This is a genomic window from Curtobacterium sp. MCLR17_051, assembly GCF_003234395.1.
GTDB classification, from domain to species: domain Bacteria; phylum Actinomycetota; class Actinomycetes; order Actinomycetales; family Microbacteriaceae; genus Curtobacterium; species Curtobacterium flaccumfaciens.
Genome location: NZ_QKTA01000002.1, coordinates 110,186 through 222,051 on the forward strand (window position 1 = coordinate 110,186; position 111,866 = coordinate 222,051).

General features: G+C 70.3%; 124 protein-coding genes (2 of these 124 running past the window's edge). 97 read left to right on the forward strand and 27 right to left on the reverse strand.

Annotation, left to right across the window (positions count from 1 at the left end):
• Both DEJ06_RS03555 and DEJ06_RS03560 read left to right on the forward strand, forming a co-directional pair.
• On the forward strand, positions 1-297 hold the end of the coding sequence (locus DEJ06_RS03555) for a glycoside hydrolase family 65 protein (RefSeq protein ID WP_111038450.1). Its footprint begins 2,214 nt before the window's first position; 297 of the gene's 2,511 nt are visible here — the last part of the coding sequence; its start codon lies off the left edge, out of view; the stop codon is at positions 295-297.
• A 178-nt stretch (positions 298-475) separates the two neighbouring features.
• Positions 476-1,243: an SDR family NAD(P)-dependent oxidoreductase gene (locus DEJ06_RS03560; RefSeq protein ID WP_071406210.1), complete on the forward strand. Its 768-nt coding sequence runs from the start codon at positions 476-478 to the stop codon at positions 1,241-1,243.
• Positions 1,244-1,261: 18 nt separating this feature from the next.
• On the opposite strand, the gene DEJ06_RS03565 is transcribed toward DEJ06_RS03560, so the two are convergent.
• The 3 genes from DEJ06_RS03565 to DEJ06_RS03575 are packed head-to-tail and all read right to left on the reverse strand — an operon-like array spanning position 1,262 to position 2,451.
• Positions 1,262-1,648: a VOC family protein gene (locus DEJ06_RS03565; RefSeq protein WP_111038451.1), complete on the reverse strand. Its 387-nt coding sequence runs from the start codon at positions 1,646-1,648 to the stop codon at positions 1,262-1,264.
• Positions 1,645-2,160, reverse strand: coding sequence for a DUF1697 domain-containing protein (locus DEJ06_RS03570; RefSeq protein WP_111038452.1), 516 nt, complete (start codon positions 2,158-2,160; stop codon positions 1,645-1,647). Before DEJ06_RS03570 ends, DEJ06_RS03565 begins: the two co-directional genes overlap by 4 nt.
• Positions 2,161-2,187: 27 nt before the next feature.
• Positions 2,188-2,451, reverse strand: coding sequence for a hypothetical protein (locus tag DEJ06_RS03575; protein ID WP_258372584.1), 264 nt, complete (start codon positions 2,449-2,451; stop codon positions 2,188-2,190).
• 103 nt (positions 2,452-2,554) lie between these two features.
• On the opposite strand from DEJ06_RS03575, the gene DEJ06_RS03580 reads away from it, so the two are divergent.
• The 3 genes from DEJ06_RS03580 to DEJ06_RS03590 all read left to right on the forward strand — a co-directional run bounded on the left by DEJ06_RS03580 (position 2,555) and on the right by DEJ06_RS03590 (position 3,860).
• Positions 2,555-3,019, forward strand: coding sequence for a hypothetical protein (locus DEJ06_RS03580; RefSeq protein ID WP_027466785.1), 465 nt, complete (start codon positions 2,555-2,557; stop codon positions 3,017-3,019).
• A gap of 100 nt (positions 3,020-3,119) precedes the next feature.
• Positions 3,120-3,368, forward strand: a complete 249-nt coding sequence (locus DEJ06_RS03585; protein WP_220038343.1) for a hypothetical protein — start codon at positions 3,120-3,122, stop codon at positions 3,366-3,368.
• A 39-nt stretch (positions 3,369-3,407) separates the two neighbouring features.
• Positions 3,408-3,860, forward strand: a complete 453-nt coding sequence (locus DEJ06_RS03590; protein WP_017887957.1) for a hypothetical protein — start codon at positions 3,408-3,410, stop codon at positions 3,858-3,860.
• Between the two features lie 155 nt (positions 3,861-4,015).
• On the opposite strand, the gene DEJ06_RS03595 is transcribed toward DEJ06_RS03590, so the two are convergent.
• A complete protein-coding gene (locus DEJ06_RS03595) occupies positions 4,016-5,491 on the reverse strand; it encodes an NCS2 family permease (RefSeq protein ID WP_027466783.1) in 1,476 nt (491 codons plus the stop codon).
• Positions 5,492-5,648: 157 nt separating this feature from the next.
• Here DEJ06_RS03595 and folE point away from each other — a divergent pair, with 157 nt between their 5' ends.
• The 5 genes from folE (at position 5,649) to DEJ06_RS03620 (ending at position 9,439) form a co-directional block, all read left to right on the forward strand.
• Entirely contained in the window at positions 5,649-6,260 is a 612-nt protein-coding gene (gene folE / locus DEJ06_RS03600) for a GTP cyclohydrolase I (protein ID WP_111028935.1), read from the forward strand.
• Positions 6,257-7,192, forward strand: coding sequence for a dihydropteroate synthase (folP, locus tag DEJ06_RS03605; RefSeq protein ID WP_111038454.1), 936 nt, complete (start codon positions 6,257-6,259; stop codon positions 7,190-7,192). Before folE ends, folP begins: the two co-directional genes overlap by 4 nt.
• Positions 7,189-7,938, forward strand: a complete 750-nt coding sequence (locus DEJ06_RS03610) for a pyrimidine reductase family protein (protein ID WP_258372384.1) — start codon at positions 7,189-7,191, stop codon at positions 7,936-7,938. The genes folP and DEJ06_RS03610 overlap by 4 nt, the downstream gene beginning before the upstream one ends.
• Positions 7,939-7,992: 54 nt before the next feature.
• Complete coding sequence (locus tag DEJ06_RS03615; RefSeq protein ID WP_111038456.1) at positions 7,993-8,646, forward strand: HAD-IA family hydrolase; 654 nt, start codon at positions 7,993-7,995, stop codon at positions 8,644-8,646.
• A gap of 250 nt (positions 8,647-8,896) precedes the next feature.
• Entirely contained in the window at positions 8,897-9,439 is a 543-nt protein-coding gene (locus DEJ06_RS03620) for a type 1 glutamine amidotransferase domain-containing protein (RefSeq protein ID WP_027466778.1), read from the forward strand.
• A gap of 40 nt (positions 9,440-9,479) precedes the next feature.
• Here DEJ06_RS03620 and DEJ06_RS03625 read toward each other — a convergent pair whose 3' ends face one another.
• Positions 9,480-10,079, reverse strand: coding sequence for a molybdenum cofactor biosysynthesis protein (locus DEJ06_RS03625; protein WP_258372385.1), 600 nt, complete (start codon positions 10,077-10,079; stop codon positions 9,480-9,482).
• A gap of 89 nt (positions 10,080-10,168) precedes the next feature.
• On the opposite strand from DEJ06_RS03625, the gene DEJ06_RS03630 reads away from it, so the two are divergent.
• From DEJ06_RS03630 to DEJ06_RS03645, 4 genes are read left to right on the forward strand one after another with little or no spacing between them, the layout of a single operon-like run.
• Entirely contained in the window at positions 10,169-11,761 is a 1,593-nt protein-coding gene (locus DEJ06_RS03630; RefSeq protein WP_111038458.1) for an AlkA N-terminal domain-containing protein, read from the forward strand.
• Positions 11,758-12,270, forward strand: coding sequence for a methylated-DNA--[protein]-cysteine S-methyltransferase (locus DEJ06_RS03635; RefSeq protein ID WP_111038459.1), 513 nt, complete (start codon positions 11,758-11,760; stop codon positions 12,268-12,270). Before DEJ06_RS03630 ends, DEJ06_RS03635 begins: the two co-directional genes overlap by 4 nt.
• Before the next feature lie 28 nt (positions 12,271-12,298).
• A complete protein-coding gene (locus DEJ06_RS03640; protein ID WP_071250100.1) occupies positions 12,299-12,559 on the forward strand; it encodes a type II toxin-antitoxin system prevent-host-death family antitoxin in 261 nt (86 codons plus the stop codon).
• Positions 12,556-12,816, forward strand: a complete 261-nt coding sequence (locus DEJ06_RS03645; RefSeq protein WP_071250103.1) for a type II toxin-antitoxin system RelE/ParE family toxin — start codon at positions 12,556-12,558, stop codon at positions 12,814-12,816. Before DEJ06_RS03640 ends, DEJ06_RS03645 begins: the two co-directional genes overlap by 4 nt.
• A gap of 4 nt (positions 12,817-12,820) precedes the next feature.
• Here the strand turns inward: DEJ06_RS03645 and DEJ06_RS03650 are convergent, their stop codons facing one another.
• Positions 12,821-13,414, reverse strand: a complete 594-nt coding sequence (locus DEJ06_RS03650) for a TetR/AcrR family transcriptional regulator (RefSeq protein WP_111038460.1) — start codon at positions 13,412-13,414, stop codon at positions 12,821-12,823.
• Positions 13,415-13,423: 9 nt separating this feature from the next.
• A complete protein-coding gene (locus DEJ06_RS03655; protein ID WP_111038461.1) occupies positions 13,424-13,990 on the reverse strand; it encodes a hypothetical protein in 567 nt (188 codons plus the stop codon).
• A 211-nt stretch (positions 13,991-14,201) separates the two neighbouring features.
• Between DEJ06_RS03655 and DEJ06_RS03660 the strand changes: the two genes are divergently transcribed.
• From DEJ06_RS03660 to DEJ06_RS03670, 3 genes are all read left to right on the forward strand, one after another.
• Positions 14,202-15,023: an alpha/beta fold hydrolase gene (locus DEJ06_RS03660; RefSeq protein ID WP_111038462.1), complete on the forward strand. Its 822-nt coding sequence runs from the start codon at positions 14,202-14,204 to the stop codon at positions 15,021-15,023.
• An 18-nt stretch (positions 15,024-15,041) separates the two neighbouring features.
• Complete coding sequence (locus tag DEJ06_RS03665) at positions 15,042-15,914, forward strand: hypothetical protein (protein ID WP_110859458.1); 873 nt, start codon at positions 15,042-15,044, stop codon at positions 15,912-15,914.
• A gap of 207 nt (positions 15,915-16,121) precedes the next feature.
• A complete protein-coding gene (locus tag DEJ06_RS03670; RefSeq protein WP_111038463.1) occupies positions 16,122-17,597 on the forward strand; it encodes an APC family permease in 1,476 nt (491 codons plus the stop codon).
• Positions 17,598-17,738: 141 nt separating this feature from the next.
• Here DEJ06_RS03670 and DEJ06_RS03675 read toward each other — a convergent pair whose 3' ends face one another.
• Positions 17,739-18,470 (reverse strand): LysE/ArgO family amino acid transporter, encoded by a 732-nt coding sequence (locus DEJ06_RS03675; protein WP_111038464.1) that lies wholly within the window; start codon positions 18,468-18,470, stop codon positions 17,739-17,741.
• Between the two features lie 69 nt (positions 18,471-18,539).
• Between DEJ06_RS03675 and DEJ06_RS03680 the strand changes: the two genes are divergently transcribed.
• A complete protein-coding gene (locus DEJ06_RS03680; protein ID WP_111038465.1) occupies positions 18,540-19,460 on the forward strand; it encodes a LysR family transcriptional regulator ArgP in 921 nt (306 codons plus the stop codon).
• Here the strand turns inward: DEJ06_RS03680 and DEJ06_RS03685 are convergent.
• Positions 19,451-20,230: an Fpg/Nei family DNA glycosylase gene (locus DEJ06_RS03685; protein WP_111038466.1), complete on the reverse strand. Its 780-nt coding sequence runs from the start codon at positions 20,228-20,230 to the stop codon at positions 19,451-19,453. The two genes, DEJ06_RS03680 and DEJ06_RS03685, sit on opposite strands and share 10 nt — an antisense overlap.
• Before the next feature lie 50 nt (positions 20,231-20,280).
• Positions 20,281-25,038, reverse strand: coding sequence for a DEAD/DEAH box helicase (locus DEJ06_RS03690; RefSeq protein ID WP_111038467.1), 4,758 nt, complete (start codon positions 25,036-25,038; stop codon positions 20,281-20,283).
• A gap of 160 nt (positions 25,039-25,198) precedes the next feature.
• On the opposite strand from DEJ06_RS03690, the gene DEJ06_RS03695 reads away from it, so the two are divergent.
• Positions 25,199-25,873 carry a PadR family transcriptional regulator gene (locus tag DEJ06_RS03695; protein ID WP_111038468.1) on the forward strand — a complete coding sequence of 225 codons (675 nt, stop codon included), beginning with the start codon at positions 25,199-25,201 and terminating at the stop codon, positions 25,871-25,873.
• Positions 25,874-25,944: 71 nt separating this feature from the next.
• Here DEJ06_RS03695 and DEJ06_RS03700 read toward each other — a convergent pair whose 3' ends face one another.
• Positions 25,945-26,565 (reverse strand): alpha/beta hydrolase, encoded by a 621-nt coding sequence (locus tag DEJ06_RS03700; protein ID WP_111038469.1) that lies wholly within the window; start codon positions 26,563-26,565, stop codon positions 25,945-25,947.
• Positions 26,566-26,638: 73 nt separating this feature from the next.
• On the opposite strand from DEJ06_RS03700, the gene DEJ06_RS03705 reads away from it, so the two are divergent.
• On the forward strand, positions 26,639-27,181 hold the full coding sequence (locus DEJ06_RS03705) for an NUDIX hydrolase family protein (RefSeq protein WP_071406188.1): 543 nt from the start codon (positions 26,639-26,641) through the stop codon (positions 27,179-27,181).
• Between the two features lie 88 nt (positions 27,182-27,269).
• On the opposite strand, the gene DEJ06_RS03710 is transcribed toward DEJ06_RS03705, so the two are convergent.
• A complete protein-coding gene (locus tag DEJ06_RS03710) occupies positions 27,270-27,473 on the reverse strand; it encodes a CsbD family protein (RefSeq protein ID WP_027466762.1) in 204 nt (67 codons plus the stop codon).
• 250 nt (positions 27,474-27,723) lie between these two features.
• Positions 27,724-29,334 carry a DEAD/DEAH box helicase gene (locus DEJ06_RS03715; RefSeq protein WP_111032224.1) on the reverse strand — a complete coding sequence of 537 codons (1,611 nt, stop codon included), beginning with the start codon at positions 29,332-29,334 and terminating at the stop codon, positions 27,724-27,726.
• Positions 29,335-29,628: 294 nt separating this feature from the next.
• Between DEJ06_RS03715 and DEJ06_RS03720 the strand changes: the two genes are divergently transcribed.
• Positions 29,629-30,456 (forward strand): endo alpha-1,4 polygalactosaminidase, encoded by an 828-nt coding sequence (locus DEJ06_RS03720; protein WP_258371319.1) that lies wholly within the window; start codon positions 29,629-29,631, stop codon positions 30,454-30,456.
• Between the two features lie 157 nt (positions 30,457-30,613).
• Here the strand turns inward: DEJ06_RS03720 and DEJ06_RS03725 are convergent, their stop codons facing one another.
• The 4 genes from DEJ06_RS03725 to DEJ06_RS03740 all read right to left on the reverse strand — a co-directional run bounded on the left by DEJ06_RS03725 (position 30,614) and on the right by DEJ06_RS03740 (position 32,879).
• Entirely contained in the window at positions 30,614-30,973 is a 360-nt protein-coding gene (locus DEJ06_RS03725) for a GntR family transcriptional regulator (protein WP_035809483.1), read from the reverse strand.
• Positions 30,974-30,983: 10 nt separating this feature from the next.
• The gene (locus DEJ06_RS03730) at positions 30,984-31,556 is read right to left on the reverse strand and encodes a DUF1684 domain-containing protein (protein WP_051597091.1); all 573 of its coding nucleotides are present in this window, start codon (positions 31,554-31,556) and stop codon (positions 30,984-30,986) included.
• 132 nt (positions 31,557-31,688) lie between these two features.
• Positions 31,689-32,171, reverse strand: coding sequence for a hypothetical protein (locus tag DEJ06_RS03735; RefSeq protein WP_111038471.1), 483 nt, complete (start codon positions 32,169-32,171; stop codon positions 31,689-31,691).
• Positions 32,172-32,240: 69 nt separating this feature from the next.
• Positions 32,241-32,879 (reverse strand): GNAT family N-acetyltransferase, encoded by a 639-nt coding sequence (locus DEJ06_RS03740; RefSeq protein WP_071406184.1) that lies wholly within the window; start codon positions 32,877-32,879, stop codon positions 32,241-32,243.
• A gap of 91 nt (positions 32,880-32,970) precedes the next feature.
• On the opposite strand from DEJ06_RS03740, the gene DEJ06_RS03745 reads away from it, so the two are divergent.
• Positions 32,971-33,576, forward strand: coding sequence for a hypothetical protein (locus DEJ06_RS03745; protein ID WP_258372386.1), 606 nt, complete (start codon positions 32,971-32,973; stop codon positions 33,574-33,576).
• A 42-nt stretch (positions 33,577-33,618) separates the two neighbouring features.
• Positions 33,619-33,921, forward strand: coding sequence for a DUF427 domain-containing protein (locus tag DEJ06_RS03750; RefSeq protein WP_027466755.1), 303 nt, complete (start codon positions 33,619-33,621; stop codon positions 33,919-33,921).
• A 30-nt stretch (positions 33,922-33,951) separates the two neighbouring features.
• Here DEJ06_RS03750 and DEJ06_RS03755 read toward each other — a convergent pair whose 3' ends face one another.
• The 6 genes from DEJ06_RS03755 to DEJ06_RS03780 form a co-directional block, all read right to left on the reverse strand.
• On the reverse strand, positions 33,952-35,211 hold the full coding sequence (locus tag DEJ06_RS03755) for an Nramp family divalent metal transporter (RefSeq protein WP_111038472.1): 1,260 nt from the start codon (positions 35,209-35,211) through the stop codon (positions 33,952-33,954).
• A 192-nt stretch (positions 35,212-35,403) separates the two neighbouring features.
• Complete coding sequence (locus tag DEJ06_RS03760; protein WP_110859474.1) at positions 35,404-36,099, reverse strand: CGNR zinc finger domain-containing protein; 696 nt, start codon at positions 36,097-36,099, stop codon at positions 35,404-35,406.
• Positions 36,100-36,146: 47 nt separating this feature from the next.
• Positions 36,147-36,638 (reverse strand): SprT-like domain-containing protein, encoded by a 492-nt coding sequence (locus DEJ06_RS03765; RefSeq protein ID WP_111023268.1) that lies wholly within the window; start codon positions 36,636-36,638, stop codon positions 36,147-36,149.
• The gene (locus DEJ06_RS03770) at positions 36,635-37,465 is read right to left on the reverse strand and encodes a hypothetical protein (RefSeq protein WP_071406181.1); all 831 of its coding nucleotides are present in this window, start codon (positions 37,463-37,465) and stop codon (positions 36,635-36,637) included. Before DEJ06_RS03770 ends, DEJ06_RS03765 begins: the two co-directional genes overlap by 4 nt.
• A gap of 141 nt (positions 37,466-37,606) precedes the next feature.
• Positions 37,607-38,377 (reverse strand): DUF308 domain-containing protein, encoded by a 771-nt coding sequence (locus DEJ06_RS03775; protein ID WP_146245665.1) that lies wholly within the window; start codon positions 38,375-38,377, stop codon positions 37,607-37,609.
• Between the two features lie 106 nt (positions 38,378-38,483).
• Entirely contained in the window at positions 38,484-39,326 is an 843-nt protein-coding gene (locus DEJ06_RS03780; protein ID WP_110863235.1) for a spermidine synthase, read from the reverse strand.
• A gap of 130 nt (positions 39,327-39,456) precedes the next feature.
• On the opposite strand from DEJ06_RS03780, the gene DEJ06_RS03785 reads away from it, so the two are divergent.
• The 6 genes from DEJ06_RS03785 to rpoC all read left to right on the forward strand — a co-directional run bounded on the left by DEJ06_RS03785 (position 39,457) and on the right by rpoC (position 50,687).
• On the forward strand, positions 39,457-39,978 hold the full coding sequence (locus DEJ06_RS03785; RefSeq protein WP_111038474.1) for a hypothetical protein: 522 nt from the start codon (positions 39,457-39,459) through the stop codon (positions 39,976-39,978).
• Positions 39,975-41,189: a sensor histidine kinase gene (locus DEJ06_RS03790; protein WP_111038475.1), complete on the forward strand. Its 1,215-nt coding sequence runs from the start codon at positions 39,975-39,977 to the stop codon at positions 41,187-41,189. Before DEJ06_RS03785 ends, DEJ06_RS03790 begins: the two co-directional genes overlap by 4 nt.
• Entirely contained in the window at positions 41,186-41,869 is a 684-nt protein-coding gene (locus tag DEJ06_RS03795; protein ID WP_111038476.1) for a response regulator transcription factor, read from the forward strand. Before DEJ06_RS03790 ends, DEJ06_RS03795 begins: the two co-directional genes overlap by 4 nt.
• Before the next feature lie 332 nt (positions 41,870-42,201).
• Positions 42,202-42,855: a hypothetical protein gene (locus DEJ06_RS03800; protein ID WP_111038477.1), complete on the forward strand. Its 654-nt coding sequence runs from the start codon at positions 42,202-42,204 to the stop codon at positions 42,853-42,855.
• A gap of 417 nt (positions 42,856-43,272) precedes the next feature.
• Positions 43,273-46,761 carry a DNA-directed RNA polymerase subunit beta gene (rpoB, locus tag DEJ06_RS03805; protein WP_111038478.1) on the forward strand — a complete coding sequence of 1,163 codons (3,489 nt, stop codon included), beginning with the start codon at positions 43,273-43,275 and terminating at the stop codon, positions 46,759-46,761.
• Between the two features lie 44 nt (positions 46,762-46,805).
• On the forward strand, positions 46,806-50,687 hold the full coding sequence (rpoC, locus tag DEJ06_RS03810; RefSeq protein ID WP_111038479.1) for a DNA-directed RNA polymerase subunit beta': 3,882 nt from the start codon (positions 46,806-46,808) through the stop codon (positions 50,685-50,687).
• A gap of 129 nt (positions 50,688-50,816) precedes the next feature.
• Here the strand turns inward: rpoC and DEJ06_RS03815 are convergent, their stop codons facing one another.
• Positions 50,817-51,212 carry a VOC family protein gene (locus DEJ06_RS03815; protein ID WP_111038480.1) on the reverse strand — a complete coding sequence of 132 codons (396 nt, stop codon included), beginning with the start codon at positions 51,210-51,212 and terminating at the stop codon, positions 50,817-50,819.
• A 401-nt stretch (positions 51,213-51,613) separates the two neighbouring features.
• Here DEJ06_RS03815 and DEJ06_RS03820 point away from each other — a divergent pair, with 401 nt between their 5' ends.
• From DEJ06_RS03820 to map, 43 genes are all read left to right on the forward strand, one after another.
• Positions 51,614-53,281: a GspE/PulE family protein gene (locus tag DEJ06_RS03820; RefSeq protein ID WP_111023276.1), complete on the forward strand. Its 1,668-nt coding sequence runs from the start codon at positions 51,614-51,616 to the stop codon at positions 53,279-53,281.
• Positions 53,278-54,894 carry a type IV pilus twitching motility protein PilT gene (locus tag DEJ06_RS03825; RefSeq protein ID WP_309147286.1) on the forward strand — a complete coding sequence of 539 codons (1,617 nt, stop codon included), beginning with the start codon at positions 53,278-53,280 and terminating at the stop codon, positions 54,892-54,894. The genes DEJ06_RS03820 and DEJ06_RS03825 overlap by 4 nt, the downstream gene beginning before the upstream one ends.
• The gene (locus DEJ06_RS03830; protein WP_111023277.1) at positions 54,894-56,126 is read left to right on the forward strand and encodes a type II secretion system F family protein; all 1,233 of its coding nucleotides are present in this window, start codon (positions 54,894-54,896) and stop codon (positions 56,124-56,126) included. The genes DEJ06_RS03825 and DEJ06_RS03830 overlap by 1 nt, the downstream gene beginning before the upstream one ends.
• A 185-nt stretch (positions 56,127-56,311) precedes the next feature.
• The gene (locus DEJ06_RS18665; RefSeq protein WP_276542140.1) at positions 56,312-56,734 is read left to right on the forward strand and encodes a type II secretion system protein; all 423 of its coding nucleotides are present in this window, start codon (positions 56,312-56,314) and stop codon (positions 56,732-56,734) included.
• A gap of 88 nt (positions 56,735-56,822) precedes the next feature.
• Positions 56,823-58,166 carry a prepilin-type N-terminal cleavage/methylation domain-containing protein gene (locus tag DEJ06_RS03840; protein ID WP_111038481.1) on the forward strand — a complete coding sequence of 448 codons (1,344 nt, stop codon included), beginning with the start codon at positions 56,823-56,825 and terminating at the stop codon, positions 58,164-58,166.
• The gene (locus DEJ06_RS03845) at positions 58,166-58,819 is read left to right on the forward strand and encodes a PilW family protein (protein WP_111038482.1); all 654 of its coding nucleotides are present in this window, start codon (positions 58,166-58,168) and stop codon (positions 58,817-58,819) included. The genes DEJ06_RS03840 and DEJ06_RS03845 overlap by 1 nt, the downstream gene beginning before the upstream one ends.
• Positions 58,816-60,684, forward strand: coding sequence for a hypothetical protein (locus tag DEJ06_RS03850; RefSeq protein ID WP_111038483.1), 1,869 nt, complete (start codon positions 58,816-58,818; stop codon positions 60,682-60,684). Before DEJ06_RS03845 ends, DEJ06_RS03850 begins: the two co-directional genes overlap by 4 nt.
• Complete coding sequence (locus tag DEJ06_RS03855) at positions 60,681-61,544, forward strand: prepilin peptidase (RefSeq protein ID WP_375537717.1); 864 nt, start codon at positions 60,681-60,683, stop codon at positions 61,542-61,544. The genes DEJ06_RS03850 and DEJ06_RS03855 overlap by 4 nt, the downstream gene beginning before the upstream one ends.
• Before the next feature lie 59 nt (positions 61,545-61,603).
• A complete protein-coding gene (pilM, locus tag DEJ06_RS03860; protein ID WP_111038484.1) occupies positions 61,604-62,656 on the forward strand; it encodes a type IV pilus assembly protein PilM in 1,053 nt (350 codons plus the stop codon).
• Entirely contained in the window at positions 62,653-63,429 is a 777-nt protein-coding gene (locus DEJ06_RS03865; protein ID WP_111038485.1) for a hypothetical protein, read from the forward strand. The genes pilM and DEJ06_RS03865 overlap by 4 nt, the downstream gene beginning before the upstream one ends.
• A 1-nt stretch (position 63,430) precedes the next feature.
• The gene (locus tag DEJ06_RS03870) at positions 63,431-64,153 is read left to right on the forward strand and encodes a hypothetical protein (RefSeq protein WP_111038486.1); all 723 of its coding nucleotides are present in this window, start codon (positions 63,431-63,433) and stop codon (positions 64,151-64,153) included.
• A gap of 227 nt (positions 64,154-64,380) precedes the next feature.
• Positions 64,381-64,914, forward strand: coding sequence for a hypothetical protein (locus DEJ06_RS03875; RefSeq protein WP_111038487.1), 534 nt, complete (start codon positions 64,381-64,383; stop codon positions 64,912-64,914).
• Positions 64,915-64,941: 27 nt separating this feature from the next.
• A complete protein-coding gene (locus tag DEJ06_RS03880; RefSeq protein ID WP_111038488.1) occupies positions 64,942-65,457 on the forward strand; it encodes a DUF6121 family protein in 516 nt (171 codons plus the stop codon).
• A gap of 37 nt (positions 65,458-65,494) precedes the next feature.
• On the forward strand, positions 65,495-66,697 hold the full coding sequence (locus tag DEJ06_RS03885; protein WP_111038489.1) for a hypothetical protein: 1,203 nt from the start codon (positions 65,495-65,497) through the stop codon (positions 66,695-66,697).
• A gap of 228 nt (positions 66,698-66,925) precedes the next feature.
• Positions 66,926-67,294: a 30S ribosomal protein S12 gene (gene rpsL, locus DEJ06_RS03890; RefSeq protein ID WP_017885540.1), complete on the forward strand. Its 369-nt coding sequence runs from the start codon at positions 66,926-66,928 to the stop codon at positions 67,292-67,294.
• 5 nt (positions 67,295-67,299) lie between these two features.
• Positions 67,300-67,770 carry a 30S ribosomal protein S7 gene (gene rpsG, locus DEJ06_RS03895; protein WP_017885539.1) on the forward strand — a complete coding sequence of 157 codons (471 nt, stop codon included), beginning with the start codon at positions 67,300-67,302 and terminating at the stop codon, positions 67,768-67,770.
• Between the two features lie 87 nt (positions 67,771-67,857).
• Entirely contained in the window at positions 67,858-69,975 is a 2,118-nt protein-coding gene (gene fusA / locus DEJ06_RS03900) for an elongation factor G (RefSeq protein ID WP_027466735.1), read from the forward strand.
• A 147-nt stretch (positions 69,976-70,122) separates the two neighbouring features.
• A complete protein-coding gene (gene tuf / locus DEJ06_RS03905) occupies positions 70,123-71,310 on the forward strand; it encodes an elongation factor Tu (RefSeq protein ID WP_027466734.1) in 1,188 nt (395 codons plus the stop codon).
• Between the two features lie 173 nt (positions 71,311-71,483).
• Positions 71,484-72,461: a DNA topoisomerase IB gene (locus DEJ06_RS03910; protein ID WP_027466733.1), complete on the forward strand. Its 978-nt coding sequence runs from the start codon at positions 71,484-71,486 to the stop codon at positions 72,459-72,461.
• A gap of 80 nt (positions 72,462-72,541) precedes the next feature.
• The gene (locus tag DEJ06_RS03915; protein ID WP_084741336.1) at positions 72,542-73,369 is read left to right on the forward strand and encodes a DarT ssDNA thymidine ADP-ribosyltransferase family protein; all 828 of its coding nucleotides are present in this window, start codon (positions 72,542-72,544) and stop codon (positions 73,367-73,369) included.
• A gap of 521 nt (positions 73,370-73,890) precedes the next feature.
• Positions 73,891-74,199 carry a 30S ribosomal protein S10 gene (gene rpsJ, locus DEJ06_RS03920; protein ID WP_017885534.1) on the forward strand — a complete coding sequence of 103 codons (309 nt, stop codon included), beginning with the start codon at positions 73,891-73,893 and terminating at the stop codon, positions 74,197-74,199.
• A gap of 12 nt (positions 74,200-74,211) precedes the next feature.
• On the forward strand, positions 74,212-74,868 hold the full coding sequence (gene rplC, locus DEJ06_RS03925; protein ID WP_027466731.1) for a 50S ribosomal protein L3: 657 nt from the start codon (positions 74,212-74,214) through the stop codon (positions 74,866-74,868).
• A 2-nt stretch (positions 74,869-74,870) separates the two neighbouring features.
• Positions 74,871-75,530 carry a 50S ribosomal protein L4 gene (gene rplD / locus DEJ06_RS03930; RefSeq protein ID WP_027466730.1) on the forward strand — a complete coding sequence of 220 codons (660 nt, stop codon included), beginning with the start codon at positions 74,871-74,873 and terminating at the stop codon, positions 75,528-75,530.
• Positions 75,527-75,826: a 50S ribosomal protein L23 gene (gene rplW / locus DEJ06_RS03935; protein WP_027466729.1), complete on the forward strand. Its 300-nt coding sequence runs from the start codon at positions 75,527-75,529 to the stop codon at positions 75,824-75,826. Before rplD ends, rplW begins: the two co-directional genes overlap by 4 nt.
• A gap of 18 nt (positions 75,827-75,844) precedes the next feature.
• A complete protein-coding gene (gene rplB, locus DEJ06_RS03940) occupies positions 75,845-76,684 on the forward strand; it encodes a 50S ribosomal protein L2 (protein ID WP_027466728.1) in 840 nt (279 codons plus the stop codon).
• 11 nt (positions 76,685-76,695) lie between these two features.
• Positions 76,696-76,977, forward strand: a complete 282-nt coding sequence (gene rpsS, locus DEJ06_RS03945; RefSeq protein ID WP_017885529.1) for a 30S ribosomal protein S19 — start codon at positions 76,696-76,698, stop codon at positions 76,975-76,977.
• Between the two features lie 25 nt (positions 76,978-77,002).
• Positions 77,003-77,395: a 50S ribosomal protein L22 gene (gene rplV, locus DEJ06_RS03950; protein ID WP_035809257.1), complete on the forward strand. Its 393-nt coding sequence runs from the start codon at positions 77,003-77,005 to the stop codon at positions 77,393-77,395.
• On the forward strand, positions 77,395-78,207 hold the full coding sequence (gene rpsC / locus DEJ06_RS03955; protein ID WP_017885527.1) for a 30S ribosomal protein S3: 813 nt from the start codon (positions 77,395-77,397) through the stop codon (positions 78,205-78,207). Before rplV ends, rpsC begins: the two co-directional genes overlap by 1 nt.
• 2 nt (positions 78,208-78,209) lie before the next feature.
• Positions 78,210-78,629, forward strand: a complete 420-nt coding sequence (rplP, locus tag DEJ06_RS03960) for a 50S ribosomal protein L16 (protein WP_017885526.1) — start codon at positions 78,210-78,212, stop codon at positions 78,627-78,629.
• Complete coding sequence (gene rpmC / locus DEJ06_RS03965; protein ID WP_017885525.1) at positions 78,629-78,949, forward strand: 50S ribosomal protein L29; 321 nt, start codon at positions 78,629-78,631, stop codon at positions 78,947-78,949. Before rplP ends, rpmC begins: the two co-directional genes overlap by 1 nt.
• Positions 78,949-79,233, forward strand: a complete 285-nt coding sequence (gene rpsQ, locus DEJ06_RS03970) for a 30S ribosomal protein S17 (RefSeq protein WP_017885524.1) — start codon at positions 78,949-78,951, stop codon at positions 79,231-79,233. Before rpmC ends, rpsQ begins: the two co-directional genes overlap by 1 nt.
• Before the next feature lie 31 nt (positions 79,234-79,264).
• Positions 79,265-79,633 (forward strand): 50S ribosomal protein L14, encoded by a 369-nt coding sequence (gene rplN / locus DEJ06_RS03975; RefSeq protein ID WP_017885523.1) that lies wholly within the window; start codon positions 79,265-79,267, stop codon positions 79,631-79,633.
• Positions 79,634-79,636: 3 nt separating this feature from the next.
• The gene (gene rplX, locus DEJ06_RS03980) at positions 79,637-79,996 is read left to right on the forward strand and encodes a 50S ribosomal protein L24 (protein ID WP_017885522.1); all 360 of its coding nucleotides are present in this window, start codon (positions 79,637-79,639) and stop codon (positions 79,994-79,996) included.
• Positions 79,996-80,586, forward strand: coding sequence for a 50S ribosomal protein L5 (rplE, locus tag DEJ06_RS03985; RefSeq protein ID WP_042537502.1), 591 nt, complete (start codon positions 79,996-79,998; stop codon positions 80,584-80,586). Before rplX ends, rplE begins: the two co-directional genes overlap by 1 nt.
• Before the next feature lie 153 nt (positions 80,587-80,739).
• Positions 80,740-81,138 (forward strand): 30S ribosomal protein S8, encoded by a 399-nt coding sequence (rpsH, locus tag DEJ06_RS03990; RefSeq protein WP_017885519.1) that lies wholly within the window; start codon positions 80,740-80,742, stop codon positions 81,136-81,138.
• A gap of 6 nt (positions 81,139-81,144) precedes the next feature.
• Positions 81,145-81,681: a 50S ribosomal protein L6 gene (rplF, locus tag DEJ06_RS03995; RefSeq protein WP_017885518.1), complete on the forward strand. Its 537-nt coding sequence runs from the start codon at positions 81,145-81,147 to the stop codon at positions 81,679-81,681.
• Positions 81,682-81,683: 2 nt separating this feature from the next.
• Entirely contained in the window at positions 81,684-82,058 is a 375-nt protein-coding gene (gene rplR, locus DEJ06_RS04000) for a 50S ribosomal protein L18 (protein ID WP_027466725.1), read from the forward strand.
• Positions 82,055-82,879, forward strand: coding sequence for a 30S ribosomal protein S5 (gene rpsE / locus DEJ06_RS04005; protein ID WP_111038490.1), 825 nt, complete (start codon positions 82,055-82,057; stop codon positions 82,877-82,879). The genes rplR and rpsE overlap by 4 nt, the downstream gene beginning before the upstream one ends.
• The gene (gene rpmD, locus DEJ06_RS04010; protein WP_017885515.1) at positions 82,879-83,064 is read left to right on the forward strand and encodes a 50S ribosomal protein L30; all 186 of its coding nucleotides are present in this window, start codon (positions 82,879-82,881) and stop codon (positions 83,062-83,064) included. The genes rpsE and rpmD overlap by 1 nt, the downstream gene beginning before the upstream one ends.
• Entirely contained in the window at positions 83,061-83,525 is a 465-nt protein-coding gene (gene rplO, locus DEJ06_RS04015) for a 50S ribosomal protein L15 (RefSeq protein ID WP_027466723.1), read from the forward strand. The genes rpmD and rplO overlap by 4 nt, the downstream gene beginning before the upstream one ends.
• Positions 83,526-83,672: 147 nt before the next feature.
• Positions 83,673-84,995 (forward strand): preprotein translocase subunit SecY, encoded by a 1,323-nt coding sequence (gene secY, locus DEJ06_RS04020; protein ID WP_027466722.1) that lies wholly within the window; start codon positions 83,673-83,675, stop codon positions 84,993-84,995.
• Positions 84,992-85,582, forward strand: coding sequence for an adenylate kinase (locus DEJ06_RS04025; protein ID WP_071406160.1), 591 nt, complete (start codon positions 84,992-84,994; stop codon positions 85,580-85,582). The genes secY and DEJ06_RS04025 overlap by 4 nt, the downstream gene beginning before the upstream one ends.
• A 59-nt stretch (positions 85,583-85,641) precedes the next feature.
• Positions 85,642-86,421, forward strand: coding sequence for a type I methionyl aminopeptidase (gene map / locus DEJ06_RS04030; RefSeq protein ID WP_375537718.1), 780 nt, complete (start codon positions 85,642-85,644; stop codon positions 86,419-86,421).
• A 140-nt stretch (positions 86,422-86,561) separates the two neighbouring features.
• Here map and DEJ06_RS04035 read toward each other — a convergent pair whose 3' ends face one another.
• Positions 86,562-87,854, reverse strand: coding sequence for an LCP family protein (locus tag DEJ06_RS04035; RefSeq protein WP_111028974.1), 1,293 nt, complete (start codon positions 87,852-87,854; stop codon positions 86,562-86,564).
• Positions 87,855-88,148: 294 nt separating this feature from the next.
• Here DEJ06_RS04035 and infA point away from each other — a divergent pair, with 294 nt between their 5' ends.
• The 13 genes from infA to glmM all read left to right on the forward strand — a co-directional run bounded on the left by infA (position 88,149) and on the right by glmM (position 100,210).
• Positions 88,149-88,370 (forward strand): translation initiation factor IF-1, encoded by a 222-nt coding sequence (infA, locus tag DEJ06_RS04040; protein ID WP_017885509.1) that lies wholly within the window; start codon positions 88,149-88,151, stop codon positions 88,368-88,370.
• A gap of 70 nt (positions 88,371-88,440) precedes the next feature.
• Positions 88,441-88,557, forward strand: coding sequence for a 50S ribosomal protein L36 (gene rpmJ / locus DEJ06_RS04045; RefSeq protein WP_022903266.1), 117 nt, complete (start codon positions 88,441-88,443; stop codon positions 88,555-88,557).
• 186 nt (positions 88,558-88,743) lie between these two features.
• Positions 88,744-89,118 carry a 30S ribosomal protein S13 gene (rpsM, locus tag DEJ06_RS04050; RefSeq protein ID WP_017885508.1) on the forward strand — a complete coding sequence of 125 codons (375 nt, stop codon included), beginning with the start codon at positions 88,744-88,746 and terminating at the stop codon, positions 89,116-89,118.
• Between the two features lie 9 nt (positions 89,119-89,127).
• On the forward strand, positions 89,128-89,526 hold the full coding sequence (rpsK, locus tag DEJ06_RS04055) for a 30S ribosomal protein S11 (RefSeq protein ID WP_017885507.1): 399 nt from the start codon (positions 89,128-89,130) through the stop codon (positions 89,524-89,526).
• A 205-nt stretch (positions 89,527-89,731) separates the two neighbouring features.
• Positions 89,732-90,727: a DNA-directed RNA polymerase subunit alpha gene (locus DEJ06_RS04060; protein WP_017885506.1), complete on the forward strand. Its 996-nt coding sequence runs from the start codon at positions 89,732-89,734 to the stop codon at positions 90,725-90,727.
• Between the two features lie 63 nt (positions 90,728-90,790).
• Complete coding sequence (gene rplQ / locus DEJ06_RS04065; protein WP_071245471.1) at positions 90,791-91,369, forward strand: 50S ribosomal protein L17; 579 nt, start codon at positions 90,791-90,793, stop codon at positions 91,367-91,369.
• A 122-nt stretch (positions 91,370-91,491) separates the two neighbouring features.
• Positions 91,492-92,628, forward strand: coding sequence for an aromatic acid exporter family protein (locus tag DEJ06_RS04070; protein ID WP_146244986.1), 1,137 nt, complete (start codon positions 91,492-91,494; stop codon positions 92,626-92,628).
• Positions 92,629-92,702: 74 nt separating this feature from the next.
• The gene (truA, locus tag DEJ06_RS04075) at positions 92,703-93,611 is read left to right on the forward strand and encodes a tRNA pseudouridine(38-40) synthase TruA (protein ID WP_181436708.1); all 909 of its coding nucleotides are present in this window, start codon (positions 92,703-92,705) and stop codon (positions 93,609-93,611) included.
• The gene (locus DEJ06_RS04080; RefSeq protein ID WP_111038492.1) at positions 93,608-94,351 is read left to right on the forward strand and encodes an MBL fold metallo-hydrolase; all 744 of its coding nucleotides are present in this window, start codon (positions 93,608-93,610) and stop codon (positions 94,349-94,351) included. Before truA ends, DEJ06_RS04080 begins: the two co-directional genes overlap by 4 nt.
• Positions 94,352-94,436: 85 nt before the next feature.
• On the forward strand, positions 94,437-97,517 hold the full coding sequence (locus DEJ06_RS04085) for an ExeM/NucH family extracellular endonuclease (RefSeq protein ID WP_181436710.1): 3,081 nt from the start codon (positions 94,437-94,439) through the stop codon (positions 97,515-97,517).
• A 328-nt stretch (positions 97,518-97,845) separates the two neighbouring features.
• Positions 97,846-98,292 carry a 50S ribosomal protein L13 gene (rplM, locus tag DEJ06_RS04090; RefSeq protein ID WP_027466717.1) on the forward strand — a complete coding sequence of 149 codons (447 nt, stop codon included), beginning with the start codon at positions 97,846-97,848 and terminating at the stop codon, positions 98,290-98,292.
• 36 nt (positions 98,293-98,328) lie between these two features.
• Positions 98,329-98,814, forward strand: coding sequence for a 30S ribosomal protein S9 (gene rpsI / locus DEJ06_RS04095; RefSeq protein ID WP_017885499.1), 486 nt, complete (start codon positions 98,329-98,331; stop codon positions 98,812-98,814).
• 22 nt (positions 98,815-98,836) lie between these two features.
• Positions 98,837-100,210 (forward strand): phosphoglucosamine mutase, encoded by a 1,374-nt coding sequence (glmM, locus tag DEJ06_RS04100; protein WP_071406153.1) that lies wholly within the window; start codon positions 98,837-98,839, stop codon positions 100,208-100,210.
• A gap of 91 nt (positions 100,211-100,301) precedes the next feature.
• On the opposite strand, the gene coaA is transcribed toward glmM, so the two are convergent.
• Together coaA and DEJ06_RS04110 are read right to left on the reverse strand one after the other, a co-directional pair.
• A complete protein-coding gene (gene coaA, locus DEJ06_RS04105) occupies positions 100,302-101,246 on the reverse strand; it encodes a type I pantothenate kinase (protein WP_110893951.1) in 945 nt (314 codons plus the stop codon).
• A gap of 105 nt (positions 101,247-101,351) precedes the next feature.
• Positions 101,352-101,837: a glutathione peroxidase gene (locus DEJ06_RS04110; RefSeq protein WP_071245463.1), complete on the reverse strand. Its 486-nt coding sequence runs from the start codon at positions 101,835-101,837 to the stop codon at positions 101,352-101,354.
• 70 nt (positions 101,838-101,907) lie between these two features.
• Here DEJ06_RS04110 and glmS point away from each other — a divergent pair, with 70 nt between their 5' ends.
• The 12 genes from glmS to tsaD form a co-directional block, all read left to right on the forward strand.
• Positions 101,908-103,755 carry a glutamine--fructose-6-phosphate transaminase (isomerizing) gene (gene glmS, locus DEJ06_RS04115; RefSeq protein ID WP_111038493.1) on the forward strand — a complete coding sequence of 616 codons (1,848 nt, stop codon included), beginning with the start codon at positions 101,908-101,910 and terminating at the stop codon, positions 103,753-103,755.
• A gap of 8 nt (positions 103,756-103,763) precedes the next feature.
• On the forward strand, positions 103,764-104,159 hold the full coding sequence (locus DEJ06_RS04120) for a holo-ACP synthase (protein ID WP_111038494.1): 396 nt from the start codon (positions 103,764-103,766) through the stop codon (positions 104,157-104,159).
• Positions 104,156-105,259, forward strand: coding sequence for an alanine racemase (alr, locus tag DEJ06_RS04125; RefSeq protein ID WP_111038495.1), 1,104 nt, complete (start codon positions 104,156-104,158; stop codon positions 105,257-105,259). The genes DEJ06_RS04120 and alr (DEJ06_RS04125) overlap by 4 nt, the downstream gene beginning before the upstream one ends.
• A complete protein-coding gene (gene alr, locus DEJ06_RS04130; protein WP_181436712.1) occupies positions 105,256-106,422 on the forward strand; it encodes an alanine racemase in 1,167 nt (388 codons plus the stop codon). Before alr (DEJ06_RS04125) ends, alr (DEJ06_RS04130) begins: the two co-directional genes overlap by 4 nt.
• The gene (gene tsaE / locus DEJ06_RS04135; RefSeq protein ID WP_181436714.1) at positions 106,419-106,937 is read left to right on the forward strand and encodes a tRNA (adenosine(37)-N6)-threonylcarbamoyltransferase complex ATPase subunit type 1 TsaE; all 519 of its coding nucleotides are present in this window, start codon (positions 106,419-106,421) and stop codon (positions 106,935-106,937) included. Before alr (DEJ06_RS04130) ends, tsaE begins: the two co-directional genes overlap by 4 nt.
• A gap of 11 nt (positions 106,938-106,948) precedes the next feature.
• The gene (locus tag DEJ06_RS04140) at positions 106,949-107,419 is read left to right on the forward strand and encodes a GNAT family N-acetyltransferase (RefSeq protein ID WP_111032258.1); all 471 of its coding nucleotides are present in this window, start codon (positions 106,949-106,951) and stop codon (positions 107,417-107,419) included.
• Between the two features lie 64 nt (positions 107,420-107,483).
• Complete coding sequence (locus tag DEJ06_RS04145) at positions 107,484-108,092, forward strand: NAD(P)H-dependent oxidoreductase (protein WP_111038497.1); 609 nt, start codon at positions 107,484-107,486, stop codon at positions 108,090-108,092.
• 37 nt (positions 108,093-108,129) lie between these two features.
• Entirely contained in the window at positions 108,130-108,624 is a 495-nt protein-coding gene (locus DEJ06_RS04150; protein WP_146245783.1) for a hypothetical protein, read from the forward strand.
• Between the two features lie 114 nt (positions 108,625-108,738).
• Entirely contained in the window at positions 108,739-109,905 is a 1,167-nt protein-coding gene (locus DEJ06_RS04155) for a Fic family protein (RefSeq protein WP_111038499.1), read from the forward strand.
• A gap of 31 nt (positions 109,906-109,936) precedes the next feature.
• Complete coding sequence (gene tsaB / locus DEJ06_RS04160) at positions 109,937-110,572, forward strand: tRNA (adenosine(37)-N6)-threonylcarbamoyltransferase complex dimerization subunit type 1 TsaB (RefSeq protein WP_111038500.1); 636 nt, start codon at positions 109,937-109,939, stop codon at positions 110,570-110,572.
• Positions 110,569-111,114, forward strand: coding sequence for a ribosomal protein S18-alanine N-acetyltransferase (gene rimI / locus DEJ06_RS04165; RefSeq protein WP_111038501.1), 546 nt, complete (start codon positions 110,569-110,571; stop codon positions 111,112-111,114). Before tsaB ends, rimI begins: the two co-directional genes overlap by 4 nt.
• A protein-coding gene (gene tsaD / locus DEJ06_RS04170; RefSeq protein WP_111038502.1) for a tRNA (adenosine(37)-N6)-threonylcarbamoyltransferase complex transferase subunit TsaD crosses the window boundary here: on the forward strand, positions 111,101-111,866 show its 5' portion. Its footprint extends 290 nt past the window's final position; only the first 766 of its 1,056 coding nucleotides appear in the window; the start codon lies at positions 111,101-111,103; the stop codon falls past the right edge of the window. Before rimI ends, tsaD begins: the two co-directional genes overlap by 14 nt.

Below are 111,866 nucleotides of genomic sequence, written 5' to 3' on the forward strand. Positions count from 1 at the left end.
TACCGTCTGACGGTGCGCGGATCGCGGGTCCGGGTCGACCTCGAGCAGGAAGCCATGACGCTCACGGTCGAGACCGGTTCGGGCTTCACGGTGTGGGTGCACAACCAGCAGTGGGACATCGAGGCGGGGGAGCCCACCGTGGTGCCGCTGCCGCACCACGGGCCGCGCATGTCCGGGCACGCCCCGACCACGAGCGACATCCAGGGCACGCTGCGTGCGGACGGCTCGGTCATCACCGCGTCGATCCCGACGATCTCCCTGGAGCGCGACTTCGACCTCGACGACTCGACCGGCTGACGCCTCCTCACGTCCGCTCGTCGCCCCGGCTCAGCCTCGCTGTGCCGGGGCGTCGTGCATGTCGGGGTGTTCCCGCGCCTCCGAGCGCGTCCAGCCGGCCCGGGGCACCGTGGTCTGCCGTGCCCCTCGGGTCGATGGCGTCTCCCCGGGCACGGTTCGTGCAACGAGAGGAGACATCATGGGCAACCGGTTCGAGGGCAAGGTCGCGATCGTCACGGGCGCAGGGTCCGGCATCGGTGAGGCGACGGCGCGGGCGTTCATCGACGAGGGCGCGTCGGTCGTGCTGACCGACAGCGTCGAGGAGAAGGTCCGCGCGGTGGGTGACTCCCTGCCGACGCACCGGGTCGTCGCCCTGCACGCCGACGTGGCGAGCCCGGAGGACTGGGAGACCGTCGTCTCGGCGGCGATCGACCGCTTCGACCGGCTCGACGTCCTGGTGAACAACGCCGGGACCTTCAGCTCGGGCGACATCACCGACATCAGCACGGCCGAGTGGCGCCGGGTCATCGAGACCGACCTGTCCGGTGTGTTCTACGGCACCCGGGCGGCCCTGCCGTTCCTGCGCGAGACGAAGGGGTCGATCGTCAACACGTCGTCGGTCTCCGGTGAGGACGCCGACTGGCGGATGAGCCCCTACAACGCGGCGAAGGGCGGCGTGACGAACTTCACCAAGGCGGCTGCCCTCGACAACGGGCAGTTCGGCGTGCGCGTGAACGCCGTCGCTCCGGGACTCATCTGGACCGACCTCACCCAGGAGCAGGCGGAGGACGAGGCCCTGCAGTCGAAGTTCACCGAGCGCATCGCCCTCGGCCGCGGGGGTCGCTCTGCCGAGGTCGCCGAGGCGATCCTGTTCCTGGCCAGCGACGCGGCCTCGTTCATCACGGGCGCGGTCCTGCCGGTGGACGGCGGCACCATGGCGAGCAACGGGCAGCCGCCGCAGGCCTGAGCCGCCGCAGCGTCGCCGTCAGCTGGCGACGAGCTCGACCTTGAACCGCTCGGCGTCCTCGAGGAAGGCCGCGTGGTGCTCCGGGCCACCGGCGAACGGGTGCCGGTCCTCGTACAGGTGGGTCCAGCCGTGATCGGGAGCCTCGGCCCAGAGTCGCTCCACCGTCTCGGCAGTACCGGCGTGGAACGCCAGGTGGCTGAGCCCCGGTCGGCGGCGGTCGTGATCGCCGTCCAGCGGTGCCGATTCGAGCACGACGTACAACGGGCCGAGCCGCCAGCTCCGGCCGTGCTCCCAGCGCTGGAACGGCTCGTAGCCGAGTTCGCCGAGCAGCCAGCCCCAGGCGCCGACGGCGGTGTCGAGGTCGGCGGTGCGGAGCTCGACGTGGTGCAGGGTGCCGAGCGTCACAGGAGCTTCCGCAGGGTGTTCGTGTTGCGGGTCGTCGTCGTGCGCTTGTAGCGTGCGGCGCCGGCCCGCCTGGCGAACACGGTGTCGGTGCTCGACCCCTTCGGGCAGGACCAGTAGACGACCCCGTTCCCGCGGGCGACCTGCTCGACCGAGTCGTCGAGTTCGAGGTCCGTGACCAAGGCGTCGAGCGCACCGTCGTCGGACCCGAACACGACGTAGTCGTGCCGTTCGTCGGCACGCGCGAAGGGGAACCCGTCGACCACGGCCGCCAGGGCGTCGTGCCGGACGAGCACGATCCAGGCGTCGTAGCCGAACCGGTCGCGCAGCCCCTGCTCGATCGACGTCTTGAGCTGCTCGGCGGGCACGTCGGCGGAGAACACGACGTTGCCCGAGGCGAGCACGGTGCGGACGTCGTCGAACCCGAGCCCTCGGAAGAGCTCCGCGAGTTCAGCGCTCCGGATCGTGATGCCGTTCACGTTGACCCCGCGCAGCAGCGCCACCCACCTGTCCATGTCCGGGACGGTAGCGGTCCGGGCCGCTCACGTCCACGTGCGGGCCACGCCCCAACCGGCACCCTGCGGCACGATGTCGACCACCAGGGCCTCACCGTCGTCGTCGCTGGTCGCCTGGAACCGCCAGCCCGCCGTGCGCTCGGGCGCGTGGGTGATCGCGGTGGGCAGCTCGGCGCGCGTCACGGTCAGCCGGGTGGGGGTGTCGCTCACCCGCCAGCGCCGTCCGGCCCACACGAGCCGCGTCGGCGTGCCCTCGGCCCACCACACCGTGGCGGCCGTGTCGGTGATCATCATCGGGTCTCCTCGTTCGAACGTGTGTTCGAATGGTAGGTGCCGACCTCCGACGTCGCAACTGACCGTTGCATTCAGAACACGTTCTGAATAGGCTCGATCCATGACGCTCGTCGCTCCGCCCCGATCCCGACGGTCGGTGCAGTCCTCTGACCTCTCACGCCACGCCAAGCAGGTGTTCGCTGCCGCCGAGGAAGCCCCGCTCGAGGTCACCCGTCGCGACGGGAAGCCCCTCGTCCTCACCACGAAGGAACGTTCCGACGACGACGACGCAGTGCTCGACATCGCGGCGCAGCTCATCGCCGCGGTGACGCTCAACGAGCAACTGCCACTCCACGATCGGCTGGCGATCCCGTACCCGTGGATCAAGCTCCTCAGCGCCGCAGACCAGCAGCGCTTCGCCCGGGAGATCGTCGACGTCGCCCGTGGCTCGTTCTCGCTCCGGCAGCCGCGCAGACTCCTGCTCGAGATGCAGGCGTGGCGCAACAGTGCCGAGGCGATCGCCGCGGGCTGGGACACCGGAGAGCCGGAGATCCTCGCCGAGCCGATCCGCGTCGAGAAGCCCTGACGCGGTGGCGGGCCGGCGCGGCGGGGTCCCCCGGCCGATCCGTTCGACGGAGTACACGATCGTCTTCGGGACACGTGGCGCGGAACAGGGGTGGCGCGACGTGGTGGCGGTGCAGCGGAACGCAGTCGCTGCCGCGTGGGATCGGCTGACCACGGATCCGTTGACCGAGGACCTGTCCTGCCACGCCCTGCGCGGGGAACTCGGTGTGGTTCGACACTCTGGCCGGGAGTGGACGCGTCGTCAGTTCGAGCTGAAGCGCGGCGCCCGGATCTGGTTCACGGTCGACGTGGATGACCGGGTGGTGTGCATCACCGACGTGCACACCCACCACCCCAACCAGACGAAGTGACTGCGCTCGGCCTCGGCAGTCGTCGTGTAGACGGGACCCATGACGAACGACGCACAGGGCCCCGACGCGCAGCACCAGGTTCCCGAGGGGGTGTCCGAGGCCACGGTCGAGGCACTCGGCAGCCTGTCCGCCGCGGTCGAGGTCATCGAGCACGCCCGCGGCCTGCTCTACGGGTTCCACCGACTGACCGGCACCGCTGACCTGAACCTCGGTGAGGCGGTCGAGCAGCTGCGGAAGGCCGGGCACACCGAACTCGCCGAGCGCATCGACACCGAACTCGTGGGCCGCAACGTCATCGCGGGCCGCTGGACGTTCCAGATCGTCGAGGACTACGACGACGGCTACTACGCCCTCGCCAAGGAGCTCGAGCGCACGGCGCGCGACGAGCTCGTGCAGGGCCGCCGCCACCTGTTCGAGGCGGGCATGAAGGAAGACCGTCGCACCCAGGACCAGCGCCACCACGAGGCGACGCCGAGCGACCTGCCGGACTGAGCACGGGCCTCCAGGCCTGCGGAAGACGCCGGCGTCCTGCGGAAGACGCCCCGGAAACGTCGAGACGCCGCCGGATTCGGCGGCGTCTCGATGACACGACGGCGTCTTGCGCCAGGTCCAGCCAGACCCGGATCAGCAAGGCCCAGCAGCAAGCCTCAGCCGACGCCGAGCAGCGCCTCCAGCGGCCCCCGCGCGAAGTACAGCAGGAAGCCCGCGGCGACGACGTAGAGCAGCCACGAGACCTCACGGCCACGGCCGGACAGCAGCTTGATGAGCACCCAGCTGATGAAGCCGGCGCCGATGCCGTTCGCGATCGAGTAGGTCAGCGGCATGACGACGATCGTCAGGAACGCCGGCAGGGCCGAGCCGAAGTCCGACCACGAGATGTCCGCGACCTGCGCGACCATGAGCGCACCGACGACGACGAGCCCGGCGGCGGCGACCTCGAGCGGGACGACCTGGGTGAGCGGCGTGAGGAACATCGACGCCAGGAACAGCAGGCCGGTGACGACCGAGGCCATGCCCGTGCGGGCGCCCTCGCCGATGCCGGAGGCCGAGTCGATGAAGACGGTGTTCGACGACACCGACGCGCCGCCACCGGCGATCGCGCCGACGCCCTCGACGACGAGCGCCGACTTCAGGCGGGGGAACGTGCCGTCCGGCTTCGCGACACCGGCGGCCTTGGCCAGACCGGTCATGGTGCCCATGGCGTCGAAGAAGTTGGTGAAGACGAGGGTGAAGACGAGCATCGACGCGGCGAGCGGGCCGATGCGGGTGAAGGCGCCGAAGACGTCGGCGTGGCCGACGAGCGACAGGTCCGGCACGGCGAACAGTGCGCTCGGCAGGCCGGGGGCGTTGAGGTTCCAGCCGGTCTTCGAGTCGACCGAGGTGGGCACCTGGAAGATCGCCTGCAGGATGATCGCGATGATCGTGGTCGCGACGATGCCGATGAGCAGCGCACCCTTGACCCGGCGGGCCATGAGCGTGCCGATGATGATCAGGCCGATCAGGAACACGATGGTCGGCAGGGCCCCGACGGAGCCGTCCTCGCCGAGCTGCAGCGGCGGCGACGCGAGCCCGGAGGACCGCACGAAGCCGGAGTCGACGAGCCCGATGAAGGCGATGAACAGGCCGATGCCGACCGTGATCGCGGCCTTGAGCTGGGCCGGGACGGCGGTGAAGATCATCGTCCGGATGCCGGTCAGCGCGAGGATCACGATGATCACACCGTTGATGACGACCAGCCCCATCGCCTCGGCCCAGGTGACCTGGTGCACGACGCTGACGGCGAGGAACGAGTTGATCCCGAGCCCCGCGGCGATGCCGAACGGCAGGTTCGCGATGATGCCCATCGCGATGGTCATGACGCCGGCGACGAGGCCGGTCGCCGCGGCCACCTGAGCGTTCTCGAGCCATCCGCCGCTGACGTCCTTGGCGGCCTGGTCGGCGCTGAACCCGCCGAGGATGAGGGGGTTCAGGATGACGATGTACGCCATCGTCACGAACGAGACGAGGCCACCGCGGACCTCGCGGGGGATCGACGATCCGCGTTGCGTGATGGAGAAGAATCGATCGAGGCCGGTCGCGAAGCGGTTCCGGGGCGTGGTGTCGGTCTGCGGGGCGCTCACCACGAGAGTTTAAAGGACGCTGGGTTTCGGGCGTGTCACACCGGTCTCACAGGTTGTGACAGCCGGGAGGCCCGTTCCACGCGGATCGCGCACCTCGCGCTGGGCGTCTGCCCGCGTTCTCCGGCCATGGCTGGTGTTGGATGAGCGGGTGACGTCACCCATGGACCGCGCCCGTGTGCAGGCCGCCGTCCGCGAGCTGCTGCTCGCCATCGGCGAGGATCCCGACCGCCCGGAACTCACCCGCACCCCCGCCCGGGTCGCCGACTCGTACGCCGAGTTCTTCTCCGGGATCGGCACCGACGCGGTCGCCATCGCCCGGGACGGCACCGTGCACGCCGAGGACGGCGAACGCGGTCGGCTCGTCATCGTGCGGGACGTGAAGTTCCGCTCCGTCTGCGAGCACCACCTGCTGCCGTTCCTCGGGGTCGCGCACCTGGCGTACGCGCCGGGCGACCGCCTCATCGGGCTCGGCACGCTGGCACGGGTGCTCGACGCGGTGGCCTCCCGTCCGCAGCTGCAGGAGCGACTCGGCGAACAGGTCGCCGCGACCATCGCCGAGGGGCTCGGCGCCGAGGGCGTCCTCGTGGTCCTCGACGCGCAGCACCAGTGCGTCACGACGCGTGGGGAGCGCCAGACCGGTTCGACGACCGTGACGGTGGCGGCGACCGGTTCGCTGGCCGACACCGCAGGACGGGCCGAGGCGATCGCGCTCATCGGCGCGGGGCGTGGGACCGAGGCCGGGCACGACGAGCGTGCCGGGGCGGACGCATGACGGGCCTCCTGGACGGCGCGGCCGGACCCGGCACGGCCAGCCCCGGCTGGGTCGTGCCGGACCTGCGCCACCCGGTCCGGACGTTCGGCCGCCGCACCATCGACTTCGACCACCGCATCGCCGTGATGGCGATCGTGAACCGCACCCCCGACTCGTTCCACGACCGCGGCGCCACCTTCGAGCTCGACCGGGCCGTCGCCGCCTCGGTGCGCGCAGCCGAACAGGGCGCCGACTGGGTCGACATCGGCGGCGTCAAGTTCGCCCCCGGTCCGGAACTGCCCGCCTCCGACGAGATCGACCGCGTCGTCCCCGTCGTCGAGCAGCTCGCCCAGCAGTCCGACGTCGTCATCAGCGTCGACACCTTCCGCCCGGAGGTCGCCGCAGCGGCGATCGCAGCCGGGGCGACCGTCGTCAACGACACCACCGGCCTGTCCGACCCGCGGATGGCCGCCGTGGTCGCCGACTCCGAGGCCACCGTCGTCATCACGCACTCCCTCGCGGAACCCCGACGGCCCCTGCCGGCACCGCCGCAGTACGGCGACATCGCGGGCGAGGTCGTCGCGTTCCTGCGCGAACGGGTCGACCGGGCGCTCGCCGCGGGCATCCCCGAGTCGCGGATCATCGTCGACCCGGGCCACGACCTCCACAAGAACACCGTGCACACCCTCGAGCTCACCCGTCGGCTGCCCGAGGTCGTCGCGCTCGGCTACCCGGTCCTCGCCGCGGTGTCGAACAAGGACTTCGTGGGGGAGTCGCTCGGACGCCCCCGCGGGGAACGGCTCTCCGGATCGCTCGCCGTCGCGACCGTGAGTGCGATGCTCGGTGCCCGGATCGTCCGGATGCACGACGTCGCCGAGAGCGTCGACGCGATGCGCATGGTCGAGGCCACGCTCGGATGGCGCACCCCCGTGGAATCGAGGCACAACACGTGAACGTCCTGCCCCCGTCGATCGCGGACCTGTCCGACGACGACCTGCTCGACCTCTACACCGCCGACGCCGGGGCCCCCTGGCTCCGCGTGAACTTCGTCGCGACGCTCGACGGTTCGGCCTCGGCTGCCGGGGTGTCCGGGTCGCTCGGCGGCGACGACGACCTGCGCGTCTTCGACCTGCTCCGGCGGGTGGCCGACGTCGTGCTCGTCGCCGCCGGCACCGTCCGTGACGAGGGCTACGGGCCGATGGTCCTGCACGACGCCGACGTCGCCTGGCGTCGGGCGCACGGCAAGCCGGACCACCCCGTGTTCGCGATCGTCACCGGCTCGCTGTCGCTCGACCCGGGGTCTCGGGTGTTCACCGAGGCGCCGGTGCGCCCGATCGTCCTGACGTCGGCGACGGCGGCTGCGTCGTCGAAGGCCCAGACACTCGCCGAGGTCGCCGACGTCGTGCCCTGCAGTGCGGACGACGAGCCGGACTCGGTGGACGCCGGGCGGATCCGAGGCGTGTTGGCCGACCGTGGCCTCGGGATGATCCACTGCGAGGGCGGGCCGTCGTTCCTCGGGGCGCTCATCGCCGCGGACGCCGTCGACGAGCTGACCCTGACGCTCGACCCGTCGCTCGAGGGCGGGGAGGGGCCGCGCATCGCCCGGGGGTCCTCGCCGGAACTCCGGCGGATGCGACCGGCGCACGTGTTGCTCGGCGCCGGCGGCGTGCTGCTCACCCGGTACGTCCGGGCGCGCTGACCCGTCCGCGCTGGTGCCGGGGCGCGCTGACCCCCGTGGGCTAGGGTCGGGCGCGTGATCGACATCGTGGCGTCCGGGGTCCTCTTCGACATGGACGGGACGCTCGTCGACTCGACCGCGGTGGTCGAGGCGACCTGGACCCGGTTCGGCCATGCGAACGGCATCGACCCCGTCGAGATCCTCGCGTTCTCGCACGGGCGGCAGGCGATCGACACCCTGCGGCGCTTCCTGCCCGACCTGCCCCTGGCCGAGCAGCAGCGGATCGCGGCGGAGCTCGTCGCCGAGGAGACCGCGAGCACCGAGGGCATCCTCGAGATCCCCGGCGCCGTCGCCTTCGTGCAGCGACTCGTCGAACTCGGCGTCCCGGTGGCCCTCGTGACGAGCGCACCGCGTGACCTCGCCGCGGGCCGGATGGCGGCCGCCGGGTTCGCCGTGCCCGAGGCCTTCGTGCCCTCGGAGGACGTCGAGCACGGCAAGCCCCACCCCGACGGCTACCTGCGCGGAGCTGCCCTGCTCGGCCTCGACCCGACCGACTGCGTGGCGTTCGAGGACGCCCCGGCCGGGCTGGAGTCCGCCATCGCCTCCGGCGCGACCACGGTCGTCGTCGGTCCACTCGAGCACCCGGTGACGGCCGGCCTGCACCGAGTGCACGGGTACGACGGCCTGACCGTCGAGCGTGACGGCGAGGGCTTCCGCATCCGCGGCTGAGCGCGACGCCCGGCCTGCCCGGCGCGCCCGCCCGCCGGCTGGTCAGGACACCCCGCCCGTCCCGCGCCCAGTGGTCAGGAACCGTCGGCTGCGCCGCCGCCAGCCGACGCTTCGCGACCACCCGGCGGACCTGAGCGGGGAGTCGCGACCGCCCGGACGGACCCCCGAGCCGCCCCTGGAGGCCTGCCCAGCCGACCCCGACGACCCTCGGGTGTGCGGCCGGAACGACCGGGCCGCGGAAGGAGCGATCATGGCAACCCTCGACGGCAAGAAGGTCCTCGTCATCACGACGAACTACGGCGTGGAGCAGGACGAGATCGTCGTCCCCACCGAGCAGCTGCGTGAGCGCGGTGCCTCGGTGACCGTGGCGGCGAAGGAGACCGGCACGATCCAGACCCTGGTCGGCGACAAGGACCCGGGGCAGACGCTCGAGCCGGACACCACCATCGCCGGTGTCGACGCGAAGGACTTCGACGCCCTCGTGATCCCCGGCGGCACGATCAACGCCGACACGCTGCGCCAGGAGTCCCGCGCGGCGACGCTCGTGCAGGCCTTCGCCGAGGCGAGCAAGCCGGTCGCGGCGATCTGCCACGGCCCGTGGACCCTCGTCGAGGCGGGCGTGCTGTCCGGCAAGACCGTCACCTCGTTCCCGTCGCTGCAGACCGACCTGCGCAACGCCGGTGCCGAGTGGGTCGACCAGGAGGTCCAGGTCGACGGCGGCTTCATCACCTCCCGCACCCCGGACGACCTGCCGGCGTTCGTCGACGCGATCGAGAGCGCCCTCACCGCCTGAGCACTGTGCCGCAGGGCGGTCGCCCCGTCCGGCGACCGCGTCAGCCGAGCGTCACGGGGCGGGCCGTGCGGAGCACCGCCGGACCGAGGGTGAGCACACCGTCGGACTCCGGGTCGCACCGCACGCCGCCCCGGCCGCGCATCGCCCGGAACGCCCCGGGTGCCACCTCGTGGTCCATCCAGGCGCAGGGGTTCGCCGCGCGGTAGCCACGGAACCGGACGGCACGACCGAGGGCGCCGCCGCTGTCACCACCGGGAAGCACGCTCTCCAGCGAGAACGGCTCGCCCCGCAGTGCCTCGACGTCGGCGCCCCGCAGGAACACGTTCCGTCGGGTCGCAGCGGGGTCGACCGTGGCACCGATCGCGTGACCGACGGCCTCGAGACCCTCCAGGCCGATCACCGTGACCGAGGCGTGCACGTGCGCCCGGGCCGCGAAGTACCGGTCGCCGACGATGCCCAGCCCGGCCCGCAGCTCGATCCGGTCGCGTGACTCGTCCGGATCGTCCGCGGCCACCGGCAGCGCGCCGTCGGCCGGGCGTCCCTCGTACCGGTGCCGCGGCGAGACAAGCAGCAGCGCGACCTCGACCTCGGTCCGGAACGGCAGGTCGTCGAGACCGGCCACGTCGTCTGCGGAAGTCACCCGGTCAACGCTAGCCGGGCCTCCCGGCCGTGCGCTGCTCCGTCCGATTCCCGCCAGTCGACGTCGGCGGCGCATGTCAGGCTGAGTCCATGACCACCCCGGACACCGACGCGCAGCCTGACGCGCTGCACGCCGAGCGGCACCGCGCCGTCGCCTCCCGCGACGCGCGCTTCGACGGCCAGTTCGTCACCGCCGTGCACTCCACCGGCATCTACTGCCGGCCCAGCTGCCCGGCCCGCACGCCGAGGGTCTCCGGCGTCACCTTCTACCGCACGAGCGCCGCAGCGCACCTGGCCGGCTTCCGCGCCTGCAAGCGCTGCCTGCCCGAGGCGACCCCCGGCAGCCCCGAGTGGGACCTGCGCGAGGACGTCGCCGGCCGGGCGATGCGACTCGTCCTCGATGGTGTCGTCGAGCGCGACGGCGTCCCCGGGCTCGCCGCGCGTGTGGGGTACTCGGAGCGGCAGCTCAACCGCATCATGACGGCCGAGCTGGGCGCCGGGCCGAAGGCGCTCAGTCGGGCGCACCGGGCGCAGACCGCGCGGACCCTGCTCACCTCGTCCGACCTGCCCGTCGCCGACGTCGCGTTCGCCGCAGGCTTCGCCAGCGTCCGGCAGTTCAACGACACCGTGCGCGAGGTCTTCGCCGTCACCCCGACGGAGCTCCGCGCACGGCGGTCCGGGCGAGGCGACGGTGCCACGGACGGCGGCGACGGCGCACTGAACGTCCACCTGCCGGCCCGGGCGCCGTTCGACGCGCAGGGCCTGCTCGACTGGCACGCGCTGCACGCCCTGCCGGGCACGGAGCAGGTGGACACCGACCCCACGGGCCGGGTCACGTCGTACGGGCGGCTGGTCGACCTGCCTGGAGGCCCGGGCTGGTTCAGCGCGTCGGCCGCCGTCCCCGACGTGGCCGGGCGGGGCACCGGGATCGACCTGCGCGTGCGGGTCACCGACCTCTCCGACCTGCCCGCGCTCGTGGCGCGGGTGCGTGCGCTGTTCGACCTCGACGCCGACCCGGTCGCCGTCGACGCCGTCCTCGGAGCCGTGCCCGAGCTCGCCGGACCCGTCGCGCGGGTGCCCGGCCTCCGGCTCCCCGGCGCGGTGGACGCGCACGAGATCGTGTTCCGCACCCTGATCGGGCAGCAGGTCTCGGTGGCCGCGGCGCGCACGGCGCAGACCCGGCTCGTGGCGGCACTCGGAGCGACGGTGCCGGACGCCATCCGGCCCGGCGGACTGCTGTTCCCGTCCGCGGTGGCGATCGCCGAACGCGGGCACGAGGTGCTGCGCGGCCCCGCCGCCCGCGTCGACACGATCCTGCGGGTGGCGGCGGCGCTCGCCGACGGGTCCCTGGTGGTGGACGGTGGGCAGTCCCTCGGTGACCTGCGCGACGGACTCCTCGCGGTGAAGGGCATCGGGCCGTGGACCGCCGACTACGTCGCGCTGCGGGTCCGGCACCACCCCGACATCTTCCTCCACAGCGACCTCGCCGTGCGGAACGGTGCACAGGAACTCGGGCTGCCCGGAACGGCGCGCGAGCTCTCCCTATGGTCGGAGCAGGTGGCCCCCTGGCGGAGCTACCTCACGATGCACTGCTGGCGACCGATCATCGACCGCGCGATGACCGCGACCGCCGGCGCCCGTGCAGCCCGTGCCCCCGAGGACCCCCGGAAGGACGACCGATGACCGACGCAACCATCCAGATCCTGGACACCCCCGACGGGGCGTTCACCGTGCTCGAAGACGCCGAGGGCAGGGTCCTCGCGTCCGGGTGGACCGACTCCGTCGAGCGGATCCTCGCCCGTCTGGCCGACCGCCACCGTCCCGACCGGGTGCTCGACGGCGTGGTCGCCTCGGCCGACGCGGTCGACGCCTTCTACTCGGGCGAGGTCGAGCACGCCATGCAGGTGCCCGTGCGCCAGTTCGGCACGGAGCTCTTCACCGAGGGGTGGCGCCAGCTCCGCCGGATCCCCGCCGGCGGCACCCTGACCTACACCGGGTTCGCGGCTGCGATGGGCCGGCCCGACGCCGTGCGGGCGGCGGCGAGCGTGTGTGCCCGGAACGCCCCGGCGCTCTTCGTCCCGTGCCACCGGGTGTTGCGCTCGGACGGCACGCTCGGGGGCTTCGCGTGGGGGCTCGACGTCAAGCGGTCCCTGCTCGAACGGGAGTCGGTCGGCACCACGGCACTCGTTTGACTTGTACAAAACGCTCTAGAATGTACAGGTGAGCGAAGTGTCGATCTCCGAAGCCCGTGGCCGCCTGGCGTCGATCATCGACGACGCCCGGCACGAACCCGTCTACCTGACCCGGCGCAACAAGCGCGTCGCAGCCGTCGTCGACGCGGCCGTCCTCGACCGGTTGCTCGAGGCGGCCGAGGACCTGGACGACCTGAAGGCGGTGGAAGAGGCCCGACTCGAGAACGAGCGCATCGGCGGCGAGAACGTCAAGTGGGAGGACCTCAGGCGCGAACTCGGTCTGGGATGACCTACGACATCGAGTTCGAGCCGAGTGCGGGGCGTGCCATCCGCAAACTGCCGCCACATGCCCGACGACTCGTCGAAGGGGTTCTCGCGATCCTGGCTGACGAGCCACGTCCACCCGCGGCTCGTCGACTCGTCAACAGCCCGGAATGGCGTGTCCGGGTCGGTGACTACCGCGTGATCTACCTGATCGACGATGGGCGGCTCGTGGTCGTCGTCGTGCGCGCCGGGCACCGGCGCGAGGTCTACCGGGGTCGTTGAGGCGTCAGGCGATCGCGCCGCGCAGGCTGTCCACGTGCAGTTCGACGAGCGCCAGGACCCGCTCGGGCGCACGTGCCGCCGGATCCCACGTGTGCTCGACCGCCAGCCCGTCGATCAGCGCGTGCAGCCGGTCGACCTCGTCGGTCAGGTCGCGACCGTCGCCGAAGCCGCCGTCCTCACGCAGGATCTCCAGCGCCCGGGTGCCCACCCGGCGGACCCCGTCGTTCAGGCGTCGGGCACTCGCGGCCAGGTGGTCGTCGGTGCGCGCGAGCACGCCGAGCTGCACCTGCGCCAGGATCTCGGTCGTGCGCTCGGCGTCGAGCGGCAGCACCTGGGCGAGGACGTCCAGTGCGAGCGCACGACCCGTCGAACGCAGGGCGGCGAGCCGAACGGTGACCCGTTCCTCGATGATCGTCAGGCAGTGCTCGCGCAGGGCGTGCTGTGTCGGGAACACGCGGCGGAGTGACGCCGGGGCGATGCCGGCCTCGTCCGCGACGTTCCGCACGGACAGCGCGCTGAGGCCGTCCCGCTCCAGGATCCGCAGGCAGGCCGCGGCCACCAGGCTTCCCCGTTCCTCGAGGTCGACACGGCGGGGCACCGGGTCAGCCTACGGCCGGCTCGAAGCTCCGGCCGGGTCCGCGGCTGCGGTGGTGACTCGGCGCGGCCAGATCGTGTAACTGATCGCCCACAGCAGTTCGACGCCCAGGACCACCCCGAGCAGTGCGACCGTGCCCTGCAGCTCGTCCGTGCGCTCCGGGTCGCCGACGACGAGGACGAGCGCACCGATGATCCCGCCGGCGATCAGCACGGCGAGCCCGGTCCGCAGCACGTCGCCCCAGCACCGGGCCGTGTACCGCCGTCCACTCAGACGCGCCGGCGCGGGACCCCCGGCGAACCGGTGCGTGAACCGGACATCCGCCCACGCGATCATCCGGTGCCCGTACGCGACCGAGAAGCCGATGTAGATCGCCGCGAGTCCGTGGTGCCACGACGCGGTTCCGCCACCGAGCAGGTCGACAGTGACGACCGCGAGCAGCACGAGGTCGATCACGGGTGCCGCGACGAGCATCGCCGCACCCGTGCGTGGCCGTCGCAGCAGGTACCGGGTGGTCAGGCCGCCGAGGATCGCGACCCAGAAGGCGATCTCGCAGGCGACGATGGCGATGAGTGTCATGGTTCCCCGTTGCAGTGCCGGTGTTCGTTTGAGTACAGGTGTACTCAAACAGCATGACACCGCGACCACCACGGTGTCGAGTGGCGGGGTTCTGCCCCTGGAAGCGGGGGGAGACACGGACTCCCATGCCTGCGACACTCGGAGGACCGGTAATCCGCACGGTCCCCTCCGAGGCCCGACGCATCGCCGTCGACAGCTCGCAAAGGACCCCATGCTCCCTCCAGTCGACCGAACGGTCGTCTCCTCCGACGGCACCAACATCGCCGTCTCCGAGGCAGGGGACGGGCCGGCGGTCGTCGTCGTGGGCGGTGCCTTCGACCACCGCGGGACCCCGTACCTCGACCGCGTGGTCGCCGAGCTCGGCTCGACCCACCGCGTGGTGACCTACGACCGCCGTGGCCGTGGTGCCAGCGGTGACTCCGCGACGTGGGCCATCGAGCGCGAGGTCGACGACCTGCGGGCCGTCGTCGAGAGCATCGGCGCACCGACCACCGCCGTCGGCATCTGCGTCGGCGCCGGTGTCGTCCTGCACGGGCTCGCCACCGGACTGCCCGTCGACGGCGCCGTCCTGTGGGAACCGCCGTACCGCGCCTCCGTCGACCCGCACGCCGACGACGTCGTGTTCGCCGACCTGCTCGACGAGCACGTCGGTGCCGGCCGCCGAGCCCAGGCCGTCCGTGGGTTCCTGACCCAGGTGCTCGGGGTCCCGATGGGCCAGGTCACGGCACTGCGGCTCAAGGGGTCGCTCTGGCGCTCCCTGGTGGTCGACGCCCACGTGCTCAGCCGCGAGGTCCGGGTACTGAACGGCCTCGCCGTGCCCGAGCGGGTCGCTGCCGCCGTGGGTGTGCCGGTGCTCGTCGGCGCCGGTGGCGACGGACTCGAGTGGATGCGCCGTGCGGCCCGCGCCGTGGTCGACGCCGTCCCGGGCTCGGAGTACGCCGAGGTGCCCGGGCAGGGACACGTCCCCGCTCCCGCGGCCCTCGGAGCCCTGATCGACCGCGTCCGGAGCCGGATCGCCTCGCCCAGCAGCTGACTGCGAGAGGATGGGCGGGTGAACGCACCCCGCCTCGGTCTCCTGCTCGACGTCGACGGGCCCATCGCCAGCCCGGTCTCCCGCACCATCGCGATCCCGAGCATCGTCGCGGACCTCGTCGCGCTCGCCGCCGAGGGCATCCCGATCGTCTTCAACACCGGCCGCAGCGACGCCTTCATCCGCTCCGAGGTCGTCGGTCCGCTGCTCGCCGGGGGTCTCGCCGAGGGTGGCCGGGTCCACGCCGTCTGCGAGAAGGGTGCCGTGTGGTGCTCGATCGGTCCGCAGTACGACGGCGGCATGGGTGAGCTGACCGTCGCCGAGGACCTCGCCCTGCCGCGGGACTACGCCGACGAGATGCGCGAGCTGGTCCGCGACGAGTACGCGGACCTGGTGTTCTTCGACGAGACGAAGCGCGCCATGGTGTCGATCGAGCAGCGCGTCGAGGTGCCGAACGCCACCTACCTGGCCCGCCAGCCGGAGTTCGACGCGAAGGCCATGGCCGCACTCGAGCGTCGCGGGCTCGGTGTCCGCCGCCTCGACGACGTCCGACCCGACGCCGACGGCGCCGTGCAGTGGCGCATCGACCCGACGATCATCTCGACCGACGTCGAGTCCGACCGCAGCGGCAAGGACCTGGGGGCCGAGCGCTCGCTCGAGCTCCTCGGGCAGGACGGCGAGCTCCCGGTCACCTGGCGCACCGTGGGGGACTCCCGCAGCGACTACGCCATGGCGGACTGGCTGCACGCCCACGGCCACGAGGTCGCGCACGTCGACGTCCGTCCCGCCGACGGGGTGCCGGCCACGCCGTACCCGGTGCTCACCGCGCCCGACGGCGTGATCCACGACGAGGCCGGAGCCCGGTTCCTGGCGGACTGGCGCGCCGGCCGCTGACGCGAGCACACCCGCATCCCGCTGACGCGGCCGCAACCGCGGCCCTGGACGCACCCATCGGCTGGCCGAGCGGTACGCGCCGGACTGCCGCCGCGCCTCCCGGCCGTCGCCGGACCGGACCACCGTCCGGGCGGACGCTTTGCGTGACACAGTGGTACACCAGTACCCTTCCGAGGTCCGCCGCCAGCCGATGACGGGATCCACCCCATGGCAACGAAGCTCCGCATCAAGTCGATCGAGGCCTCCCTGGCCGACTCCGAGGAGCAGGGCAGGTCCCTGAAACGCTCCCTGAAGACGTTCGACATCGCCGCGATGGGGATCGCGGTCGCCGTCGGCGCCGGCATCTTCTCGGTCGGCGCGAACGCCGCCGCGAACTTCGCCGGGCCCGGCGTCATCATCTCCTTCCTGCTCGCCGCCGTCACCTGCGGCCTGGCGATCATGTGCTACGCCGAGTTCGCGTCGACGATCCCCGTCGCCGGCTCCGCGTACACGTTCACCTACGCCACGATGGGTGAGCTGCTCGCCTGGATCGTGGGCTGGGACCTCATCCTCGAGACCCTCACGGCCAGTGCTGTGATCGCGAAGTACTGGGGGATCTACCTCAGCACCGCGTTCGACGTCTTCGGCATCACCCTGCCGAGCACGATCCAGCTCGGGCCGATCCCCTTCACCTGGGGGCCGGTGCTCATCGTCGGGATCTTCACGGTGCTCCTCGCCTTCGGCACCCGCCTGTCGTCGCGGGTGTCGGCGGTCATCACCGTCATCAAGGTCGCGATCGTCGTGTTCGTCATCGTCGCCGGTGCGTTCTTCGTCAAGGCCGCGAACTTCACGCCGTTCATCCCGCCGGCCGAGCCTGCCAAGGGTGCCGAGGGCAGCGTCTGGACCCAGTCGCTCGTGTCCTGGTTCACCGGTGCCGAGCCCGCCCAGTACGGCGTCTTCGGCCTGCTCGCCGCGGCGTCCCTGGTGTTCTTCGCCTTCATCGGTTTCGACGTCGTCGCCACGAGCGCGGAGGAGACCGAGAACCCGCAGAAGACCCTGCCGCGCGGCATCTTCATCGGCCTCGGCATCGTGACCCTGCTCTACGTCGGCGTCAGCATCGTCATCACCGGCATGGTCTCGTACCAGCGCCTGGCCGAGGAGAAGGCGCCGTCCCTGGCGTCGGCGTTCGACATCGTCGGGCTGCCGTGGGCCGCCGGCATCATCGCCATCGGCTCCCTGATCGGTCTGACCACCGTCGTCATGGTGCTGCTGCTCGGCCTGTCCCGCATCGTCTTCTCGATGAGCCGCGACGGCCTGCTGCCCCGCTGGTTCTCGAAGACCAAGCCGAAGACGCAGACCCCGGTGCGCGTGCAGGTCGTCGCCGGTGTCGTCGTGGCGCTGCTGGCAGGGTTCACCGCGGTCGACAAGCTCGAGGGCATGATCAACATCGGCACGCTGTCCGCGTTCGTCCTGGTGTCGATCGGCATCGTCGTGCTGCGTCGTTCGCGACCCGACGCCCCGCGGGCCTTCCGGGTGCCGTGGTCGCCCGTGCTGCCGATCATCTCGGCGGTGCTGTGCTTCTGGCTGATGCTGAACCTCGAGGTCGAGACCTGGCTCCGGTTCGTCGTCTGGCTGGCCATCGGCTTCGTCATCTACTTCGGCTACAGCCGTCGGCACAGCCGCGTCGGCCAGCGCATGCAGTAGGGCGGCTCCGCGGGTCGGCCTGGCCCGCAAAACACCGGTGTTCGCACGTTGCACACCCGCAGACCGCGGCGCGACGTGTGGACACCGGTGTTTTGCATCCACCGCCCGCCCGCCCGCCGCGCCGCCCGGGCGCCGCCGCCGCTACGCGCCGACGAGCAGCAGCACGCCGAACGCGAGCATCACGACGGCGACCAGGCCGTCGAACACCCGCCAGGTCAGCGGCTTCTCGAACAGCGGCCGCAGCAGGCGTCCGCCGAACCCGAGCGCACCGAACCACAGGCAGCTCGCTGCGACGGCACCGATCGTCCAGAGCCACCGGTCGTCCGCACCCTGCTGGTTCGCCACCGACCCGAGGAACACCAGCGTGTCCAGGTAGACGTGCGGGTTCGCCCACGTGAAGACGAGCATGGTCAGCACGGCCGTCCGCATGGTCACCACCTGGTCGGGAGGCGCGGTGCGCGTCCGCCCCGCCGCCACCGTCGTGCCGGTGGTCGCGTCGACCCCCGCGCCTGCGCCCGCACCGGAGCCCACGACTCCGTCGTCGGCCGCCTCGTCGGCGACCCGCATCGCGTCCCCCGAGGGCCGCAGCGCACGCCGCGCTGCGAGCACTCCGTACGTGAGCAGGAACGCGGCACCGATGAACCGGATCACCAGGAGCGCCACGGGGAACCGCTCGACCACGGCGCCGACCCCGAGCACGCCGGCGACGATGAGCAGCGCATCCGAGACCGCGCACACCACGACGGCAGCGGCCACCACCCGGAGCCCGGCGCTCACGGCGAGGCGCAGCAGGTACGTGTTCTGCACACCGATCGCGACGATCAGTGCGAGGCCGGTGCCGAGGCCGGAGAGCAGGGGCAGGAGCGTGGTCACGGTCCGACGCTAGGGCCGGGCGTCGGTGTAGTACAGCTCACGTTCCTGCAGCCCCGTAAGCTCAGCTGCATGACCCGGTTCCAGCGCGAGCACCTCGAGACGCTGCTCGCCGCCGTCGACCACGGCACGCTCGATGCGGCGGCCCGTGCGCTGGCGATCACCCCGTCGGCGGTCTCGCAGCGGATCAAGTCGATGGAGCAGCAGGTCGGCCGGGTCCTGCTCCAGCGCACCACCCCGGTGCGCCCGACCGCGGACGGCGCAGTCGTGCTCCGGCACGCACGGCAGGTCCGGCTGCTCGACGAGGAGACCTCCCGAGCCCTCGGCGGTGGAACGTCGGTGGTGCCGTCGATCCCGCTGGCCGTGAACGCCGACTCGCTCGGCACCTGGTTCCTCGACGCCCTCGCCCTCGTCCGGGCCGACACCGAGGTGGTGTTCGACCTGCACCGCGAGGACCAGGACCGCACCGCCGAACTGCTCCGCGCCGGCACGGTGATGGGTGCCGTGACGGCCGAGGCGGATCCGGTGCAGGGCTGCTCGTCGGTGCCGCTCGGCATCGACCGGTACCGGGCGGTGGCGTCCCCGGCGTTCGTCGCCCGCTACCTCGGCGACACCGGCACCGAGCGGCGGATGCTCCGGCGGCTCGACGAGGTCCCGCTCGTCGACTACGACCGCGACGACGACCTGCAGCAGGGGTACCTGCGTCAGGTCCTCGGCCACGCTCCCGGCGGCCCGCGCCACTTCGTCCCGACCTCTGCCGACTTCGCCCGTGCGGTCACGCTCGGGTTCGGGTGGGGACTGCTGCCCGAGGCGCAGTGCCTCGAGGCGATCGACCGCGGTGTCCTGGTCGAGCTGGCCCCGGGTCGGCACGCCGACGTGGCGCTGTGGTGGCAGCGCTGGAACCTGGCGTCACCCCTGCTCGAACGGGTCACCGACGCCGTCCGTGCGACCGCGTCGTCGCGACTGCACCCCGCGCGACAGCGTCAAGACTGACAGCGCGGACACCAGTACGTGTCGCGCAGGGTGAGTTCCGAGTCGCCGAGTTCGCCGTGCCGGATCGGGGTCCCGCACCGCAGACACGGCTTGCCGGCACGGCCGTAGACCCAGAACCGTCGGCCGGGGCGGTCGACGCCGGTGGTGACGCGGGCACTGCGGTCGCGGTTCGCCAGGATCAGTCGGCTGGCGAGCGTGATCGTCCGCGTCGGGTCCGGCACCTGCCCGACCGGACGCGTGGGCAGCACCCCGCGCAGGAAGCAGAGTTCGTTCCGGTACACGTTGCCGAGCCCGGCGAGCACCCGCTGGTCGAGCAGTGCCAGCCCGACCGGGCGTTCGGGGTCCTCGGTCAGGTTGGCGAGCGCGAGGTCGGCGTCCCAGTCGGGGCCGAGCAGGTCCGGCCCCAGGTGTCCGACGACCTCGGACTCCTGGTCGCGCGGCACGACCTCGAGCACTCCGAGGGCGAAGCCGACGGTGGAGACCCCCTCCGCCTCCAGGACCGCCCGGGCCTGGTGCGCCGGACGTCGCCAGCGGTCACCGGGCGCGTAGACGTCCCACCGGCCCTCCATCTTCAGGTGCGAGTGCACGGTCAGGTCGCCGATGCGGTGCAGCAGGTGCTTGCCGCGGGGGACGACCTCGTCGACGGTGCGGCCGACCAGGTCGAGGGTCGCGAACGCTGGGACGCGGAAGTCACTCTTCGTCAGGACCTTGCCCGCCAGCGCGGTGTGCAGGCGGCGGGCAGCGCGGTAGACGGTGTCGCCTTCAGGCACGGGTCACCTCCGGCAGATGGTCGCCGCACTGCCGGGAGGCGCGGCTCGCCTCACACACGGAGCCGCAGCCCCTGCGGGGTCGCCGTGAACCCCGCGGCCCGGAGCGCGCCGCCGAGCGGCGTCTCCAGCACGAAGTCCCCGTCGACCCGCTCGACCGAGAGCTTCCGCAGCCCGGTCCGGACGATGCCGGCGATCGAGGCGGCGGCGGCAGCGAGGTCGGCGGCGTCGTCGGTGAAGGTGAGCACCGACTTGCCGCCGCGCTCCACGTACACGGTGAGCTTGCCGTCGACGGTCGTGACGAGGGCACCCGCCTTGCGCCCGGGCCGGTGGCCCCGAGCCGTCTTCGCACCGCTGCCGACCGCGGTCTCAGGCGGGGCGGCTCCGCCGTCGTCGGCCACGAGACCGGGGTCGGCGTCGCCCGTCGGCCACGGCAGCGAGGCCCCGAACGGGTTCGCCGGGTCGGTCGCGGCGAGCGTGAGCGCCTCGCGCTTCCGGTCCGGGTCGTCGCGCTCGTCGTCGCCGAGTTCGCGGGCGTAGGTGCGCAGCCGGTCGACGGTCGGGCCGGTGGCGAACTGGGCGGCACCGAGCCCCTCGACGAAGTACCCGCGACGAGCCCGACCGGACTCCTCGAAGCGCGAGAGCACCCGGTACACCCCGGCGAAGCCGCCGCGGACACCTTCGACCTGCACGGCACCGCGGGTGACGACGCCGTAGCGTTCGAGCAGCTGTTCGGCGGTCGCCGCGGCCCGCACGGTCGAGTCGGACTCGGCCAGCGGCAGGAGCGACCAACGACCCCCGACGGACGGCGGCCCGGACTGCGTCGGCATGGTCGGACGCCGACGGCCGCGGTAGGCCCGAGCACGCGGAGCGCTCGAGCTCTTCGCCTTGCCGCCGAGCATCGAGCGCAGCGGGGCGAACGTGTCGTTCGTGATCTGCCCGGCCCAGACCAGGTCCCACAGCGCTGTGGTGAGCGCCTGGTCGTCACTGCTGCCCACGGCCTGGCCCAGCTGCCGGAAGAAGTACGCGCCACCGCCGGCCAGGGCGCCGAGCACGTCCCGCTGCAGTTCGGTCGTCTCGTCCCCGGAGGGCTCGGCGAGCGTCGTCGCCGCGGTGTCGGCCAGGTGCAGGCGCACCCAGCCGTCGTTGCCCGGAAGGGTGCCCCCGCCGGACCACAGGACCTCACCGGTGGCGGTGAGCTCGTCGAGCATGCTCGTCGAGTAGTCGGTGACGCGCGACGGCAGCACCAGGGTCTCCCAGGCGCTGGCGGGCAGGGCGACCCCGGCGAGCTGGTCGATCACCTGCAGGACGCCGTCGACGCCACGGAGCCCGCCGCGGGTCCCGGGGGTCTGCACGTGCTGCCACGCGGGCAGGAACCGTGCGAGGGTGTCCGGCGAGACCGGCTCGACCTCGTGCCGCAGCGCTGCGAGGGACTTCGTGCGGATCCGTCGCAGGACCTCGGCGTCACACCACTCGGCACCCTGGCGGTCGGGTCTGAACTCGCCCTCCACCACCCGGCGGTCGGCGACGAGTCGGCGCAGGGTGTCCTGCACGATGGCGATGCCCAGCCCGAGGCGACCGGCGGCCTCCTGCGCGGAGAACGGCCCGTGCGACCGGGCGTAGCGGCCGATCAGGTCACCGAGGGGATCGGCCACGGGCTCGATGAACGCCGTGGGCACACCGATCGGCAGCGGGACCCCGAGGGCGTCCCGCAGACGGGCGGCGTCCTCGATCACGGCCCAGCGCGTCGCCCCGGCGTGCGAGAACGAGAGCACCCGGCGGTCCCGCTCCAACACCTGGAGCGTGCTCCGCAGTTCGGCGGTGGCCGCTGGACGGTCGGCGGTGTCGGCGAGCCAGCTCCGGTCGACCGCTTCGTCGAGGTCGAGCGCGCCGACGAGCCGCAGCACGTCCACGAGTCCCTCGGCGTCACGGGCACGACGGTCCGGCGAGAGCCGCTGCAGGTCGCGCTCCACCGAGGTGATGACCGCCGGGTCGAGCAGCTCGCGCAGCTCCGCACGGCCGAGCAGCTCGCCGAGCAGGGTCGAGTCGAGCGACAGGGCCGCTGCCCGGCGTTCGGCGAGCGGGGTGTCCCCCTCGTACATGAAGGCCGCGACGTACCCGAACAGGATCGAGCGGGCGAACGGCGACGGCTGCTCGGTCTCCGTCTCGACCAGGCGGATCCGACGTCCGGCGATGTCGTCGGCGATCCCGAGCAGCGCGGGCACGTCGTAGACGTCCTGCAGCACCTCGCGCACGGTCTCGAGCACGATCGGGAACGTCGGGTACTTCTGCGCGACCTCGAGCAGCTGCGAGGCCCGCTGTCGCTGCTGCCAGAGCGGCGACCGCTGCCCGGGGTTCCGTCGGGGCAGCAGCAGGGCGCGCGCCGCACATTCACGGAACCGCGCGGCGAACAGCGCCGAGCCGCCGACCTCGTCGGTGACCAGGGCCTCGAGGTCGTCGCGCTCGAACACGAACAGGTCGGCACCCGGTGGCTCGGCGTCGGTCTCCGGGATGCGGACGACGATGCCGTCGTCGGCCGCCATCGCGTCACCGTCGATGCCGTGCCGTTCGCGCAGCCGTGCGGCGACGGCCAGGGCCCACGGCGCGTGCACCTGCATGCCGTAGGGCGAGTGCAGGATGAGCCGCCAGTCCCCGAGCTCGTCGCGGAACCGCTCGATGACGAGCGTGGTGTCGTTCGGCACGTGACCGGTGGCCGCGCGCTGGTCGCGCAGGAAGGTCAGCAGGTTGGTGATCGCGCGCTCGTCCAGTCCACCGGCGGCGACGCGGGCGCGGGCGTCGTCGTCCGAGGCGCCCTCGACCTCGCGCACGAACGCACCGGTCGCCCGGCCGAGTTCGGCGGGCCGGCCGATGCCGTCGCCCTTCCAGAACGGCACGCGTCCGGGCTGCCCGAAGGCGGGGCTCACGACGACGCGGTCGTGGGTGATCTCCTCGATCCGCCAGCTCGTCGCACCGAGGGCGAAGACGTCGCCCACGCGCGACTCGTAGACCATCTCCTCGTCGAGTTCGCCGACGCGGGACGCCTTCTCGCCGACCATGAAGACGCCGAACATGCCGCGGTCGGGGATCGTCCCGCCGCTCGTCACCGCGAGTCGCTGCGCACCGGGGCGCCCGGTCAGGGTGCCGTGCACGCGGTCCCAGACCAGCCGCGGCCGGAGTTCGGCGAACTCGTCGCTCGGGTACCGGCCCGTGACCAGGTCGAGCGTCGCCTCGAACGCCGATCGGGGCAGGCCGCTGAACGGGGCGCTCCGCCGCACGAGCTCGAACCAGTGCTCGACGTCGAGGGTGTCGATCGCCCCGGCCGCCACGGTGTGCTGCGCCAGGACGTCGAGCGGGTTCGCCGGCACCGAGATCGACTCGATCTGGCCCGTGACCATCCGCTCGACCGTGACCGCGCTGTTGACCAGGTCGGCCCGGTGCTTCGGGAACAGCACGCCGCGGGAGATCTCGCCCACCTGGTGTCCGGCACGACCGACGCGCTGCAGGCCGCTCGCGACGGAGGGCGGCGCTTCGACCTGGACGACCAGGTCGACCTCGCCCATGTCGATGCCGAGCTCGAGTGAACTCGTCGCGACGACGCACCGCAGCCGACCGGACTTCAGGTCGTCCTCGATGATCGCGCGCTGGTCCTTCGACACCGAGCCGTGGTGTGCGCGGGCGAGCACCGGGACGGAGGCGTCCGAGCCCCCGCCGCCCGTCTGCCCGGACCCGCCGATCAGCTGCGCCGGCGGTCGCTTGGCCCCCTGGGGTGCGACGGCGTGCGCCGAGGTGCGGGCCGGTGACTGCGGGCGGCCCCGCGCCACGGGCAGGCCGTCGTCGTCCGGGGACGCACCGGCCGGCACCAGCACGCCGTCACCGGCGGCGGCGAGCACGCGTTCCTCGTGGATCTCGTTCAGTCGAGCAGTCAGCCGTTCGGCCAGCCGCCGCGAGTTCGCGAACACGATGGTCGAGCGGTGTTCCTCGATCAGGTCGACGACGCGCTCTTCGACGTGCGGCCAGATCGACCCGTTCGTCGGCGACTCGGACGCGTCCGCGCCGACCGGCGGCGCCCCGAGCTCGGTCATGTCGTCGACGGGCACGACGACCCGCAGGTCGAAGGTCTTCTGCGCGGGCGGCGCGATGATCGTCACCGGTGCACGGCCGCCGAGGAACCGCGCGACCTCTTCCGGCGGGCGGACGGTCGCGGACAACCCGATGCGCTGCACGGGCTTGTCGAGCAGGTCGTCGAGGCGCTCGAGCGACACGGCCAGGTGTGCGCCGCGCTTGGTCGAGGCGACCGCGTGGACCTCGTCCACGATGACGGTGTCGACGTTCACCAGGGTCTCGCGCGCCTGCGAGGTGAGCATCAGGTAGAGCGACTCGGGCGTGGTGATGAGGATGTCCGGCGGCTGGCGCAGGAGCTTCTGGCGGTCGGACGACGGGGTGTCACCGCTGCGCACACCGACCGTGACGTCGGGCGGTTCGGTGCCGAGGCGGCGTGCGGTCTGGGTGATGCCGACGAGCGGGCTCCGCAGGTTGCGCTCGACGTCGACGCCCAGGGCCTTGAGCGGCGAGACGTAGAGCACGCGCGTGCGCTGCTTCGCCGGTGGACGGTCCGTCGCGCTGATGAGCCGGTCGATCGACCACAGGAACGACGCCAGGGTCTTGCCGGAGCCGGTCGGGGCGATCACGAGTGCGTGCTGCCCGGTCGAGATGGCGTCCCACGCCCCGGCCTGCGCGGGCGTCGGTGCGTCGAAGGCGCCGCGGAACCACTCGGTGGTCGCGGGGGAGAAGCGCTCGAAGACGTCCGTCATGGTCCGTCCCATCCTGCCCGCCACCACCGACAGCAGGCCGAGCGCACGTACCCCTTGACAGAGCGATAGTTACCGATCTATCGTAAACACATCGCGATACGACGAAGACGATCAGGTCAGACCGATCGCGAGCCGACTCAGCACGACGAAAGGACTCCTCATGCGCCCCTCGTATGACGACAACAGCAACACGTCCCCCCGCGACCAGCGCGGGTTCGGCCCGCGCGGCCCCCGCTTCGGCGGCGCGCGGCAGCACCACGGCGCCGGCTTCCCCGGCCGTGACCGCGGTGACCACGACCACGGCGGCCGCGGCTTCGGTGGCCGCGGGTTCGGCCCCGGCTTCGGCCCGGGCATGGGCTTCGGCCCCGGTTTCGGCGGGCCCGGCTTCGGCCGCGAACGCCGTCGCCGCGGTGACGTCCGCCTCGCGATCCTCGGTCTGCTGGCCGAGGGCCCGCAGAACGGGTACGCCGTGATCAAGACCATCGCCGAGCGCACCGGTGGCGCCTGGAAGCCGAGCCCCGGCTCGGTCTACCCGACGCTCCAGCAGCTCGTCGACGAAGACCTCGTGGTCTCGTCGGGCGACGGCCGCAAGACGCTCTTCGAGCTCACCGACGCCGGCAAGGCCGAGACCGAGGCCAAGGCCGACGAGATCGCTGCGGCACTCGACGGGGCCCCGGGCATCCCGGACGCCCAGCGCGAGTTCTTCGAGGCGCTGCGGAAGACCATGGGCGTCCTGCAGATGTACCGCAGCACCGCGACCGAGGAACAGGCCAAGGCCGCCACGGCCAAGGTGGACCAGCTCCGCAAGGACCTGCTCCAGATCCTCGCCGACTGACGGACGTCACCCATGACGGACAGGAGGCCCGGTGCCAGCTGGCACCGGGCCTCCTGTCCGTCGTCGTGCGCCTACACCGCGTCGACGAAGGCCGCCACGTCCGCCAGCTCCGCCGTCGACACGGCGTGCGGCAGGCCCGCGTAGGAACGGTCGGTCACGTCGGTGTGCGCTGCGGCCCACGCCTGCGTCCGGGCGGTGGCCTCGGGCGGGATCACCGGGTCGAGGTCACCGTGCCCCAGGAACACCTGCGGCCGCACGGCCGACACGGCCTCGTCGCGGGAGTCCGTGACGCCCGGCACGACGAAGCCCGACAGCGACACCGCGAACGCGAACGCCGCGGGCCGGGCGCGTAGCAGCTGGAGCGCCATCGAGCCGCCCTGCGAGAACCCGAGCAGCCCGATCCGCGGGTGATCGGCGGCGACGGAGTCGATCCAGTCGAGCACCTCGGCGGTCGCGGCGTCCACCGCCTCGGGCGCTGGGGAGCCGGGCGTGCCGAGCGGGTACCAGCTGAAGCCGGGTCCCCACGGCATCGGCGCGCGGAGCGACGCGACGGTCCACGCGGGCGGCAGCGCGGGGGCGAGCCCGAGCAGGTCGTGCTCGTTGGAGCCCACCCCGTGCATCGCCACGAGCAGGGGTGTGCCCCGCCGGTCGGAGGTACTCCGGGTCCACTGCACCAGGTCCGCATCGATCATGTGGACAACGCTAACCATCCCCAACTCCCGCGCCTTCCGCCGAACTCGCCGCCGTCCCTGGTAGACACGGTGCATGTCCTCGCTGCGCACCCCCGATCCCGACTCCGGCTGGCTGTCCGACGAGGAGCTCGCGAACGTCCGCCGTCGTCTGCCGATCTGCTACGTCGAGGCGGTCCCCGTCCGCACCGACGGCCTCGGCGTCGTGACCGAGGTCGGCGTGCTGCTGCGTGTCTCCCCGAGCGGTTCGATCGCCCGCACCCTGGTGTCCGGCCGTGTGATGTTCGGCGAGTCGATCCGCACCGCGCTGTTCCGCCACCTCGAGAAGGACCTCGGGCCGATGGCGTTCCCGCAGCTGCCCTCGAGTCCGACGCCGTTCACCGTGGCCGAGTACTTCCCGCTGCCCGGCGCCTCGGTGTACACCGACGAGCGGCAGCACGCGATCTCGCTGGCGTACGTCGTCCCCGTCACGGGGACGTGCGAGCCCCGGCAGGACGCCCTCGAGCTCACGTGGATGACCCCGATGGAAGCCGCGTCCGACGCAGTCGCCGACGAGATGGAAGGCGGCCGTGGCGCACTGCTCCGCGCCGGCCTGGCATCGGTCGGCGCCCTCCACTAGTCCGACCAGGGCGTCCGCGCCCGGCGCACGACGAAGCCCCCGGATCCGATCGGATCCGGGGGCTTCGCAGCGCGGTTGCGAACCGGCTTCAGTGCTTGTCGTCCTTGAAGCTGTCGGCGACGCCGTGCGCGGCGTCCTTGACGTCGGTGACGCCCTGCTTCGCCGAGGCCTTGCCCTGGTCGGTCTGGCCTTCGGCCTTCAAGCGGTCGTTACCGGTCGCGTTGCCGGCGGCTTCCTTGACCTTGCCTGCCGCCTTCTCAGCGGCGTTCTTGATGTCATCGATGCCAGCCATAGGCACTCCTTCCAGAAGCGGACGTGTTCCCCGTCAGCCGCTTGCGCGGCATCCGGTGAAGCAGACCGTACGCCCGCCGGGGTACCCCACCCCCAGCCCCCGCCAAGGTTCGCCAGCACAGTCACGCAAAACACCGGTGTTCACGGAACACACCCCGGGATGCGGGGGTTCGAAACGTGAACACCGGTGTCTTGCGGGCATCGACGCGCTCAAGCCGAGCGGGTCAGACCGCGCGGGTCAAGCGCGCAGGTCAGTGGCGGTCGGCAGCGCCGGCCGGACGGGAGGCGCGGCGCGAGCCACCACGACGGTTGCCGCCCGACTCGTTGCCGGACCGCCCCGCGGCGTAGCCACCCTCGGACGACCAGACGGCCGACGAGCCGCCGCGCACGACGTCGCTGCTGCCCGAGCGGCGGTTGCCGCCGCTGCGGCGACCACCGGTCGAACCGGCGGCCGCGGCACCGGAGCGCCCGGCGCCCTCGGAACGTGCGCCACGGGCCGGACGGCCCTGACGGCCCCCGGCCGAACCGGCGGACTCGCCAGCCGAGCCGGAGCGCGCGGGCTGCGCCGCGCCTCCCGACCGACCGCCGCGACCACGGCGACGACCGCCGCCGTCACCGGCGGACTCGGCCGAGCGCTGCTTGGGCTGACGCTGCTGGGTGGGCTGCTCCTCGGCCACGTGGCGGATCGGAGCGACCTCGCCGACGAGCGCGGTGACGGCCGGGGAGGTCGCCGAGACGTGCTGCGGCGTGACCTTGATCGCGGCAGCACGCATCATCTGCGCGACGTCGCGACGCTCTGCGGGCATCGTCACCGTGACGACGTCACCGGACGAACCGGCACGCGCCGTGCGGCCCGAGCGGTGCAGGTACGCCTTGTGCTCGGTGGGCGGGTCGACGTGCACGACGAGCTCGACGTTGTCGACGTGCACACCGCGGGCGGCGACGTCGGTGGCGACGAGCACGAGGGCCTCACCGGAGGAGAACTTCGCGAGGTTGCGCTCACGGGCGCCCTGCGACAGGTTGCCCTGCAGGTCGACGGCCGGGATCCCCTGGCTGCTGAGCTGCTTGGCGAGGCGCTTGGCGTGGTGCTTCGTGCGCATGAAGAGGATGCGGCGACCGTTGCCCGAGGCGAGGGCGCTCACGAGGTGCTTCTTCGCGTCGGCGTCGGCGACCTCGAACAGGTGGTGGGTCATCGCCTCGACGGGGCTGTTCGCCTCGTCGACGGAGTGCATCACCGGGTTGTGCAGGAACTTCTTGACGAGCTTGTCCACGCCGTTGTCGAGCGTGGCGGAGAACAGCAGTCGCTGCCCGTTCTCGGGCGTCGCCTGCATGATCTTGGTCACGCCGGGCAGGAAGCCCATGTCGGCCATGTGGTCGGCCTCGTCGAGGACGGTGACCTCGATGTCGCCCAGGTTCACGTGACCCTGCTGCATCAGGTCGGCGAGGCGACCCGGGCAGGCGACCACGACGTCGACGCCGCCGCGCAGGGCGTCGACCTGACGACCCTGACCGACGCCACCGAAGATGGTCGTGGTGTTGAGGCCCATGGCCTTGGCGAGCGGGGCGAGGGCGACGTCGATCTGCGTCGCGAGCTCACGCGTCGGTGCGAGCACCAGGGCGCGGGGGCGGCCGGCGCGGCGCTTGCGGCCGCTGGCGGCGAGGCGGGCGACGAGCGGGATCGCGAAGGCGATGGTCTTGCCGGAGCCGGTGCGGCCGCGGCCGAGGACGTCCTTGCCCTGCAGGGAGTCCGGGAGGGTGTCCGCCTGGATGGGGAACGCCATGTCCTTGCCCTGGTCGGCGAGGACGGAGACCATCGGCGCGGGGACGCCGAGGTCGGAGAAACGGATGTCTTCGGTGGTCATGGTGACCTTTCGAGCCGGAGCAGTCCGGCTGTGGGCGCGCTCTGAGGCAGCGCGCGGGCGGGATGCGCGCCAACGGATGTGGCTGGCGCAGTCGCCGCAGCAGAGAAGCCTGGGCACCTTCGTGAGGTGCTCGATCATCGACCAGAGTCCGGAGACAGGTGGTCGGGAGTTCGGGGCGTCCGTACGACGCACGAGGCGATCGGCGCCTCGAGTACGACCAGCATAGCGTGCACATCCCCGGAACAGCGAGGGCGGGGTCGTTCGCCGTGCGCGTGCGAGGATTCCGGGGTGCGCATGCGATCCGTCCTGTTGACCACCGCGATGGCCCTGGTGGCCGTCCTCGGCACCGCTGGCTGCGCCGAGGCCGCCACGACCAGCGCGGCCGGGAGCTACCGCAACCTGCCGACCTCGGGCCGCGTGGACTACCAGCTCGGCGGCGGGTACACCCCGCCCTCCGGCGTGACGATCGTCGAGCGCGACAGCACCGACCGCCCGGCGAAGGGCAAGTACAACATCTGCTACGTCAACGGGTTCCAGACGCAGCCCGAGGCCGCACGCACGTGGAAGAAGTCGTACCCGTCGGCGATCCTCCGCGATCGCGCGGGCAAGCCGGTCTCGGACCCGGGGTGGCCGGACGAGATGCTCCTGGACACCCGGACCGCGGCCAAGCGTGCCCTGATCACGAAGGTGCTCGCGAAGACCGTCGCCCGCTGCGGTGACCGCGGGTTCGACGCGGTGGAGTTCGACAACCTCGACTCGTGGACCCGGAGCGGCAAGCGGCTCACCCGTGCCGGCAACCTGGCGCTCGCGAAGTCGCTCGTCGCCAAGGGGCACCGGCACGGCCTGGCCGTCGGGCAGAAGAACACGCCGCAGCTCGGGGCGTCCGGCCGGAAGCAGACCGGGTTCGACTTCGTCGTCGCCGAGGAGTGCGTGCAGTACCGGGAGTGCGCCGCGTACACGAAGGCCTACGGCAAGCGGGTCATCGACGTGGAGTACTCGGACACCCTCGAGCGCTCGTGGGGGTCGGTGTGCGGGCTGAAGAGCCGTCCGGCCATGACGATCCTGCGCGACCGCGACCTGGTGACCCCGAAGGACGACGCGTACGTGTACGAGCACTGCTGAGCGCTCGGGAGGTTCCTTCCCAGAACGCCTGCGATGCCTGGTCGAATCGGGCGTACCGGGTCAGAACTTCGGACCGGGTACGCCCGGAACGACCAGGTACGCCCGGAAGCGCCAGCCCCGCCAGCCCCGCCAGCGCCAGCGCAGCCACCCGCGCCCGCTACGCCGGCCAGGCCTCGCGCAACGCGGTCGCCGCCTGGTCCGCCGACAGCCCCGCCGAGCGCGCCGCGGCGGCCAGGGCACGAGCGGCCTCGGCCACGGCGTCCGGCACCGCCGCTGGCCGCACCACCCGGGTACCGGCGCCCCGTGCGGTGTGCACGAGCCCGGCCTCCTCGAGCAGCTGGTAGGCCTTCGCGACGGTGCCCGCGGCGAGCCCGAGCTCGTCCGCCAGCCCGCGCACGCTCGGCAGCCGTTCGCCGTCGACCAGGTACCCGGCGGTGATCTGTGCGGCGATCTGCGATCGGACCTGCTCGAACGGCGGCACGCGGCCACCGACGTCGAGGGCGACGAGTCCTGTCATGCGTTCCACCCTAGAAGTCGTACTGCTCGCCGACGGGGATCGGGACCGGCACGGTGTTGCCCGGAGGCGCGAGCGGGCACGCCCACGCCGGGTCGTACGCGCACGACGGGTTGTAGGCGAAGTTGAAGTCGAGCACGAGCGACCCGAGGTCGTCGCCGCCCAGGTCCGAGCCCTTGATGGTGTCGAGCAGGTAGCGCCCGCCGCCGTAGGTGCCGCGGGCCTTGCCGGCGCTGGCGTCCTTGACGGGGACGAACACCCCGCCCGCGTAGCCGCCGTGCTTCCAGACGTCGAGCGTGCCGACTCCGGGGACCCGCACGAGGCCGAGCCGGTCGAAGTGGACGACGCCGTCGGTGCCGGTCTCGAAGTCGAACTCGGCGGGCTCCGTGGCCTCGATGCGGACCTGGAACCGCCACGCCGGGTCGTAGTCCGGCACCGGCAGCGATTCGAAGTCGCGAGCGTCCTCGTCGAGCAGGGGCGACGCCGGGTGCTCCGCGAACATCGCGTCACGGGTCTCGCGCCAGAGTGCGTGCGCCGTCTGGGGGTCGGGGGTGGCGCGGACACGGCGGTACAGGTCGAACGTCATCCGCCGCCAATCCGTCGTCGCCAGCGTGCTGCGCACGCGGTCGTCGGTCGTCGGCTCCTGGGGGCGCGTCTGGCTCACGTGGTCGAGGCTACGCCCGCTCCGCGGTGGACGGGAGGCCCGACCCGCGTCGCGTCACTCGCCGTCGGTCCGCCAGGTGGGCGCGAGGGCGCGCATCCGGAACGCCCGCCACTGCCAGATGACCCACATGCCGGGCCACAGGGCGAGCCCGAGGACGGCCGGGCGCATCCGGTAGGTCAGGCGGTCGAGCAGCAGGGTCCGGCCACCCGGTGCGGGGACGACGGCCATCCGGTGCGACATCGTCATCAGCCCGAACAACCCGGACGTGCCGCCGCCGTTGTCGCGCTGCACGGGGACTCCCTGGACCTCGTACAGGTCGAGGTCGACGTGCGTGTCGCCGCTCGGCACCAGCCCGAACGCGTCCGCGGTGATCGGGTGCGGGTGCCCCGGCTCCCAGCGCTCCGGGAACCCCTGGGGATCACGCGAGCGGTACGCCAGGAACGGCTTCGTCACCGCCACCATGACGGACGGGGACAGCAGGGCATCGCGCACGGCGTCGACCGGCGCATCGAGGACGATCCGGAGGCCGACGTGCATGGCGGTGACGCTACGCCCGCGGGCTGGACGGTGCGTCGTGGCGGTGCGAGACGACGCAGCGGGGACGACTCAGGCGTGCCGGGCCGACCGGCGGCGGGACCCCTCGGCGCGGTCGTGCCGCCGGAGCCGCTCGGCCAGCGAGAGCCGCACGGCCGGCCACTCCGACGCGATCACCGAGAACACCACGGTGTCGCGCAGCGTGCCGTCACGGCCGATCGCGTGGTTCCGGAGCACGCCGTCCTGCTTCGCGCCGAGGCCCGCGATGGCCGCCCGGGACTGCAGGTTGTGCCAGTGGGTGCGGAACTCGACCGCGATGCACTGCCAGGCCTCGAACGCGTGCGACAGCATGAGCAGCTTCGACTCGGTGTTGATCCCCGAGCGCTGCGCGGACCGGGCCAGGAACGTGCTGCCGATCTCGACGTGGCGGTTGCCCGGGTCGATGTTCATGAAGGTCGTCGCACCCACCACCCGGCCGGTCGGGCGGTCCCGCACGGCGAAGGGCACCATGCGTCCGGCCTCGTGCTCGGCGAGCCGCCGGTCGATCTCGGCCTCGACCTGTGCCGGGGCGGGCACGGAGGTGTACCAGGTGCGCCACAGATCGCCGTCCGCGACCGCCGCCCGCAGGTCTTCCGCGTGCTCCTGCCCGAGGGGCTCGAGCGTCACACGGTCGCCGGTCAGGGTGGGTACGGGGGCGATCTCCATGACCATGCATCCTAGGGTTGGCGACCCTGGTGGAACCCGGTCGGACGGCGACCCTGTGGAGAAGGACAGCATCGCCCGGGCGGCTATCGTGACGGACGTGGCAGAACGCACCCAGGAGAAGTACCAGGTCCGGTTCGCGTGGGGTCCCGGAGGTGCGGCACGGATCGCCCACGGCACCCACCTGCTCGTCTGGGTCGACGCCCTGCCGCCGACCCCCGACGCCGCAGCACAGCGCCGCGCGCTGCGGAACGTGACCGCCCAGCTGCCGCAGGGTCCGGAGGTCGTGCTCGGCCACCTCGGCAACGCGGCGGCGGTCGCGGAACGCGTGACGGGCCTCCAGGCCGCACGCGGTGGCCGGTGCGTCGTCGCGATCGTGGCCGCCGGGCTGCACCACTCCGCAGTCCTCGACGACGCGGCCGAGGCGGCGGGGGAGTCCGTCGACGTGGCCGACGCACCCGACTTCGCCGTCGAGGACCTGCTCGCCGCCGGAGCCGTCGTCGACGCGCTCACCGAGGTCGGCATCGACCACACCTCACCCGAGGCCGCTGCGGCCTGCGCGGCGTACACGGGGCTGCGCCGTGCCGTGCGGCACCTGGTCAGCGCGTCCGAGGGAGCCGCCGTCCTGAGCCGTGACGACGTGCACGCGGCGCTCGCCGCGGGGCCGGACCTGCCCGTCCTGCGGGAATCGGGGGAGCGCGCGTAGCGTTCGCCCCGTCACGGAACCAGCGAGCGAAGGAGCAACGCCATGAAGGCAGTCGTCGGCGACACGGTGATCGCGGAGGCCCCCGAAGAGGACCTCATCAAGATCGAGGGCAACTGGTACTTCCCGCCGTCGAGCGTGAAGACCGAGCTCTTCACCGAGAGCCCCACCCAGTACCACTGCCCGTGGAAGGGCGACACCCAGTACTTCACGGTGAACGTCGACGGACAGGCGCTGCAGGACCGCGCCTGGTCGTACCCGACGCCGATCCCGTCGTCGTTCGACCGCGTCGGCAAGGACTACTCGGGCTACGTCGCGTTCTGGAAGGACGTCCAGGTCGTCGAGTGACGACCGCCCGTCACCCTGACCGGCTGCGACTCAGCCGGTCAGGGTGAGCACGACCAGCGCGACGTTGAGCGCCACGATGACCGCCGCGATCACCCACGCCACCACGCGGGTGGTCGCGGCGTTCACGTCGGTCCCCATCACGCTCCGTCGCGACGTGTAGACCACCAGGGGCACGATCGCGAAGGCGATCCCGAAGCTCAGCACCACCTGGCTGACCACGAGCAGCATCGTCGCGTCGATGTTCAGCGCGAGCAGCACGATCGCCGGCACCAGGGTGATCGCGCGCCGGGCCACGAGCGGGATCCGCACGTGCAGCAGGCCCTGCATGATCTCCGCGCCGGCCATGCAGCCCACCGAGGTCGAGGCCAGGCCGGACGCGAGCAGGCCCACGGCGAAGAGCACTCCGACGACCGGGCCGACGTTCTCGGCGATGGCGCGCTGCGCACCGGGGATGGAGTCGGTGCCCTCGACGCCCGGCAGGGTGGCTGCCGCGAGGACGAGCATCGCGATGTTCACCCCGCCCGCGACGATCAGCGCGAGGCCGACGTCCCACCGGGTCGCGACGAGCACCCGGCGACGCTCCGGCCCGGCGGGGACGTCCCCGTGGCGGTCCCGGGCGAGCGCCGAGTGCAGGTACACCGCGTGCGGCATCACGGTCGCGCCGAGCATCGAGGCCGCCAGCAGCACCGACCCGGAGCCCTCGAAACGCGGCACGAGCCCGGCGACCAGGTCGGCCGGGGACACCCGGGCGAACAGCAGCCCGGCACAGAAGCCCACGGTCAGGATCGCGAGCATCGCCGTCACCACGGTCTCGAACAGTCGCGTGCCCCGGCGGCTGTGCAGGGTCAGCAGGAGCATCGAGACGAGCCCGGTGATGATCCCGCCGACCACGAGCGGCAGGCCGAAGAGCAGGTAGAGCGCCAGTGCGCCGCCGATGACCTCGGCGATGTCGGTCGCGGCGGCGACGATCTCGGCCTGACCCCAGAACAGCAGGCGGGGGGTGCGCCGCATCCGCAGGCCGAGGTGTTCGGGCAGCGACTTGCCCGTCACCACCCCGAGCTTGGCGGACAGGTACTGCACCACCACGGCGCTGGCGTTCGCGGCCACGAGCACCCAGAGCAGCAGGTACCCGTACTCGGCGCCGGCCGTCAGGTTGGCGGCGACGTTGCCCGGGTCGACGTACGCGATTGCCGCGACGAAGGCCGGTCCGAGCAGGGTGAGCCCGGCTGCGCGGCGACGCGGGGCACCGGATGGGTGCTCGTCGAGCCGGGGGCTGGCAGTGTCGGTCATGCACCGATCCTGCCAGAGAATTCGGCATGCCGAATCTTTTTCTTCGTCGGGTTGTGGTGCTGGCCGGTCGCCGCTCGAGCGTGCGTGTGTCGGGTGGTCACGACCTGTCGGCTGAGAGGCCGCCAGCCGACGGTTGGTGACCGCTCGGCGGGGGTGAGCGGGGTGTCGTGACCGCTCGTGCTCAGCTCGTGGTCACTCCGCGGCGCGGCGGGCGCGGTGCGCCCGGACCTTCGCCCGGTTGCCGCACCGCTGCATCGAGCACCAGCGACGGGTCCCACCGCGCGACGAGTCGTAGAACACCAGGCCGCAGTCCTCGGCCGAGCACCGGCTCAGCCGAGTCGGCCGGCCGTCCGCCTCGACGTCGTCGAAGCCGACCTCGGTGAAGAGCGCGACGGCGTCGCGCGCGACGCTCGACAGGGCCTGCGCCAGGCGGACCCGGTTGGCTCCGGCACGGCGTCGGCCACCCGGGAGGCTCGGGGGCACGTCCGGCAGGGCGGCGAACAGGTTGACGGTGTCGATGTCGTCGGGCGCGGGGCGCGTGCGGCCAGCCCCGGCACGCAGGCCCGCTGCCACGGCGGTGCGTTCCGCGGCGGTGCTCGCAGGCGCGGGGGCGGCGGCCACGGCGAGTCGGGCGATCGCGGCACGCAGGGCCCGGGCGTCCTGCAGCTCGCGGGCGCTGGCGCCGACGTCGATCGGCTCGGTGTGCTCGCTGAGCCACTCGTCCAGGTCGGCCGGGCTCGCGAGCAGCTCGCCGAGCTGCGACCGCGGTCGGCGTCCGGCGGGGTCGTCGGCGAAGCCACCCGTGTGCGCGAAGTCGAGCGCGATCCGTCCGGCGTCGAAGAACCAGGAGGAACCGGCGTCCGTGCGGATGTGCTGCCCCGTGTGCATCCGCCCAGGCTAACGGGTTACCGGCGCGCCTCCGTGCGTCGGGACCCTCATGCGGTAGTCGACGCCATCGTGGCCGCGTCGTCGTCGGCGGTCCGGCGCCGCCAGGTGATGACGTTCCGGGCATCGAAGCGCCGGGAACAGCGGGCGCAGGCCAGGGGACGGGTGGGCGTGCGGTACCGGAAGTGCTCGTGCCCCGCGGGGCAGGTGCCGATCCAGGGGGCGAGCTCGCTGGCGATCGGCCCGTCGTGCAGCCGGGAGCCGGTGTACCCGATGGCCGCGGCCGTGCGCTTCCACTTCGGTCCGTGTGCCGCCCGGGCACCGGCGAGGGCGTGCGCGACCTCGTGCAGCAGGACCTGCTCGACGTCGTCGTCGGAGAACCGGGTGGCCAGGTGACGACTCACCGTGATCCGCTTCCGCGCGAAGTCGCACTGACCGGCGCGCGTCTTGGCGTGGTCGAAGCCGAACGCCCACGTGCCGGCACCGAGGTGTTCGGCGATGAGCGCTTCGGCGCGGAGCCGGACGGTCTCGAGCGCGGTCACTGCTCGGCGCGCGGGTCGGCCTGGCCCTTCTTCGCTGCCCGGGCCGCGATCCGGCCCCAGATGTCGTCGGCCTCGGTCCGTGCGGCGTCGGGCGCACCGAGCACGCGGCGGCGGATCGGCGGGACCTGCTTCACCGGCTCGGCGACGCGGGTGGTGGGTTCCTCGTCCTCGGCACGGCGGGCGGCGACCTCGCGGGCGGTCCGTGGCTTGTCGGACGGTTCCGCCGGGTTGGTGATCGAGGCCCGCATGGCGGCCTCGACCGCGGTGCGCAACGCGTCGGTGCGCTCGGACGGCGCCCCCGCTTGCCGGAAGGCCTGGTACGCCCGCGAGAGTGCGGCGCGGGCCTCGTCGAATCGGTCGTTCTCGAACAGCGACCAGCCCTCGATCTCGGCTGCGGCGCCCTCGAGTTCGGGCCACTCCTCGGTGGCGGCGGTGTCGCGGGCCATGGCGGCCTCGGTGGCGGCGCGGTCGTGCCGCCCGAGGTCGTGCAGGACGTGCGCACGACGGATCCGCGCGGCGACCTTGTCCTGGCGCTCCCCGGTGAACATCGCCAGGCGGAACACCTCTTCCGCGATGACGAGCGACTCGTCCAGTCGACCGAGCAGGCGGAGGAGTTCGGCCCGTTCGGCGAGGGCGTCGGTGCTGCGGCTCTGGCCGAGGTCACGGAGCCGCTGGTGCACGGCGTCGACGTCGACCGCGGGTCGCAGGCTGATGGGCGCGAAGGTGCTGCCCGGGCTGACTCCGGCCGTCACGGGAGCCGCGTGGCGCGGTTCGCGGGAACGGTCGGACAGGTCGGGCTGCTGGCGGTCGTCGGGCGGGAGGGACATCGGTTCGAGGGTAGCCGCGGTCTCCCGGGAGCGGTCGGTGCGACGCGCTCAGGTTGCGCGGGTGCGGCCGTCCGCGCGTGCCGCCCGGGACGACGAACGGCCCGCCGTGCCGGAGCACGACGGGCCGTTCCGAGTGGGCGATCAGGAGTTGGCGGCCACCGCGGCGGCAGCGGCCACGCCGACGTAGGTGACCAGCGTCGCGATCGTGGCCACGACTGCCAGGATGATCGCGAAGATGCCCCAGCCGCGACCACGCTTGGTCACGGCGGCGATGATGCCCTGCACGAGCGCCCAGAGCCCGAGGATCGCGGCGACGCCGGCGATCACCGCACCGACACCGATCTGCGAGATGACGGCCGGGTCGTTCATGAGCTGACGCTGCAGCTCCTGCTGGTCCGGGGTCGCACCGCTGCTCGGTACGAGGTTGTTGATCGCGTCGCTGTTGGCGAGCGCCGACCCCATCACGTACCCGCCGATGACGCCGATGACGAGCGCGGCGAGTCCGAGGAAGAACGCCACGACACCGAGGGTCTTCTTCTTGGGCTTCGGCTCGTCGTGGCTCTGCCAGGCCGGGGCACCGGCGTGCGCGGGCGCGGCGGCGTACGGCTGCTGGTCGTGGTGCTGGTCGTGGCGCTGCTGGTCGTTCCAGCTCGGCGTGCTCGACGGCTGGCCGTACTGCTGCTCGCCGTTCGGCTGGCCGTACTGCTGACCCTGCCCGGACTGCTGCCCGTACTGCTGCTGCTGGCCCTGCCCGTACTGCTCGCCGTACTGCGGGGTCGAGGTCGGCGCCGGGTCCACCCGCTCGCCGTACCGCGGGGCATCGGCGTCGGGCTGCTGCTGCGGGGCGTCGCCCCAGCGCGGCGCCTGGCCGTCGCCCGTCCGGTCCTGGTCGTTCCGGTCGTCGTTCGTCATCAGGGTTCCCATCGCTCGGTCGCGCACCTGCGCGGTCGTTCAGACCATCCTGACAGCCGGACCCGCCGAGTGCCCGAAGTCCGTCCCCGGCGGCGCCGCGCGGGCATCAGCCCCCGAACACGCTCCGGTTCGGCTCCGGCGACGCGACCGCCGTCTGGTCGGTGACGATCGGCGCCCCGGCGATGAACGCCTTGAGCTCCGCACCGTGCACGACCTTCGCCGGCATCGGGTCGGACGAGTACCGCCTCGGCATGTCCGCCACCGGCAGGTCGGTCGGCGACCCGAGCAGCACGATGTTCCCGAACCGCCGGCCCTTGAGCATGCCGGTGTCCGCGACCGCGGCGACCGACGGCAGCACCGACTGCAGCGTCGACGCCTGCCCGCGGGCGAACGCCAACCCGGCGCCGTCGGCCACGTTCACCGCGACGATGCCCGTCGGCGACAGGAACGCGGCGACCTCACGGTAGAACTCGACGCTCGTCACGTGGGCGGGGATCTGCGAACCGCCGAAGACGTCCACCACCGCCAGGTCCACGGTGCCGCGGAGCCCGGCGGGCAGCTTGCCGAGGACCTCCCGGGCGTCGCCGTACCGCACCCGGATCGAGGCACCGCGGGGGAACGGCAGGGCCTCGCGCACGTGCTCGACCAGGTCGCGCTCGAGCTCGATCACCTGCTGCCGCGAACCCGGACGGGTCACCGCGACGTAGCGGGGCAGGGTGAGAGCGCCGGCGCCCAGGTGCAGTGCCGTGATCGGGCCGTCCGGCAGCAGGTCGATCGCGTGCCCGATCCGCCGGATGTACTCGAACGCCAGGTGGGTCGGGTCCTCGAGGTCCACGTGCGACTGCGGGGTGCCGTCCACCACCAGGGTGAAGGACCCCGGTCGGTGCCGGTCCGGCTCCACCACCGAGTACCCCGCACCGATCCGGAACCCGTCGAACGCATCAGCCATGCCGTCAATGGAACACCACCGCGATCACCACCCGCGTCCCCACCCCTGGTTGGTGTGCCCGCGGAGCGCCCGGAACGAGGCTGATGTCACCGGTCGGAACACTCCGCCGGACCACCTCGAAAGGCACACCATGTCGGTCCAGCTCCTCGCGAACGTGCTCATCGGCCTCGCCCTCGTCGGCCTCCTGGCGTACCGGCAGGCGACCTGGCGGTCCCTCGACCCGGCGCGCATCTGGCGGGGACCGCTCGTGATGGCGATCGTCGGCGTGGTCGTCCTCGCACAGACCACGGCGACCGTCACCACCACCGACGTCGTGTTCCTCGGCCTCGAGGCCCTGCTCACCGTCGCCGTCGGCCTCGCGATGGGGGCCATGACCCGGTTCCGCACGGTCACGACGCCGGACGACAAGGGCCGCACGCTGCAGTCCCGCACCGGGTGGCTCGGCGCCGCGCTCTGGCTCGTCCTGATCGCCGCCCGCGTCGGACTCGACGTCCTCGGCGGCCACCTCGGTGCGCACCTGCTCACCTCGACCGGCACGATCCTGCTCGTGCTCGCCCTGAACCGCGCAGCCCGTGCCCTGGTCGTCGACCAGCGCATCCCCCGCGGCGGCGACCGGTCGGCGGCCGCCCGCCGCGGCATGATGGTGCGGTGAGCCTGCCGACCGACCCGGACCGGACCGACCCCGCCGGGGTCCGGTCCGCCTCGGTGCTCTCCTGGGGACTCAACGCCGTCGGGATCGCCGTGGTCGCCTTCTGGTTCGTGCGGAACGGCCTCCTGCTCCACCACCCCGCGTGGGTCTGGGCCGTCGGGGCCGTGGCGCTCGCCGCCTGGGCCGTCCGCGAAGGGGCACGCACGCCCCGCGTCCTCGTCGCCGCAGCCGGCGTGATGATCGCCGCCGGATCGCTCACCGTGGTGCCGACCGACTCGCTGCTGGTGGTCCCGGTGATCGTCGGGCTCGTCATCCTCGGAGCAGACCTGCGTCTGCCGGTCTGGACGGCCGCGGTCGCCGCGCTCGCCGCCGTCGTGGTGGTGGCCGTCACCGCGACGCTCGAGCAGACGTCGGTGCAGTTCGTCCTCGGCGTGAGCGGCGGGCTGCTGCTCGGCGTGCTCGTCGGCTTCAGTCGTCGGCAGGTCCGGATCACGACGGCGCAGGCTCGCGAGACCGAGCAGCAGCAGCAGCGCGCACGGCTCCTCGCCGACCGGTCGCGGGCGTCCCGGGACATCCACGACGTCCTCGCCCACTCGCTCGGCGGACTGGTCCTGCAGCTCGACGCGGTCGAGGCCCTGCTCGAGGCCGGCCGCGTCGACGAGGCCACCCGCCGAGCCGGCGAGGCCCGCGCGCTGGCCGTGGACGGCCTGGCCGAGGCGCGGCGTGCGGTGCACGCGCTCCGCGACGAACCGCAGCCCGGCCAGCCGGAGCCGACCCGTGCCTCCAGTCCGTCCGCCGACCACGCGTCGGGCCTGACGGCCCTGCTCGACGCGCACCGCTCGTTCGGCGGCGAGGTCGTCGTGCAGGGTGACGCGACCCTCGCGGTCCTCGACGACGCCCACCGTGCCGCCGTGGTCCAGGTCGTCCGGGAGGCCCTCAGCAACGCCCGCAGGCACGCTCCCGGCCGCCCCGTGTCCCTGTCCGTGATCCGGGACGGCGACGCCGTGGACGTCGTCGTGGCCAACCCGCTGCCGAGCGGCGGGCAGGGGGTGCTCGGGATGCGCGAACGGTTCGCGGAACTCGGCAGCGAGGCCACGGTGGAGGCCGAGCGTTCCGACGACGAGTTCGTCGTCGCCATGCACCTGCCCGTCGACGGCACGCGCGACGCGGACACTGCGGACGCTGCGGTCGCCGCGGAGGACGACCGCTCGTGACCATCCGGGTGCTCGTGGTCGACGACCAGGCCATCGTCCGCGACGGCCTGGTGACGGTGCTGTCGCTCGTGCCCGACCTGCAGGTCGTCGGGCAGGCGGCCGACGGCGCCGAGGCGATCGCCGCCGTCGACCGGCACGTGCCCGACGTCGTCCTGATGGACCTGCGGATGCCGGGGGTCGACGGGCCGACCGCCACCGCGCGGATCGTCGCCGAGCACCCCGGGGTCGCGGTCCTGGTGCTGACGACCTACGCCGACGACGACTCCATCACCACCGCGCTGCGGGCGGGAGCCCGCGGCTACTTGACGAAGGACGCCGGACGGGCGGAGATCGCGACCGCGGTGCGTGCGGTGGCCGCCGGGCAGTCGACCTTCGACGCGACCGTGGGGGCGCGGCTGGTGGCGCGCCTCGCCGGTGGTGCCGGTGCAGGTGCCGGTGTCGCTGCTGGTTCCGCGGCGCCTGCGTCACCCGATCCCGTTCCGTCGCTCGGTGCTCGGTTCCCGGACCTCACCCCGCGCGAAGTGGACGTCCTCGAGCGGATCGCGGACGGCCGGACGAACCCGCAGATCGCCGCCGAACTGTTCCTGACGGTGCCCACCGTGAAGTCGTACGTGAACCAGGTGTTCGCGAAGCTCGGGGTCCGGACGCGCGCCGAGGCCGTCGCCCGCGTCCTGCGCTGACCACCCGCAGCACCCCGTCGTCCCCGGGCGACGCACTGCGGACACGTGAATGCGTACACATGGACGACCAGCGGACGCCAAGACTCGTTGCGTACCGTTGACGCCTGTCGTCACGACGCCAGAGCGTCGATGCGTGTGTGCCCCACACTCCACGCGTCCGCCCGGACACCGTGACCACGACGTGCCCGTGAGCGCCCCCACCGCTCGAGCGTGCGCGCCGTCGGCGTGCTGCTGCGCGCCACCCCTCCGGCCACCCGCGCGCGCTGGCCGTCGAACGCACCGCACCCGATGACGAGTGCACCACTGCTGATCCGCCGCAGGAGACCTCCGTCATGACCGCCGACACCATGAGCGTGCCCACCGCACGCCTCGCCACCCCGGACACGCGCCGGTCCGGGAGCCGACCCACCCGGGTGATCCGGGCCTCCCGGCCGTCCCGTGCCGCCCGTCCGTCCAGCGCCGCCCTGCCGTTCCGCGCCTCTCTGCCGTTCCACGCCGACCGCGAGACGGCACCGACCTGGATGCGGGTCGTCGGCACGGCGCTGCTCCTCGGCGGCGCCGGCCTGTCCGCCGCCGTGCTCGGCTGGCCCGGGGACGCACCGGAGGTCGCGCTGCTGGTGCCGGCCCTGCTCGCCGTCGCCCTCGGGGCGCTGCTCCTGCTCGCGCGTGCCGGGTTCACCGTCACCGAGCGGCACGTGACCCTGCACTTCCGTCCGCTCCCGCCGCGGCGCATCCCGCGCCGGCGGATCACCGACGTCCGCCTGGTCGAGGCGGACGCGGCCACCTACGGCGGTGTCGGCCTGCGGATCCGTCGCGGCGTGCGTGCGCTCATCCTGACGCCGGGACTCGGGATCGAGCTCACGGACGACCGGGGCCGGGTCACGTTCGTCCGCACGCGTCGACCGGAGGACGCGTTCCGTGCGCTGGCCGGACTGCCGGGCGGGCCGGGAGGCGCGGAGCGCGTCGAGCGCGAGCGTCTCGGTTGATCAGGGGCTCGGCTGAGCAGGGACCTCGGCTGAGCGGGACCCGGCTGAGCAGGGGAATGGAAGCGGCGTGTGGCGGCTTATACACGCCACTGCCGAATCCGGTCAAGCCGGGACTGGACAGCGCGCCACGGAGCGAACTATGATGACAGTTCGCGCTCCCTGGCATCCGTGTCGTCATATTGCGGTCGACGCAGAGTTCTGAGACAGAAACTCATCTCGCCCTGGTGCAGCCGGACCCGTATATGGCGGCGGGTACCGCTCACGGAGATCATCCCACACGTGCACCGACGTTCCGCGTCAGGCACGCGTCGGCGTGGTCGCAGGGCTTGCATCTCAGGGTTCGCCGAGCGATCAATCCACTCACCTACACACTGCTCGTCAGTGTCGGCCCGACGGGGCCTACCGGAGGTCACACCCTTGGCTGCTGCGCCCAACGCATCCACCAACCCCAAGAACGGTCGCAACCACTCGCGACTCTCGTTCGCCAAGATCACGGACACCCTCACGGTTCCTGATCTGCTCGCACTCCAGACGGAGAGCTTCGACTGGCTCGTCGGCAACGACGTCTGGAAGGCCCGCCTCGCCGAAGGGCAGGAGCAGGGTCGTACCGACCTCGCGCTGCACTCGGGGCTCGAGGAGATCTTCGAGGAGATCTCCCCGATCGAGGACCTCGGCGAGACCATGCAGCTCTCGTTCACCGCGCCGGAGCTCGAAGACCCGAAGTACTCGATCGACGACTGCAAGGAGCGCGGCAAGACCTACGCCGCTCCGCTGTACGTCAACGCCGAGTTCATGAACCACATGACGGGTGAGATCAAGACGCAGACGGTCTTCATGGGCGACTTCCCGCTCATGACCGAACGCGGCACGTTCATCATCAACGGCACCGAGCGCGTCGTCGTGTCGCAGCTCGTCCGTTCGCCCGGCGTGTACTTCGAGCGCCAGCAGGAGAAGACCTCCGACAAGGACATCTACTCGGCGCGGATCATCCCGTCGCGTGGTGCCTGGCTCGAGTTCGAGATCGACAAGCGCGACCAGGTGGGCGTGCGCATCGACCGCAAGCGCAAGCAGTCCGTGACCGTCTTCCTCAAGGCCCTCGGCCTGACGAGCGAAGAGATCATGGACGAGTTCCAGGGCTTCGCGTCGATCGAGTCGACCCTCGAGAAGGACGCCGTCCTCACGAAGGAAGAGGCGCTCAAGGACATCTACCGCAAGCTCCGTCCCGGCGAGCAGGTCGCTGCCGAGGCCGCGCGTGCGCTCCTCGACAACTTCTACTTCAACCCGAAGCGCTACGACCTGGCGAAGGTCGGCCGCTACAAGGTCAACCGCAAGCTCGGCATGGACTCCCCGCTGTCCGACTCGGTGCTCACCGTCAAGGACATCGTCGCGACGATCAAGTACCTGGTGTCGCTGCACGCCGAGCGCACCACGATCGACGGCGTCCGTGACGGCGAGCCGGTGCAGCTGCGCCTCGACGTGGACGACATCGACCACTTCGGCAACCGTCGCATCCGCGCCGTCGGCGAGCTCATCCAGAACCAGGTCCGCACGGGTCTGTCCCGCATGGAGCGCGTCGTCCGCGAGCGCATGACCACGCAGGACATCGAGGCGATCACGCCCCAGACGCTCATCAACGTGCGTCCGGTCGTCGCCGCGATCAAGGAGTTCTTCGGAACGTCCCAGCTGTCGCAGTTCATGGACCAGAACAACCCGCTCGCGGGCCTGACGCACAAGCGTCGTCTCTCGGCCCTCGGCCCGGGTGGTCTGTCCCGTGAGCGTGCCGGCGTCGAGGTCCGTGACGTCCACCCGTCGCACTACGGCCGCATGTGCCCGATCGAGACCCCGGAAGGCCCGAACATCGGCCTGATCGGTTCGCTCGCGTCCTTCGGTCGGATCAACTCCTTCGGCTTCATCGAGACCCCGTACCGTCGCGTCGTCAACGGCGAGGTCACGAAGACCATCGACTACCTCACCGCTTCGGAAGAGGACGACTTCGTCGTCGCGCAGGCCAACGCCCCGCTGACGAACGACTTCCACTTCGCCGATGACAAGGTGCTCGTCCGCAAGAAGGGTGGCGAGGTCGAACTCGTCGCCAAGGACGAGGTCGACTACATGGACGTCTCCCCGCGCCAGATGGTGTCGGTCGCGACGTCGCTCATCCCGTTCCTCGAGCACGACGACGCGAACCGCGCCCTCATGGGTGCGAACATGCAGCGTCAGGCCGTCCCGCTGCTCCGTTCCGAGTCGCCGCTCGTCGGTACCGGTATGGAGGGCTACACGGCCATCGACGCCGGCGACGTCGTCACCGCCGACAAGGCCGGTGTCGTCTCCGAGGTCTCGGCCGACGCCGTCACCCTGCAGCTCGACGAGGGCGGCACGCAGACCTACTACCTGCGCAAGTTCGACCGCTCCAACCAGGGCACGAGCTACAACCACCGGGTCATCGTCTCCGCAGGCGAGCGCGTGGAGCAGGGCGAGGTCATCGCCGACGGTCCCGCGACGGAGAACGGCGAGCTCGCGCTCGGCAAGAACCTCCTCGTCGCGTTCATGCCGTGGGAGGGCTACAACTACGAGGACGCGATGATCCTGTCGCAGAACCTCATCAAGGACGACACGCTCTCCTCGATCCACATCGAGGAGTACGAGGTCGACGCCCGCGACACCAAGCTCGGCAAGGAGGAGATCACCCGTGACCTCCCCAACGTCAGCCCGGACCTGCTGGCCGACCTCGACGAGCGCGGCATCATCCGCATCGGTGCCGAGGTCCGCCCCGGCGACATCCTCGTCGGCAAGGTCACGCCGAAGGGCGAGACCGAGCTGAGCGCCGAGGAGCGTCTGCTCCGGGCCATCTTCAACGAGAAGTCGCGCGAAGTCCGCGACACCTCGCTCAAGGTGCCCCACGGTGAAGAGGGCACGATCATCGGCGTCAAGGTGTTCGACTCGCAGGACGGTGACGACGAACTCGGCTCTGGTGTCAACCAGCGCGTGGTCGTCTACATCGCCCAGAAGCGCAAGATCACCGCGGGTGACAAGCTCGCCGGTCGTCACGGCAACAAGGGCGTCATCTCGACCATCCTCCCGGTCGAGGACATGCCGTTCCTCGCCGACGGCACCCCCGTCGACATCGTCCTCAACCCGCTCGGCGTCCCCGGCCGCATGAACTTCGGCCAGGTGCTCGAGATCCACCTCGGGTGGCTCGCCAAGCAGGGCTGGAACGTCGAGGGCATCCAGGACTGGGCCGAGAACCTGCCGGAGGCAGCGCACAGCGCCGAGCCCGGCACCAAGGTCGCCACCCCGGTGTTCGACGGTGCGTACGAGCGCGAGATCGAGGGCCTCCTCGACTCGACCCTCCCGAACCGCGACGGTGAGCGCTTGATCGGCTCGTCCGGCAAGGCGCAGCTCTTCGACGGCCGCTCCGGCGAGCCGTTCCCGGAGCCCGTCTCGGTCGGCTACATGTACATCCTCAAGCTGCACCACCTGGTCGACGACAAGATCCACGCGCGTTCGACCGGTCCGTACTCGATGATCACGCAGCAGCCGCTGGGTGGTAAGGCGCAGTTCGGTGGACAGCGATTCGGTGAGATGGAGGTGTGGGCGCTCGAAGCGTACGGCGCCGCCTACGCCCTCCAGGAGCTCCTGACGATCAAGTCCGACGACATCCTCGGCCGCGTGAAGGTCTACGAGGCGATCGTCAAGGGCGAGAACATCCAGGAACCCGGCATCCCCGAGTCCTTCAAGGTCCTCATGAAGGAGATGCAGTCGCTCTGCCTGAACGTCGAGGTCCTCTCGGCCGACGGCCAGGCGGTCAGCCTGCGCGACAACGATGACGAGGTCTTCCGCGCTGCGGAGGAGCTGGGCATCAACATCTCCTCGCGGTTCGAGTCGTCCTCCGTCGACGACATCTGATCCCGCCCGTACATCGAAGCCTGAATCAGCAAGAGAGAAGAACATTGCTCGAAGCAACTTCCTTTGACGCCATTCGGATCGGCCTCGCGACCGCCGAGGACATCCGTCAGTGGTCGTACGGCGAGGTCAAGAAGCCGGAGACCATCAACTACCGCACCCTGAAGCCCGAGAAGGACGGTCTGTTCGGCGAGCAGATCTTCGGTCCTTCCCGCGACTGGGAGTGCGCCTGCGGCAAGTACAAGCGTGTCCGGTTCAAGGGCATCGTCTGCGAGCGCTGCGGCGTCGAGGTCACCAAGTCCTCGGTCCGTCGTGAGCGCATGGGCCACATCGAGCTCGCTGCCCCCGTCACGCACATCTGGTACTTCAAGGGCGTCCCGTCGCGCCTCGGGTACCTCCTCGACATGGCGCCGAAGGACCTCGAGAAGGTCATCTACTTCGCGGCGTACATGATCATCGACATCGATGAAGAGGGCCGTCACGCGGACATGCCGGGTCTCGAGAACGAGATGCGTCTCGAGATCAAGACCCTCGAGGGCCAGCGCGACTCGATCATCGCTGACCGCCTCAAGAAGCTCGAGGACGACCTCGCAGCCCTTGAGGAAGAGGGTGCGAAGGCCGACGTCAAGCGCCGCACCAAGGACACCGCCGAGAAGGAGATGTCCCAGGTCCGCAAGTCGTTCGACGAGGACATCACCCGTCTCGAGCGTGTGTGGGAGGACTTCCGCAACCTCAAGGTGGGCGACCTCAAGCCCGAGGACGCCGTCTTCCACGAGCTCCAGGACCGGTTCGGGATCTACTTCGACGCCTACATGGGCGCCGAGGCGATCAAGCTCCGGCTCGAGGCGTTCGACCTGGCCGCCGAGGCCGAGGCACTGCGTCTGCAGATCGCCGAGGGCAAGGGCCAGAAGAAGATCCGCGCGATCAAGCGTCTGCGCGTCGTCAGCTCCTTCCTCGCCACCGGCAACTCGCCGGCCGCGATGGTGCTCGGCGTCGTGCCGGTCATCCCGCCGGAGCTGCGCCCGATGGTGCAGCTCGACGGTGGCCGTTTCGCCACGTCGGACCTCAACGACCTCTACCGTCGTGTGATCAACCGCAACAACCGTCTCCGCCGCCTGCTCGACCTCGGTGCCCCCGAGATCATCGTGAACAACGAGAAGCGCATGCTGCAGGAAGCCGTTGACGCGCTGTTCGACAACGGTCGTCGTGGTCGTCCGGTCACGGGTACCGGCAACCGCGCCCTGAAGTCCCTGAGCGACATGCTCAAGGGCAAGCAGGGTCGTTTCCGCCAGAACCTGCTCGGCAAGCGCGTCGACTACTCGGGCCGTTCGGTCATCATCGTCGGCCCGCAGCTGAAGCTGCACCAGTGCGGTCTGCCCAAGCAGATGGCGCTCGAGCTCTTCAAGCCGTTCGTGATCAAGCGCCTCATCGACCTGTCGCACGCGCAGAACATCAAGTCGGCCAAGCGCATGGTCGAGCGTTCGCGTCCGCAGGTGTGGGACGTGCTCGAGGAGATCATCCGCGAGCGCCCCGTCCTGCTGAACCGTGCGCCGACGCTGCACCGTCTGGGCATCCAGGCGTTCGAGCCGCAGCTCGTCGAGGGCAAGGCCATCCAGCTCCACCCGCTCGTGTGTGCTGCGTTCAACGCGGACTTCGACGGTGACCAGATGGCCGTGCACCTGCCGCTGTCGGTCGAGGCCCAGGCCGAGGCCCGCATCCTGATGCTCGCCTCGAACAACATCCTGAAGCCGTCCGACGGCCGTCCGGTGACCCTGCCCGCACAGGACATGATCATCGGTCTGCACCACCTGACGACCGTCCGCGAGGGCGCCGTCGGTGAAGGCCGCGCGTTCTCCTCGGTCGCCGAGGCGATCCTGGCCAACGACCAGCACACGCTGCACCTCAACGCGATGGCGAAGATCCGCATGACGGGTGTCCACTTCGCCGAGGGTGAAGCTCCCGAGGGCTACGAGCAGGGCGACACCGTGCTGCTCGAGACGACCCTGGGCCGTGCGCTCTTCAACGAGACCCTCCCGGCGAACTACCCGTTCGTCCAGAAGGTCACCGACAAGGGCGTGCTCTCCGCGATCGTCAACGACCTCGCCGAGCGCTACTCCAAGACCGAGACGGCCGCTGCGCTGGACCGGATCAAGGACGCCGGCTTCTACTGGGGCACCCGCTCCGGTGTGACCGTCGCCCTGTCGGACGTCGTGACGCCTCCTCGCAAGAAGGAGATCATCGCGGGCTACGAGATCCAGGCCGCCAAGGTGCAGGGCGAGTTCGACAAGGGTCTGATCACCGACTCCGAGCGTCGCGCCGACCTGATCAAGATCTGGACCGAGGCCACGAACGAGATCGCGCAGGAGATGCGCGACAACTTCCCGGTCGACAACACCATCAACCGCATGGTGTCGTCCGGTGCTCGTGGTAACTGGCTCCAGGTCCGCAACATCGCCGGTATGCGTGGTCTGGTGAACAACCCGAAGGGCGAGATCATCGCCCGCCCGATCATCAACTCGTACCGCGAGGGCCTGACCGTGGCGGAGTACTTCATCGCCACCCACGGTGCTCGTAAGGGTCTTGCCGACACCGCGCTCCGTACCGCGGACTCCGGGTACCTCACCCGTCGTCTCGTGGACGTCTCGCAGGACGTCATCATCCGCGAGGACGACTGCGGCACGACGCGTGGCCTCGAGCTGCCGATCGCGACCGTGGACGCCGACGGCAAGCTCGTCCGCGACCCGCGCGTCGAGAACACCGTGTACTCCCGCACCCTGGCCACCGAGGCCTTGGACGCACAGGGCACGGTCGTGGCAGAGGCTCGCGAGGACGTCGGTGACGTGCTCCTCGAGAAGCTGCTGGCAGCCGGTGTCGAGAGCATCAAGGTGCGCTCGGTCCTGACCTGCGAGTCGGCCGTCGGTGTCTGCGCGAAGTGCTACGGCCGTTCGCTCGCCACCGGCAACCTGGTCGACATCGGTGAGGCAGTCGGCATCATCGCCGCGCAGTCCATCGGTGAGCCCGGTACCCAGCTGACGATGCGTACCTTCCACACGGGTGGTTCGGCCTCGGCCGACGACATCACCCAGGGTCTGCCGCGTGTCACGGAGCTCTTCGAGGCGCGTACCCCCAAGGGCGCGTCCCCGATCGCCGAGGCCCCCGGCCGCGTCGTGGTCGAGGACACGGACAAGGGTCGTCGGATCATCCTCACGCCGGACAACGGCGACGAGCCGTTCATCTACCCGGTGCTCAAGCGTGCGACGCTCCTCATCGAGGACAACCAGCACGTCGAGCTCGGCGAGCAGTTCATCGCCGGCACCGTCGACCCGAAGGAAGTCCTCCGGGTCAAGGGTGTCCGAGAGGTCCAGAAGCACCTGGTCAACGGTGTGCAGGACGTCTACGGCTCGCAGGGTGTGCCGATCCACGACAAGCACATCGAGGTCATCGTCCGCCAGATGCTCCGCAAGGTCACCGTCGTCGACCACGGCGACACCGACCTGCTGCCGGGTGAGCTCGTCGACCGGTCGCGCTACAACGCGCTGAACCGTGCGGCGCTGCAGGAGGGTCGCAAGACCGCCTCGGCTCGCCAGGAGGTCATGGGCATCACGAAGGCGTCCCTCGCGACCGAGTCGTGGCTGTCCGCCGCTTCCTTCCAGGAGACCACCCGCGTGCTCACGCAGGCGGCCATGGAGGGGAAGCAGGACCACCTCGTCGGCCTCAAGGAGAACGTCATCATCGGTAAGCTCATCCCCGCCGGGACGGGCCTCAGCCGGTACCGTGACGTGGACGTGAACGCGACCGAAGAGGCGAAGGCGGAGCGGTACCCCAACCGCATCTTCGCTGACGACTCGTCGTTCTCGGACGCCGACCTGAGCTTCGTCGACTTCGACAGCTTCTCGTCGGACGACTTCACGCCGGGCACGTACAACTGAGCCTGACGTGATCCCACGAAGGCCCCGTCTCCGCAAGGAGGCGGGGCCTTCGTCGTGTCGTCACCACGTGACGGCCTGGAGGCGCGGTGCGGGGCCGCCACGGGCCTCCCGTCCGCCGTGGGGTCGCGGCTAGAGCGCGCGGCCCGCGCCGTTGTCGCGGCCGGAACCGCGTCCGGTCTCGTCGACCAGCGAGAACAGGCTCAGCACGTTGCCGTCGGGGTCGCGGACGTCGAACCAGTCGACCGCCCCGTCGACGCACTCGACGGGGCCGACGTCGATGCCGAGCGCGCCGATGCGTGCGTGCTGCGCGGCGACGTCGTCGACGCCGAAGCGGACGCTGACCGGGTTCTCCTCGGCCTGCTCGTCGACGTAGAGCTGGATCCAGATGCCGCCGACCTCGTACTCGGCGACGCCGTCCTCGGGCTCGAGGTCCGGCTCGGTGCGCTCGAAGACCGCGCCGTACCAGAGGCAGGACGCCTCGATGTCGCTGACGGGCAACCCCACGGTCACGCTCGTGATGTCCATGTCTCATCATGTGCCCGGGTGGGGGCGCGCGTCGAGAGGGATTCCGCGGCGCCGCGCTGTCCGGCCCGCGTCGGACGACGACCTCGTTCCTCCACACCCCCGTGTGACACCGACGTTCTCCACGGACCGCTCGCCAGGACTCCGGCAGCCGTGCGGGGTCCGGGAGGCTGGCGGACATGCACCCTCCGACGGCCACCGCGAACCGGCCCAGGCGTCCCCCGGACCGGGGCCGAACCGGTCGTGGACCCCAGTTCTGGGTGCAGCCGGACCCCCTCCGCCCCCTCTTTCTGGGACTGCGGTCGGCGAGGGCCCCAGAAGTAGCGTGGTCGGGCGCCACATCCCTGGTGGCGCATCACCCGACGACGTCTCGCCGTGCGCGAGTCCAAGGAGGCACGGGACTCATGGCGACCCTGTCCGAGATCCTCATCCTGAACGGCGCCCTGCCCATCGAGCACCTCGATGCGATGACGGGTGACGAGGACCTCGACGAGCGCGCCATCCGTGGCCTGGTCGACCAGGGCGTCGTGAGCGAGGCCCAGTTCATCACCGCCCGGGCCGCGTCGAACAACTCACGCACCGTCCCGCTGAGCGACTACCCCGTCGACGGCACCGCGGTGTCGATCCTGCCGGCGGCCCTGTGCCGGCGCCACGGTGTGCTCGGCGTCGGGTTCGAGGGCGACCTGCTCATCCTCGCGATGGTGAACCCCACGAACGTGCTCGCCATCGACGACGCCCGGACGGCGTCTGGTCGCGCGATCAAGCCGCTGCAGGTCGAGGAGCGTGACCTCGTCGCTGCCCTCGACCGGTACCTGCGCGCCGACGACGAGCTGAACGACCTGACGTCGTCGCTGGAAGAAGAAGCATCGACGACCTCGAAGGCGCAGATCGACATCGCCGACGGCGCCCTCGACGACGTCCCGATCGTCCGGTTCGTGAACCTGCTCGTGTCGCAGGCCATCCAGGACCACGCGTCCGACATCCACATCGAGCCCGGCGAGCACGAGGTCCGGATCCGGTACCGCATCGACGGCGTGCTGCACGAGATGGCGCCGGCGCCGAAGAACATCCAGAACGGCGTGATCAGCCGCCTGAAGATCATGAGCGACATCGACATCGCCGAGCGTCGCAAGCCGCAGGACGGCCGCATGTCCGTGCGGCACGGCGGCCGGCAGATCGACCTCCGTGTCGCGACGCTGCCCACCGTGTGGGGCGAGAAGGTCGTCATGCGGATCCTCGACAACACGAACACCTCGCTGACCCTCAAGGACCTCAACCTCCTCGAGCAGAACTTCCAGGCGTACCAGCGGTCCTACTCGAAGCCGTACGGCATGATCCTGGTCACCGGTCCCACCGGTTCGGGCAAGTCGACGACGCTGTACACGACCCTCAACGCCGTGGCGAAGCCCGAGATCAACGTCATCACGGTGGAGGACCCGGTCGAGTACCGGATGGCCGGCATCAACCAGGTGCAGGTCAACCCGAAGGCCGGCCTGACGTTCGCCTCCGCGCTCCGCTCGATCCTCCGCTCCGACCCCGACGTCGTGCTGCTCGGTGAGATCCGCGACCACGAGACCGCCCAGATCGCGATCGAGGCGTCGCTGACCGGGCACCTCGTGCTCTCGACCCTGCACACCAACGACGCCCCGTCGGCCGTGACCCGCCTGACCGAGATGGACATCGAGCCGTTCCTGGTCGGGTCCGCCCTCGACTCCGTCGTCGCCCAGCGACTCGCCCGCCGGCTGTGCGACCGGTGCAAGGCGCCCGCCGTGTACGAGATCGAGCAGCTCCGGGCGCTCGGGTTCCTGGCCCCCGGCGACGAGATGCCCGCGTTCTTCGCCCCGGTCGGCTGCGCCGTCTGCTCGAACACCGGGTACCGCGGCCGCATCGCCCTGCACGAGGTCATGACCGTGACCGAGGAGATCGAGCGGCTCGCCGTGGGTCGCGCCTCGAGCGCGGAGATCAGTCGCGTCGCCCAGCAGCAGGGCATGCTCACGCTCCGCCAGGACGGCTTCGAGAAGGTCAAGCTCGGCATGACGAGCGTCGACGAGATCCTGCGCGTCGTCGCGTGACCGGGGAACAGGACGAGCAGATGACCGACTCCGTGTACGACATCACCATGCCCGGCGACGAGCCCGTCGCCGGATGGCACCCCGGCACCCCGGGCGCCGAGGTCGGCTCCCGCCGTGCCGCGCGTCTGGCCGCGGCAGCCGCTACCCCGCCCGAGCAGGTCTACGACCTGACGGACGACTCGGCGGTGTGGCCCGCGCCCACCGGCACGGCCGTGGCCAGCCCCGTTGCCGGTCCCGTGGGTGGTCCGGTCGCTGCGCCCGTGGCGCAGTCCGCCACCGCTCCGGCGACGCCGCCCGCCGCGGTGCCGTCGTCGACCGCCACCTACGGGTACGCCGAGCCGGCGACCCAGCAGCTGCCGGCCATCGCCTACAGCGGCGCGCACCACGCCGCACCGCCGGCACCTGCTCCGGCACCCGCCGCGGCCTCGGCCGGTGACATCGACTTCGCCCGGCACGCACGCGAGGTCGCCGACCCCGACCTCATCACCGCACTCGCACAGGTCGTCTACCAGGGGGCCTCCGACCTGCACGTCACGGCCGACGCCCCGCCCACCGTCCGCGTCGACGGCTCACTCCGGCCGGCCGTGCCCGGAGGCGCGTGGTCGCGTGGCAAGGTCATCGCGGCACTCAAGACGCTGCTGTCCGTCGAACAGGCCGGGCAGTTCGACCACGACCAGGAGCTCGACTTCGCGTACTCGCTGTCGCCGGAGTACCGCTTCCGCGTGAACTACTACCAGCAGCGCGGCAACTGGGGCGCCGCGTTCCGCATCATCCCCACCAGGATCAAGACGCTCAAGCAGCTCGGCATCCCCGCGCACGTCGGTGACTTCGCCGGCCTGCCCCGTGGCCTGGTCCTCGTCACCGGCCCGACCGGCTCGGGCAAGTCGACCACCCTCGCGGCGCTCATCGACCTGGTCAACGAGAGCCGTGCCGACCACATCGTCACGGTCGAGGACCCGATCGAGTTCATGCACGACCACAAGCGGTCGATCATCAACCAGCGCGAGGTCGGCGCCGACACCCACTCCTTCGCCTCCGCGCTCAAGCACGTGCTGCGGCAGGACCCCGACGTCATCCTGATCGGTGAGCTCCGCGACCTCGAGACCATCTCCGTCGCACTCACCGCCGCCGAGACCGGCCACCTGGTGTTCGCCACCCTGCACACGCAGAGCGCACCCGGCACGATCGACCGCGTCATCGACGTCTTCCCACCGCACCAGCAGGGGCAGATCCGCACCCAGCTCGCGGCCACCCTGCAGGGCGTCGTCTGCCAGACCCTCGTCCCGAAGGCCAACGGCGTCGGCCGCGTCGTCGCCACCGAGATCATGACGATCACCCCGGCCATCGGCAACCTCATCCGCGAGGGCAAGACCTACCAGATCACCTCCGCCATGCAGGCCGGCCGTGACCTCGGCATGCACACCATGGACCAGGACCTCGCCGAACTGGTCAACGTCGGCACCATCTCGCGCAAGGCCGCGATGGAGAAGGTGCACGACGAAGAGGGCTTCGACCGGCTCGTCCAGCGCGTCGAGTCCCCGTCCGACTCCTCGGCCGCCGCGATCGCCGCCAGCGGCATCGACTTCGGCGACAAGTTCTCCGGAGGCTACTGATGTCACTCGCGTTCGACTACCGCGGGCGTGACGGCGCCGGCAAGCTCGTCAAGGGCCGCCTCGACGCCGCGTCCGAGGGGGCCGTCGTCCAGCGTCTCCGGGGGATGGGCGTCTCACCGATCGCCATCACCGAGGCGAAGGCCGGCACCGGGCTCCAGACCGAAATCAAGATCCCCGGGTTCGAGAAGGGCGTCGGCCTCAAGGACCTCGCGATCATGTCGCGGCAGGCCTCGACGATGCTCACCTCGGGGCTCTCGCTCCTCCGGACCCTGACGATCCTGTCCGACCAGACCGAGAACAAGAAGCTCAAGGACATCCTCGGCAAGGTCCGCGACGACGTCGAGCGCGGCGTCTCCTTCTCCGACGCCGTCGCGAAGTACCCGGTCGACTTCCCGCCGATCATGATCAACATGATCCGTGCGGGGGAGACCGGCGGGTTCCTCGACCAGGCCATGGACTCCATCGCGACGAACTTCGAGAAGGAGCACAAGCTCCGCTCGACGATCAAGTCGGCGATGACCTACCCGGTGGTCGTGCTCGTGATGTCGCTGGTGGCGGTCGCCATCATGCTCATCTTCATCGTCCCGATCTTCCAGGACATGTTCTCGTCGCTCGGCGGCACGCTCCCGCTGCCGACGCAGATCCTCGTGACGCTGTCACACGCCATGCGGTACGTCGCGATCCCGCTCGCGATCGTCGTCGTGCTGGCGTGGCTCTGGTGGCGAGCGAACAAGAACACCGAACGCGTCCGAGCGTTCATCGATCCGATCACCCTGAAACTGCCGGTCTTCGGCCCGCTGCAGAAGAAGATCGTCATTGCTCGGTTCGCTCGCAACTTCTCGAACATGATCGGCGCCGGTGTTCCCATTCTGCAGGCATTGCGGATCGTCGGGGAAGTGTCGAACAACTTCGTCGTGAAGCGCGCGCTCGACAATGTCGCAGAGGCCGTGCGGAAAGGTGAATCAATCGCGGTGCCGCTCGCCGCACAATCGGTTTTCCCGGCAATGGTGACGCAGATGGTCGCGGTCGGTGAAGACGCCGGTTCCCTCGAGATCATGCTCGAGAAGATCGCGGTGTTCTACGACGCCGAGGTCGAGGCGACCACCGACGCCCTCACCTCGCTGATCGAGCCGCTGCTCATCGCGTTCCTTGGCGTTGTGGTGGGCGGGATGATCATCGCGCTCTACATGCCGATCTTCCAGATCACCAACGTCGTGCAGAACGCTTCCTAGTCATTCCACCCCCATGCGGGGGCATTGTCGATATCGACCCTCCCCCGCACTGGGGGTGTTTTGTGCCCAGCATGGCCCCCGTTCTCGGGATTGGCCGCTCGATGTGCCCCCAATACGCTGATCTGCGGCGGCCGAGCAAGCCCCGAACTCATTTCCCCGACATTCCCCGCAGAATGGAAACAACCATGTACTTCGCTCTCATGGGCAAGCTCGACGCTCGCCGCAAGGGTCTCCTGAAGGACGGCGAGAAGGGCTTCACGCTCATCGAGCTACTCGTCGTCGTCATCATCATCGGCATCCTCGCCGCGATCGCCATCCCGGTGTACATCGGCGTGCAGAACAACGCGAAGGACTCGGCAGTCAAGTCGGACGTCACCAACGCGAAGACCGCCGTGGTGAGCATCGCGACGTCCGGCACCGGCGCCTTCCCGGACACTGCCGACCTGACCACCACGGACTACAAGAACGCCGGGGCGACCAAGAGCTCGAACACCACCGCCATCACGTACAAGAAGACCACCGACGGTTTCTGCATCCAGGGCACGAGCTCGACCAACAAGACCTTCGTCGCCAACGAGACCGACGGCGTGAAGGCCGGTACCTGCTGACACTCGCTGTGAACCGTGTGGGCGCCGCCTCGTCGAGGCCGGCGTCCACACGAGCATCGGAACGACCACTGCAGCAAGAAGGGACGCCATGATCTCGCGCATCGCCGAGCGACTGCGTTCCGCACGGGACAACGAGGACGGCTTCACGATCATCGAAGTGATGGTCGCGATGACGATCTTCGCCCTGATCGCCGCCGGGATCGCCGCCGGCATCGCTGCCTCACTGGTGCTGTCGAAGGACACCCGTGCGCGCGAGGTCGCATCGACGATCGCGATGGAGGACATCGACGACCTCCGGGACACCCCGAGCATCTTCAACGTGAAGAGCGGCACCGCCACCAAGCAGGTCGGCAATCAGGTCTTCGACCTGACCCGGAAGGTGTCGTGGACCCGGTCGTCCGGCGCGGCCACCGCCTGCGGCACGGGCGACGGCAGCCTGTCGTACAAGGCCGTGACGGTCACGGTGCGGTGGAAGACCAGCGCTGCAGCGTCCGGGACCCAGCAGGTCGAGATGTCGAGCGCCATCGCTCCACTCACGAACATCAACTCGGACACCACGGGCTCGATCCTCGTCGGCGTGACGAACGCGAACGGGATCGGCGTCTCCGGGATCGTGCCGACCGTGAGCGGTGGCCCCGCCGGGGTCACGTTCCCGGCGACGGACGCGGAGGGCTGCACCTACGTGGCCGGCGTCGCGCCGGGGACCTACAAGGTGTCGGTCGCCCGCACCGGGTACATCGACTCGACCCAACAGCCGAGTCCGTCGTCGCAGTCGGTGACGGTGTCGGTCGGGAGCTCCGGTGCCGCCGCCTTCACGTTCGACAAGGTGACGACCTACTCGTTCAAGTACGTGACCTCGCCGGCCTCGTCCGCGATCCTGCCGACGAACCTGCCCTTGTCGATCACCAACGGGACGTCGGGCACGACCGTGTTGGACCCCGCCCCGACGAGCGCGGCCCTGTTCCCGTTCCCCTCGGGGTACCAGGCGGTGGCCGGGTTGTACTCCGCTGACGTGTCGTCCGACGCCGCAGCGACCTGCCTCGGCCCGGAACCAGGCGCCTGGACGACCGCCAACAAGGCAGGCAAGAAGGGGACGGCGACGGAGTTCAAGGACGCGACCGGGCCGATCCCGATCAGCATGGGCGCGATCACGCTCGCCAAGCCGGACAAGGCGCTCTTCATCACCGCGAAGACCACCACAGCCGTGAACGGCGATCCCGGCTGCGCGAAGGGGATGACCCTGAGCTTCCCGAAGCCGACGTCCGACAGCATGACGATCGCCCTGCCGTGGGGAACCTGGAAGCTGTTCACGGGCGGCACTGCGGGCGCGGCGACGACGCCGCTCGCGCTCACCGCCACCAACACCGCGATGGTCAGCAACGGTGCCGTCACCGGTGGCGTCGTCCTCGTCGACCCGAGGCCGGCCAGCTGATGCGCGCGCTCCTCCGTCGTCTGCGAGTCGATCAACGCGGGATCACGCTCGTGGAGCTCCTCGTCGCCATGCTCGTGACGTCGCTGCTGCTCACCCTGGTCGGGAGCTTCTTCGTGTCGATCTCGAAGGCGCAGCGCACGGTGTCCTCGGTCAACGACAGCACCCGACAGGGCACCACGTCGATGACGCAGCTCAGCCGGTACCTGCGTGAGGCCTCGCGGTGGCAGGTGAGCAAGACGGTCAGTGCGCCGGCGTTCGTGAGCGCCACTGGCAGGAGCGTGCAGTTCTACTCGGGTGTCGACCTGTCGAGTGCACGGGCCGGGCTCACCAAGGTGACGGTCGACGTCGTGTCGAACCGGCTGCGCATGCAGCTGCAGCGGGGCGACTGCCCGGCCGGCGGGTACTGCACGTTCACCGGTGCCACCCGGACGCTGTGGCTCGCCGACGTGGTCCGGGCAGGCACGCTCTTCTCCTACGTCAACGCGGACGACGGTCCCGTGTCCGCGCCGGCGAATGCCACCTACGACACGATCCGGTCCGTCCGCGTGGCGCTGACCGTGGGGTCGACGGGCGGCGTGACCGTCAACGACAGCACGTTCCAGGCCACCATCAACCTGCGCAACCTCGACTACGGCGCAGCCACGGAGTCATGATGCTCATCCGGATCCTCCGAGGCCTGCGTGCCCGAGACGACGAACGCGGGGTCGCCCTCGCGGCCGTCATCGGGATCGGTGCGGTGCTCATGATCGTGCTGTCCCTCGTCGTCGCCACCGCGACGAGCGGTGCGACGAAAGCGACGACCGACACGAACTACAACAAGGCGATCGCGGCCGCGTACGCGGGTCTCTCCGACTACCAGGGCCGCCTGGCAGCCGACAACGCCTACGTCAAGTACGGCGTGCGCACCGCGTTCTCGTCGACGAGCACGTACACGGCAGATCCGGCGAACAAGGCCTTCGGCACCGCGAAGGACGGCTCGTGGGCGAACGTGGTCGGGAGCACCGACCAGTCCTACCGGTACGAGGTCGACAACTCCGACTACTCGACGACCGGCAAGGTCCGCCTGCGCGTGACGGGGAAGGCCGGTGCCACGACGAGGACCATCGTCGTGGACCTCCGCGGCGACGGCTTCGTCAACTACCTGTACTTCACGAACTACGAGTCCCAGGACCCGAGCCTGACGAACGCCGGCTGCGTCTCGAACCACCGCAACGACGACGACTGGAGCTCCAGCAGCAGCTGTGAAGCCGTCACGTTCGCCAGCGGTGACGTCCTCGACGGGCCGGTCCGGTCGAACGATGTCATCACCGCCTGCGGAGCGACGTTCAACTCGAGCGTGCAGGACACGGGGCCCGCCGACTTCTTCTACACGAGCAAGGCGACGACCATCGACTCCGCCTGCCGCTCGTCCACGAAGTTCATCAGCGGGAGGATCAAGAACGTCGGGACGCTCCCCATGCCGAGCACCAACGCGAACATGAAGCAGGAGGCACGGACCGACATCCCCGAGAAGGTGGCGAAGCCCGGGTGCCTGTACACCGGTCCGACGTCCATCACGTTCCTCGCCGGGGGCAAGATGCGCGTGGTCTCACCGTGGACCATCTCCACACAGGTCAAGGGCAACGCCAACGGCAGCGCCATCGCACCGGGCCCGGGGAACGACGCCCTGTGCGGCTCAGTCGCTGCTCTCCGGGGAACCGGTGCCGTCGTCCCCACGCTGCCCGCGAACCTGGTCTACGTGCAGAGCGTGCCGTCGACGGTCGGTGACCCGAACTACTGGGCGTCCAGCGCCACACCGTCCGGCACGGTCAACGGGACCGTGAACGCGGGTTCGCCGGTCTACTGCCAGCAGACGGTCAAGTCGGGGACCTCGACGAGTTCGGACTACGGCAACGGCCTGGGGTACCCGCTCAACGGCGAGTTCACCGGAACGCGCGGGGATGCCGGGTACTACGGGTGCCGCAGCGGTGATGCCTTCGTGTCCGGATCCTTCGGCGGACAGATGACCCTCGCCGCGGAGAACTTCCTGTACGTGACCGGAAACATCGTCTACCAGAACGGCCGGACCTCCGACGACATGCTCGGGCTCGTCGGGCAGAAGGCGGTCTCCGTCTACAACCCCGTGTCGTGCTCGAGCTACTCCGGCTGGTCGAACACGGTGTGCAACACGGGCAGCAGCTCCTACTCGACGAACACGGCGCCGACCAAGAACATCGAGATCGACGCAGCCATCGCCAGCAACCTCGGCACGTTCAACGTCCAGAACAGCCAGTACGGGTCGAACCTCGGCATCCTCACGATCTACGGATCGATCGCCCAGCAGTTCCGCGGCTCGGTCCGCACCTCGTACGGCAACGGCCTGCTGACGGGGTACGCGAAGGCGTACTCGTACGACAGCAGACTCAAGTCCTCGGCCCCGCCCAAGTTCCTGCAGCCGGTCTCGACCACGTACGGCGTGACGACCGAGACCGAGTCGGCCACGGCCTTCCGCGCCGACGGCACCCCGACGGGGAAGTGACCGTGGCTTCCTTCGCCTCGGTGGCGCCCCTCGTCGCCGCGCTGGTCGGCGTGCTCGGTCTCGCGATCGGGTCGTTCCTGAACGTCGTCGTGTACCGGGTGCCCGCGGGCATGTCCGTCGTCGCGCCGGCCAGCTCGTGCCCCGGATGCGGTCATGCGATCCGAGGTCGCGACAACGTGCCCGTCGTCTCCTGGATCGTCCTGCGCGCCCGGTGCCGTGACTGCGGCGCGCCCATCTCGGCCCGGTACCCGCTCGTCGAAGCCGCCACGGGCCTCCTGTTCGTCGCGGTGACGCTGCTCTCGGTCCTCGCACCGTGGTCGCCGCTGGTGGCACCGGACGGCGTCTCCGGATCGATCCACGGAGCGGTCCTGCTCGTCGCGCTCCTGTACCTGATGGCGATCAGCATCTCGTTGACGCTCATCGACCTCGACACCCACACGTTGCCGAACCGGATCGTGCTGCCGGCCTACATCGTGCTGCCCGTGCTCCTGCTGGCTGCGTCGGCGGCGTCCGGCGACTGGGGCGCCGCGCTCCGGGGGCTCATCGGCCTGGTCGTCCTCGGCGGCGTCTACCTCGTGCTCGCGCTGGCGGTACCCGGCGGGATGGGGCTCGGCGACGTGAAGCTCGCCGGCGTGCTCGGCCTCGTGCTGGCGTACCTCGGATGGGGACCCCTCGCAGTGGGTTCTTTCGCGGCGTTCCTGCTCGGAGGTACCTTCGCAGTCGTCCTCCTGGTCGTGCGCCGGGCGGGCCGTCGCAGCGGGATCCCGTTCGGTCCCTGGATGCTCGCGGGTGCCTGGCTCGGCATCGCCGTCGGTGCCCCCGCATGGGACGGCTACCTGCGCCTCCTCGGACTCGCCTGACGCCTCGCCGCGCGCTGACCCACCAGACCGACCCGAAGACGGTCACGGAAGGACCACCCATGTCGAAGAGCATCGTGGGCGTCGACATCGGCGCCGCCGCGATCCGTGCTGTCGAGGTCCAGGACGCCGACAAGCCGAGACCGACGATCCTGCGGTTCGCCGAGGTGCCCGTGCCCCCGGGCGCGACGAAGCAGGGGGAGGTGCTCGAGCCGAACACCGTCGCGGGTGCGCTCCGACAGCTCTGGTCGCTCGGGCGCTTCCGCTCGAAGGACGTCGTGCTCGGCATGGGCAACCAGCGGGTGCTGTCGCGCGACCTGACGGTCCCGAAAGCCCCCATCGCGCAGATCCGCGAATCGTTGCCCTTCCAGGTGCAGGACATGCTCCCGGTGCCCGTGGGCGACGCCATCCTCGACTTCTACCCGACCAGCGAGGAGACGGGGGAGAACGGCCCCACCGTGAGCGGTCTCCTCGTCGCCGCCGTGAAGGACGCCGTGCTCGCCAACGTCCGCGCGGTCCAGAACGCCGGGCTCAAGCCGGTCGGTGTCGACCTCATCCCGTTCGCCCTGGCACGTGTCCTCGCGCCGGCGAACCGGTCGGGCACCGTGGCCATCGTCGAGTGTGGCGGCAACACGACGACCGTCGTCATCGTCACCGACGGCGTCCCGAAGTTCGTCCGCATCGTGCCGACCGGCGGCGACGACATCACGCGGCTCCTCGCCGGTCGGCTGACGATCGACGAGGGAGCGGCCGAAGCCGTCAAGCGCCACCTGGGCATGGATCCGGAGCGGGCGCGGACCGGCGACGACGCGCTCGCGGTCGCGGCGGTCCGCGAGACGATGGGCGAACTGCTCTCGAGTCTCCGCAACACCGTCAACTACTTCGTCAACACCCACCCTGCCGAGCCCGTCGGCGAGATCCTGCTCTGCGGCGCTGCAGCTGCGCTCCCCGGTTTCGCCGCAGCACTCTCGGAGTTCACCCGGACGCCCGTCCGGTTCGGGGCACCGTTCGCGAACGTCGCGCTCGCGAGGTCCATCCGCGTCGAGGACCTGCACGCGCACGGCGCATCGATCGCCGTGGCATGGGGACTCGCCGCGGGAGGCAAGGCAGCATGAGCCAGTCGACCAAGTCGAAGCCCTCGCGCTCTGGACGGAGTCGCCGCCGAGGAGCGGCGCCCGACCCCGCACTGCGCGTCGCCGCCGAGACCGCGGAGCGCGTCAAGCGCCAGCGTCGGACCACCCCCAGCGAGATCGTCGTCGGGGGCCGCCCCAGCGTCGACCTCCTGCCCACCGAGGTCCTCGCCGACCGACGCAGCAGCCGTGTCGTCCGTCGGATGTGGGCGGGCGTCGTCCTCGTGGCGATCGTGGTCGGGATCGCGACCGCCGGAGCCAGCCTCCTGTCCAGCCAGGCCCACGACGACCTGACCCACGCGCAGGACGAGACCCTGTCGCTCCTGCAGCAGCAGGCGAACTACCGCGAGGTCCGGGACACGGAGGCCGGTACTGCGCTGCGTGAAGCCGCGCAGTCGGTCGGCGGGGCCACGGAGATCGCCTGGCAGCCGTACCTCGCTTCGCTGAAGGCATCGCTCCCGGCGGGAGTCGAGATCACCGGCGTCGCGATCGACTCGGCCACGCCGCTGGAGACCTACGCGCAGGCCGACACTCCGCTCCAGGGGCAGCGTGTCGCGACCCTGACCATCGACGCGCAGAGCCCGACGCTGCCGTCCGTTCCGTCGTGGCTCGATGCCGTCAAGGGACTCAAGGGCTTCGTCGACGCGACCGCGAACTCGGTCACGCTCGACCCGACGACGGGCACGTACACGGTGAACATGACGATCCACGTCGACCAGGCCGCCTTCGACGGCAAGTACCAGGACAAGGGCGAGTGAGATGACCCGCAACCGACTCAACATGCTCCTCGCCGTCGTGGCGATGGTCGTGGTGGCACTCGCGGGGTTCTTCCTCGGCGTACAGCCACATCTCGCACAGGCCGCGAGTGACCGTACCGACCAGGTGTCGGTGGACGCGACGAACCGGACGACGGCGGCGGAACTCGCCCGGCTCAAGGACCGCGCGAAGTCCCTGCCGGCGATGAAGGCGGAACTCGCGGAGCTCACCACCTCGGTGCCGTCGAGTGCGAACATGTCCTCCTTCTACGGCGCAGTCGACGGCGTGGCAGCCCGGGCGGGCGTGAAGGTGTCCGCGATCACGACGTCCGACGCTGTGGCGTACACCGCCCCCGTCGCAGCTTCGACGGCCGCGGGCACCGAGGACTCGTCGGCCTCCGCGACGGACGAGGCGACGGACGCGGCGACGCCCGATCCGACCGCGGCATCCACCGGCGCCGCGACGGCGCCCGTGACCGATCCGGCGATCTCGGCCGCGAACTTCTCGGCCATCCCCGTCTCCGTGTCGGTCGACGGGTCGTTCGACCAGGCCCTGTCCTTCGTCGGCGGCATGCAGGACGGCGCTCGACTCTTCCTCGTCACCACGGTGTCGTCCTCCATCTCGCAGGACTCGACCGACCCGGCCGCGGCGGCTGCGACGACGTGGACGTTCGGTGGCTACGTGTACGTCCTGACCGCCGAATCGGACACCGCTGCGAAGGGCTGACCCGACCCCCACGGACTGGGGTCGTCCGCGCCACGCCGACCCCACTTCCGCGACACCCGTCGTTGTGATTACGATGCACCAGGCGCCGTGATCGCGGCTGCTCATCCCCTCTCGAACGGTCGGCTCGAACCGGCCGTTCCTCGTCGTGCCCGGAGTCGCGCGTGTTGGTCGGAATCGTGGAATTCCTGGGTTGGTTCGGTGCAGTAACCGTTCTAGCTGGTTACATCTTGTTCTCCACTGGCAAGATCCCGAACGGCCCGCTCTACCAGCTGTTCAACCTCGTCGGCGGCCTCGCGGTGGCCATCAACGTCGCCGCGCACCACGCCGTCCCCTCGACCATCGTCAACGGGATCTGGGCGATCGTCGCCGTCGTCGTCCTGGTGAAGATGGGCCGAGCGCGCCGCGCGGCGAAGCGCGACGGACCCGTGTCCAGCGAGCCGCCGGTCCTGCACGCTGAACCGGCCGCGACCACCGGGGTCCTGCCGGTCATCGGCCCGGCGCTGCGTGACCACGAGCCGGAGGGCACCGCCGAGGCGGACGCTGCCACGGGCCTCCAGTCCGACGACCCGACGGACGCGGCGGACGAGACGGCCGCGACGATGCCGGATTCCGCGCCCGCGCCCGCCCCCATGACGGAGACCGTCCCGATCATCACGGCGACGATCGCGCTCGCCCTGGTCGCCGCAGCGCAGGAGCAGTCCGACCGGGCGGACCGTCGCGAGCACGCGGACGACACGGACCACGCCGAACCCGCTCGCTGACCAGCCGGTCGACGATACGATCGGCGCATGTCCCGGTGGTTGATCGCGACGATGACGTCCGTCCTCTTCATCGCGCTCGTGATCGCCGTCACGGGCTTCGAAGCCCTGCTCGCCGACGTCGAGGTCATCTCGCAGCCCGACGCCACCCCGTACCTCGGGCCCGCGATGGTGGTCGGTGGCGCGGCCGTGGTCTTCCTCGCGACCGCGGCCGGCGTGCGCGACGGCAACCCCGGGGTCACCGCGCTGGTGGCCGCAGCGACGGTCTACCTGGTCATGCTCGGCGTCGGAGCCGTGGGCTACGCGCTCGTCCGCTCGGACGCGACGGAGCTCCTCGTCTTCCCCGCGGGGTACGCCCTCGGGCCCTTCGTGGTCGGGTCCGTCGTGGTGGCGCTCCTGTCGGTGCTCGGCGGGATCACGATGGCTCGCCACCAGGCACGGACCGATGGCGGCTCGGGCGCGACCGGGGCGGCGCGTCTGGACGGGCCTGACGAGCGCTCCGGGCACAACCGGACGAACGCGGGCGAGGAACCCGCCGGACGGTAGTGTTCGCAGGGCACGACGCACACGCAACGGGGGAACGATGAGCGACCAGCACGCGCAGGATCCGGACCAGCAGGGCGGCTGGGGTGCCGTCCCGCCGGTGGCCTCGATCCGTGGGGACGGAACGTCCGAGGCAGCGGCCCAGGGGTTCGGTCCGGGTCCCGGCGCAGGAGCCCCCGGATTCCCCGGGATGCCCGGACCGGTGCCGCAGCGTCCTCGCCGGAAGCTCCGTCGCGGCCAGCTCATCGGCATCATCTCGGGCGGCACAGCGGTCGTCTTGCTGCTCGTCGCCGGTGTCGTCGGCTACTCGGTCGGTTCCTCCTCGCACTCGGCGGACCGCCCGGTGCGGGCGTTCCTCGACGACCTGACGGCCGGACGCGTGGCCGACGCCCTCGACGACGCAGGCATCGAACGCGAGAAGACCGACGTGCTGCTCGGCGAAGCCGCCTACGCGAAGGCATCGGACAAGGTCACCGGCTACCGCGTCGCCGCGACGCGGACGGACGGCGACACCGCGACGGTCCGCGCGTACCTGCGCCAGGGCGGGCAGGACGTCGCTGCGACCTTCACGCTGGACAAGACCGGGACGGACTGGGGTGTGTTCCCGATCTGGGAGCTGCAGGCCCCCGAGCTCGGAACGGTCGCCGTCGCCGTGCGGGGGCCGTCCGGTGCGTCGGTCACCGTCGCCGGCCGGAACGTGGAGACCGCGAAGGACGGCACGGTGAGCCTCCGTGCACTGCCCGGCACGTACGACGTCGCCTTCGACGGCGGGAAGTGGACCACGGCCCGTGGGGGATCGGCGAGCGTCAGCGGGTTCGGTCGGTCGACCTCGACCCCGGTGCAGATGACCACGACCCTGACCACCGCCGGGCAGCAGGCCGCCAAGCGGGCGGTGGACGACTGGGTGGACGGCTGCATCGCCTCCACCGACGCCGCCCCCGCCGGGTGCAGCTTCTACGCGTACGGGCAGAACCCCGCGTACACGTACTCGAACCAGAAGTGGACGCTCGAGACGCGGCCGACGGTCCGGGTCGGCAGCTGGACGACGAACGGCTGGTTGATCACGACGACGGCGCCCGGCCGGGCGAAGTACACGGCCGACATCTCGGGTGCTGCCGGCACCGGAACGGCCTCCGCGGGGCCGCTCAACGTGAACGCGAGCGGGTACGTCACGGGCTTCTCGAGCGACGGCGCCACGTTCCGCTCGGCGGTGGGCAACGGGTCGTCCGACACCGGCTCATGACGGTGTCGGTTCCCGGGGTGACCCGGATTGATTTCGTCCCGTTACGCGGGTAGTCTCTACCGGGTGTGCGCCCTCGGGCGCGCCCGAAAAGTCCGGCGAGCGGGATCGCCCAGCCGGACCACTCCGTCCCCCACTCGAACACCCGCCGTCCGGCGGTGCTCAGCGTGGGACGAGGAAGCCGGCGGAACGCGCCGGCCAGAGAGCACGAGCGAAGAACCAGGAGAACAGTTGCCTACTATTCAGCAGCTGGTTCGCAAGGGTCGTACGCCGAAGGTCACCAAGACCAAGGCGCCCGCCCTGAAGGCGAACCCCCAGCAGCGTGGTGTGTGCACCCGCGTCTACACCACCACCCCCAAGAAGCCGAACTCGGCACTGCGCAAGGTCGCTCGTGTCAAGCTCTCGAACGGCACCGAGGTCACGGCATACATCCCCGGTGAGGGCCACAACCTCCAGGAGCACTCGATGGTGCTCGTCCGCGGCGGTCGTGTGAAGGACCTCCCGGGTGTGCGGTACAAGATCATCCGTGGCGCCCTGGACACCCAGGCAGTCAAGAACCGTAAGCAGGCTCGTAGCCGCTACGGCGCGAAGAAGGGTTGAGTTAGATGCCTCGTAAGGGTCCCGCCCCCAAGCGTCCCGTCGTCGCCGACCCGGTCTACGGTGCGCCGATCGTCAGCCAGCTCGTCAACAAGATCCTGCTCGACGGCAAGAAGGGCCTCGCCGAGCGCATCGTCTACGGTGCACTCGAGGGCGTTTCCGCCAAGAACCAGCAGGACGCCGTCGTGACGCTGAAGAAGGCGCTCGACAACGTCCGTCCGACCCTCGAGGTCCGTAGCCGCCGTGTCGGTGGCTCGACCTACCAGGTCCCGGTCGAGGTCAAGCCGCACCGCGCGAACACCCTCGCGCTCCGTTGGCTCACCTCGTACGCCAAGGCCCGTCGCGAGAAGACGATGACCGAGCGTCTCATGAACGAGATCCTCGACGCGTCGAACGGTCTCGGTGCCGCGGTCAAGCGCCGCGAGGACACGCACAAGATGGCCGAGTCGAACAAGGCCTTCGCCCACTACCGCTGGTAGTCCCGGCACCGTCCGGGTGCCGGTGGTCAAGAACCCCGGCGCCCGGACGGCCGCCAACCTCTCCTACAACTCTTCCGGAGGAACCCTGTGGCACAGGACGTGCTCACCGACCTGAACAAGGTCCGCAACATCGGCATCATGGCGCACATCGATGCCGGCAAGACCACGACGACCGAGCGCATCCTGTTCTACACGGGCATCACGCACAAGATCGGTGAGGTCCACGACGGCGCTGCCACGATGGACTGGATGGCGCAGGAGCAGGAGCGCGGCATCACGATCACGTCGGCCGCGACGACCTGCTTCTGGGACAACAACCAGATCAACATCATCGACACCCCCGGTCACGTGGACTTCACGGTCGAGGTGGAGCGTTCGCTCCGCGTCCTCGACGGTGCGGTCGCCGTCTTCGACGGCAAGGAGGGCGTCGAGCCCCAGTCCGAGACCGTCTGGCGTCAGGCCGACAAGTACGACGTCCCGCGTATCTGCTTCGTCAACAAGATGGACAAGCTGGGCGCCGACTTCTACTACACCGTCGACACCATCGTGAACCGCCTCGGCGCGGAGCCCCTCGTGCTCCAGCTGCCGATCGGTTCCGAGAGCTCGTTCGAAGGCGTCGTCGACCTCGTCCAGATGCGTGCACTCACCTGGCGCGGCGACGCCAAGGGTGACGTCGCGATGGGCGCGAAGTACGAGATCGAAGAGATCCCGGCCGACCTGCAGGACCGCGCCGCCGAGTACCGCGAGAAGCTCATCGAGCGCGTGGCCGAGGCGGACGACGTCCTCATGGAGCGCTACCTCGAGGGCGACACCGACTTCTCGGTCGCCGAGATCAAGGCAGCCATCCGTGCTCTCACGGTGAGCAGCACGCTCTACCCGGTCCTCTGCGGTTCCGCGTTCAAGAACCGTGGTGTCCAGCCGATGCTCGACGCCGTCATCGACTACCTCCCGTCCCCGCTCGACGTGCCGCCGATGATCGGCCACGACGTCAAGGACGAGGAGAAGGAGATCATCCGCAAGCCCGACGCGTCGGAGCCGTTCTCGGCCCTCGCGTTCAAGGTCGCGGTGCACCCGTTCTTCGGTCGTCTGACCTACGTGCGCGTCTACTCCGGCTCGATCGAGTCCGGTGCCCAGGTCATCAACTCGACCAAGGGCAAGAAGGAGCGCATCGGCAAGATCTTCCAGATGCACTCCAACAAGGAGAACCCGGTCGCCAACGTGACCGCTGGCCACATCTATGCGGTCATCGGCCTCAAGGACACCACCACCGGTGACACCCTGTGCGACCCGACCAACCAGGTCGTCCTCGAGTCGATGACGTTCCCGGAGCCGGTCATCGAGGTCGCCATCGAGCCGAACACGAAGGCCGACCAGGAGAAGCTCTCCACGGCCATCCAGAAGCTCGCCGAAGAGGACCCGACGTTCCGCGTCGAGCTCAACGCCGAGACCGGTCAGACGACGATCAAGGGCATGGGCGAGCTCCACCTCGACATCCTCGTCGACCGCATGAAGCGTGAGTTCCACGTCGAGGCGAGCGTCGGCAAGCCCCAGGTGGCCTACCGCGAGACGCTCACCAAGATCGTCGAGCGCTACGACTACACCCACAAGAAGCAGACCGGTGGTTCCGGCCAGTTCGCGAAGGTGCAGATCGCGCTCGAGCCGATGGAGGTCACGAGCGAGAAGGTCTACGAGTTCGTCAACGCGACCTCCGGTGGCCGTGTCCCGCGCGAGTACATCCCGTCGGTCGACGCCGGTATCCAGGACGCCATGCAGGTCGGCATCCTCGCGGGCTACCCGACGGTCGGCGTGAAGGCCATCCTCAAGGACGGCGCGGCGCACGACGTCGACTCGTCCGAGATGGCGTTCAAGATTGCCGGCTCGATCGCCTACAAGGAAGCGGCTCGCAAGGCCGGTCCGGCGATCCTCGAGCCGATCATGGCCGTCGAGGTCCGTACTCCTGAGGAGTACATGGGCGACGTCATCGGTGACCTGAACTCCCGTCGTGGCCAGATCGCCTCGATGGAGGACGCCTCGGGCGTCAAGGTGGTCCGCGCGAGCGTGCCGCTGTCCGAGATGTTCGGCTACGTCGGCGACCTGCGGTCGAAGACCTCTGGTCGTGCGGTCTACTCGATGACCTTCGAGACCTACAGCCAGGTCCCGGCCAAGGTCGCCGAGGAGATCATCGCGAAGAACGCGGGGGAGTAGCGCTCAGCGCTTCTCCACAGGCGGGGGCGCCCGGCGACGGGCCCCTCGCCACCAAGTAAAGTACAGACACACACCGCGCACCAACGGTCCCGAGCCCATCCAGGGCCGGCCGGGGGTGACGCTTCCGAGTCCTGAGGAGGACCCACAGTGGCCAAGGCCAAGTTCGAGCGCACCAAGCCGCACGTCAACATCGGAACCATCGGTCACGTCGACCACGGCAAGACCACGCTCACGGCGGCGATCACCAAGGTTCTGCACGACCAGTACCCGGACCTCAACGAGGCCCGCGACTTCGCGCAGATCGACAACGCTCCCGAGGAGCGCCAGCGCGGCATCACGATCAACATCTCGCACGTCGAGTACCAGACCGAGAAGCGTCACTACGCGCACGTCGACGCCCCCGGTCACGCCGACTACGTGAAGAACATGATCACGGGTGCGGCACAGATGGACGGCGCGATCCTCGTGGTCGCCGCCACCGACGGCCCGATGCCCCAGACGCGTGAGCACGTCCTGCTCGCCCGCCAGGTCGGCGTCCCCTACATCGTCGTCGCACTGAACAAGTCCGACATGGTGGACGACGAGGAGATCCTGGAGCTCGTCGAGCTCGAGGTCCGCGAGCTCCTCGGCTCGCAGCAGTTCGACGAGGACGCCCCCGTCGTGCAGGTCTCGGCGCTCAAGGCGCTCGAGGGCGACGAGAAGTGGGTCAAGTCGGTCCAGGACCTCATGGCCCAGGTCGACGAGCACGTGCCGGACCCGGTGCGCGCCACCGACCAGCCGTTCCTGATGCCGATCGAGGACGTCTTCACGATCACCGGTCGTGGCACGGTCGTCACCGGTCGCGTCGAGCGTGGCACGCTCAACCTGAACGCCGAGGTCGAGATCGTCGGCATCCGCGCGACGCAGAAGACCACGGTCACGGGCATCGAGATGTTCCGCAAGCTGCTCGACCAGGCGGTCGCCGGTGACAACACCGGTCTGCTCATCCGTGGCCTCAAGCGCGAGGACGTGGAGCGCGGCCAGGTCGTCGTGAAGCCCGGTTCGGTCACGCCGCACACCGAGTTCCAGGCGAACGCGTACATCCTGACCAAGGACGAGGGTGGGCGTCACAACCCGTTCTACGCGAACTACCGCCCGCAGTTCTACTTCCGCACCACGGACGTCACCGGCGTCATCACGCTGCCCGAGGGCACCGAGATGGTCATGCCCGGTGACACCGTCGCCATGACGGTCGAGCTGATCCAGCCGATCGCCATGGAAGAGGGCCTCCGTTTCGCCATCCGTGAGGGTGGTCGTACGGTCGGTGCCGGTACGGTCGAGAAGATCATCAAGTAACTCCGGTTCCTTGCGACAGCGGGGTCGGGCCTTCGGGCCCGGCCCCGCTTCGTCGTACACGGCCACTGGCGGGCCGTACAGGGCGCCGGACAGGAGGCCCGGGGCAGCGCCCGCCATGGGCCTCCTGTCCGCCCCGTGACCCGTCACAGGCGTCACGGAGTTGGCTCGACCACGTGACCCGCCTCCGCAGATCCGCGACCTCCGGTCGCGGCTACCACCGCGTCCGTTCCGGACGCGGTTTCTCGTTCCGCGACCCCGACGGCAACACCGTGACGGACCCGGACGAGCGCCGTCGACTCGAGGAGTTCGTGATCCCGCCGGCGTGGGACGACGTCTGGATCTCCCCGTACGAGAACGGCCACATCCTGGCCACCGGCACGGACGGTGCGGGGCGCCGCCAGTACATGTACCACCCGTCCTGGCGTGAACGGATGGACCGGATCAAGTACGACCGTGCGCTTGCACTGGCGGAGTCCCTGCCGGTCGCCCGCCGCGGTGTCACGCAGGACCTCCGTCGCCCCGAGCCGGACCGCCGCCGTGCGCTGGCCGCAGCGTTCCGCATGCTCGACCAGGGGTCCCTCCGGGTCGGGTCCGAGCGGTACGCCACGGAGCACGGCAGTCGTGGGCTGTCCACGCTGCTGTGCGCGCACGCCCACGTGTCGGGCGACGACATCGAGCTCGACTTCCCCGGCAAGAGCGGGCAGGAGTGGTCGTCGTCGATCCACGACCACGACCTGGCGCGGGTCATCGCCGGCATGAAGCGTCGCGGGCCCAACGCGCGGTTGCTCTCGTTCCGCGAGCGTCGCGGTGCGGAGTGGGAGCCGCTCTCCGCCGAGGACATCAACGCCTACGTGAAGGAACGTGCGGGCGACGAGTTCACCGCGAAGGACTTCCGGACCCTGCACGGGACGGTCGCGGCCGCGGTCGACCTGGCGAAGACCGGACCGCAGTCGTCCCAGGCCAAGCGGAAGAAGGCCGTCTCGCACGCGGTGAAGGCCGCCAGCGACGAGCTCGGCAACACCCCGACGGTGTGCCGACAGAGCTACATCGACCCCCGGTTGCTCGACGCGTACGACCACGGCGAGACCATCGATCCGAACCGCCTGGCGTCCGCCGAGGCCGAGGTCCGGGCACTGCTCTACCGACAATGACCCGGGGGCCGTCCGGATGACGTAGCGTTGGTCGACGTGCCGGACCACCCCCACACGGCACGGAAGGACCCACAACAGTCGTGACCGACGAGTGCATCCACGGATTCCCCACCGAGCTCTGCGACATCTGCGCACCCCGGCAGCGCGAGGCGTCGGAGATCCCAGCCACCCCGGCACCCCGCCGGACCCGCATCACCACCAACCTGCGCGTCGACCCGCCGGCCTCCGGGCCCGGGACGTCGCTCCGGTCGCCGACGTCGCTCCGTTCGTCGTCCGCCGACCTGCCCGAAGCACGTGAGTTCGCAGCGCTCCGCGCCCACCACGTCACCCACATCGACAACCTCGACGGCATCGTCGGCGCCGGCGCGATCCTGGCGTCCGACCAGGCCGAGCCGGTCGTGGACGTCAGTTCCGCCGACACCCGCGCTGCCCGCGCCGAGGCCGAGGCGCCCGACGGCTCCTCGATCGCCGGCCACGTGCCGTTCACGCTGTCGCCCGACGCCACCCGCTGGGACGAGCTCCGTACGGGTGCCGAGGGCGAGCGCTGGTCGGACGCCGCCCGCCGCACCCGGGCGATCGACTACGTCGTGCTCGTCGTGCCCGTCTCCGCGTTCGGTGCCTCGGTGATCGTCGCCGACCAGGACGCCGACGCCGACGACGTCCGGTTCGCCGTCGGTCCCGACGCCGGCACGAACCTGATCCGTCGCACCGACTTCACGGACCCGGAGATGCACGGCCTCGAGCTGCTCGCCGGACCGAGCGTGCCGTTCACGTCGGTCGCGGTCATCGGCGTGCCGAACGACAAGGCTCGGCAGACCGTCCGCGCCGTGCTCGCCGACCACGGTGGACACGCTCCTCGAGTGGCCGTGTTCCCGCCGTGGTTCGTACCCCCGGTGACCGCCGAGTGACGGTCTCCTGACCCGTGTCGACGCACCCTCCGGACCCCGTCCGGAGGGTGCGTCGCGTTGCGGGGCCGAGCCGGGCCTCCAGGCCGTCCGATCGGCGTGGATCCGGGCAAGCGAGCCGGTGGGACACGCCCGGCAATTCGCGACACGCCCGGGTTGCACGTGGGCCGGGGCTATGCGAGACTTGTCCGGTTCCGAATTCCCCGTGGGTGTACGCCCACAGGATCACTGCTCTGGCAGTGCACAACCCCCTTGTTCAGCAGGGCTGGGTTGGGCCGCAGGCAGCAGAACACGACTCCCCGAAGGGTGACGGACGCGGTGTACCACTGCTGCGCCCGGAGCACGAGGCAGTCGATTGCCCACGCTGGACGGCCATGGTCGCCCGCGAGGTTGACAGGTGAACAGCGGTCATCCCCAGTGGATGCGGCCGGTTGGTTCAGGAAAACAGCACGGTCCGCAGGAATGCGGAACCGAGCGGCGTCAGGCGGCCAGAGGGTGCGCGGCGCAGAGAGGACAAGAGACACATGGCGGGACAGAAGATCCGCATCCGGCTCAAGTCGTATGACCACGAGGTCATCGACACGTCGGCCCGGAAGATCGTCGACACGGTGACCCGTGCCGGTGCAACCGTGGTCGGCCCGGTGCCGCTCCCCACCGAGAAGAACGTGATCGCAGTGATCCGTTCCCCTCACAAGTACAAGGACTCGCGCGAGCACTTCGAGAAGCGCACGCACAAGCGGGTCATCGACATCGTCGACCCGACGCCGAAGGCCGTGGACTCGCTCATGCGACTCGACCTGCCGGCAGACGTCAACATCGAGATCAAGCTGTAAGGGGGCTGACCAATGGCGAACTCAACCAAGACCGTCAAGGGCCTCCTCGGCAAGAAGCTCGGCATGACGCAGGTGTGGGACGAGAACAACAAGTTCATCCCCGTCACCGTGATCGAGGTCGGCCCGAACGTGGTCACCCAGATCCGCAACGCTGAGCGCGACGGCTACGAGGCGATCCAGATCGCCGCCGGCGCCATCGACCCGCGCAAGGTCAACAAGCCGGCCGCTGGCCACTTCGAGGCCGCTGGCGTGACCCCGCGTCGCACCCTCACCGAGATCCGTACCAACGACTCCGCTGAGTACACGCTCGGCCAGGAGCTCACCGTGGACGGCACGTTCACGGCGGGCCAGAAGGTCGACGTCGTCGGTACCTCCAAGGGCAAGGGCTTCGCCGGTGTCATGAAGCGCCACGGCTTCCACGGCGTCGGCGCCTCGCACGGTGCGCACCGCAACCACCGCAAGCCCGGCTCGATCGGTGCTTCCTCGACCCCGTCGCGCGTCTTCAAGGGCATGCGCATGGCTGGTCGTATGGGTGGCGACCGCGTGACCGTCCTCAACCTCACGGTGCACGCCGTCGACGCCGAGAAGGGTCTGCTGCTCGTCAAGGGCGCCGTCCCCGGTGCTCGTGGCCGCTCCGTCTTCGTCCGCACCGCCGTGAAGGGTAAGTGATCATGGCCACCACGACCGCAACCACGATCGACGTCCTCGACGCATCGGGTGCCAAGTCCGGCACCGTCGAGCTCCCCGCAGCTCTCTTCGACGTCGAGACCAACGTCCCGCTGATCCACCAGGTCGTCACCGCGCAGCTCGCAGCCGCGCGTCAGGGCACCCACAAGACCAAGAACCGTGGCGAAGTCCGCGGTGCCGGTCGCAAGCCGTTCAAGCAGAAGGGCACCGGCCGCGCCCGTCAGGGTTCCGTCCGTGCTCCGGAGCACACCGGCGGTGGCGTCGTCCACGGACCGACCCCGCGCGACTACTCGCAGCGCACCCCGAAGAAGATGATCGCCGCTGCTCTGCTCGGCTCGCTCTCGGACCGCGCCCGCGGTGGCCGCATCTCCGCTGTGGAGGGCTTCGTCGCGGCTGAACTGCCGTCGACCAAGACCGCCCGCACGCTCCTCGAGAAGGTCGCGCCCGTCAAGAACGTGCTCGTCGTGCTCGAGACGGACGACGAGCTGACGCTCAAGTCGATCCGCAACCTGTCGAACGTCCACGCGCTCTCGTACGGCCAGCTCAACGCCTACGACGTGCTGCGTTCGGACGCCGTCGTCTTCAGCAAGAGCGCCCTCGACGCCTTCATCGCGTCGAAGACCGCGAAGGAGATCACCGCATGAGCGGCTTCAACAAGGACCCGCGCGACGTCATCATCTCGCCGGTCGTCTCGGAGAAGAGCTACGCGCTCATCGACCAGGGCAAGTACACGTTCATCGTGGACCCCCGCTCGAACAAGACCGAGATCAAGCTCGCCATCGAGAAGATCTTCGACGTCAAGGTCGCGAGCATCAACACGCTGAACCGCCCGGGCAAGACCCGTCGCACCAAGTTCGGTCTCGGCAAGCGCAAGGACACCAAGCGCGCCATCGTGACGCTCAAGTCCGGTTCGATCGACATCTTCACGGCTGTCGGCTGAGGACCAGAGGGATAAATCATGGCTATTCGTAACTACAAGCCGACGACCCCCGGTCGTCGCGGCTCGTCGGTCGCCGACTTCGCTGAGATCACCCGTTCGACTCCGGAGAAGTCACTGCTTCGTCCGCTGCCGAAGACCGGTGGTCGCAACAGCTCCGGCCGTATCACCACGCGTCACATCGGTGGTGGCCACAAGCGCCAGTACCGCGTGATCGACTTCCGTCGCTCCGACAAGGACGGCGTCGACGCCAAGGTCGCTCACATCGAGTACGACCCCAACCGCACTGCGCGCATCGCGCTCCTGCACTACGTGGACGGCACGAAGCGGTACATCATCGCGCCGAACAAGCTGAAGCAGGGCGACGTCATCGAGCAGGGCCCCGGCGCCGACATCAAGCCCGGCAACAACCTGCCGCTGCGCAACATCCCCGTGGGTACCGTCGTGCACGCCATCGAGCTCCGCCCCGGTGGCGGCGCCAAGATGGCTCGCTCCGCCGGCGCCTCGGTGCGTCTCGTCGCCAAGGACGGCCCCTACGCGCAGCTCCGTCTGCCGTCGGGCGAGGTCCGCAACGTCGACGCACGCTGCCGCGCCACGATCGGCGAGGTCGGCAACGCCGAGCAGTCGAACATCAACTGGGGCAAGGCCGGCCGCATGCGCTGGAAGGGCGTCCGCCCGACCGTCCGTGGTGTCGCCATGAACCCGGTCGACCACCCGCACGGTGGTGGTGAGGGCAAGACGTCCGGTGGTCGTCACCCGGTCAGCCCCTGGGGCCAGTCCGAGGGCCGTACGCGCAAGCCGAACAAGCCGAGCGACAAGCTCATCGTCCGTCGCCGTAACGCCGGCAAGAAGCGCAAGTAGGAGTTCAGAAGATGCCACGCAGTCTGAAGAAGGGCCCCTTCGTCGACGAGCACCTGCTCCGCAAGGTCGTCACGCAGAACGAGGCCAACACCAAGAACGTGATCCGTACGTGGTCGCGTCGGTCGATGATCGTCCCGAACATGCTCGGGCACACGATCGCCGTCCACGACGGCCGCAAGCACATCCCGGTGTTCGTCACCGAGTCGATGGTCGGTCACAAGCTCGGCGAGTTCGCGCCGACCCGCACCTTCCGTGGTCACGTGAAGGACGACAAGAAGGGCCGTCGCCGCTGAGGCGGCGACGCAGAGGAGGAACGAAATGGTGGAGTCGATCGCACGCGTGCGACACATCCGCGTCACGCCTCAGAAGGCCCGTCGCGTCATCGAGCTGATCCGCGGCAAGCAGGCCCACGAGGCCCTCGCCATCCTGAAGTTCGCCCCCCAGGGCGCTTCGGAGCCCGTGTACAAGCTGGTCGCCTCGGCGATCGCGAACGCACGGGTCAAGGCGGACTCGACGAACAGCTTCCTCGACGAGCGCGACCTCTACGTGAGCCGCGTCTTCGTCGACGAGGGCACGACCCTGAAGCGGTTCCAGCCGCGCGCCCAGGGCCGCGCCTTCCGCATCAACAAGCGCACCAGCCACATCACGGTCGTCCTCGCGACGCCCGACGAGGCCGAGGTTGCCGCGACGAGCAAGAAGGCGAGCAAGTAATGGGCCAGAAGGTCAACCCGTACGGCTTCCGTCTCGGGATCACGACGGACCACGTCTCGCACTGGTTCACCGACAGCAAGAAGGCCGGTCAGCGCTACGCCGACTACGTGGCCGAGGACATCAAGGTGCGCGAGTACCTGAAGAAGACCCTCGACCGTGCCGGCGTCGCACGCATCGAGCTCGAGCGCACCCGTGACCGTGTCCGCGTGGACATCCACACGGCTCGTCCGGGCATCGTCATCGGCCGCCGCGGCGCCGAGGCGGAGCGCGTTCGCGGTGAGCTCGAGAAGCTCACCAAGAAGCAGATCCAGCTGAACATCCTCGAGGTCAAGAACCCCGAGACCGAGGCCCAGCTCGTCGCGCAGGGCATCGCCGAGCAGCTCTCCGCTCGTGTCGCGTTCCGCCGCGCCATGCGCAAGGGCCTGCAGGGTGCACAGCGCGCCGGCGCTAAGGGTGTCCGCATCCAGGTGTCGGGTCGTCTCGGCGGCGCCGAGATGTCGCGTTCGGAGTTCTACCGCGAAGGCCGTGTGCCGCTGCACACCCTCCGCGCGAACATCGACTACGGCTTCTACGAGGCCCGGACCACGTTCGGCCGCATCGGCGTGAAGGTCTGGATCTACAAGGGCGACATCACGAACAAGGAGCTCGCTCGCGAGCAGGCGAACCAGCGTTCGTCGCGCCCGGAGCGTCGTGGCGGCCCGCGCGGTGAGCGTGGCGACCGTGGCGGCGACCGTCGTGGCGGCGACCGCGGTGACCGTCGTCCGCAGCAGGCCCCGCAGGACGCGCCGGCCGGCGCAGGAGTTGAGGCGTAACCATGCTTATTCCCCGTCGAGTCAAGCACCGCAAGCAGCACCACCCGAAGCGTTCGGGTCAGGCCACCGGTGGCACCAAGGTCAGCTTCGGCGACTACGGCATCCAGGCCCTCACCCCGGCGTACGTGACCAACCGTCAGATCGAGTCCGCTCGTATCGCCATGACGCGTCACATCAAGCGTGGTGGCAAGGTCTGGATCAACATCTACCCGGACCGTCCGCTGACCAAGAAGCCCGCCGAGACCCGCATGGGTTCCGGTAAGGGTTCGCCCGAGTGGTGGGTCGCGAACGTGAAGCCGGGCCGGGTGCTCTTCGAGCTCTCCGGCGTCAGCGAGGAGATCGCCCGTGAGGCGTTGACTCGTGCAATCCACAAGCTGCCCCTCAAGGCACGCATCATCAAGCGCGAGGAGGGCGACGCATAATGGCGATCGGTTCCAAGGAGCTCCGTCCGACGGAGCTCGACACGTTCGAGAACGAGCGTCTCGCTGACGAGCTGAAGAAGGCCAAGGAGGAACTCTTCAACCTCCGCTTCCAGTCGGCCACCGGCCAGCTGGAGAGCCACGGTCGTCTCCGTGCCGTCAAGCGCGACATCGCCCGCATCTACACCGTCCTCCGCGAGCGCGAGCTCGGCATCCGTGCCACTCCCGCGCCCGTCGAGACCGCCCCCAAGGCCAAGAAGACGACGAAGAAGGCTGACAAGCCGGCCGAGTCGACCGAGGCCGAGACCGCCGAGGAGAAGTAATGGCGAACGAAGAGAAGAACTCCGCCGCCCTCACTCGCGGCTACCGCAAGACGCGTCGCGGCTACGTGACGAGCGACAAGATGGACAAGACCATCGTGGTCGAGGTCGAGGACCGCGTGAAGCACGCGCTCTACGGCAAGATCATCCGTCGTACGTCCAAGGTGAAGGCCCACGACGAGCTCGGCACCGCTGGTGTCGGCGACCTCGTCGTGATCAGCGAGACCCGTCCCCTCAGCGCCTCCAAGCGCTGGCGCCTGGTCGAGATCCTCGAGAAGGCCAAGTAGGCCTCGGCCTGCTTCGGAATAGGAGACAGCAGTGATTCAGCAGGAATCCCGCCTGAAGGTCGCCGACAACACGGGTGCCAAGGAGATCTTGACCATCCGCGTGCTCGGTGGCTCGGGTCGTCGCTACGCCGGCCTCGGTGACGTCATCGTCGCCACGGTGAAGGACGCCATCCCCGGCGGCAACGTGAAGAAGGGTGACGTCGTCAAGGCGGTCATCGTTCGCACCAAGAAGGAGACCCGTCGTCAGGACGGCTCCTACATCAAGTTCGACGAGAACGCGGCAGTGATCCTCAAGGCCGACGGCGACCCGCGCGGTACGCGCATCTTCGGTCCGGTCGGTCGCGAGCTCCGTGACAAGAAGTTCATGAAGATCATCTCGCTCGCGCCGGAGGTGCTGTAAGCCATGGCGAACATCAAGAAGGGTGACCTCGTCCAGGTCATCACGGGCGCGACGCAGGAGCGTGGCGGCGACCGTGGCAAGCAGGGCAAGGTCATCGAGGTCCTCAAGGACAAGAACCGCGTCGTCGTCGAGGGCGTGAACTTCGTCACGAAGCACGTCCGCGTCGGTCAGACGCAGCGTGGTTCGAAGACCGGTGGCATCGAGCAGCACGAAGCCTCGATCCACGTCTCGAACGTCGCACTCGTCGACCCGAAGACGAAGAAGCCGACGCGTGTCGGTTTCCGCACCGAAGAGGTGGAGAAGGACGGCGTCAAGAAGACCGTCCGTGTCCGCTACGCGAAGAAGTCTGGTGAGAAGCTCTGATGACTGACACGACTGCTGCGCCCGCTGGCAAGATCCAGCCGCGCCTCAAGCAGAAGTACCTGGCCGAGATCAAGACGGCCCTCACCGAGCAGTTCGGTTACGCGAACGTCAACCAGGTCCCCGGCCTGGTCAAGGTCGTCGTGAACACCGGTGTCGGCGAGGCCGCTCGTGACTCCAAGATCATCGAGGGGGCCATCAAGGACCTCACGGCGATCACGGGTCAGAAGCCCCAGGTCAACATCGCCCGCAAGTCCATCGCACAGTTCAAGCTGCGCGAGGGTCAGGCCATCGGCGCGCACGTCACCCTCCGTGGTGACCGCGCGTGGGAGTTCCTGGACCGCCTGGTGACGCTCGCACTGCCCCGCATCCGCGACTTCCGCGGTCTCAGCGACAAGCAGTTCGACGGGAACGGCAACTACACGTTCGGTCTCACGGAGCAGTCCGTGTTCCACGAGATCGACCAGGACCGCATCGACCGTGTCCGCGGCTTCGACATCACTGTCGTCACCACCGCGAAGACGGACGACGAGGGACGCGCGCTGCTCCGCCAGCTCGGCTTCCCGTTCCGCTCCAACGAGCAGACGGTCTAAACTACTTCGGGCGGTGCGGGCCGGAGGATTCACGTCCTCCGGCCCGCACGCACGAACACACCGATCTCGGGGAACCGCCCCGGGATCACTCGATCGCTCAGGTCGGCATTCGTGGAACGGGTGTCGAAACCAGGCGAGAAATGGACGAACATCATGACGATGACCGATCCGGTCGCAGACATGCTGACCAGATTGCGGAACGCGAACTCCGCGCACCACGACGCAGTCGCGCTCCCGAGCTCCAAGCTCAAGAAGAACATCGCCGACATCCTCAAGCGTGAGGGCTACATCAGCGAGTGGAAGGTGGAGGACGCCCGAGTCGGGCAGACCCTCACCATCGACCTGAAGTACGGCCCCGAGCGCGAGCGTTCGATCGCCGGCATCAAGCGCGTCTCGAAGCCGGGCCTCCGGGTCTACGCGAAGTCGACGGAGATCCCCCAGGTCCTCGGTGGCCTCGGCGTGGCGATCCTCTCGACCTCCTCCGGCCTCCTGACCGACCGCGAAGCCGAGCAGAAGGGCGTGGGTGGGGAAGTCCTCGCCTACGTGTGGTGATCGACAATGTCACGAATCGGACGTCTCCCCATCGACATCCCCGCCGGCGTCACCGTCTCCGTTGACGGTCAGAACGTGGCGGTCAAGGGCCCGAAGGGCGAGCTCGCGCTCGTCATCGCGGAGCCCATCCAGGCCAAGGTCGAGGAGAACCAGGTCCTCGTCACCCGTCCGGACGACGAGCGCGAGTCGCGTTCGCTCCACGGACTGACCCGGACCCTCATCGCCAACAACATCATCGGCGTGACCCAGGGCTACACCAAGGGCCTCGAGGTCGTCGGTACGGGCTACCGTGTCGCGGCCAAGGGCTCGAACCTCGAGTTCGCCCTCGGGTACTCCCACTCGATCACGGTCGAGCCGCCGGCGGGCATCAGCTTCGCGGTGGAGGGCAACAACAAGGTCACCGTCGCCGGTATCGACAAGCAGGCTGTCGGCGAGGTCGCCGCGAACATCCGGAAGCTCCGGAAGCCCGAGCCCTACAAGGGCAAGGGTGTCCGTTACGCCGGCGAGAACGTGCGCCGCAAGGCCGGAAAGTCAGGTAAGTGATCATGGGACTCCTCAAGACACGAGGCAAGAGCAAGGCGGCCGCCAAGGCGCGTCGTCACAACCGTCTCCGCAAGAAGATCACCGGCACCGAGGCTCGTCCCCGTCTCGCCGTCACCCGCTCGTCGCGTCACGTGTTCGTGCAGGTCATCGACGACTCGAAGGGTCACACCCTCGCAAGCGCCTCGACGATGGAGGCAGACCTCCGCTCGTTCGACGGCGACAAGACCGCCAAGGCCCGTCGCGTCGGTGAGCTCCTCGCCGAGCGCGCGAAGTCGGCTGGCGTCGAGGCCGTGGTCTTCGACCGCGGTGGCAGCAAGTACGCCGGTCGCGTCGCCGCGATCGCCGATGGTGCCCGTGAAGGAGGGCTGAACCTGTGAGCGACAACGCGAACACCAACGAAGACGCCAAGACCGAGGCTGTCGAGACCACGGAGACCACCGAGGCGAGCACGGAGGCCACGGCCACCGACGCAACCGCTGAGGCGACCACCGAGGGCGTCAAGACCGGCAAGGAGGCGGAGGCACCTGCCGTCGCCGAGCGTCCGGTCGAGACCGCCGCGGGCTCCGCGTCGAACAACCGCGACTCCGCTGACAACCGTGGCCGTCGTGGTGGCGGTCGTGACCGTCAGCAGGGCCGCGACCGCAACAACCGCGGTGGCGACAGCCAGTTCCTCGAGCGCGTGGTGACCATCAACCGCGTCTCGAAGGTCGTCAAGGGTGGTCGTCGCTTCAGCTTCACGGCGCTCGTCGTCGTCGGTGACGGCAACGGCCTCGTGGGCGTCGGCTACGGCAAGGCCAAGGAGGTCCCCACGGCGATCTCCAAGGGTGTCGAAGAGGCGAAGAAGAACTTCTTCCGCGTCCCCCGCGTCGGCAACACGATCCCGCACCCGGTGCAGGGTGAAGCCGCCGCTGGCGTCGTCCTCCTGCGTCCGGCGGGCCCCGGTACCGGTGTCATCGCCGGTGGTCCGGTCCGCGCCGTGCTCGAGTGCGCCGGTATCCACGACGTCCTGAGCAAGTCGCTCGGCTCGTCGAACACCATCAACATCGTGCACGCGACCGTCGAGGCCCTGAAGCAGCTCGAGGAGCCCCGCGCCGTCGCGAGCCGTCGTGGCCTCGACGTCGAGCGGGTCGTCCCGGCCCGTCTGCTCCAGGCCGAGGCCGCAGCCCTGCGTGCCGCGACCGAGAAGGCAGGTGCGTGATGGCGATGCTGAAGATCACGCAGATCAAGTCCGTTATCAGCGAGAAGCAGTACCAGCGCGACACCCTGCGCAGCCTGGGCCTCAAGCGCATCGGCCGTTCGGTCGAGCGTGAGGACAACTCCCAGAACCGCGGGTACATCGCGACGGTGGCGCACCTCGTGAAGGTCGAGGAGGTCGACGCATGAGCGACGAGAAGAACGAGCGCGTGCAGGTGCTGAAGCTGCACCACCTCCGTCCTGCAGAGGGCGCCAAGAAGGACCGCACCCGTGTTGGTCGCGGTGAGGGCTCGAAGGGCAAGACCGCTGGGCGTGGTACCAAGGGCACGAAGGCCCGTTACCAGGTCCGGGTCGGCTTCGAGGGTGGGCAGATGCCGCTGCACATGCGCACCCCGAAGCTCCGCGGGTTCAAGAACCCGTTCCGGGTCGAGTACCAGGTCGTGAACCTGGACAAGATCTCGGAGCTCTACCCCGATGGTGGCGACGTCACCGTTGCGGGCCTGGTCGCCAAGGGCGCCGTCCGCAAGAACGAGAAGGTCAAGGTTCTCGGTCAGGGTGACATCACCGTGAAGATCACGGTCACGGTTGACAAGGTCTCGGCGTCCGCCGCCGAGAAGATCGTGGCTGCTGGCGGCACCGTCTCCCAGTAACCCCCGTCGGCGGCCCGTGCGTTTGCGCACGGGCCGCCGTTACGGTTTCCTTGACAGTGGCCGGCATCCGCCAGCCGGGTCGGCCCTGCCGACCGAAACCGGTCCGGCCGCGATCGACGGCCCCGGTCCCACAAGTTCGGAGTCATCGTGTTCAGAGCGGTCGCGCGCATCATGCGCACCCCTGATCTTCGCAAGAAGATCGGCTTCACCCTCGCGATCATCGCGCTGTTCCGTCTCGGGTCGTACATCCCGGCACCGTTCGTCGACTACGCCGCCGTGCAGAGCTGTCTCGCCAGCGCGTCGTCCTCCGGCGGTCTCTACGACCTCATCAACCTCTTCTCCGGCGGCGCGCTGCTGAAGCTCTCGGTCTTCGCGCTCGGCATCATGCCGTACATCACGTCGTCGATCATCGTGCAGCTCCTGCGTGTGGTCATCCCGCACTTCGACACCCTCTACAAGGAGGGCCAGTCGGGCCAGGCGAAGCTGACGCAGTACACGCGCTACCTCACCATCGCGCTCGGTGTCCTGCAGTCCACGACCCTGATCACGGTCGCCCGCTCCGGCGCCCTGTTCGGCACCAACGCCTCCGCGTCCTGCACGTCGATCATCTCGAACGACAGCTGGTACGCCATCATGCTGATGGTCGTCACGCTGACCGCCGGTACCGGCCTCATCATGTGGATGGGCGAGCTCGTCACCGAGCGCGGCATCGGCAACGGCATGTCGCTCCTGATCTTCACGTCGATCGCGGCGCAGTTCCCGTCGGCGCTCTGGGCGATCGAGCAGTCGCAGTCGTTCGAGCTCTTCCTGTTCGTGATCCTGGTCGGACTCGTGATCATGATGGCCGTCGTGTTCGTCGAGCAGTCACAGCGGCGGATCCCCGTGCAGTACGCCAAGCGCATGGTCGGGCGGCGGACGTACGGCGGCAACAACACCTACATCCCGATCAAGGTGAACATGGCCGGCGTCGTGCCCGTCATCTTCGCCTCGTCGCTGCTGTACCTGCCGGCCCTGATCGCGCAGTTCAACCAGCCCTCGGACGGCTCCGAGCCGGCCGCGTGGGTGACCTGGATCCAGAACAACCTGACCTCGGGTGACAACTGGTTCTACATGGTCCTGTACTTCCTGCTCATCGTCGGGTTCACGTACTTCTACGTGGCGATCACCTTCAACCCCGAAGAGGTCGCCGACAACATGAAGAAGTACGGCGGGTTCATCCCCGGCATCCGTGCCGGTCGTCCGACCGCCGAGTACCTCGACTACGTCCTCACCCGGGTGACGCTGCCCGGTTCGCTCTACCTCGGTCTCATCGCGCTCATCCCGCTGGCAGCACTGGCGCTGTTCGGCGCGAACCAGAACTTCCCGTTCGGTGGCGCGAGCATCCTCATCATCGTGGGTGTCGGTCTCGAGACCGTGAAGCAGATCGACTCGCAGCTGCAGCAGCGTCACTACGAAGGGCTTCTCCGTTGAGCGCACGTCTCATCATCGTCGGACCTCCCGGAGCCGGGAAGGGCACCCAGGCCGGCCGCATCGCCGACTCCTTCGGGATCCCCGCGATCTCGACCGGGGACATCTTCCGCAAGAACGTGGCAGAGGGCACGCCCCTCGGTGTGCAGGCGAAGGCGATCATGGACGCCGGCGACTACGTGCCGGACTCCCTGACGAACGAGCTCGTGAAGTCGCGCCTGCAGGAGCCCGACGCCGAGCACGGCTTCCTGCTGGACGGCTACCCGCGCACGGTCGGTCAGGTCGAGTACCTCGACGCACTGCTCGCCGAGCAGGGCACCGGGATCGACGCCGTCGTGCAGCTCGTCGCCGACCAGGACGAGCTCGTCGGTCGCCTGCTCAAGCGGGCCGAGGACCAGGGCCGCAGCGACGACAACGAGGAGACGGTCCGTCGTCGCCAGCAGGTCTACGCCGAGCAGACGGCGCCCATCGTGGCGGCGTACGGCGAGCGTGGCCTCGTCGTCGACGTCGACGGCCTCGGTGCCATCGACGAGGTCGGCGACCGCATCCAGACGGCACTGGCGGGCCGCGGGCTCTCCGCGACCGTCTGACCAGCGTGGTGCGGTTCAAGAAGCCCTCGATCTACAAGACCCCGGACGAGCTCCGGGCGATGGTCCGGCCGGGCCTGCTGACCGCCGAGGCGCTCGGCGCCGTCCGTGCAGCGATCCGTCCGGGGATCACCACCGGTGAACTCGATGCGATCGCCGAGCGCACCATCCGTGACGGCGGGGGAGTCCCGAACTTCCAGCTCGTGCCCGGCTACCGCCACACGCTGTGCGTGTCGGTGAACGACGAGATCGTGCACGGGATCCCCGGTGAGCGCGTGCTCGCGCCCGGCGACATCGTGTCGGTGGACGCCGGCGCCGAGGTCGACGGCTGGAACGGCGACAGCGCGTTCACGACCGTCGTGCCCGGCGGCGACGCTGCGGTCACCGCAGTCCGTCAGACGCTCTGCGACACGACCGAGCGGTCGCTCTGGCACGGCATCGCCGCGCTCGCCCACGCGAAGAACCTGCACGAGGTCGGCTCCGCCGTGGAGGACGCGATCGACGAGACCGGCGCGTGGGGCATCGTCGAGGAATACACCGGCCACGGCATCGGTCGGTCGATGCACGAGGAACCGCCGGTCTTCAACTACCGCGTGCGCGGTGCCGGACCTGCCGTCAAGCCGGGGCTGGTGGTCGCCATCGAGCCGATGGTCACGGCCGGCGCGATCGACAGCTCGACGGACGACGACGAGTGGACGGTCCGGACGCTCGACGGCTCCGACGCCGCGCACTGGGAGCACAGCGTCGCGGTGCACGCGGACGGCATCTGGGTGCTCACGGCCGCCGACGGCGGCGCTCGGGGCCTGGCCCCGCTGGGTGTGACGCCCGTCCCGATCCCGTAGGACGGGCCTCCAGTCCGCACGCGGTGCCCACGCTGGGTGTCTCCGCACGATGCGACGGCCAGGAGGCCCGGCTGGCGTCCGCCGCCTCGACGACGTCGCGTGGACCCACCCGACCACCGCCGGGCGCACGCGCCGTGGCGTCAGTTGCCGACGGAGCAGGTCTCCTCGGAGGCGCTCTGCCCGGTGATCGACGAGGGCAGCGGCGTCGCCGACGCGGTCGGTGTCCGCGTTGCGGTCGCGCTCGGCGTCGCCGACGGTGTGCCGGCGGACGAGGTCCCGGACGAACCCGAGGTGCCGGACGATCCCGAGGAGCCGGACGACCCGGTGCTGCTCGACGTCCCGCCGCTCGACGGCGACTCCTCGGAGGCGCGACCGGTGCTCGAGTCGCTCAGCGACGACCGGACGTCGTTCTGCAGCGCCACGTTCAGGGTGTGGGCCGTCTCCTGGTCGACGATCACGCGGGCGTTGTCGGCGGGGTCGTCGGCCACCGGGTACTGCACGAAGAGCATGTTGGCCGTGCTCATCCCGCGCAGGGCTGCCGCGAGCTTGACGAGGGTGCCGGTCTGGGCCAGGCCGTCGGACAGCGTCATGTTGGACAAGGCGGCGCCGGCCAGCTTGTAGAGCGTGATCGGGTTCGAGAGCGTGCCGTCCGAGGTGACCTTGCGGAGGAGCGCCGACAGGAACACCTGCTGCGAGCTGATGCGGGCGAGGTCGCTGCCGTCGCCGACCCCGTGGCGGGTGCGCAGGAAGGCCAGGGCGTCCGAACCCTCGAGGGAGTGCGAGCCCGTCGTGAGGTGCAGGCCGGTGAACGTGTCGTCGATCGGCTCGGCGACGCAGACGTCCACACCGCCGAGGGCGTTCGACATCTCGATCACGCCGTCGAACGTGATGAGCCCGGCGTAGGGGATGCTCAGACCGGTCAGGTTCTCCACCGTGTCCACGACGCACGAGACACCGCCGTTGCCGAGCGCGGTGTTGAACATCGCCGAGGTGGACGCCGGGTAGGTCGTACCGGTCGCGGGGTTCGTGCAGGCCGGGATGGGGACCATCAGGTCACGGGGGAAGCTGACCGCGGTGAGCTGCTGGTGGTCCGCCGAGATGTGGATGAGCATCGTGACGTCGTTGCGGGCGCCCTCGACGTCCTCGTCGGAGTCGAACTGGCCGACCCGGGTGTCGCTCCCGATGAGCAGGATGTTCGCCCCGCCCTTGATCGCCGAGATGTCCGCGGTCTTCGCGGTGCTCTGGTCGTCGGTGCTCAGCGCAACGGTCTGCGGCGCGGTGGCGAGCTGTGCCCCGGCGATCGCGGCGACGCTCGTGCCGCTGACGAGCAGGACGGCGACGGCGGACGCGACGACGGTGACGAGCGTGCCCCAACCCCGGCGACGGGCCTGCTTGCCGTGGCTGGCGAAGGGGCGTCGGGTGGCGTCGGGCACGTGTTCTCCGTTCGGTGGTCCGGCGCGAGCTGCTGGTGCGACGGACGTGGCTGCGGAGCAAAACTACGGTTCGCGCGCATGTGTGCGCCCGGAGCGCGCCGTCAAACCACTGTGCAACGCTCAGGCACGGCCCCGGAAGCCCCAGACGTGGGGTGTTCCGCGTCCCCACTTGGCAATTGCGGGTTTACCACATAAGATCGATCTTTGGTGTGTCATGCCCTCTTGGGTGTGGCGACCGACCCGCAGACCGGTTCGGGGATCACACCTGTTCCACAACCAAGCGACAGTGAGGCTATGGCCAAGAAAGACGGCGTCATCGAGATCGAAGGCTCGGTGCTCGAAGCTCTGCCCAACGCGATGTTCCGCGTTGAGCTGACGAACGGACACAAGGTCCTCGCGCACATCTCCGGGAAGATGCGCCAGCACTACATCCGCATCCTCCCCGAGGACCGCGTGATCGTGGAGCTGAGCCCGTACGACCTGACCCGCGGCCGGATCGTCTACCGCTACAAGTGATCCGCGAGCTGGAAAGGAACGGCACGGCAATCCTGCCGAGCACGAAGCCAGCGAGCACGAGGAAAGAACCATGAAGGTCAACCCCAGCGTCAAGCCCATCTGCGAACACTGCCGTGTGATTCGCCGCAAGGGCCGCGTCATGGTGATCTGCAAGAGCAACCCGCGTCACAAGCAGCGCCAGGGCTAGTCCCGGGCGCGTGACCGGCGCCGACGGTGTCCATCGGACACCAGGCTGCTCGAGCACGACCCACAACTGAAGATCGACAACGCAGTACCAGAACCCGGTCGCACGACGACCGGGGGACACCTCGGGGCGGAGGCCCGAGCACCGGTACTGCGCCACACCTCCATCGACAACAGGAGCAGCCATCACATGGCACGTCTAGCAGGCGTCGACATCCCGCGCGAGAAGCGCGTGGAGATCGCACTCACGTACATCTACGGCGTCGGCCGTACCCGCGCCGTCCAGGCACTGACGGAGACCGGTATCTCCGGTGACATCCGCGTCAAGGACCTGACCGACGACCAGCTCGTCGCCCTCCGTGACTTCATCGAGGGCAACTTCAAGGTCGAGGGTGACCTCCGCCGTGAGGTCGCCGCCGACATCCGCCGCAAGGTCGAGATCGGCAGCTACGAGGGTCTTCGCCACCGTCGTGGTCTCCCGGTGCGCGGTCAGCGCACCAAGACCAACGCTCGTACCCGCAAGGGACCGAAGCGCACCGTGGCAGGCAAGAAGAAGGCTCGATAGGAGACCCCGATGGCTACCCCCAAGACTGCCGCGCGCAAGCCGCGCCGCAAGGAGAAGAAGAACGTCGCTGTGGGCCAGGCCCACATCAAGAGCACGTTCAACAACACGATCGTCAGCATCACCGACCCGTCGGGTGCCGTCCTCAGCTGGGCGTCCTCGGGTGCCGTGGGCTTCAAGGGTTCGCGCAAGTCCACGCCGTTCGCGGCGCAGCTCGCTGCCGAGTCCGCTGCGCGTCAGGCGCAGGAGCACGGCGTCAAGAAGGTCGACGTCTTCGTGAAGGGCCCGGGTTCGGGTCGCGAGACCGCGATCCGTTCCCTCCAGGCCGCTGGCCTCGAGGTCGGCTCGATCAACGACGTCACGCCGCAGGCGCACAACGGGTGCCGCCCGCCCAAGCGCCGTCGCGTCTGACGCGAGGAGCAACCGGCCGCGCCCTGCTCGTCCCCTGACCGGATCCGTTCCGGCGAGGGCGGGCAGGGCCCGCGGCCATTCCTGGTCGTTCGATCGCGCACGTGTGTGCGCGTGATCACAACTCAACAGACCCGTCGGGGCCCATGCGGCCCCGTCGTACCGCCAAGTGTCATATAGCGGACACTTCGCCGAAAGGAATCCCACAGTGCTCATTGCACAGCGCCCCACCCTGACCGAGGAGCCGATCTCCGAGCACCGCTCGCGCTTCGTCATCGAGCCGCTCGAGCCGGGCTTCGGTTACACCCTCGGCAACTCGCTGCGCCGCACGCTCCTCTCCTCGATCCCCGGCGCGGCTGTCACCAGCATCCGCATCGACGGCGTCCTCCACGAGTTCAGCACCGTTCCCGGTGTCAAGGAAGACGTCACCGAGATCATCCTCAACATCAAGAGCCTGGTCGTCTCCAGCGAGCACGACGAGCCCATCACGGCGTACCTGCGCAAGCAGGGTGCCGGTCAGGTCACCGCGGCGGACATCTCCGCTCCGGCCGGCGTCGAGATCCACAACCCGGAACTCGTCATCGCGACCCTGAACGACACCGCGCGCTTCGAGCTCGAGCTCACGATCGAGCGTGGCCGTGGCTACGTCTCGGCGACGCAGAACCGTTCCGAGTTCAGCGAAGCCGGTCAGATCCCGATCGACTCGATCTACTCGCCCGTCCTCAAGGTCACCTACCGCGTCGAGGCGACGCGTGCCGGTGAGCGCACGGACTTCGACCGCCTGGTCGTCGACGTCGAAGCGAAGCCGGCCATCACGCCGCGCGACGCCATCGCGTCGGCTGGTCGCACGCTGGTCGAGCTGTTCGGGCTCGCTCGCGAGCTCAACACGGCGGCAGAGGGCATCGAGATCGGCCCCGCGCCGGTCGACGCCGTGCTCTCGAACGAACTGCAGACCCCGATCGAGGACCTCGACCTGTCGGTCCGCAGCTACAACTGCCTGAAGCGGGAGGGCATCAACACGGTGTCCGAGCTCGTCGCCCTGTCGGAGACGCAGCTCATGAACATCCGCAACTTCGGTCAGAAGTCGGTGGACGAGGTCAAGGACAAGCTCACCGAGCTCGGCCTGTCCCTCAAGGACACCGTCCCCGGATTCGACGGCGCCCACTTCTACAGCGGGTACGACGAGGACGAGTCCAACAACTGACCTCGCGCTCACGCGCAAGCGCGCTGACACCGCGCGCACCACTTTCACCACTGGAGAACTGACATGCCGAAGCCCACCAAGGGCCCCCGCCTCGGTGGCGGTCCCGCCCACGAGCGCCTGCTCCTGAGCAACCTCGCCAACGCCCTCTTCACGCACGGTCGCATCACGACCACCGAGACGAAGGCCAAGCGCCTCCGTCCGGTCGCCGAGCGTCTCATCACGTTCGCGAAGCGCGGCGACCTGCACGCGCGTCGTCGTGTGATCAGCATCCTGCGCGACAAGTCCGTCGTGCACACGCTGTTCACCGAGATCGCCCCCCAGGTCGAGGACCGCCAGGGCGGTTACACCCGCATCACGAAGCTCGGCTTCCGCAAGGGCGACAACGCCCCGCTGGCGTCGATCGAGCTCGTCCTCGAGCCCGTCTCGAGCACGCCCGCTCCGGTCAAGCGCAACTCGGCTCCGGCCGCTGCTGCCGCCCCGGTCGACGAGCCCGCCGCTGACGAGACCACCGAGGAGGCCCCGGTCGAGGAGACCGAGACCACCGAGGAGTCCGCCCCGGTCGAGACCGAGTCCGAGACCGAGGCTGCTGCCGAGGTCGAGGCCGACGCCGCCGAGAAGTCGGACGACGCCGACACCAAGTAGTCCGGTGCCCTCCGGGGCGCTGCACCACCACGAGGAAGCCCCCGCGACCCAGGTCGCGGGGGCTTCCTCGCGTCCGAGGCTGGTCGTGCACACCGACTGCTCGGCGTACCGTCACGGGCCGGGTGCGACGGAAGGAAGTCATGGCGTTCCAGCACGTTGCGGGTCTGGGGACCCGGGTCTGGCGGTGGAGCCGGACCTCGGGCACACAGCCGCGCCTGCTGCACGCCGGCAAGGCCGCCGCCGCCGCGGTGATCGCCTGGTTCGTGGCGCGGCACATCCCGGGCGTCGCGGCCGAGTACCCGTACTACGCACCACTCGGCGCCGTCGTCGCGATGCAGACCACGGTGTTCGCGGGCATCCGGAGCGGTGTGCAGACCCTGGTCGGGATCGCCCTCGGCATCCTCATCGCCGCGTTCACGATGTGGGTCGGCGATCCCGGCTTCCTCGCGATTGCGCTCGCGGTCGGCGTCGGGGTGCTGGTCGGCGGGTTCCGCGTGCTGGGCGAGGGCAGCTCGTGGGTGTCCACCGCGGCGCTCTTCGTCCTGCTCGTCGGCGGCGCCAACGCCGAGGGGTACTCGCTCGGGTACCTCGTGCAGATGGCCGTGGGCGTCGTGATCGGGCTGCTGGTCAACTTCCTGGTGTTCCCGCCGCTGCACTTCTGGGACGCCGAACACCGCATCGACGCGGTGAACGGCGTGCTGGCGGACCACCTCGACGGGCTGGCAGCCGTGCTCGAGGAGGGCAAGCGCGACGAGAAGGCGTGGGACCACCAGCAGGACCGCCTGGACCGTGCGATCGCGGACGTCCGGTCACGGGTGGCGATCGCGCACGAGAGCCGCCGACTCAACCCCCGTGGTGCACTGCGCGGGTCGCGAGCGCGGCTCCAGAAGGACGGCGGACGCTTCCGCGCCCTGGAGCGGGTCGCCTGGTACACGACCGACCTCACCGAGCTCGTCGCACGCTCCGGCCCGGTGTCCGAGGGCGTCGGGCGTCCGGACCCGGCGTTCGCCACCCCCATCGCCGAGGCACTGCGGAAGATCGCCAGCACGATCCGCGGCGACTCCCCGGAGGACCAGGCCGAAGAGGCCATCGCACGACTCGAGAGCGCGCTCGACGCATCGCGCGAGAACCCCTCGCACGTCGCGGTCACCTCGGCCGCGCTCGTCGCCCTGCGCGGGATCGTCGAGTCCGAGCGACGCGCCACCGACGACCTCGACACCCGGACCGGTCCGTCGGCGTTCGGCCGTCCGCGCGGCTGAGCGGGCGAGCGGCCGCCGTCCGGCAGACGGATCGCGGGCCGGGAGGCACGGATCACCCCCGCTACGGTGGTCACGTGGACGAGACGGTCGGCTTCCAGGACCCCGACGGCACGGGCGACGTGCGGCTGCGGCTGGACATCGCCTACGACGGGGCGGCGTTCTCCGGGTGGGCCCGGCAGCCCGGGCTCCGGACCGTCCAGGGCGCCCTCGAGGCCGCACTCGCCACCGTGTTCACCCGCTGGGGCGAACCACCGTTGCTCACCGTCGCCGGACGCACCGACGCCGGGGTGCACGCCACCGGGCAGGTCGCGCACCTGGACCTGTCGGCGGAGCAGTGGGCAGCGCTCACCGCCAAGCGCGGGACGGGCCGGTCACCGCTCGACGGGTTGCTCAAGCGGGTCAACGGCATCGCGGCACCCGAGGGGGACGTCGTTGTCACCGGTGCCTCGGTGGCACCCGCGGGGTTCGACGCCCGGTTCTCCCCGCTCTGGCGCCGGTACGAGTACCGGATCGCGGACGCCGACGCCCCGCGCGATCCACGTCGGCGTGGGCACACGGTCTGGCACGCGGCGCGGCTCGATCCGGCAGCGATGGAGCGCGGTGCGCTGACGTTGCTCGGGCTGCACGACTTCGCGACGTTCTGCAAGCCGCGCGAGGGGGCGACGACCATCCGGACGTTGCAGCAGTTCCGCTGGGACCGCGAGCCGGACGGTGTGCTGGTGGCGCGCCTCCAGGCCGATGCCTTCTGCCACTCGATGGTGCGGGCCATGGTCGGCGCGACCATCGCCGTCGGCGAGGGCCGCTTCGGCCCGGACCGCCTCGAGGAACTGCGCGTCGCCGAGGAACGCACGAGCGCCTTCAAGACGGCGCCGGCGAAGGGACTGACGCTGACCGAGGTGGGCTACCCGGCAGACGCGGAGCTCGCGGAGCGGGCGGAGCAGACCCGGGCCCGACGGTCGGCGGACGGTACCGTCGAGGGATGAGCCCGCGCGAACCCCGTTCCGTCGTGTCCGTCGCCCCCGGAGTCGTCTTCGTCGAGGGCCCCGTGTCCAACTGGGTGGTGCTGGCGGAGGAGGACGGCGTCGCGCTGATCGATGCCGGCTACCCTGCCGACACCGACCTCGTGCTCGACACCGTGCGCGCCGCCGGACACGACCCCGCCGACCTCCGTCGCGTCTACGTCACGCACGGACACGTCGACCACGTCGGCGGCATCCCCGGGATCCTCGAGCGCCACCCCGGCGTCGAGGTGCTCGCCCACGCCGACGAGCTCGCCAACGTGCGCGGACCGGAACGGCAGCAGGTCACCCCGGCGGAGATCGGCGGCCGGCTCGCCAGCCCCCGCGTGCTCGCCTGGCTGGCACGCGCGATCCGCTCCGACGCCCTCCGACTCACCACCGTCCCGTCCGCTCGCGCGTTCACCGGTGCGGACTTCGCGGGTCGGGCGATCTCGCCGTTCCCGGCCGTCGGCCACACCGACGGCTCGACGGCGTACCTGCTGCCCGCGGCGGACGCGATCGTCACGGGCGACGCGGTCGTCAGCCGGCACGACACTCAGCCGGGGTCGTGGGCCCCGCGGCCGCGGATGATCACACCGTTCTTCACCGCCGACCAGGACCGCGCGCTCGAGTCGGCACGGGCGCTGCCGTTCCCGGCGCTCGTGCTGCCGGGACACGGACCGGCCGTCCGACGCGTGGGCGGGACCTGGCTGCCGATCGGCTGATACCGCGCGATCGGCTGATGTTGCCGAACGCAATCATTTACCTCGACGCAACCTGAACGACCCCGCAGGTCGGTAGCGTGCGGGCATGGCCAACACCCTCGGGCGCACTCTGCTGTGCGCCACGGCGGCCGCGACGCTCCTCGCGGCCCCACTCGTCACCGTCACCGCAGCGACCGCGAACCCCGAGGGGACCGGCCTCGTCATCGAGGAGGCCTACCTGAAGGCGGGGAGCAAGGGCGCGTTCTACAACGAGAAGTTCGTCGAGATCGGCAACCCGACCGACGCCGCCGTGTCGCTCGACGGGTGGTCGTTGCAGTACCGGTCCGCCACGGGCGCCGGCACGTTCTCGGCCAGTGCGCTCGAGGGCACCGTGCCGGCGAAGGGCACCTTCCTGGTGTCGATGGCGGGCAACGGCGGGGCCAGCCCGGCTGGCGAGGACCTGCCCGCAGCCGACGACACCGCGACGCTCAACCCGTCGGGCACCACCGGCACGCTCGTGCTGTCCGACGCCACCGCACCCCTGGCGCTCGCCGCCGGACCCGTCGCCACCGGCACCGACGGCGTGGTCGACCTGCTCGGCTACGGCGCCTCGAACACGTTCGAGTCGGCCGTGCGCACCGTGACCGGGGACAACTCCGTGCCGAACGGCCTGGTCCGCCAGGGCACCACGGACACCGACGTCAACGGTGCGGACTTCTCCGTGACGACGACGCTCACCCCACGGAACGCCCCGGGCGAGACGACGGCACCGACCGAGCCCACGGACCCGACCGACCCGGCTGACGGCGGGACCCCCACGCCCGGCACCCCCGCCGAGACGGTGACCATCGCCCAGCTGCAGGGCGCCACGGACACCTCGCCGTACGCCGGCAAGAACGTCACGACCGACGGCGTCGTCACCGCGGTGTACGGCACCGGTGGCTTCAACGGCTACACGATCCAGACCCCCGGCACCGGCGGCGCCATCGACCTCGGCGCCCACACCGCGTCCGACGCGGTGTTCGTCTTCTCGTCCGCCACCGCCGGCCTGGTGCACGAGGGCGACCACGTGCGGGTCACCGGTGCCGTGTCCGAGTACTTCGGCCTGACCGAGCTCACGGTGTCCGGCGCCTCGTCGCTGCAGCAGCTCGACGACACCGTCGCGGCACCGCAGCCCGCCGCGGTCGCGTTCCCGTCGTCCGACGCCCAGCGGGAGTCGCTCGAGAGCATGCTCGTCGCTCCCCAGGGCGCGTACACCGTCGCCGACAACTACACGACGAACCGGTACGGCGAGGTCGTGCTCGCCAGCGGCACGAAACGCCTCATCCAGCCGACGGAGGTCGGCCGACCGGGCAGCGCCGAGGCGAAGGCCGTCGAGGCCGACAATGCCGCGCGGAAGGTCACGCTCGACGACGGTGCGAGCACCAACTTCCTGACCCAGGCGAACCAGGGCATCCCGGTGTCGTGGCTCACCCAGGGCCCGGTCACCGTCGGGGCCGCCGCCACCTTCACCGAGCCGGTCGTCCTCGACTACCGCAACAACGGGTGGAAGTTCCAGCCGACCGCCCCGATCACGGGTGCGACCCCGGCCGCCGAGCTGCCGGCGTCGTTCTCGAAGGTGCGCCAGCCGGCACCGCAGGACGTCGGTGGTGACCTGAAGCTCGCCGGCTTCAACGTGCTCAACTACTTCCCGACCACGGGCGACGAGCTCACCGGCTGCAAGTACTACACCGACCGTGCCGGTGACCCCGTCACGGTGAACTCCGGCTGCGACGCCCGCGGTGCCGCCGAGCAGGAGGACTTCCTGCGCCAGCAGGTCAAGATCGTGAAGGCCATCAACGGCCTGGACGCCGACGTCGTCTCGCTCGAGGAGATCGAGAACTCCGTCCGCTTCGGTCAGGACCGCGACGCCGCCGTGGCCACCCTGGTCGACGCGCTCAACGCCGCCACCGGCCAGGACACCTGGGCCTACGCGAAGTCCCCGGCCGTCGTGCCCGCGAGCGAGGACGTCATCCGCCTCGCCCTCATCTACAAGAAGGACCGCGTCGAGCCCGTCGGCGAGTCGACGATCCTGCTCGACGACGCGTTCACGAACGCCCGCCAGCCCGTCGCGGACGCGTTCCGCCCGGTCGGCGGTACCGCGGACGACGACTTCCTGGTGATCGCGAACCACTTCAAGTCCAAGGGCTCCGGAACCGGCGAGAACGCCGACCAGGGCGACGGGCAGGGGGCGTCGAACGCCGACCGCGTCGAGCAGGCGAAGGCCCTCGTGACCTTCTCCACCGACATGCAGGAGCAGTACGGCACCGACAAGGTGTTCATGCTCGGCGACTTCAACGCCTACAGCAAGGAGGACCCGGTGGTGGTCCTCGACGAGGCCGGCTACACCGACCTCGGCCCGGCGCTCGACAGCACCGAGTACTCGTACGTGTTCTCCGGCCTGAGCGGCTCGCTCGACCACGTGTTCGCGTCGGAGGCCGCGCTCGAGACGGTCACGGGCGTGGACATCTGGAACATCAACTCGGTCGAGTCGGTGGGCCTGGAGTACAGCCGCTACAACTACAACGCGACGAACCTGTACACCGACGACGTGTACCGGGCGAGCGACCACGACCCGATCCTGGTCGGGTTCGACCTTGACACCGCGGGCACCGACCCGGGCACGGACCCGACGCCGACGCCGACCCCGGTGCCGAACCCGACGCCGACCCCGACCCCGACTCCGGTGCCGCCGGTCGACGGGATCACCCCGCCGGTTGCTCCGGTGGCACCGTCGGAGTCGTTGTTGACGGAGGCGAACCGTGGCGGGGTGTCTGCTCCGGCGACCGCTCGTGCGGGGGAGACGATCACGGTGACGGTGGGCTCGGCTTCGGCCGGTGACACGGTCAACGTGTGGCTGTTCTCGGAGCCGACGCTGATCGGCACGGCTGTGGTCTCATCCGACGGGACGGTGCGGGTGACGATCCCGGCGGACACGATGGCCGGCGTGCACCGCCTCGCGGTGACGGCTGCTGACGGGAGCCTGATCGGGTGGACCCCGATCACGATCACCACGGATGGGCAGCTCGCGTTCACGGGTGCCGCAGGGATGGGTGCCGGTGCGTTGGTGGCGTTCCTGTTGCTCGCGGCGGGTGCGGGCGTGCTGATCGTGCGTCGCCGACGTCGGACTGCGGCCGCCGCGGAGTAGCCCCCACGCCCCACGGGCGCACTTGGTGGGCAGGAATGGTCGGGTTCGCACAGCGGACCCGACCATTGCTGCTCACCATGCGCGGTAAGCGCGACCGCGCGACGGACGGGAGGCGCGGTGCGGGGCCCCCGCGCCTCCAGGCCGGCAGGCGGCCGCGTTTGACCGACGTACCCCGCGTCGGCTAGGCTCTCACCTTGGTCTGTGCGCCCCGCGCGCGGACAGTCAGATGAGCCCTCCAACCGAGGTGTTCCCCGTGCTTCTGCCCGTGGAACTCCCGACCGGAGTGGGATTCACGGACTCCTCACCTCGACACGAAAGCAGCACTCCTGTGACTCGCACGTTCTCACCGAAGCCGGCAGACGTCCAGCACGACTGGATCGTCATCGACGCCACCGACGTCGTCCTCGGCCGTCTCGCCACCCACGCCGCGGCGCTCCTGCGCGGCAAGCACAAGGCCACCTTCGCCCAGCACATGGACATGGGTGACTTCGTCATCATCGTGAACGCCGACAAGGTCGCCCTGACCGGTTCCAAGCTCGCGAAGAAGGTCTACTACCGTCACTCGGGTTACCCGGGCGGCCTGACGGCGACCTCCTACCCGGAGATGCTCGAGAAGCACCCCACCCGCGCCGTCGAGAAGGCGATCCGCGGCATGCTGCCGAAGAACACCCTCGGCCGCGAGCAGCTCAAGAAGCTGAAGGTCTACGCCGGCGCGGAGCACCCGCACGCCGCGCAGCAGCCCAAGCCGTACATCTTCGACCAGGTCGCACAGTAGTTCCGGCCACGACGACTTCAAGGACACAGAAAACTCATGGCTCAGATCGCTGATTCCCTCGACCAGACCCCGGAGAGCTTCACCACGGAGAGCGCACCCGCCGCTGCCGAGGCCGCTCCCCGTCAGATCCTCAACGTCTCCGGCGGTGCCGTCGGGCGCCGCAAGGAGGCCATCGCGCGCGTCCGGCTCGTCCCGGGCTCCGGCACGTTCGTCGTGAACGGCCGCACGCTCGAGGACTACTTCCCGAACAAGCTGCACCAGCAGCTCATCAACGACCCCTTCAAGGTGCTCGAGCTCCTCGGCTCGTACGACGTCGTCGCCCGCATCACCGGTGGCGGCCCCTCGGGTCAGGCCGGCGCGCTCCGCCTCGCCATCGCCCGCACCCTGAACGAGATCGACCGCGAGAACAACCGCGCGGCCCTCAAGAAGGCCGGCTTCCTCACCCGTGACGCCCGCGTCATCGAGCGCAAGAAGGCCGGTCTCAAGAAGGCCCGCAAGGCTTCGCAGTTCTCGAAGCGCTAGTCGTCACCGGCTGAAGATCGCAATGCCGCGTCTGTTCGGTACCGACGGGGTTCGTGGTCTCGCCAACGGCGAGCTGACGGCCGCGCTCGCACTGGGTCTTGCCCAGGCGAGCGCGGCCGTCCTCACACACGGACACCATGCCGACGCCCGCCGGGCGTCGGGTCGACCGCGCCCGCGCGCGGTCCTCGCGCGTGACCCGCGCGTCTCCGGCGAGTTCCTCGGTGCCGCCGTCGCGGCCGGGCTCGCCTCGGCCGGCGTCGACGTGCTCGACGCCGGGGTCATCCCCACCCCCGCCGCGGCGTTCCTCGTCGCGGACATCGATGCCGACTTCGGCGTGATGATCTCCGCATCGCACAACCCCGCTCCCGACAACGGGATCAAGTTCTTCGCCACGGGTGGCCGCAAGCTGCCGGACGAGGTCGAGGACCGCATCGAAGCGGCCATGCACGACCACTCCGCACCCACCCCCACCGGCATCGACGTCGGGCGCATCTCGCGGTTCGCCGACGCCGAGGACCGCTACGTGGTGCACCTGCTCGGCACGCTGCCGCACCGGCTCGACGGCATCCACGTCGTGCTCGACTGCGCGAACGGTGCCGCCGCCGGCGTCTCGCCCGAGGTCTTCGTCAACGCGGGAGCCCGCGTGACGCTCATCGGCGCCGACCCCGACGGCTGGAACATCAACGACGGCGTCGGTTCGACCCACATCGACAACCTCGCCCGCGCGGTGCTCGAGCACGGTGCCGACGTCGGCATCGCGCACGACGGGGACGCGGACCGCTGCCTGGCGGTCGACGCCGCGGGCAACGCGATCGACGGTGACCAGATCATGGCGATCCTCGCGCTGTCCCTGCAGGAGCGCGGACGACTGAAGGACGACACCCTCGTCGCGACGGTCATGTCGAACCTCGGGCTGAAGCGCGCCATGGCCGACGCGGGCATCACCGTGATCGAGGCCGGCGTGGGCGACCGCTACGTGCTCGAGAAGATGACCGAGGGCGACTACTCCATCGGTGGCGAGCAGTCCGGCCACATCATCTTCAACGAGTTCGCCACCACGGGTGACGGCATCCTGACCGGGTTGCACCTGGTCGCCGAGATGGCGCGCACGGGCAAGACCCTGCAGGAGCTCGCCTCGTGCATGACGGTGTTCCCGCAGGTGCTGCTCAACGTCCGGGGCGTCGATCGGCACGGGCTCGCCGACCAGGGCGTGCAGGACGCCATCGCCGCCGCCAGTGAGGCGCTCGGGGACAGCGGCCGTGTGCTGCTCCGTCCGTCGGGCACCGAGCCGGTCGTTCGCGTCATGGTCGAGGCCGCTTCGCAGGACGATGCCCAGCGCATCGCCGAGGAGCTCGCCGCCGTCGTGCAGGACCGCCTGGCGCTCGACGCCGCGTAGGGTCCCCTCCTCAAGACACCGGTGTTCGCCGGTTGAACACGCGCAGAACGCGGTTCAGCTCGCGAACACCGGTGTTTTGCGATGCCCTCCGCTAGATCTTGCGGAGCAGGACCGAGTTCACCTTGTGGTTCGCGCCCTTCTTGAGCACCAGGGTGGCGCGGGAGCGCGTGGGCAGCACGTTCTCGAGCAGGTTCGGCTCGTTGATCGCCCGCCAGACCTCGGTCGCCGTCCGGACCGCGTCCTCACGCGAGAGCGAGGCGAACCGGTGGAAGAACGAGTCGGGGCTCGAGAACGCCTCTTCCTGCAGGGCGAGGAACCGGTCGACGTACCAGGACTCGATGTCCTTCGTCTTCGCGTCCACGTAGATCGTGAAGTCGAACAGGTCGGACAGCGCGAGCCGCCCGTGCACCGGGGGCGCCAACACGTTGAGGCCCTCGACGATGAGCACGTCGGGCTGCCGGACGACGATCTCGGCATCGGGCACGATGTCGTAGACCAGGTGCGAGTAGTACGGCGCGCGGACCTCGGTCGCCCCGCTCTTCACCTGGCTCACGAAGCGCAGCAGGGAGCGGCGGTCGTACGACTCCGGGAAGCCCTTGCGGTCCATGATCCCGCGGCGCTCGAGCTCGGCGTTCGGGTACAGGAAGCCGTCGGTCGTCACGAGCTCGACCCGAGGGGTGTCCGGCCAGCGCTTCGTCAGCTCGCGCAGCAGACGGGCGACGGTGGACTTGCCGACCGCGACGGAGCCCGCGACGCCGATGACGAACGGCGTGCGTCCGGCGCGCTCCCCGAGGAACCGGCTCGTCTCGGCGTGCAGGTTCCGCGCGCCGGCGGCGTAGAGCGTGAGCAGGCGGGACAGGGGCAGGTAGACCTCCTGCACCTCCTGCATGTCCAACCGGTCGCCGAGACCGCGCAGCTGCACGATCTCGGTCTCGGTGAGCGACAGGTGCTCCTTCGGGGCGAGCTGGGACCACTCGGCGCGCGGGATCTCCACGAACGGGGTCGGGTGCGCGACGGCGGTCTCCGAGAAGGGCATGGGATCGAGCGTACAGACGGGAGGCCCGGGGCACGTGAGCCGACCGGCTCACGCGCCCCGGGCCTCCCGTCCAGTGCTCGGTGCGCGTCCGCAGGACGCGACGCGTCAGGCGGGCAGGGCCGCCTCGATGGCGGCGACGACCTCGGGGGCGTCCGGCTTCGTGGTGGGGCGGAAGCGCGTGACGGTGCCGTCGGGGGCGACGAGGAACTTCTCGAAGTTCCAGGCGACCCGGCCGGCCTTGCCGTCGGCGTCCGGGGTCTCCTTGAGGGCCTGGTAGAGCGGGTGGGCGCTCTTGCCGTTGACCTTGACCTTCTCGGACATCGGGAACGTGACGCCCCAGGTGGTGGAGCAGTACTCGTCGATCGCCTCGGATGAGCCGAGCTCCTGCAGGAACTGGTTGCTCGGGAAGCCCAGCACCGTGAACCCGCGGGGGCCGTACTGCTTCTGCAGGGCCTCGAGCTGCTCGTACTGCGGGGCGAGGCCGCACCGGGAGGCGACGTTCACGACCAGTACGGCCTTGTCGGCGTAGGCGCCGAACGTGGTGTCCTCGCCGTGCAGCGTGGTGATGGCGATGTCGTCGAAGCGTCCCATGGCCGAAACGTTATCCCCACCCCCGGGACTTCGCAGGGTGGGCGTCCAGGCAGACCGTAGGATCGGTTCCATGTGTGGAATCGTCGGCTACGTCGGCAGCAACAGCAGCCAGGACGTCCTCCTCGGTGGCCTCCGTCGCCTCGAGTACCGCGGCTACGACTCGGCGGGCATCGCCGTCGTCGACCCAGCCGGAGACCTCGTGTCGGCCAAGAAGGCCGGCAAGCTCCAGGCCCTGGTCGACGAGCTCGAGTCGTCGCCGATCCCGGACGGCACGACGGGCATCGGGCACACCCGCTGGGCGACCCACGGTGGCCCGACCGACGGCAACGCCCACCCGCACCTGGCCGACGGCGACAAGCTCGCCCTCATCCACAACGGCATCATCGAGAACTTCTCCGAGCTCCGCGCCGAGCTGCAGGCCGAGGGCATCGAGTTCCGCAGCGAGACCGACTCCGAGGTCGCCGCGCACCTGGTCGGACGCGCCTTCCGCGACACCGGTGACCTGACCGCCGCCATGCAGCAGGCCGTGCAGCGGCTCGAAGGGGCCTTCACGCTCCTCGTCGTGCACGCCGACCAGCCCGGCGTCGTCGTCGGTGCCCGTCGCAACTCGCCCCTGGTGGTCGGGCTCGGCGACGGTGAGAACTTCATGGGCTCGGACGTCGCCGCGTTCGTCGCCCACACGCAGCGCGCGCTGTCGATCGGGCAGGACGAGATCGCCACGATCCGCCCCGACGGCGTCGACGTCATCCACTTCGACGGCACCCCGGCGACGCCGACCGAGTTCGAGGTCAACTGGGACGCCTCCGCCGCCGACAAGGGCGGCTGGAGCTCGTTCATGGCGAAGGAGATCAGCGAGGAGCCCGAGGCCGTCGCGAAGACGATCCTCGGTCGCGTCCACGACGGCGCCGTCACGCTGACCGACCTCGACCCGATCGCCGAGCGCCTGGCGACGGTCGACCGCGTCATCGTGATCGCCTGCGGCACCGCCGCCTACGCCGGCATCCTCGGCAAGTACGCCATCGAGCAGTGGGCCCGCATCCCGGTCGAGGTCGAGCTCGCGCACGAGTTCCGCTACCGCGACCCGGTGCTGAACGAGCGCACCCTGGTCGTCTCGATCAGCCAGTCCGGCGAGACCATGGACACGCTCATGGCCGTCAAGTACGCCCGCGAGCAGGGTGCGCAGGTCCTGTCGATCTGCAACACCCAGGGCGCCACGATCCCGCGTGAGTCCGACGCCGTGATCTACACGCACGCCGGGCCCGAGGTCGCCGTCGCGTCGACCAAGGCCTTCATCGCCCAGGGCGTCGCGCTCTACCTGCTCGGGCTGCACCTGGCGACGCTGCGCGGCACGCTCACCACCGAGCAGATCGCCGAGCAGGTCGCCGAGCTCGAGGGCCTCGCGCCGAAGCTGCAGCAGACCATCGAGGACGCCGCCGGCATCAAGGACCTGGCCCGTTGGATGGCGGACACCCGGAGCGTGCTGTTCCTCGGTCGCCATGTCGGCTACCCGATCGCGCTCGAGGGGGCCCTCAAGCTCAAGGAGCTCGCGTACATCCACGCCGAGGGCTTCGCGGCCGGTGAGCTCAAGCACGGCCCGATCGCCCTGATCGAGCCGGGCCAGATCGTCTTCGTCATCGTGCCCTCGCCGCGCGACCCCCGGTCGTTGCACCCGAAGGTCGTGTCGAACATCCAGGAGATCCGCGCCCGCGGTGCCCGGGTGATCGCGATCGCCGAAGAGGGCGACGCAGCGGTGCTGCCGTTCGCCGACGAGGTCCTGCGGATCCCGCTGGCGACCCCGCTGTTCGAGCCGCTGCTCGCCGTGGCACCGCTGCACATGTTCGGCATGGAGCTCGCCGCGGCCAAGGGCCTCGACGTCGACCAGCCACGCAACCTCGCGAAGTCGGTCACCGTCGAGTAGTCGCGACGGTGATCATCGGGATCGGGGTCGACGTGGTCGACCTGGAGCGGTTCGAACGGGTGCTGGAGCGCACACCGGCGATGCGGGCGCGGCTGTTCACGCCGTCCGAGCAGGTCCGTGACGGCGAACCCCGGCCGATCGCGTCCCTCGCCGCACGGTTCGCTGCCAAGGAAGCCCTGATCAAGGCCTTCGGGTCGAGTGCCGGGCTGAGCTGGCAGGACCTCGAGGTCGTGTCCGACGACCAGCGGAACCCGTCGCTCACCCTGCACCAGGGCGCCCGGCAGGTGGCGGACGCGCGTGGCGTGACGAGCGTGCACCTGTCGCTCTCGCATGATGGAGGGATCGCGACCGCGTTCGTGGTCCTGGAAGGAACAGACGTGGTCCTGGAAGGAACGGTCCGGTGAGTGCGTTCACCGGCATCACGGTCGATCGCGGAGCCCTGATCGAGAACTACGCGACCATCGCCGACCGGGTCGCCCCGGCCGGGGTCATCGCGGTGGTCAAGGCGAACGCCTACGGCCACGGCGCCCTCGACGCCGCGCAGGCCTTCGTGGACGCCGGTGCCGAGTGGCTCGGGGTCGCCGACATCGACGAGGCCGTCGCGCTCCGTCAGGGCGGCATCGACGAGGGGGTCCGGATCCTCGCGTGGCTGCACGCCCCCGACGAGGACTTCCGTCGCGCCGCGCAGTTCGACGTCACGCCCGCGGTGTCGAGCGTCGAGCAGCTCTCCGCAGCAGCCGACTCCGACGTCCGCGCCGTGCACCTGTGCGTCGACACCGGCCTGAGCCGCAACGGTGCGGTCGAGTCCGAGTGGGCCGAGCTCTTCGCGACCGCCGGCGCCCTGGCCCGCGGCGGCAACCGCACCCGGGTCGAGGGGCTCATGTCCCACCTGTCGAACGCGTCGCGCACCGACGACCTCGACCAGGACGCCGCACTGCAGCGGGCGCTGGACGGCCTCGCCGCGAACGGCATCGTGCCGGACGTGGTGCACCTCGCCGCGAGTGCCGCGAGCATCGCCGTGCCGGAGACCCGCCACGACCTGTCCCGCGTCGGGCTCGCCCTGTACGGGCTGAGCCCCTTCGACGGTCGCACCTCTGCTGACCTGGGGCTGCGCCCCGCGATGCGGGTCACCGCCGCCGTGCTCCGCACCGTGCCGGTCGCCGCGGGCGACGGTGTGTCCTACGGCTACACCTGGCGCGCCGAGACGGACACCCGTCTCGCCGTGATCGGCCTCGGCTACGCGGACGGCTTCGACCGGGACTTCGGCAACCGGGTCTCGGTTCGGATCGGCGACCGGACGTTCCCGGTGGTCGGACGGGTCGCGATGAACGCCATGCACGTCGAGATCGGCGACGCCGACGTGCGGGTCGGTGACGAGGCCGTGCTGTGGGGCGACCCCGCGAACGGCGACCCAGCCGTCGAGGACTGGGCCGACGCCATCGGCACGATCAACTACGAGGTGGTCGCCCGGATCGGCCGCAGCGTGGAACGGAGGACGACGTGAGCTCCGCACCGCTGCGCCAGGCCCGCATCGACCTCGACGCCTACCGTGCCAACCTCGACCGTGTCCGTGAGTGGATGGACCCGGTCGCCGTGATGGCGATCATGAAGGCCGACGCGTACGGGCACGGCCTCGAGCCGATCGCGCTCGCCGCCGTCGACGCCGGCATCCGCTGGATCGGCGTGCTGACGGTGCCCGCGGCCCTGCGGCTGCGCTCGATCGGCGTCGGCGAGGACGTCCACCTGTTCACCTGGCAGCACGACCCCGACCTGGACTTCCGTGACGCCATCGACTCGGCCGTCGACCTCGGCGTCTCGAACGTCGCCGAGCTGCAGCGCATCGTCGACGCCGTCGACCAGCGACCGGCCCGGGTGCACCTCGGCGTCGACTCCGGCCTGCACCGCGACGGCGCGACCCCGGCGGACTGGCCGGCGCTCGTCGAGCTCGCCCGGGACGCCCAGCGGAACGGCCGCATCGAGGTCGTCGCCGCGTACACGCACCTGGCCGAGGCGTCCGACCACGAGGACAGCGCCGCGGTCGCCGTGTTCGACGCCGCGATCGAGATCGCCGAGGACCTGGGGCTCGACGTCCCGATGGAGCACGTCGCCGCGTCGCTCGCGGGGCTGGAGCGCAAGGAGTTCCGCAAGGACATGGTCCGGATGGGTGCGAACCTGTTCGGCATCCCCGGAGCCGACGGCGTCTCGGCGGCCGACCTCGGACTCGAGCCGGTGATGACCCTGACCGCGTCGGTCGCGAAGACGAAGCGCGTCCCCGTCGACACCGGCGTCTCCTACGACTACACGTACCGCACGGCGACCGAGACGACCCTGGCGCTCGTGCCCGTCGGGTACGCCGACGGGGTCCCGCGTCTGGCGCAGGGCCGCATCGAGGTCGCGATCGGCGGCAAGCGCTACCCGATCGCCGGCCGCGTCGCGATGGACCAGTTCCTGGTGGACGTCGGCGAGGACGACGTGCAGACCGGCGACGCCGTCGTGCTGTTCGGCACCGGCGAGCACGACGAGATGACCGTGCTCGAGTGGGGCGCGGCGCTCGAGACCATCGGTGAAGAGATCGTCTGCCGCATCGGCAGCCGCGTGCCCCGGTTCTACGAGGGCCACGACATCGAGGGACGGGTCGGGGAGTACCTGCGGGGCGAGCGGCCGTGACCGAGTTGCCGCACGTCCTGCTCGACACCACCGTCGACGGCACCGAGGCGATGGGGGAGCTCGGGGCCCGGTTGGCCGCGGTGCTGCGCGCGGGGGACCTCGTCGTGCTGACCGGGCCGCTCGGTGCCGGCAAGACGACCCTGACGCGCGGGCTCGGCGCCGCACTCGGCGCGCGCGGCCAGGTGTCCAGCCCGACCTTCGTCCTCGCCCGGACGCACCCGACGACCGCCGGACCCGACCTGGTGCACGTCGACGCCTACCGTCTGTCCGACCCGGTCGAGCTCGACGACCTCGACCTCGACTGGGATGCCGCCATCGTCGTCGTCGAGTGGGGTCGCGGCATGGTCGACGGCATCAGCGACAGCGTGCTCGACGTCGAGATCACGCGCGCCACCGGTGCCGACGCGGCCGACCACGGTGTCGACGACGACCTCGATCCGGACGACGTGCCCGACGAGCCGCGCCGGGTCGTCGTCACCGCGACGGGGCCGCGCTGGACGGGCGTCGACCTCTGACCCTGCAGCGCGTGGACACCGGTGCGGTCGACGACCTCCGCACCTTCCTCGTCGGTGCCGACCTGACCGTCGCCGGGCTCGACCGTGCTGGCCACGACCGTGCCGGTCTCGAGCCGACCGTCCGGCTGTGGGTTGACCGTGCCGAGGACGGCCGCGTGGTCGGCAGCACCGGGTACGAGACGAGCGCCGACGGCGTCCACGTGCTCGTCCGCAGCGTGGCGGTCGCGCCGCAGCTCCGGGGGCTCGGCCACGGCACCCGGCTCGCGCGCTTCGCCGTCGACCACGCCGCGGTCACGGGCGCGCGACGGGCGTGGCTGTTCTCGCGGCGCTCCGGACCGTTCTGGCAGTCGCTCGGGTTCACCCTCGCCGACCGCGACGACCTGGCGGCCGCCCTGGCCGCCACCCACCAGGTCCGGTCGTTCCGGCGGACCGGGCAGCTCGCGCGCGAGGTCGCCTGGTCCCTCGACCTGACCGCGGTGTGAGCCGGCGCGGCAGGGCGACAGCGGGTGTCCCGGTACCACCCAGCCGGCTCCGGGAGGATGCGGTGTGCCGACGCTCATCGTGACCGCCCACCCGGACCCCGACTCCCTCACCCACCACCTCGCGGCTCGCCTGCGGGACGCCCTGCCCGCGGGGACGGTCGAGACCGCCGACCTGGCGGCCGAGGGGTTCGACCCGCGCTTCACCCTCGCCGACCGGCAGACCTACCGGACCGGCACGGACGCGCTGGCCGACGTCGTCGCCGAGCAGCAGCGCATCGACCGCGCCACCGACCTCGTCCTCGTGTTCCCGGTCTGGTGGTGGTCCGTGCCCGCGGTGCTCAAGGGGTGGATCGACCGCGTGTTCGTGAACGGCTGGGCGTTCGACGTCGACCCGGACGGCGGCATCCGTCGGGCGCTCGAACGGCTCACTGTCCACCTGGTGCCGATCGCGGGCGACGACGCCGGCGTGTACGAACGGCACGGGTACGCCGAGGCGCTCCGGACGCAGGTCGAGCACGGCATTGTCGACTTCTGCGGTGCCCGGCGGGGCGCCACCATGTTCGTGCACGACTCCGAGACCGAGGACGCCGAGGCCCGCGAGCGCGCGGTCGCCGCGGCGGTGGAGGGTGTCCGTCGGGCGGTCGTCGACCGTGCCCCGGCCGGCGACCGGTAGCCTCGCAGCAGATCTGGTCAGCGCGAACGGGGGAACCATGCGCATCGTCCTCGACACCGGCGGCTTCAGCGACGTGGAGGTCGGCACGGTGGACCGTGACGACACCGAGTTGGTGTTCCGGTCGCCCGCAGGAGCGGTCGTGGCACGCCATCCGGTGACCGCCGTCGTCTGCCTGGACGTCCGGGCGACCGGCCCGCGGTCAGCGTCGGCGCCGGTGCCGGCCGTCGCCACGACGTCCGGAGCGGACGACCCGTCGTCCCCGCTGGTGGTCCGGGCTGCACCGACCGGCAACCCGCAGGTCGACGCTGCTCGGCTCGACCGGCCCGCCGCCTACGCGCCGTGGACGCAGCAGGAGGACACCGGGCTCGAGGCAATGACGGCCGCGGGGATGTCCGTGGTGGACGTTGCGATCGTCCTGCGTCGCCAGGACGGCGGTGTGCGGTCCCGGCTGCGGCACCTTCGAGGAGCAGCGGACGAGGCCGCGACGGGTACGGGCGCGACGTCGCCCACCAGCACGGTCCGTTTCGACTAGCCGCGGCCCCCTGACTTGCATGACGGATCGAACGTCCCCGCGTCCCGACGTGCAGGTGCTTGGAAGTTCGATCTGAAGTTATAGGGCAGAGGGCACTTTGCTTATGATGAGGAGATGCGCCGAGAAGACTTCCGATCAGAACGCTTCGGCACACTCGCCACGCGTCCGTTGTCGGAGTGGCCGCACGCCTACTTCCTCCCCGCGCCCCTCCCACGCGAACTCGTCCTCGAGCCCGTGACGAACGCTGCGGTGTCACGCGCGGACATCGCGATCGGTCGGCTCGCCGGGCTCGGGCAGCTCATCCAGGAACCAGAACTCCTGCTCGGCCCGTCCATGGCGCAGGAGGCGCTGGCGAGTTCGCGCATCGAGGGAACCCAGGCGTCACTGAGCGATGTGCTCAGCGTCGAGAACGACGACGAGATCCTCGACGAGGATCTCCGCGAGGTGGACAACTACCTCCGGGCCGCCCGCGAAGGAGTGGCGCTCCTCGCAGATCTCCCCATCACCCAACGGTTCATCTGTTCGCTCCACGAGACCCTGATGCGGGAGGTCCGTGGAGACGAGAAGTCGCCCGGTGAGCTTCGTCGCTCACCAGTGTGGATCGGATCTCCGAACGCTCGACCGGAGACTGCCCGGTTCATCCCGCCGCACCAGGACCACCTTCCCGAGACCCTTGACGACTGGGAGCGTTTCGTCAACGCACCACTGGACTCGATGTCGGTCACGGTGAAGTGCGCCCTGATGCACTACCAGTTCGAGACGATCCACCCGTTCCTCGACGGCAATGGTCGGATCGGGCGCCTCCTGATCGGGTTCTCGCTGATCGCAGACGGCATCCTGCCCGCGCCGATCTTGCACATCTCGGGGTACTTCGAACAACACCGAACCGAGTACTACGAGCGGTTGCAGGCCGTTCGGGAGCGCGGAGAGGTCAACGAGTGGATCCAGTTCTTCGCCGAGGCGGTGACCGTCCGAGCGAATGACAGCGCCGAGCGGATCCGGAAGCTCGTGGAGATCCGCGAGCGATACCGCCTCGCTGCGCGGACGGAGCGTTCGGCGCTCCCCGGGCTCGTCGACGTGATCTTCAAGAACCCCGTCCTCACGGTGGCGTCGGTCCGGAGGGCGCTCGGGGTGTCACAGCCGACGGCATCCACGTTGCTCCGTCGAGCCGAGGAGTACGGCTGGCTCCGGTCGCTCGGGCGAGCGGGCAGAGGCGGTCGCGAGCGCTGGCGTGCCGACGAGATCTGGAACGCGGTCGCTGGCAGCCTCGACGAGGACTGACTCCTTGCACCGCCCCGCCTACGATGGACAGGTGCTGCTCGCGATCGACACCTCCGCCGGGACCTCCGTCGCCGTCGTCGACCCGGCCACCGGCCAAGCCCTCGCGACCCGCGACACCGAGGACAGCCGCCGGCACGCCGAGGTGATCGGCCCCTTCCTCGCCGAGACCCTCGCCGAGGCCGGCCTCACCGGTGCCGACGTCACCGGCGTCGTCGCCGGCATGGGCCCCGGCCCCTTCACCGGCCTGCGCGTCGGCATCGCCGCCGCCCGCACCTTCGCCGCAGCCCGCGGCGTCCCCGTCCTGCCCCTCGTCAGCCACGACGCCGTGGCCCTCGACCAGCGCCACTCGGGGATCGCCGGTCCGTTCGTCGTCCTCACGGACGCCCGCCGCCGCGAGGTCTACTGGAGCGCCTACGACGCCGACGGCGTCCGCGTGGCCGGCCCCGGACTCGCCAAGCCCGCCGATCTCGACGACGCGATCCGCGCCTCCCGGCCCGAAGCGGTGGGCTGGGACCGCGTGACGGTCGCGTCCATCCCGGCCTGGAGGCTCGGCTCGCTCGCCGCGGACCGGCTCGCGTCCGGTGCGGCGTTCGACCAGGACACGCCCCTGTACCTGCGCGACCCCGACGTCACGGTGCCGGGTGCGCCCAAGCGGGTGAAGCAGTGACCCTGCCGGACGGGCTCCGCCTGCGGCGAGCACACCCGCAGGACCTCGACGACATCATGTGGCTCGAGCACGTCTCGTTCCCGACGGACGCCTGGTCGGCGTCGCAGATGTCCGGCGAGCTGTACTCACCGCACGGGTACTACGTCGTGATCGAGACGGCCGACGACACGTCCGCGCCGCTGGTCGTCGGGTACGCCGGGCTCTCGTCGCTCGCGGGCAACCCGGTCGCCGACGTGCAGACCATCGCCGTCGCCGCGGACCAGCGCGGCAAGGGGCTCGGGAGGGTCCTGTTCACGGAACTGCTCGACGAAGCGCAGCGCCGCGGTGTGCGCGAGGTGTTCCTCGAGGTGCGCGCGGACAACCCCGTGGCACAGGCGATGTACACGGCGTTCGGGTTCGAGCACATCGCGACCCGGCCGCGCTACTACCAACCGGACGGCGTCGACGCGTGGGTGATGCGGGCGGAACTGCCCGGCCCGGACGCCGAGCGGTCGTCCGGCGTCGGACCCATCGGACAGGAGGCCCTCGGTGAGCGCGACTGAACCACTGGTGCTCGGCATCGAGACGAGCTGCGACGAGACGGGCGTCGGCATCGTGCGGGGGCGCACCCTGCTCGCGAACGTGATCGCCTCGAGCATGGACGAGCACGCGCGCTACGGCGGGGTCGTGCCCGAGGTCGCCGCACGGGCCCACCTGGAGGCGATGACCCCGACGCTGCACGAGGCGCTCGAGCGTGCCGGCGTCACCCTCGACGAACTCGACGCCGTCGCGGTGACCGCCGGGCCGGGCTTGGCGGGGGCGCTCATGGTCGGGGTGGGGGCCGCGAAGGCGCTCGCCGTGGCCACGGGCAAGCCCCTGTACGGCGTGAACCACCTGGTCGGGCACGTCGGCGCCGACGTGCTGCGCGAGGACGGCAGTGAGATCGAGCTGCCGACGATCGCGCTGCTGGTCTCCGGTGGCCACACGTCGCTGCTGCTGGTGCGGGACCTGGTCGGCGACGTCGAACTGCTCGGCGAGACGATCGACGACGCGGCGGGCGAGGCGTTCGACAAGGTCGCGCGGCTGCTCGGCCTGCCCTACCCCGGCGGCCCGCAGATCGACCGTGCGGCGGCCGACGGCGACCCGAGGGCGATCCGGTTCCCCCGGGGACTGACGCTGCCGAAGGACATGGCCGCGCACCGGTACGACTTCTCGTTCTCGGGGCTGAAGACCGCCGTCGCACGGTGGGTCGAGCGCTGCCGCGACGAGGGCCGCGAGGTCCCGGTGGCCGACGTCGCCGCGAGCTTCCGCGAGG

Bases quoted from the DNA above. Each gene is read 5' to 3' on its own strand.
- rplF (WP_017885518.1), top strand. From the start codon at position 81,145: ATGTCACGAATCGGACGTCTCCCCATCGACATCCCCGCCGGCGTCACC.
- DEJ06_RS03620 (WP_027466778.1), top strand. From the start codon at position 8,897: ATGGCAACCCTCGACGGCAAGAAGGTCCTCGTCATCACGACGAACTAC.
- DEJ06_RS03695 (WP_111038468.1), top strand. From the start codon at position 25,199: ATGCGCCCCTCGTATGACGACAACAGCAACACGTCCCCCCGCGACCAG.
- pilM (WP_111038484.1), top strand. From the start codon at position 61,604: ATGTCGAAGAGCATCGTGGGCGTCGACATCGGCGCCGCCGCGATCCGT.
- DEJ06_RS03880 (WP_111038488.1), top strand. From the start codon at position 64,942: ATGTCCCGGTGGTTGATCGCGACGATGACGTCCGTCCTCTTCATCGCG.
- DEJ06_RS03755 (WP_111038472.1), bottom strand. From the start codon at position 35,211: ATGACCGACACTGCCAGCCCCCGGCTCGACGAGCACCCATCCGGTGCC.
- rplX (WP_017885522.1), top strand. From the start codon at position 79,637: ATGGCGAACATCAAGAAGGGTGACCTCGTCCAGGTCATCACGGGCGCG.
- rplB (WP_027466728.1), top strand. From the start codon at position 75,845: ATGGCTATTCGTAACTACAAGCCGACGACCCCCGGTCGTCGCGGCTCG.
- DEJ06_RS04155 (WP_111038499.1), top strand. From the start codon at position 108,739: ATGCGCCGAGAAGACTTCCGATCAGAACGCTTCGGCACACTCGCCACG.
- rplO (WP_027466723.1), top strand. From the start codon at position 83,061: ATGAGCGACGAGAAGAACGAGCGCGTGCAGGTGCTGAAGCTGCACCAC.
- DEJ06_RS03870 (WP_111038486.1), top strand. From the start codon at position 63,431: ATGACCCGCAACCGACTCAACATGCTCCTCGCCGTCGTGGCGATGGTC.
- DEJ06_RS03570 (WP_111038452.1), bottom strand. From the start codon at position 2,160: ATGGACAGGTGGGTGGCGCTGCTGCGCGGGGTCAACGTGAACGGCATC.
- DEJ06_RS03580 (WP_027466785.1), top strand. From the start codon at position 2,555: ATGACGCTCGTCGCTCCGCCCCGATCCCGACGGTCGGTGCAGTCCTCT.
- glmM (WP_071406153.1), top strand. From the start codon at position 98,837: ATGCCGCGTCTGTTCGGTACCGACGGGGTTCGTGGTCTCGCCAACGGC.
- DEJ06_RS03725 (WP_035809483.1), bottom strand. From the start codon at position 30,973: ATGACAGGACTCGTCGCCCTCGACGTCGGTGGCCGCGTGCCGCCGTTC.
- DEJ06_RS04080 (WP_111038492.1), top strand. From the start codon at position 93,608: ATGAGCCCGCGCGAACCCCGTTCCGTCGTGTCCGTCGCCCCCGGAGTC.
- DEJ06_RS04085 (WP_181436710.1), top strand. From the start codon at position 94,437: ATGGCCAACACCCTCGGGCGCACTCTGCTGTGCGCCACGGCGGCCGCG.
- DEJ06_RS03775 (WP_146245665.1), bottom strand. From the start codon at position 38,377: ATGACGAACGACGACCGGAACGACCAGGACCGGACGGGCGACGGCCAG.
- DEJ06_RS18665 (WP_276542140.1), top strand. From the start codon at position 56,312: ATGTACTTCGCTCTCATGGGCAAGCTCGACGCTCGCCGCAAGGGTCTC.
- DEJ06_RS03660 (WP_111038462.1), top strand. From the start codon at position 14,202: ATGCTCCCTCCAGTCGACCGAACGGTCGTCTCCTCCGACGGCACCAAC.
- DEJ06_RS03560 (WP_071406210.1), top strand. From the start codon at position 476: ATGGGCAACCGGTTCGAGGGCAAGGTCGCGATCGTCACGGGCGCAGGG.
- rpmC (WP_017885525.1), top strand. From the start codon at position 78,629: ATGGCGATCGGTTCCAAGGAGCTCCGTCCGACGGAGCTCGACACGTTC.
- rpsC (WP_017885527.1), top strand. From the start codon at position 77,395: ATGGGCCAGAAGGTCAACCCGTACGGCTTCCGTCTCGGGATCACGACG.
- DEJ06_RS03690 (WP_111038467.1), bottom strand. From the start codon at position 25,038: ATGACGGACGTCTTCGAGCGCTTCTCCCCCGCGACCACCGAGTGGTTC.
- DEJ06_RS03590 (WP_017887957.1), top strand. From the start codon at position 3,408: ATGACGAACGACGCACAGGGCCCCGACGCGCAGCACCAGGTTCCCGAG.
- DEJ06_RS03815 (WP_111038480.1), bottom strand. From the start codon at position 51,212: ATGGACATCACGAGCGTGACCGTGGGGTTGCCCGTCAGCGACATCGAG.
- glmS (WP_111038493.1), top strand. From the start codon at position 101,908: ATGTGTGGAATCGTCGGCTACGTCGGCAGCAACAGCAGCCAGGACGTC.
- rplE (WP_042537502.1), top strand. From the start codon at position 79,996: ATGACTGACACGACTGCTGCGCCCGCTGGCAAGATCCAGCCGCGCCTC.
- DEJ06_RS03740 (WP_071406184.1), bottom strand. From the start codon at position 32,879: ATGGTCATGGAGATCGCCCCCGTACCCACCCTGACCGGCGACCGTGTG.
- DEJ06_RS03840 (WP_111038481.1), top strand. From the start codon at position 56,823: ATGATCTCGCGCATCGCCGAGCGACTGCGTTCCGCACGGGACAACGAG.
- rplQ (WP_071245471.1), top strand. From the start codon at position 90,791: ATGCCGAAGCCCACCAAGGGCCCCCGCCTCGGTGGCGGTCCCGCCCAC.
- rpsI (WP_017885499.1), top strand. From the start codon at position 98,329: ATGGCTCAGATCGCTGATTCCCTCGACCAGACCCCGGAGAGCTTCACC.
- DEJ06_RS03820 (WP_111023276.1), top strand. From the start codon at position 51,614: ATGGCGACCCTGTCCGAGATCCTCATCCTGAACGGCGCCCTGCCCATC.
- coaA (WP_110893951.1), bottom strand. From the start codon at position 101,246: ATGCCCTTCTCGGAGACCGCCGTCGCGCACCCGACCCCGTTCGTGGAG.
- rpsK (WP_017885507.1), top strand. From the start codon at position 89,128: ATGGCTACCCCCAAGACTGCCGCGCGCAAGCCGCGCCGCAAGGAGAAG.
- DEJ06_RS03850 (WP_111038483.1), top strand. From the start codon at position 58,816: ATGATGCTCATCCGGATCCTCCGAGGCCTGCGTGCCCGAGACGACGAA.
- rpsS (WP_017885529.1), top strand. From the start codon at position 76,696: ATGCCACGCAGTCTGAAGAAGGGCCCCTTCGTCGACGAGCACCTGCTC.
- DEJ06_RS03750 (WP_027466755.1), top strand. From the start codon at position 33,619: ATGAAGGCAGTCGTCGGCGACACGGTGATCGCGGAGGCCCCCGAAGAG.
- DEJ06_RS03645 (WP_071250103.1), top strand. From the start codon at position 12,556: ATGACCTACGACATCGAGTTCGAGCCGAGTGCGGGGCGTGCCATCCGC.
- rpsM (WP_017885508.1), top strand. From the start codon at position 88,744: ATGGCACGTCTAGCAGGCGTCGACATCCCGCGCGAGAAGCGCGTGGAG.
- rpsG (WP_017885539.1), top strand. From the start codon at position 67,300: ATGCCTCGTAAGGGTCCCGCCCCCAAGCGTCCCGTCGTCGCCGACCCG.
- rplR (WP_027466725.1), top strand. From the start codon at position 81,684: ATGGGACTCCTCAAGACACGAGGCAAGAGCAAGGCGGCCGCCAAGGCG.
- folE (WP_111028935.1), top strand. From the start codon at position 5,649: ATGGACCGCGCCCGTGTGCAGGCCGCCGTCCGCGAGCTGCTGCTCGCC.
- folP (WP_111038454.1), top strand. From the start codon at position 6,257: ATGACGGGCCTCCTGGACGGCGCGGCCGGACCCGGCACGGCCAGCCCC.
- rplV (WP_035809257.1), top strand. From the start codon at position 77,003: ATGGTGGAGTCGATCGCACGCGTGCGACACATCCGCGTCACGCCTCAG.
- DEJ06_RS03785 (WP_111038474.1), top strand. From the start codon at position 39,457: ATGTCGGTCCAGCTCCTCGCGAACGTGCTCATCGGCCTCGCCCTCGTC.
- DEJ06_RS03760 (WP_110859474.1), bottom strand. From the start codon at position 36,099: ATGCACACGGGGCAGCACATCCGCACGGACGCCGGTTCCTCCTGGTTC.
- DEJ06_RS03655 (WP_111038461.1), bottom strand. From the start codon at position 13,990: ATGACACTCATCGCCATCGTCGCCTGCGAGATCGCCTTCTGGGTCGCG.
- DEJ06_RS03800 (WP_111038477.1), top strand. From the start codon at position 42,202: ATGACCGCCGACACCATGAGCGTGCCCACCGCACGCCTCGCCACCCCG.
- DEJ06_RS03705 (WP_071406188.1), top strand. From the start codon at position 26,639: ATGTCCTCGCTGCGCACCCCCGATCCCGACTCCGGCTGGCTGTCCGAC.
- rpsQ (WP_017885524.1), top strand. From the start codon at position 78,949: ATGGCGAACGAAGAGAAGAACTCCGCCGCCCTCACTCGCGGCTACCGC.
- DEJ06_RS04110 (WP_071245463.1), bottom strand. From the start codon at position 101,837: ATGGGACGCTTCGACGACATCGCCATCACCACGCTGCACGGCGAGGAC.
- rplW (WP_027466729.1), top strand. From the start codon at position 75,527: ATGAGCGGCTTCAACAAGGACCCGCGCGACGTCATCATCTCGCCGGTC.
- DEJ06_RS03630 (WP_111038458.1), top strand. From the start codon at position 10,169: ATGACCACCCCGGACACCGACGCGCAGCCTGACGCGCTGCACGCCGAG.
- DEJ06_RS03710 (WP_027466762.1), bottom strand. From the start codon at position 27,473: ATGGCTGGCATCGATGACATCAAGAACGCCGCTGAGAAGGCGGCAGGC.
- DEJ06_RS03780 (WP_110863235.1), bottom strand. From the start codon at position 39,326: ATGGCTGATGCGTTCGACGGGTTCCGGATCGGTGCGGGGTACTCGGTG.
- DEJ06_RS03720 (WP_258371319.1), top strand. From the start codon at position 29,629: ATGCGATCCGTCCTGTTGACCACCGCGATGGCCCTGGTGGCCGTCCTC.
- DEJ06_RS03830 (WP_111023277.1), top strand. From the start codon at position 54,894: ATGTCACTCGCGTTCGACTACCGCGGGCGTGACGGCGCCGGCAAGCTC.
- rpmJ (WP_022903266.1), top strand. From the start codon at position 88,441: ATGAAGGTCAACCCCAGCGTCAAGCCCATCTGCGAACACTGCCGTGTG.
- DEJ06_RS03845 (WP_111038482.1), top strand. From the start codon at position 58,166: ATGCGCGCGCTCCTCCGTCGTCTGCGAGTCGATCAACGCGGGATCACG.
- DEJ06_RS03670 (WP_111038463.1), top strand. From the start codon at position 16,122: ATGGCAACGAAGCTCCGCATCAAGTCGATCGAGGCCTCCCTGGCCGAC.
- DEJ06_RS03885 (WP_111038489.1), top strand. From the start codon at position 65,495: ATGAGCGACCAGCACGCGCAGGATCCGGACCAGCAGGGCGGCTGGGGT.
- DEJ06_RS03635 (WP_111038459.1), top strand. From the start codon at position 11,758: ATGACCGACGCAACCATCCAGATCCTGGACACCCCCGACGGGGCGTTC.
- rplP (WP_017885526.1), top strand. From the start codon at position 78,210: ATGCTTATTCCCCGTCGAGTCAAGCACCGCAAGCAGCACCACCCGAAG.
- rplD (WP_027466730.1), top strand. From the start codon at position 74,871: ATGGCCACCACGACCGCAACCACGATCGACGTCCTCGACGCATCGGGT.
- DEJ06_RS03735 (WP_111038471.1), bottom strand. From the start codon at position 32,171: ATGCACGTCGGCCTCCGGATCGTCCTCGATGCGCCGGTCGACGCCGTG.
- DEJ06_RS03730 (WP_051597091.1), bottom strand. From the start codon at position 31,556: ATGACGTTCGACCTGTACCGCCGTGTCCGCGCCACCCCCGACCCCCAG.
- rpmD (WP_017885515.1), top strand. From the start codon at position 82,879: ATGGCGATGCTGAAGATCACGCAGATCAAGTCCGTTATCAGCGAGAAG.
- rpsH (WP_017885519.1), top strand. From the start codon at position 80,740: ATGACGATGACCGATCCGGTCGCAGACATGCTGACCAGATTGCGGAAC.
- DEJ06_RS03575 (WP_258372584.1), bottom strand. From the start codon at position 2,451: ATGATCACCGACACGGCCGCCACGGTGTGGTGGGCCGAGGGCACGCCG.
- DEJ06_RS03865 (WP_111038485.1), top strand. From the start codon at position 62,653: ATGAGCCAGTCGACCAAGTCGAAGCCCTCGCGCTCTGGACGGAGTCGC.
- infA (WP_017885509.1), top strand. From the start codon at position 88,149: ATGGCCAAGAAAGACGGCGTCATCGAGATCGAAGGCTCGGTGCTCGAA.
- DEJ06_RS03700 (WP_111038469.1), bottom strand. From the start codon at position 26,565: ATGATCGATGCGGACCTGGTGCAGTGGACCCGGAGTACCTCCGACCGG.
- rpsJ (WP_017885534.1), top strand. From the start codon at position 73,891: ATGGCGGGACAGAAGATCCGCATCCGGCTCAAGTCGTATGACCACGAG.
- DEJ06_RS04150 (WP_146245783.1), top strand. From the start codon at position 108,130: ATGCGCATCGTCCTCGACACCGGCGGCTTCAGCGACGTGGAGGTCGGC.
- map (WP_375537718.1), top strand. From the start codon at position 85,642: ATGGTCCGGCCGGGCCTGCTGACCGCCGAGGCGCTCGGCGCCGTCCGT.
- rplC (WP_027466731.1), top strand. From the start codon at position 74,212: ATGGCGAACTCAACCAAGACCGTCAAGGGCCTCCTCGGCAAGAAGCTC.
- DEJ06_RS03770 (WP_071406181.1), bottom strand. From the start codon at position 37,465: ATGTCCCTCCCGCCCGACGACCGCCAGCAGCCCGACCTGTCCGACCGT.
- DEJ06_RS03680 (WP_111038465.1), top strand. From the start codon at position 18,540: ATGACCCGGTTCCAGCGCGAGCACCTCGAGACGCTGCTCGCCGCCGTC.
- DEJ06_RS03715 (WP_111032224.1), bottom strand. From the start codon at position 29,334: ATGACCACCGAAGACATCCGTTTCTCCGACCTCGGCGTCCCCGCGCCG.